This is a genomic window from Pseudomonas sp. efr-133-TYG-23 (assembly GCF_030209215.1).
Taxonomy (GTDB): domain Bacteria; phylum Pseudomonadota; class Gammaproteobacteria; order Pseudomonadales; family Pseudomonadaceae; genus Aquipseudomonas; species Aquipseudomonas rhodesiae.
Map to the genome: position 1 here is coordinate 1 of NZ_JARVSL010000013.1, position 113,879 is coordinate 113,879.

111 protein-coding genes, 1 tRNA gene and 1 pseudogene (1 of these 113 running past the window's edge) are annotated in these 113,879 nt (G+C 60.1%); 56 read left to right on the plus strand and 57 right to left on the minus strand.

Translation table 11 applies throughout. From position 1 onward, the window contains the following. Positions 1-255: 255 nt before the first annotated feature. The 10 genes from QRN41_RS07745 to QRN41_RS07790 form a co-directional block, all read right to left on the minus strand. Complete coding sequence (locus QRN41_RS07745) at positions 256-1,101, minus strand: D-hexose-6-phosphate mutarotase (protein WP_034114960.1); 846 nt, start codon at positions 1,099-1,101, stop codon at positions 256-258. A 97-nt stretch (positions 1,102-1,198) separates the two neighbouring features. Then, a complete protein-coding gene (locus QRN41_RS07750) occupies positions 1,199-2,545 on the minus strand; it encodes a carbohydrate porin (RefSeq protein ID WP_034139099.1) in 1,347 nt (448 codons plus the stop codon). A gap of 85 nt (positions 2,546-2,630) precedes the next feature. Then, the gene (locus tag QRN41_RS07755) at positions 2,631-3,791 is read right to left on the minus strand and encodes an ABC transporter ATP-binding protein (protein ID WP_123478740.1); all 1,161 of its coding nucleotides are present in this window, start codon (positions 3,789-3,791) and stop codon (positions 2,631-2,633) included. 2 nt (positions 3,792-3,793) lie between these two features. Further along, positions 3,794-4,639, minus strand: coding sequence for a carbohydrate ABC transporter permease (locus QRN41_RS07760; RefSeq protein WP_034100067.1), 846 nt, complete (start codon positions 4,637-4,639; stop codon positions 3,794-3,796). After that, the gene (locus QRN41_RS07765; RefSeq protein WP_034100069.1) at positions 4,632-5,540 is read right to left on the minus strand and encodes a carbohydrate ABC transporter permease; all 909 of its coding nucleotides are present in this window, start codon (positions 5,538-5,540) and stop codon (positions 4,632-4,634) included. The genes QRN41_RS07760 and QRN41_RS07765 overlap by 8 nt, the downstream gene beginning before the upstream one ends. A 92-nt stretch (positions 5,541-5,632) precedes the next feature. Beyond that, positions 5,633-6,919: an ABC transporter substrate-binding protein gene (locus QRN41_RS07770; protein ID WP_034100070.1), complete on the minus strand. Its 1,287-nt coding sequence runs from the start codon at positions 6,917-6,919 to the stop codon at positions 5,633-5,635. 104 nt (positions 6,920-7,023) lie between these two features. Further along, positions 7,024-8,283: a D-mannose isomerase gene (locus tag QRN41_RS07775; RefSeq protein WP_285421422.1), complete on the minus strand. Its 1,260-nt coding sequence runs from the start codon at positions 8,281-8,283 to the stop codon at positions 7,024-7,026. A gap of 114 nt (positions 8,284-8,397) precedes the next feature. Further along, positions 8,398-9,225 carry an ATPase gene (locus QRN41_RS07780; RefSeq protein WP_123478738.1) on the minus strand — a complete coding sequence of 276 codons (828 nt, stop codon included), beginning with the start codon at positions 9,223-9,225 and terminating at the stop codon, positions 8,398-8,400. A gap of 127 nt (positions 9,226-9,352) precedes the next feature. Beyond that, positions 9,353-10,351 carry an NAD-dependent epimerase/dehydratase family protein gene (locus QRN41_RS07785; protein ID WP_094065418.1) on the minus strand — a complete coding sequence of 333 codons (999 nt, stop codon included), beginning with the start codon at positions 10,349-10,351 and terminating at the stop codon, positions 9,353-9,355. A gap of 52 nt (positions 10,352-10,403) precedes the next feature. Continuing rightward, positions 10,404-11,297, minus strand: a complete 894-nt coding sequence (locus QRN41_RS07790; protein ID WP_034100077.1) for a LysR family transcriptional regulator ArgP — start codon at positions 11,295-11,297, stop codon at positions 10,404-10,406. Between the two features lie 98 nt (positions 11,298-11,395). Here QRN41_RS07790 and QRN41_RS07795 point away from each other — a divergent pair, with 98 nt between their 5' ends. The 4 genes from QRN41_RS07795 to QRN41_RS07810 all read left to right on the plus strand — a co-directional run bounded on the left by QRN41_RS07795 (position 11,396) and on the right by QRN41_RS07810 (position 13,628). Then, positions 11,396-11,797, plus strand: a complete 402-nt coding sequence (locus tag QRN41_RS07795; RefSeq protein ID WP_285421423.1) for an ACT domain-containing protein — start codon at positions 11,396-11,398, stop codon at positions 11,795-11,797. Positions 11,798-11,802: 5 nt separating this feature from the next. After that, entirely contained in the window at positions 11,803-12,402 is a 600-nt protein-coding gene (locus tag QRN41_RS07800; RefSeq protein ID WP_040269280.1) for a LysE/ArgO family amino acid transporter, read from the plus strand. Between the two features lie 178 nt (positions 12,403-12,580). Beyond that, complete coding sequence (locus QRN41_RS07805) at positions 12,581-13,177, plus strand: superoxide dismutase (RefSeq protein ID WP_003212997.1); 597 nt, start codon at positions 12,581-12,583, stop codon at positions 13,175-13,177. A 229-nt stretch (positions 13,178-13,406) separates the two neighbouring features. After that, complete coding sequence (locus tag QRN41_RS07810; RefSeq protein WP_034139106.1) at positions 13,407-13,628, plus strand: hypothetical protein; 222 nt, start codon at positions 13,407-13,409, stop codon at positions 13,626-13,628. A 205-nt stretch (positions 13,629-13,833) separates the two neighbouring features. On the opposite strand, the gene QRN41_RS07815 is transcribed toward QRN41_RS07810, so the two are convergent. Further along, complete coding sequence (locus QRN41_RS07815) at positions 13,834-14,013, minus strand: hypothetical protein (protein WP_285421424.1); 180 nt, start codon at positions 14,011-14,013, stop codon at positions 13,834-13,836. Positions 14,014-14,200: 187 nt separating this feature from the next. Between QRN41_RS07815 and QRN41_RS07820 the strand changes: the two genes are divergently transcribed. The 3 genes from QRN41_RS07820 (at position 14,201) to QRN41_RS07830 (ending at position 19,416) form a co-directional block, all read left to right on the plus strand. Then, entirely contained in the window at positions 14,201-16,252 is a 2,052-nt protein-coding gene (locus QRN41_RS07820) for a putative bifunctional diguanylate cyclase/phosphodiesterase (RefSeq protein ID WP_034100084.1), read from the plus strand. Positions 16,253-16,379: 127 nt separating this feature from the next. Beyond that, positions 16,380-17,723, plus strand: a complete 1,344-nt coding sequence (locus tag QRN41_RS07825) for an imelysin family protein (RefSeq protein WP_285421425.1) — start codon at positions 16,380-16,382, stop codon at positions 17,721-17,723. A 238-nt stretch (positions 17,724-17,961) separates the two neighbouring features. Further along, positions 17,962-19,416 (plus strand): TrkH family potassium uptake protein, encoded by a 1,455-nt coding sequence (locus QRN41_RS07830; protein WP_034100087.1) that lies wholly within the window; start codon positions 17,962-17,964, stop codon positions 19,414-19,416. On the opposite strand, the gene QRN41_RS07835 is transcribed toward QRN41_RS07830, so the two are convergent. Next, complete coding sequence (locus QRN41_RS07835; RefSeq protein WP_034100089.1) at positions 19,373-20,431, minus strand: AraC family transcriptional regulator; 1,059 nt, start codon at positions 20,429-20,431, stop codon at positions 19,373-19,375. The genes QRN41_RS07830 and QRN41_RS07835 overlap by 44 nt on opposite strands. Positions 20,432-20,590: 159 nt before the next feature. Here QRN41_RS07835 and QRN41_RS07840 point away from each other — a divergent pair, with 159 nt between their 5' ends. The 4 genes from QRN41_RS07840 to QRN41_RS07855 all read left to right on the plus strand — a co-directional run bounded on the left by QRN41_RS07840 (position 20,591) and on the right by QRN41_RS07855 (position 22,701). Next, a complete protein-coding gene (locus QRN41_RS07840; protein WP_123479078.1) occupies positions 20,591-20,902 on the plus strand; it encodes an Mpo1-like protein in 312 nt (103 codons plus the stop codon). Between the two features lie 116 nt (positions 20,903-21,018). After that, entirely contained in the window at positions 21,019-21,147 is a 129-nt protein-coding gene (locus tag QRN41_RS07845) for a hypothetical protein (RefSeq protein ID WP_259743740.1), read from the plus strand. A gap of 72 nt (positions 21,148-21,219) precedes the next feature. Beyond that, complete coding sequence (locus QRN41_RS07850; protein WP_285421426.1) at positions 21,220-21,402, plus strand: hypothetical protein; 183 nt, start codon at positions 21,220-21,222, stop codon at positions 21,400-21,402. Positions 21,403-21,504: 102 nt separating this feature from the next. Next, entirely contained in the window at positions 21,505-22,701 is a 1,197-nt protein-coding gene (locus tag QRN41_RS07855) for an MFS transporter (protein WP_034114969.1), read from the plus strand. Here QRN41_RS07855 and arfB read toward each other — a convergent pair. Together arfB and QRN41_RS07865 are read right to left on the minus strand one after the other, a co-directional pair. Further along, positions 22,698-23,111 (minus strand): alternative ribosome rescue aminoacyl-tRNA hydrolase ArfB, encoded by a 414-nt coding sequence (gene arfB, locus QRN41_RS07860; protein ID WP_034114970.1) that lies wholly within the window; start codon positions 23,109-23,111, stop codon positions 22,698-22,700. The two genes, QRN41_RS07855 and arfB, sit on opposite strands and share 4 nt — an antisense overlap. 109 nt (positions 23,112-23,220) lie before the next feature. Next, complete coding sequence (locus QRN41_RS07865) at positions 23,221-24,642, minus strand: amino acid permease (protein WP_034100097.1); 1,422 nt, start codon at positions 24,640-24,642, stop codon at positions 23,221-23,223. Between the two features lie 635 nt (positions 24,643-25,277). Here QRN41_RS07865 and QRN41_RS07870 point away from each other — a divergent pair. Together QRN41_RS07870 and QRN41_RS07875 are read left to right on the plus strand one after the other, a co-directional pair. Next, on the plus strand, positions 25,278-25,415 hold the full coding sequence (locus tag QRN41_RS07870; RefSeq protein WP_034100099.1) for a hypothetical protein: 138 nt from the start codon (positions 25,278-25,280) through the stop codon (positions 25,413-25,415). Between the two features lie 73 nt (positions 25,416-25,488). After that, the gene (locus QRN41_RS07875; RefSeq protein ID WP_094065424.1) at positions 25,489-26,448 is read left to right on the plus strand and encodes a CgnE/CgnB domain-containing protein; all 960 of its coding nucleotides are present in this window, start codon (positions 25,489-25,491) and stop codon (positions 26,446-26,448) included. Between the two features lie 194 nt (positions 26,449-26,642). Here QRN41_RS07875 and rluB read toward each other — a convergent pair whose 3' ends face one another. The 5 genes from rluB to QRN41_RS07900 all read right to left on the minus strand — a co-directional run bounded on the left by rluB (position 26,643) and on the right by QRN41_RS07900 (position 31,335). Beyond that, positions 26,643-27,851, minus strand: coding sequence for a 23S rRNA pseudouridine(2605) synthase RluB (rluB, locus tag QRN41_RS07880; RefSeq protein WP_094065425.1), 1,209 nt, complete (start codon positions 27,849-27,851; stop codon positions 26,643-26,645). A 231-nt stretch (positions 27,852-28,082) separates the two neighbouring features. Then, a complete protein-coding gene (gene scpB, locus QRN41_RS07885; protein ID WP_040269289.1) occupies positions 28,083-28,997 on the minus strand; it encodes an SMC-Scp complex subunit ScpB in 915 nt (304 codons plus the stop codon). 12 nt (positions 28,998-29,009) lie between these two features. Next, positions 29,010-29,828 carry a segregation and condensation protein A gene (locus QRN41_RS07890; protein ID WP_034100107.1) on the minus strand — a complete coding sequence of 273 codons (819 nt, stop codon included), beginning with the start codon at positions 29,826-29,828 and terminating at the stop codon, positions 29,010-29,012. Continuing rightward, a complete protein-coding gene (locus QRN41_RS07895; RefSeq protein ID WP_034100108.1) occupies positions 29,829-30,458 on the minus strand; it encodes an L-threonylcarbamoyladenylate synthase in 630 nt (209 codons plus the stop codon). Between the two features lie 13 nt (positions 30,459-30,471). After that, positions 30,472-31,335 carry a PHP domain-containing protein gene (locus tag QRN41_RS07900; protein ID WP_034100110.1) on the minus strand — a complete coding sequence of 288 codons (864 nt, stop codon included), beginning with the start codon at positions 31,333-31,335 and terminating at the stop codon, positions 30,472-30,474. Positions 31,336-31,422: 87 nt separating this feature from the next. Here QRN41_RS07900 and QRN41_RS07905 point away from each other — a divergent pair, with 87 nt between their 5' ends. From QRN41_RS07905 to QRN41_RS07935, 7 genes are all read left to right on the plus strand, one after another. Continuing rightward, positions 31,423-32,019 carry a septation protein A gene (locus QRN41_RS07905; RefSeq protein ID WP_167416678.1) on the plus strand — a complete coding sequence of 199 codons (597 nt, stop codon included), beginning with the start codon at positions 31,423-31,425 and terminating at the stop codon, positions 32,017-32,019. Position 32,020: 1 nt separating this feature from the next. Next, positions 32,021-32,320, plus strand: a complete 300-nt coding sequence (locus QRN41_RS07910; RefSeq protein ID WP_034139113.1) for a YciI family protein — start codon at positions 32,021-32,023, stop codon at positions 32,318-32,320. A gap of 107 nt (positions 32,321-32,427) precedes the next feature. Continuing rightward, positions 32,428-32,835: an SH3 domain-containing protein gene (locus QRN41_RS07915; protein WP_034100116.1), complete on the plus strand. Its 408-nt coding sequence runs from the start codon at positions 32,428-32,430 to the stop codon at positions 32,833-32,835. 7 nt (positions 32,836-32,842) lie between these two features. Beyond that, positions 32,843-33,520: a response regulator transcription factor gene (locus tag QRN41_RS07920; protein ID WP_034139114.1), complete on the plus strand. Its 678-nt coding sequence runs from the start codon at positions 32,843-32,845 to the stop codon at positions 33,518-33,520. A 135-nt stretch (positions 33,521-33,655) separates the two neighbouring features. Next, positions 33,656-34,120, plus strand: a complete 465-nt coding sequence (locus tag QRN41_RS07925; RefSeq protein ID WP_040269291.1) for an LTXXQ domain protein — start codon at positions 33,656-33,658, stop codon at positions 34,118-34,120. A 67-nt stretch (positions 34,121-34,187) separates the two neighbouring features. Continuing rightward, positions 34,188-35,534 carry a sensor histidine kinase gene (locus tag QRN41_RS07930; RefSeq protein WP_285421427.1) on the plus strand — a complete coding sequence of 449 codons (1,347 nt, stop codon included), beginning with the start codon at positions 34,188-34,190 and terminating at the stop codon, positions 35,532-35,534. A gap of 38 nt (positions 35,535-35,572) precedes the next feature. Further along, entirely contained in the window at positions 35,573-36,922 is a 1,350-nt protein-coding gene (locus QRN41_RS07935; RefSeq protein WP_285421428.1) for a CoA transferase, read from the plus strand. A 51-nt stretch (positions 36,923-36,973) separates the two neighbouring features. On the opposite strand, the gene arcD (QRN41_RS07940) is transcribed toward QRN41_RS07935, so the two are convergent. Beyond that, positions 36,974-38,401 carry an arginine-ornithine antiporter gene (gene arcD / locus QRN41_RS07940; protein ID WP_034100125.1) on the minus strand — a complete coding sequence of 476 codons (1,428 nt, stop codon included), beginning with the start codon at positions 38,399-38,401 and terminating at the stop codon, positions 36,974-36,976. Between the two features lie 446 nt (positions 38,402-38,847). Here arcD (QRN41_RS07940) and arcD (QRN41_RS07945) point away from each other — a divergent pair, with 446 nt between their 5' ends. The 12 genes from arcD (QRN41_RS07945) (at position 38,848) to QRN41_RS08000 (ending at position 53,233) form a co-directional block, all read left to right on the plus strand. Next, the gene (arcD, locus tag QRN41_RS07945; protein WP_123478730.1) at positions 38,848-40,275 is read left to right on the plus strand and encodes an arginine-ornithine antiporter; all 1,428 of its coding nucleotides are present in this window, start codon (positions 38,848-38,850) and stop codon (positions 40,273-40,275) included. Between the two features lie 24 nt (positions 40,276-40,299). Beyond that, positions 40,300-41,556, plus strand: coding sequence for an arginine deiminase (gene arcA / locus QRN41_RS07950; protein ID WP_094065430.1), 1,257 nt, complete (start codon positions 40,300-40,302; stop codon positions 41,554-41,556). 69 nt (positions 41,557-41,625) lie between these two features. Then, on the plus strand, positions 41,626-42,636 hold the full coding sequence (locus QRN41_RS07955) for an ornithine carbamoyltransferase (protein ID WP_034100131.1): 1,011 nt from the start codon (positions 41,626-41,628) through the stop codon (positions 42,634-42,636). 88 nt (positions 42,637-42,724) lie between these two features. Next, complete coding sequence (gene arcC, locus QRN41_RS07960; protein ID WP_169868242.1) at positions 42,725-43,654, plus strand: carbamate kinase; 930 nt, start codon at positions 42,725-42,727, stop codon at positions 43,652-43,654. Between the two features lie 18 nt (positions 43,655-43,672). Beyond that, positions 43,673-44,035, plus strand: coding sequence for a DUF5064 family protein (locus QRN41_RS07965; protein WP_034100136.1), 363 nt, complete (start codon positions 43,673-43,675; stop codon positions 44,033-44,035). 186 nt (positions 44,036-44,221) lie between these two features. After that, a complete protein-coding gene (gcsR, locus tag QRN41_RS07970; protein WP_167416674.1) occupies positions 44,222-45,730 on the plus strand; it encodes a transcriptional regulator GcsR in 1,509 nt (502 codons plus the stop codon). A 423-nt stretch (positions 45,731-46,153) separates the two neighbouring features. After that, positions 46,154-46,537, plus strand: a complete 384-nt coding sequence (gcvH, locus tag QRN41_RS07975; protein WP_034139123.1) for a glycine cleavage system protein GcvH — start codon at positions 46,154-46,156, stop codon at positions 46,535-46,537. Between the two features lie 10 nt (positions 46,538-46,547). Beyond that, entirely contained in the window at positions 46,548-49,388 is a 2,841-nt protein-coding gene (gene gcvP, locus QRN41_RS07980) for an aminomethyl-transferring glycine dehydrogenase (protein ID WP_285421429.1), read from the plus strand. Positions 49,389-49,503: 115 nt separating this feature from the next. Continuing rightward, complete coding sequence (locus QRN41_RS07985) at positions 49,504-50,880, plus strand: L-serine ammonia-lyase (RefSeq protein WP_034100144.1); 1,377 nt, start codon at positions 49,504-49,506, stop codon at positions 50,878-50,880. Positions 50,881-50,920: 40 nt separating this feature from the next. Continuing rightward, positions 50,921-52,045, plus strand: coding sequence for a glycine cleavage system aminomethyltransferase GcvT (gene gcvT / locus QRN41_RS07990; RefSeq protein ID WP_094065437.1), 1,125 nt, complete (start codon positions 50,921-50,923; stop codon positions 52,043-52,045). 393 nt (positions 52,046-52,438) lie between these two features. After that, a complete protein-coding gene (locus tag QRN41_RS07995) occupies positions 52,439-52,651 on the plus strand; it encodes a cold-shock protein (protein WP_003365337.1) in 213 nt (70 codons plus the stop codon). 93 nt (positions 52,652-52,744) lie between these two features. Continuing rightward, complete coding sequence (locus tag QRN41_RS08000; protein WP_034100149.1) at positions 52,745-53,233, plus strand: RDD family protein; 489 nt, start codon at positions 52,745-52,747, stop codon at positions 53,231-53,233. A 66-nt stretch (positions 53,234-53,299) separates the two neighbouring features. Here QRN41_RS08000 and nadA read toward each other — a convergent pair whose 3' ends face one another. The 18 genes from nadA to QRN41_RS08090 form a co-directional block, all read right to left on the minus strand. After that, positions 53,300-54,358 carry a quinolinate synthase NadA gene (gene nadA / locus QRN41_RS08005; protein WP_034100151.1) on the minus strand — a complete coding sequence of 353 codons (1,059 nt, stop codon included), beginning with the start codon at positions 54,356-54,358 and terminating at the stop codon, positions 53,300-53,302. Between the two features lie 340 nt (positions 54,359-54,698). Further along, a tRNA-Lys gene (locus tag QRN41_RS08010) sits at positions 54,699-54,774 on the minus strand. Positions 54,775-54,921: 147 nt separating this feature from the next. Further along, positions 54,922-55,569: a 7-carboxy-7-deazaguanine synthase QueE gene (queE, locus tag QRN41_RS08015; RefSeq protein WP_034139129.1), complete on the minus strand. Its 648-nt coding sequence runs from the start codon at positions 55,567-55,569 to the stop codon at positions 54,922-54,924. Between the two features lie 164 nt (positions 55,570-55,733). After that, a complete protein-coding gene (ybgF, locus tag QRN41_RS08020) occupies positions 55,734-56,567 on the minus strand; it encodes a tol-pal system protein YbgF (protein WP_034100154.1) in 834 nt (277 codons plus the stop codon). 6 nt (positions 56,568-56,573) lie between these two features. Beyond that, entirely contained in the window at positions 56,574-57,074 is a 501-nt protein-coding gene (gene pal, locus QRN41_RS08025; RefSeq protein ID WP_034100156.1) for a peptidoglycan-associated lipoprotein Pal, read from the minus strand. 55 nt (positions 57,075-57,129) lie between these two features. Then, entirely contained in the window at positions 57,130-58,410 is a 1,281-nt protein-coding gene (gene tolB / locus QRN41_RS08030) for a Tol-Pal system beta propeller repeat protein TolB (protein ID WP_034100158.1), read from the minus strand. 17 nt (positions 58,411-58,427) lie between these two features. Further along, positions 58,428-59,501, minus strand: coding sequence for a cell envelope integrity protein TolA (tolA, locus tag QRN41_RS08035; protein ID WP_034139130.1), 1,074 nt, complete (start codon positions 59,499-59,501; stop codon positions 58,428-58,430). Further along, on the minus strand, positions 59,501-59,953 hold the full coding sequence (gene tolR, locus QRN41_RS08040) for a protein TolR (RefSeq protein WP_162276712.1): 453 nt from the start codon (positions 59,951-59,953) through the stop codon (positions 59,501-59,503). Before tolR ends, tolA begins: the two co-directional genes overlap by 1 nt. A gap of 23 nt (positions 59,954-59,976) precedes the next feature. Continuing rightward, positions 59,977-60,672 (minus strand): protein TolQ, encoded by a 696-nt coding sequence (tolQ, locus tag QRN41_RS08045; protein ID WP_010208111.1) that lies wholly within the window; start codon positions 60,670-60,672, stop codon positions 59,977-59,979. Between the two features lies 1 nt (position 60,673). After that, the gene (gene ybgC / locus QRN41_RS08050; RefSeq protein ID WP_034100165.1) at positions 60,674-61,129 is read right to left on the minus strand and encodes a tol-pal system-associated acyl-CoA thioesterase; all 456 of its coding nucleotides are present in this window, start codon (positions 61,127-61,129) and stop codon (positions 60,674-60,676) included. Positions 61,130-61,268: 139 nt separating this feature from the next. Continuing rightward, positions 61,269-62,327, minus strand: a complete 1,059-nt coding sequence (gene ruvB / locus QRN41_RS08055; RefSeq protein WP_034100167.1) for a Holliday junction branch migration DNA helicase RuvB — start codon at positions 62,325-62,327, stop codon at positions 61,269-61,271. Continuing rightward, positions 62,328-62,939 carry a Holliday junction branch migration protein RuvA gene (gene ruvA, locus QRN41_RS08060; RefSeq protein ID WP_034100169.1) on the minus strand — a complete coding sequence of 204 codons (612 nt, stop codon included), beginning with the start codon at positions 62,937-62,939 and terminating at the stop codon, positions 62,328-62,330. 67 nt (positions 62,940-63,006) lie between these two features. Next, entirely contained in the window at positions 63,007-63,531 is a 525-nt protein-coding gene (gene ruvC, locus QRN41_RS08065; RefSeq protein ID WP_034100171.1) for a crossover junction endodeoxyribonuclease RuvC, read from the minus strand. A gap of 158 nt (positions 63,532-63,689) precedes the next feature. Continuing rightward, positions 63,690-64,436: a YebC/PmpR family DNA-binding transcriptional regulator gene (locus tag QRN41_RS08070; RefSeq protein ID WP_094065439.1), complete on the minus strand. Its 747-nt coding sequence runs from the start codon at positions 64,434-64,436 to the stop codon at positions 63,690-63,692. A gap of 149 nt (positions 64,437-64,585) precedes the next feature. Then, the gene (gene aspS / locus QRN41_RS08075) at positions 64,586-66,361 is read right to left on the minus strand and encodes an aspartate--tRNA ligase (protein ID WP_034139132.1); all 1,776 of its coding nucleotides are present in this window, start codon (positions 66,359-66,361) and stop codon (positions 64,586-64,588) included. A gap of 108 nt (positions 66,362-66,469) precedes the next feature. Beyond that, on the minus strand, positions 66,470-66,691 hold the full coding sequence (locus QRN41_RS08080; RefSeq protein ID WP_003193872.1) for an FmdB family zinc ribbon protein: 222 nt from the start codon (positions 66,689-66,691) through the stop codon (positions 66,470-66,472). 170 nt (positions 66,692-66,861) lie between these two features. Then, positions 66,862-67,203, minus strand: a complete 342-nt coding sequence (locus QRN41_RS08085) for a ribbon-helix-helix domain-containing protein (protein WP_034100178.1) — start codon at positions 67,201-67,203, stop codon at positions 66,862-66,864. 180 nt (positions 67,204-67,383) lie between these two features. Then, entirely contained in the window at positions 67,384-67,857 is a 474-nt protein-coding gene (locus QRN41_RS08090) for a Dps family protein (RefSeq protein WP_034139133.1), read from the minus strand. A gap of 400 nt (positions 67,858-68,257) precedes the next feature. Here QRN41_RS08090 and QRN41_RS08095 point away from each other — a divergent pair, with 400 nt between their 5' ends. Continuing rightward, entirely contained in the window at positions 68,258-68,860 is a 603-nt protein-coding gene (locus QRN41_RS08095) for a cold-shock protein (RefSeq protein ID WP_034139134.1), read from the plus strand. Positions 68,861-68,929: 69 nt separating this feature from the next. Here QRN41_RS08095 and QRN41_RS08100 read toward each other — a convergent pair whose 3' ends face one another. Next, positions 68,930-69,136, minus strand: coding sequence for a SlyX family protein (locus QRN41_RS08100; protein ID WP_034139135.1), 207 nt, complete (start codon positions 69,134-69,136; stop codon positions 68,930-68,932). Between the two features lie 3 nt (positions 69,137-69,139). Beyond that, on the minus strand, positions 69,140-69,565 hold the full coding sequence (locus QRN41_RS08105) for an HIT domain-containing protein (RefSeq protein WP_094065440.1): 426 nt from the start codon (positions 69,563-69,565) through the stop codon (positions 69,140-69,142). 746 nt (positions 69,566-70,311) lie between these two features. Between QRN41_RS08105 and QRN41_RS08110 the strand changes: the two genes are divergently transcribed. Beyond that, positions 70,312-71,592, plus strand: a complete 1,281-nt coding sequence (locus QRN41_RS08110) for an OprD family porin (RefSeq protein WP_094065441.1) — start codon at positions 70,312-70,314, stop codon at positions 71,590-71,592. A gap of 183 nt (positions 71,593-71,775) precedes the next feature. Here QRN41_RS08110 and QRN41_RS08115 read toward each other — a convergent pair whose 3' ends face one another. Next, positions 71,776-72,618 (minus strand): mechanosensitive ion channel family protein, encoded by an 843-nt coding sequence (locus QRN41_RS08115; RefSeq protein WP_167416671.1) that lies wholly within the window; start codon positions 72,616-72,618, stop codon positions 71,776-71,778. A gap of 122 nt (positions 72,619-72,740) precedes the next feature. After that, complete coding sequence (locus tag QRN41_RS08120; protein ID WP_034100192.1) at positions 72,741-73,226, minus strand: YajQ family cyclic di-GMP-binding protein; 486 nt, start codon at positions 73,224-73,226, stop codon at positions 72,741-72,743. Between the two features lie 123 nt (positions 73,227-73,349). On the opposite strand from QRN41_RS08120, the gene QRN41_RS08125 reads away from it, so the two are divergent. Genes QRN41_RS08125 through QRN41_RS08135 form a run of 3 tightly spaced genes read left to right on the plus strand, consistent with a single transcriptional unit; the run spans position 73,350 to position 76,931 of the window. Further along, on the plus strand, positions 73,350-74,267 hold the full coding sequence (locus QRN41_RS08125) for a putative 2-dehydropantoate 2-reductase (protein ID WP_285421430.1): 918 nt from the start codon (positions 73,350-73,352) through the stop codon (positions 74,265-74,267). Between the two features lie 46 nt (positions 74,268-74,313). Beyond that, on the plus strand, positions 74,314-76,350 hold the full coding sequence (locus QRN41_RS08130) for a sensor histidine kinase (protein ID WP_285421431.1): 2,037 nt from the start codon (positions 74,314-74,316) through the stop codon (positions 76,348-76,350). A 2-nt stretch (positions 76,351-76,352) separates the two neighbouring features. Continuing rightward, positions 76,353-76,931, plus strand: coding sequence for a cob(I)yrinic acid a,c-diamide adenosyltransferase (locus QRN41_RS08135; RefSeq protein WP_034100196.1), 579 nt, complete (start codon positions 76,353-76,355; stop codon positions 76,929-76,931). Positions 76,932-77,048: 117 nt separating this feature from the next. On the opposite strand, the gene QRN41_RS08140 is transcribed toward QRN41_RS08135, so the two are convergent. From QRN41_RS08140 to secA, 3 genes are all read right to left on the minus strand, one after another. Continuing rightward, a complete protein-coding gene (locus QRN41_RS08140) occupies positions 77,049-77,993 on the minus strand; it encodes a Nudix family hydrolase (RefSeq protein WP_285421432.1) in 945 nt (314 codons plus the stop codon). Between the two features lie 19 nt (positions 77,994-78,012). Next, positions 78,013-79,230 carry a bifunctional glutamate N-acetyltransferase/amino-acid acetyltransferase ArgJ gene (gene argJ, locus QRN41_RS08145; RefSeq protein ID WP_034100200.1) on the minus strand — a complete coding sequence of 406 codons (1,218 nt, stop codon included), beginning with the start codon at positions 79,228-79,230 and terminating at the stop codon, positions 78,013-78,015. Positions 79,231-79,353: 123 nt separating this feature from the next. Then, positions 79,354-82,089 carry a preprotein translocase subunit SecA gene (secA, locus tag QRN41_RS08150; RefSeq protein WP_167416667.1) on the minus strand — a complete coding sequence of 912 codons (2,736 nt, stop codon included), beginning with the start codon at positions 82,087-82,089 and terminating at the stop codon, positions 79,354-79,356. A gap of 305 nt (positions 82,090-82,394) precedes the next feature. Here secA and QRN41_RS08155 point away from each other — a divergent pair, with 305 nt between their 5' ends. Continuing rightward, the gene (locus QRN41_RS08155; protein WP_034100204.1) at positions 82,395-82,850 is read left to right on the plus strand and encodes a DUF721 domain-containing protein; all 456 of its coding nucleotides are present in this window, start codon (positions 82,395-82,397) and stop codon (positions 82,848-82,850) included. 4 nt (positions 82,851-82,854) lie between these two features. Here the strand turns inward: QRN41_RS08155 and QRN41_RS08160 are convergent, their stop codons facing one another. Beyond that, a complete protein-coding gene (locus QRN41_RS08160; protein WP_167416666.1) occupies positions 82,855-84,333 on the minus strand; it encodes a helicase HerA-like domain-containing protein in 1,479 nt (492 codons plus the stop codon). Positions 84,334-84,535: 202 nt separating this feature from the next. Here QRN41_RS08160 and QRN41_RS26265 point away from each other — a divergent pair. The 4 genes and pseudogenes from QRN41_RS26265 to gpgD all read left to right on the plus strand — a co-directional run. After that, positions 84,536-85,567, plus strand: a pseudogene (locus QRN41_RS26265) (HAMP domain-containing protein); the annotation flags it as partial. Positions 85,568-85,660: 93 nt separating this feature from the next. Then, on the plus strand, positions 85,661-86,425 hold the full coding sequence (locus QRN41_RS26270) for a methyl-accepting chemotaxis protein (RefSeq protein ID WP_375538189.1): 765 nt from the start codon (positions 85,661-85,663) through the stop codon (positions 86,423-86,425). A 130-nt stretch (positions 86,426-86,555) separates the two neighbouring features. Continuing rightward, positions 86,556-87,677 carry an N-acetylglucosaminyl phosphatidylglycerol synthase gene (gene gpgS, locus QRN41_RS08170; RefSeq protein WP_285421433.1) on the plus strand — a complete coding sequence of 374 codons (1,122 nt, stop codon included), beginning with the start codon at positions 86,556-86,558 and terminating at the stop codon, positions 87,675-87,677. Continuing rightward, positions 87,670-88,413: an N-acetylglucosaminyl phosphatidylglycerol deacetylase gene (gene gpgD / locus QRN41_RS08175; RefSeq protein WP_167416664.1), complete on the plus strand. Its 744-nt coding sequence runs from the start codon at positions 87,670-87,672 to the stop codon at positions 88,411-88,413. Before gpgS ends, gpgD begins: the two co-directional genes overlap by 8 nt. A gap of 28 nt (positions 88,414-88,441) precedes the next feature. On the opposite strand, the gene QRN41_RS08180 is transcribed toward gpgD, so the two are convergent. Then, positions 88,442-88,627: a hypothetical protein gene (locus tag QRN41_RS08180; RefSeq protein ID WP_034100212.1), complete on the minus strand. Its 186-nt coding sequence runs from the start codon at positions 88,625-88,627 to the stop codon at positions 88,442-88,444. Between the two features lie 84 nt (positions 88,628-88,711). Then, positions 88,712-89,560 carry a formyltetrahydrofolate deformylase gene (gene purU / locus QRN41_RS08185; protein ID WP_034100214.1) on the minus strand — a complete coding sequence of 283 codons (849 nt, stop codon included), beginning with the start codon at positions 89,558-89,560 and terminating at the stop codon, positions 88,712-88,714. Positions 89,561-89,907: 347 nt separating this feature from the next. On the opposite strand from purU, the gene mvaT reads away from it, so the two are divergent. Further along, positions 89,908-90,282: a histone-like nucleoid-structuring protein MvaT gene (mvaT, locus tag QRN41_RS08190; RefSeq protein WP_034100216.1), complete on the plus strand. Its 375-nt coding sequence runs from the start codon at positions 89,908-89,910 to the stop codon at positions 90,280-90,282. A gap of 89 nt (positions 90,283-90,371) precedes the next feature. Here mvaT and sbcB read toward each other — a convergent pair whose 3' ends face one another. Further along, positions 90,372-91,799, minus strand: coding sequence for an exodeoxyribonuclease I (gene sbcB, locus QRN41_RS08195; RefSeq protein WP_285421434.1), 1,428 nt, complete (start codon positions 91,797-91,799; stop codon positions 90,372-90,374). Between the two features lie 167 nt (positions 91,800-91,966). Between sbcB and QRN41_RS08200 the strand changes: the two genes are divergently transcribed. Genes QRN41_RS08200 through QRN41_RS08225 form a run of 6 tightly spaced genes read left to right on the plus strand, consistent with a single transcriptional unit; the run spans position 91,967 to position 98,628 of the window. Next, complete coding sequence (locus QRN41_RS08200) at positions 91,967-92,659, plus strand: RDD family protein (protein WP_034139148.1); 693 nt, start codon at positions 91,967-91,969, stop codon at positions 92,657-92,659. Further along, complete coding sequence (locus tag QRN41_RS08205) at positions 92,656-93,636, plus strand: stage II sporulation protein M (protein WP_258695002.1); 981 nt, start codon at positions 92,656-92,658, stop codon at positions 93,634-93,636. Before QRN41_RS08200 ends, QRN41_RS08205 begins: the two co-directional genes overlap by 4 nt. Further along, entirely contained in the window at positions 93,623-95,143 is a 1,521-nt protein-coding gene (locus QRN41_RS08210) for a DUF4129 domain-containing protein (RefSeq protein WP_285421435.1), read from the plus strand. The genes QRN41_RS08205 and QRN41_RS08210 overlap by 14 nt, the downstream gene beginning before the upstream one ends. Continuing rightward, positions 95,140-96,297 carry a DUF4350 domain-containing protein gene (locus tag QRN41_RS08215; protein WP_285421436.1) on the plus strand — a complete coding sequence of 386 codons (1,158 nt, stop codon included), beginning with the start codon at positions 95,140-95,142 and terminating at the stop codon, positions 96,295-96,297. Before QRN41_RS08210 ends, QRN41_RS08215 begins: the two co-directional genes overlap by 4 nt. After that, the gene (locus QRN41_RS08220) at positions 96,294-97,289 is read left to right on the plus strand and encodes an AAA family ATPase (RefSeq protein ID WP_094065451.1); all 996 of its coding nucleotides are present in this window, start codon (positions 96,294-96,296) and stop codon (positions 97,287-97,289) included. The genes QRN41_RS08215 and QRN41_RS08220 overlap by 4 nt, the downstream gene beginning before the upstream one ends. A gap of 7 nt (positions 97,290-97,296) precedes the next feature. Next, complete coding sequence (locus QRN41_RS08225; RefSeq protein WP_285421437.1) at positions 97,297-98,628, plus strand: DUF58 domain-containing protein; 1,332 nt, start codon at positions 97,297-97,299, stop codon at positions 98,626-98,628. Between the two features lie 59 nt (positions 98,629-98,687). Here the strand turns inward: QRN41_RS08225 and QRN41_RS08230 are convergent, their stop codons facing one another. Then, positions 98,688-99,047: a pilus assembly protein PilZ gene (locus QRN41_RS08230; protein WP_034100229.1), complete on the minus strand. Its 360-nt coding sequence runs from the start codon at positions 99,045-99,047 to the stop codon at positions 98,688-98,690. A 224-nt stretch (positions 99,048-99,271) separates the two neighbouring features. Beyond that, positions 99,272-99,646, minus strand: coding sequence for a tetratricopeptide repeat protein (locus QRN41_RS08235; protein WP_169868216.1), 375 nt, complete (start codon positions 99,644-99,646; stop codon positions 99,272-99,274). 175 nt (positions 99,647-99,821) lie between these two features. Between QRN41_RS08235 and pyk the strand changes: the two genes are divergently transcribed. Next, positions 99,822-101,273: a pyruvate kinase gene (pyk, locus tag QRN41_RS08240; RefSeq protein WP_034100233.1), complete on the plus strand. Its 1,452-nt coding sequence runs from the start codon at positions 99,822-99,824 to the stop codon at positions 101,271-101,273. An 82-nt stretch (positions 101,274-101,355) separates the two neighbouring features. Here pyk and QRN41_RS08245 read toward each other — a convergent pair whose 3' ends face one another. Further along, positions 101,356-102,105, minus strand: coding sequence for an enoyl-CoA hydratase-related protein (locus tag QRN41_RS08245; RefSeq protein WP_034114988.1), 750 nt, complete (start codon positions 102,103-102,105; stop codon positions 101,356-101,358). Between the two features lie 30 nt (positions 102,106-102,135). Next, on the minus strand, positions 102,136-103,068 hold the full coding sequence (locus QRN41_RS08250) for an iron-sulfur-binding ferredoxin reductase (protein WP_285421438.1): 933 nt from the start codon (positions 103,066-103,068) through the stop codon (positions 102,136-102,138). A 219-nt stretch (positions 103,069-103,287) separates the two neighbouring features. Between QRN41_RS08250 and QRN41_RS08255 the strand changes: the two genes are divergently transcribed. The 4 genes from QRN41_RS08255 to QRN41_RS08270 all read left to right on the plus strand — a co-directional run bounded on the left by QRN41_RS08255 (position 103,288) and on the right by QRN41_RS08270 (position 109,585). Further along, positions 103,288-104,811, plus strand: a complete 1,524-nt coding sequence (locus tag QRN41_RS08255) for a fumarate hydratase (protein WP_034100239.1) — start codon at positions 103,288-103,290, stop codon at positions 104,809-104,811. 192 nt (positions 104,812-105,003) lie between these two features. Next, entirely contained in the window at positions 105,004-106,770 is a 1,767-nt protein-coding gene (locus QRN41_RS08260; protein WP_034139155.1) for a sensor histidine kinase, read from the plus strand. After that, a complete protein-coding gene (gene mifR / locus QRN41_RS08265) occupies positions 106,764-108,098 on the plus strand; it encodes a two-component system response regulator MifR (RefSeq protein WP_034139156.1) in 1,335 nt (444 codons plus the stop codon). Before QRN41_RS08260 ends, mifR begins: the two co-directional genes overlap by 7 nt. A 167-nt stretch (positions 108,099-108,265) precedes the next feature. Further along, the gene (locus QRN41_RS08270) at positions 108,266-109,585 is read left to right on the plus strand and encodes an MFS transporter (protein ID WP_034139157.1); all 1,320 of its coding nucleotides are present in this window, start codon (positions 108,266-108,268) and stop codon (positions 109,583-109,585) included. Positions 109,586-109,681: 96 nt separating this feature from the next. Here the strand turns inward: QRN41_RS08270 and QRN41_RS08275 are convergent, their stop codons facing one another. Continuing rightward, a complete protein-coding gene (locus tag QRN41_RS08275) occupies positions 109,682-110,437 on the minus strand; it encodes a COG4705 family protein (protein WP_047881973.1) in 756 nt (251 codons plus the stop codon). A 175-nt stretch (positions 110,438-110,612) separates the two neighbouring features. On the opposite strand from QRN41_RS08275, the gene QRN41_RS08280 reads away from it, so the two are divergent. After that, positions 110,613-111,245 carry a flavin reductase family protein gene (locus tag QRN41_RS08280; RefSeq protein ID WP_034114995.1) on the plus strand — a complete coding sequence of 211 codons (633 nt, stop codon included), beginning with the start codon at positions 110,613-110,615 and terminating at the stop codon, positions 111,243-111,245. A 30-nt stretch (positions 111,246-111,275) separates the two neighbouring features. Here QRN41_RS08280 and QRN41_RS08285 read toward each other — a convergent pair whose 3' ends face one another. Together QRN41_RS08285 and QRN41_RS08290 are read right to left on the minus strand one after the other, a co-directional pair. Next, positions 111,276-111,521, minus strand: coding sequence for a hypothetical protein (locus QRN41_RS08285; RefSeq protein ID WP_094065458.1), 246 nt, complete (start codon positions 111,519-111,521; stop codon positions 111,276-111,278). Between the two features lie 44 nt (positions 111,522-111,565). Next, positions 111,566-111,907 (minus strand): antibiotic biosynthesis monooxygenase family protein, encoded by a 342-nt coding sequence (locus QRN41_RS08290; protein ID WP_034100252.1) that lies wholly within the window; start codon positions 111,905-111,907, stop codon positions 111,566-111,568. A gap of 330 nt (positions 111,908-112,237) precedes the next feature. Here QRN41_RS08290 and QRN41_RS08295 point away from each other — a divergent pair, with 330 nt between their 5' ends. Further along, complete coding sequence (locus QRN41_RS08295) at positions 112,238-113,167, plus strand: AraC family transcriptional regulator (RefSeq protein WP_034114996.1); 930 nt, start codon at positions 112,238-112,240, stop codon at positions 113,165-113,167. 137 nt (positions 113,168-113,304) lie between these two features. On the opposite strand, the gene QRN41_RS08300 is transcribed toward QRN41_RS08295, so the two are convergent. Beyond that, a protein-coding gene (locus QRN41_RS08300; protein ID WP_034139159.1) for an ATP-binding protein crosses the window boundary here: on the minus strand, positions 113,305-113,879 show its end. The gene runs 895 nt beyond the window's last position; only the last 575 of its 1,470 coding nucleotides appear in the window; its start codon lies off the right edge, out of view; it ends in the stop codon at positions 113,305-113,307.

The window sequence follows — 113,879 nt, forward strand, 5'->3', positions numbered from 1 at the left end:
TGGGAGCGGGCTTGCCCGCGATGAGGCCATAAGCAACAACGCTAGACTCCAGCCCTAGCCTGCAAATTCAGGTGCGCCCGCTCCCACAGGGGAATGCGTTGCAAATGTGGGAGCGGGCTTGCCCGCGATGAGGCCATAAGCAACAACGCTAGACTCCAGCCCGAGCCTGCAAACTCAGGTGCGCCCGCTCCCACAGGGCAATGCTTTCCAAATGTGGGAGCGGGCTTGCCCGCGATGAGGCCATCAGCAACAACGCTAAACTCCAGCCCGAGCCTGCAAACTCAGGTGCGCCCGCTCCCCCGGCGCCAAACTGGCCCCGGCCATCGCCGACTCCACACACACAAACCCCGACGCCTCGTTAAAACTCACGCCCAACAGCGGTCGGCTGCCCGGATGCCACACCACAGTGTCGGCACTCTCGCCCGTGTCTATGCACAGTTCGCGCTGCCAGGCATGGTCCTTGAGGTGCAGTTCGCCTTCGTGCTGGAACACCCGCTGGCATCCGCCCTCTACGCGCAACTCGCCCTCCTGCTGGCACATCTGGCGGTTGAGCTGATCGTAACCTTGCGCGCCTTCGAGCCCAGACAGCGCTACCTCATCAACGTGACCAATACGCCAGTAAGCGTGCAACGCATGGCTCAACTGGCACGGCAGTTCGTCCTGATGCTCGGTGCTCAGGCGCAATTCCAAGGTAGCCCCCAGGTGCGCGTGCAGGTCCACCTGCCAGTCGCACAGTTGCAATTGCCAGTGCAGGTTCACGCCTTCGTCATCGCTGGAGCTATCGAGCAGTTTCCAGTCGATCAGGCGCGCCCAGCCATGGGACGGCCAGGCGTTTTCGCTTGGGTGACGGCCATACCATGGCCAGCACACCGGCACGCCACCACGAATGGCACCGACCTGCGGCCACTTGGCCGCGCACCACAGCCAGGGCTTCTGACCACGCGGCTGAAAATGCAACAGTTGCGCGCCCTGGCGACTGAATACCGCCTGGCACAGCGGATGATCGATCACCAACACGTCGCGCATCTGAAAGCGTTCCCAGGCGAACACTGGACGTTCGCGCAGGGATTTGAAAAAGCGTTGCAGCGGATGCTCATGCATGTGCCACGGTCCTGTATCACAGTGCTGCGCAAAAAAAAGCGGATAGCCATGGCTATCCGCAAATGCGCACAGAGAGAAGGAGCTTATCGCAACAGCGTTAGAACGTAGACTGAATTTTCAGACCCGCTACCAGCGCGTTGTCGACTTTGTCCACGCCGCCAGGCTGCACGACGTATTGCAGGTTGGGACGTACGGTCAGCCAGTTGGTAACGTGGAAGCCGTAGTTGAGTTCGAAGTTGTATTCGGTTTCACGAATCGGCGTGTACAGCGGGTTGTCATAGTCGCTGACGCCGTTAGCGGCATTGAGCAGTTCCGAGTTGCGCTTGACGTCATTGTTGACATGCAGGCGCGCGGCGCCAATACCGACGTCGTCTTTTGGACGCGCATCGAATGGGCCTTTGTACACCAGCATGAGCGACTGATAGTTGTCGACCAGGTTGGTTTCCTTGTCGTGGAACGTGGCGTTGGCTGCGATGTTCAGGCCGCGCGACGCGTCGCCGTTATGGGTAGTGAGTTGCTGCTGCGCAACGAACCAGTAGCCTTTTTTGCTGCTGCGGGTACGGAAGTCAGCGCCACTGAGGACCGCATCGCCACCGTTGACGTCTTCGCGAACATCCGGAGCATCGGCGGCGCTCTTGTAGTAACCCACGCGGTATTCGCCCGGCAGGTTATTCACTTTCGGCGACCAGACCAATTCCACCGGGATCACAGTACCTTTGGTACCACTGCCGCTGAGTTTGAAGCCATTGCCGTGTTCAAGCTGCGACGGGTTCTGGTTGTAGGCACCGATCTGGGCATACAGCTCAGGGGTGATGTTGTACTTGACGCGGATAGCCGCCTGGCTGACTGGCCAGTTGTACCAGGTGTTGACGTAGTTACCGACCTGGGAGCCGCAGAACGACAGGTTCTGGAAGTCGCATGGGAAGGTGTTGAAGTCTTCGCCTTCACCGAAGTAGCCCAGTTTCACGTCCAACTTGTTGTCGAACATCTGGTGCTGGATCCAGAACTGGGTCAGACGCACCATGTGGCCACGGCCATACACTTCTTGGGACGAACTCAGCGTGCCGGCACGCGGGTCGCCGATACGGTCGTTGGAGATGTTCTGGCCGTTACGATTGGTCAACTGGATCTTGGCCTGGGTGTTATCCCAGCCCCACAGTTTTTGCAGGTCCAGCGCCACACCCAGACCGAACTGGTCGGAGTAGCGACCGGTCTTGTCGTCGTTGTAACCACCGTGGGCGTTGTAGCCCATTTCCCCGACGTAGTCGGCCTTGATGTCGATACCTTGCTCGATCAGCTTGGTACGCTCGCCACCCCAGTCGCCGGTCATCCACTTGGAATCGGCGCTGAATGCATCGGCCGCCATCGCATTGGCGGACAATACCAGGGCTGCTGCTGCTGACAGTTGGCAGATCAGCCGAGTGTTGTTGTGTTGCTTTTTCATCCCTACATCCTCGTCTTTATTGTTATTAAACTGTTTTTATCTAACGCGGGTTACATTTTTTAACCAAAACAACAACTTATCTCAATCAACGGCCCTTGAACTGGGTCACGTTGTCGGCAGGCACCTGAGCAGGCAACGCGGCGACAGTGCCCAAACGCTCGCCGGTGTTGGCGTCAAACAGCAGCACCTTGGCCGGGTCGAACTGCAGGGTCAGGGTCTCCCCCACTTGCGGTGCCACATCCGGTGCCAGGCGGCAGCAGACTTTGGTGTCATTGAGCTGCACGAACACCAGGGTGTCCGGGCCGGTAGGCTCGGTAACCTGGACTTCGGCGCGAATACTCGACGAGCCATTGCCCTCCCCCGCCGCCAGCACGATTTGCTCCGGGCGCAGGCCCAGGATCACATCGCGGTCTTCCAGACCGGCGTCGTTCATCCCCAGCGGCAATTCGCAACGGGCCTGGCCGCTGTCGAGCAGCGCTACCAACTTCCCGTCTTTGCGTTTTAGACGCATAGGAACGAAGTTCATCGGTGGTGAACCGATAAAGCTTGCCACAAACAGGTTAGCCGGGTCGTTGTAAATTTCCTTCGGCGTGCCGAATTGCTGGATGATGCCGTCCTTCATCACCGCCACTTTGTCGCCCAGGGTCATCGCTTCGATCTGGTCGTGGGTCACGTAGACCGTGGTGGTCTTGAGGCGCTGGTGCATCAGTTTCATTTCGGTGCGCATCTCGACCCGCAGCTTGGCGTCGAGGTTGGACAGCGGTTCGTCGAACAGGTAGATCTTCGGCCGACGCGCCAGGGCACGGCCCATGGCCACGCGCTGTTGCTGGCCGCCGGAAAGCTGGCCCGGCTTGCGGTTGAGCAAATGTTCGATCTGCAGCAGCTTGGCCACGCGCGCCACTTCGGCGTCGATATCGGCCTGGGGCATCTTGCGGATTTTCAGGCCGAACTCGATGTTCTCGCGCACGCTCATGGTTGGGTACAGGGCGTAGGACTGGAACACCATGGCGATGTCGCGATCCTTGGGGCTCATGCCGCTGACGTCCTGATCACCGATCATGATCGCGCCACCGGTGATGGTCTCCAGGCCCGCGATGCAGTTCATCAGTGTGGATTTACCGCAGCCCGATGGGCCGACCAGGATCAGAAACTCGCCTTCCTTGATCGACAGTTCGATGTTCTTCAAGGTGTCGGGCAGGCCGGGGCCATAGGTCTTGTTTACATTGCGAAGTTCGAGCGTAGCCATGATTACCCCTTGACCGCGCCAGCCGTGAGGCCGCGCACGAAATACTTGCCTGCGATCACATAGACCAGCAGGGTCGGCAGCCCGGCGATCATCGCCGCCGCCATATCCACGTTATATTCCTTGGCCCCGGTGCTGGTGTTGACCAGGTTGTTCAGCGCCACGGTAATGGGCTGGGAGTCGCCGCTGGAGAACACCACACCGAACAGGAAGTCGTTCCAGATCTGAGTGAACTGCCAGATCAGGCAGACCATGATGATCGGCGTCGACATCGGCAGAATGATCCTACGGAAAATAGTGAAGAACCCCGCACCGTCTAGGCGTGCGGCCTTCACCAGTGCATCCGGAATGCTGACGTAGTAGTTACGGAAGAACAGTGTGGTGAACGCCAGGCCATAGACCACATGCACGAACACCAAACCGGTAGTGGTGCTGGCCAGGCCCATCTTGCCCAGGGTGAACGACGCCGGCAGCAGCACGGTCTGGAACGGCAGGAAGCAGCCGAACAGCAACAGGCCGAAGAACAACTGCGAACCACGGAAGCGCCACATCGACAGCACGTAGCCGTTCAACGCGCCGATGGCGGTGGAAATCAGCACCGCAGGCACGGTGATCTTGATCGAGTTCCAGAAGTAACCATCCACGGTGGCCCAGGCCTTGACCCAGCCGATACCGCTGACCACGGTGGGCCAGCTCAGCAGGTTGCCGGTGCTGATGTCTTCGGGGGTTTTGAAACTGGTCAGCAACATCACCACCAGCGGTACCAGGTACAGCAACACCGCCAGGATCAGCACCGCATAGATCGCGATGCGACTCAGGCTGATGGAAGGTTTGGCAGCGAGACTAGTCATGACGCTTGGTCCTCAGCTCGGAGTACAGGTACGGCACGATGATCGCCAGGATCGCACCGAGCATCAGGATGGCACTGGCCGAGCCCATGCCCATCTGGCCACGGCTGAACGTGAACGAGTACATGAACATCGCGGGCAGATCGGACGAGTAGCCCGGGCCGCCGGCGGTCATGGCCGCCACCAGGTCGAAGCTCTTGATCGCAATGTGCGCCAGGATCATCACCGCACTGAAGAACACCGGGCGCAGGCTCGGCAGCACCACGCTCCAATAAATACGCGGCATGCTCGCACCGTCGATCTGGGCGGCACGGATGATCGACTGATCAACACCGCGCAGGCCGGCGAGGAACATCGCCATGATGAAACCGGAGGCTTGCCACACGGCGGCGATGACCAGGCAGTAGACCACGCGGTCCGGGTCGATCAGCCAATCCAGACGGAAGCCTTCCCAGCCCCAGTCACGCAGGAGTTTGTCCAGGCCCATGCCCGGGTTGAGCAGCCATTTCCAGGCCGTACCGGTGACGATCATCGAGAGCGCCATCGGGTACAGGTAAATGGTGCGGATAAAGCCTTCACGACGGATACGCTGGTCGAGGAATACAGCCAGCAGCACGCCGATCACCAGGGTAATACCGATGAACATCCCACCGAACACGGCCAGGTTCTTGCTCGCCACCCACCAGCGGTCGTTGTCGAACAGACGCTGGTACTGGGCAAGACCGGCCCACTTGTAGTTGGGCAGGAACGTGGACGTGGTGAACGACAGCACAAACGTCCAAAGGATGTAGCCATAGAAGCCGACCAACACAATGAACATGCTAGGCGCCAGCACCAGTTTAGGTAGCCAGCGCTGCAATGCATCGAACGGCGAGGCCTTGCTGAACACAGCAACAGAACTCATGGGGAAATCCAATAATAAGACTGAAGGCAGCTACAAGCGACAAGCGTCAAGACATACCGCCCCGCTTGCAGCTTGTAGCTTGTAGCTAGTTCCTACTTGGCAGACTTGATCGCAGCGCCGAGTTTCTTGGCGGTGTCGGCCGGGTCGGCTTTCGGGTCGTTGATGTAGTTGGTCACGACATCGAAGAACGCGCCTTGCACAGCCAGGGTGGTGGCCATGTTGTGCGCCATGCTTGGTTGCAGGCCGCCGGTCTTGGCATCAGCCAGGAAGTCCTTGGCTGCAGTTTGGGCGCAGGAGTCGAAGCCGAGCTTGTCCATTTCATTGAGCATGTCGGTTCGAACAGGGATCGAACCCTTGTTGATGCTGAAGACTTTCTGGAAGTTTTCACCCAGCACGACTTTGGCAATGTCCTGCTGACCGGCCGCAGTGCCTTTGTCTTTCTGCTTGAACACCGCCAGGGAGTCGATGTTGTAGGTGAAGGCTTTGTCGGTACCTGGGAAGGCTACGCACTCATAATCCTTGCCGGCGACTTTCTTGGCGGCAGTCCACTCGGACTTGGCCCAGTCACCCATGATCTGCATACCGGCCTTGCCGTTGATGACTTTGCCGGCTTCCAGGTTCCAGTCCTGGCCTTTGCCGTCGACATCCATGTAGGTCGCGACTTTCTTCAGCTCAGTCAGGGCCTTGACCATTTCCGGGCCGGTCAGCGCGGCGTTATCCAGGTCGACCAGGGCTTTCTTGTAGCCATCGGCGCCCATCACCGACAGGACTACGGCTTCGAACACGGTGCTGTCCTGCCAAGGCTGGCCACCGTGGGCGAGCGGAATGAAACCCGCGGCCTTGAGCTTGTCGCCCGCTGCGTAGAATTCTTCGAGGGTGGTCGGGTTCTTGGTGATGCCGGCTTTCTTGAAGACTTGCGGGTTGATCCACAGCCAGTTCACACGGTGGATATTGACCGGTACGGCGACATAGTCACCTTCGTACTTCACGGTATCGGAGACTTTTTTGTCGAGCAGCGAATCCCACTTTTCTTCTTTGGCGACGTCTTTGAGCACGTCGGTATCGAGCAGGCCGGTGGACGCCCATTCCTGGATGTCGGGGCCTTTGATCTGGGCTACGCCCGGTGGGTTGCCGGCGACGGCGCGGCTTTTGAGCACGGTCATGGCAGTCGCGCCACCACCGCCGGCGACGGCACCGTCTTTCCAGGTGAAACCGTCTTTCTCAACTTGGGCCTTCAGGACATCCACAGCCGCTTTTTCGCCACCCGAGGTCCACCAATGCACCACTTCAACCGTACCTTTGGAGTCGGCGGCAAATGCACTGAGGGGGAACAACGAGGCAACGGAAATAGCAACGGCGAGGCGATTAATCGCGTTCATCTGAGTACCTTTTTTTGTTGTTATGCATGCAAGTCTTAGGCTTGCGCTGCACGGAGTTTAAACATGGATTTTTGGGGCGCAGGTAACAAAGGGATGCACAAACGTCACCACTTGGTGACATAGCTTCCGGCGTTCAAGGCGCTGGTCATGCTGGGCGCCAGCGGCAGCGCAGGCAGCACCACCGCTTGCCAGGCATGGTACAGGTCTGGCTTGCCGCCCCAAATCTTGCTGCTGGGTTGGTTATGTGGGCTGAGCTCGTGGTGCCAACTGCCCTTAACGCGGTCGATAAAGTGGCTGTCGCAGAATTCCCAGATTCGCCGATACCAGGTTTCGTAGTGCCACTCGCCGGTGCGCTTGAGCAGGGCCTGGGCGGCGGCGCTGGCTTCAGCGTGGGTCCAGTGCAGGCGCTCGCGCACCACCGGGCGATGGTTCCAGTCCAGGGTGTAGACAATTCCCGGCGCACCGTCCACAGACCAGGCGTATTCGCTGGCACTGGCGAACAGGCCCTTGGCGTCACTCAGCAGCCACGCGGGGGTGGGCAAGCCGGCATGCAGGCGCGCGGCCTCAAGGTGCAGCATCAGCCGCGCCCATTCGAAACCATGGCCAGGGGTGATCCCATAGGGGCGGAAACCATCGGCGGGGTTGTCTTCGTTGTAGGCCAGCAGGGGTTGCCAATGGGTATCGAAATGTTCGATCACCATAAATTGGCTGCCGGCGGCATGCTCGTGAATCAATCGCTCGACGATCCGCAGCGCGCGGTCCAGCCAGCGCGTATCGCCGGTGACATCGGCCAGGGCGAGGAAGGCTTCGGTAGCGTGCATATTGCTGTTGGCGCCGCGATAGGCCTCCAGCCCGCTCCAGTCCTGGGCAAAGGATTCGAGCATCACGCCCTCCTCTTCGCTCCAGAAAAACTGGTCGATGATATGGATAGCATCGGTGAGCAACTGCTGCGCGCCGGGCGCACCGACCACCACCGCAGAACTGGCGGCCAGCGCCACGAATGCGTGCAGGTAGGCGGCTTTACCTCGGTTGCCATCCAATGCACGAGGCGTGGCGAACCAGCCGCCGTGTTCAGGGTCCCGCAACGGGCCGCTGAGGGCCGCAACGCCATGAGCCACCAGCTCGGCGTAACCGGGCAAGCCCATGGCATGGGCCATGGCGAAGCTGTGGGTCATGCGGGCGGTGTTCATGGTTTCGGCGTGAGCGTCGGCGGGCAATCGACCGCTGGCGTCCAGGTTGCCGAAGCCGTCGGGCAGCCGCGAGGCTTTGGCGAATGTCAGCAGGCGCTGGCCTTCGGCGGCGAGCCAAGCGTGATGGGCAGGTGCATTCAGCCAACTGCTGGCGGGCAGTGGTTGGGTGGTCATGGGGCGGCCCTTATTGTTTTTTGTGGGATGACCGGAGTCTAAACAAGGGCCTTGCAGGGGCATGTAACGAAGGGGATAGGAAATGTCACCAGACGGTGACATTTCCTCAAGCGATTATTGCGTCGGCGTGGCGATCTGGCGCTGCAGGTTCTGCACCTGGCTTTGCAGGGTAGTGATATTGCGCGTGGTCTGGATGCGGAACACATCGAATTCCTTGTTGGTGGGCGCATCACTGTTGAGTGGCTGAGTCTCCTGCGCACTCTTGAGCACCACCAGGTCCTGCTCAAGGCGGGCAATGGCGGCGCTTGGGTTACCCTGCTTTTTCAGCGCGGCAACGTCGGCGACCAGGTCCTTGATCTCGGCGTCGCGCTTGGCGGTATCGCCCTGGGCGGCCTTGAGCGTCGCTACGGCGTCGGTGAGGGCTTGCACCTGGCCTTGCAACTTGGCATTGGCGTTGGACAAGTCGGTGGTGCTGGCCGTCATCTGTGCCAGGCGCTTGTCCAGCTCGGTGGCCTGGCCGGCCACGCCGAGTTGCTGCTTGCCCTGCTCCAGCAATTGCTTTTCCAACTGCTGGATCTGCAATTTCAACGCTTCGCTGCCGTTGTTCACATTGGCTTCACTGGCCACAACCTTGCCGGAAATGTCCTGCAAGCGCCCGGCCGCTTCTTCGCTGATGCGGGCAAAGCTCTCCTGGGTGGCAACCAATTGCTGGCCCATCAGGGAAATCTGCTGGAAGCTCCACCAGGCCAGGCCGGCGAAGGCGATCAGCAGCGCGCCGATCAAGGCCCACAACGGCCCGGTATTGGCGCTCTTGACCTTGACCACCGGGGTCGTGCGCGAACGCACCGAGGTGGCCGGGGTGGGTTCGAAATCATCGTCGTCCCCAAGGTCGGCCCGCAGGCTGGGAACGTTGTCGAAATCGTCGTTGGCATCGTTACGCATGGATCAACCCTGAATCATTGAAATGGCTGGCTGGAACGCCGAGCGGCGGCAGTATAAACCGCCGCCCCGCCGCACTGATCGACCGGGAACCCCACATTCGGTTCCCGGTGTGTTGCCGCTTGTGACCTTACCGGGTGCCCGGATCCTGAGCCTTCCACCAGCCGCAGAACTCGTCGAGGGCGGTCCACAGGCTGACCTTGGGCTCATAGTCCAGATAATGCCTGGCCCGACTGATGTCGAGGGTGAAATCTTTGTTCATGACCTGCATCCCCAGGCGCGACAAGGCAGGCTCCGGTCGACCGGGCCAGATCGCGCAGAATGCCTCGTTCAACGCTGCCACGCTGTAGGACAAACCGTAGGAACGATACCGTGTGACCTGGGGCAACTGCATTTGGCGCATCACATAGTTCACCACATCCCACACCGGCACCGGCGCGCCATTACTGATGTTGTAGGCCTTGCCCAGTGCCGAGCCGGTGGCGAGCAGACTGCTGAGCAGCGCTTCATTGAGGTTGTGCACGCTGGTGAAGTCGACCTTGTTCAGGCCGTCGCCGACGATCGCCAGGCGGTTCTTGCGCTGCATTTTCAGCAAGCGCGGGAAGATGCTCATATCGCCAGCCCCCGTCACGAAGCGCGGGCGCAGCGCCAGCACCTCAAGACCGAACTCCTGGGCGCCGAACACTTTTTGTTCCGCCAGGTATTTGGTAGCGGCATAGGGATGCTTGAAGCGCTTGGGCACTTGCTCTTCAGTCAGGCCTAAGTGGTCGCGGCCGTCAAAGTAGATCGACGGCGAGGACAAATGCACCAGACGCCGGACCCGCTCCTTGAGGCAGGCTTCGACCACGTTTTCGGTGACCAGCACATTGCCTTGATGGAAGTCCTGATACTTGCCCCACAGCCCCACGGCGCCGGCGCAGTGCACCACGGCCTCCACGTCTCGGCACAGGTCGCGCACCAGGTCGGCGTCATTCAGATCACCTTGGATAAACTCGGCGCCACGCCGCACCAGGTGCTCTACACCTTCGGCGCGTCGCCCGTTGACCCGCACGTCCAGGCCCTGCTCCAGGGCAAAACGCGCAAAGCGTCCGCCGATGAAGCCGCTTGCGCCGGTGACCAGAATCTTCATGTATTACCCCGTGTTCTTTCATTTTTCATCGCGGTTGCCTTGACGCACGCCGTCAGTCCAACGGCACCAACCATTGGCCGCACGCGTGGGCCAGATGGTCGGTCAACAAGTTCAGCAATTGCCCGCCACTGCGCCAATGATGCCAGTACAACGGCACATCGATCGGCTTATCTGGCAATAACTCCACCAACACGCCTTTTTGCAACTGGTCGCGCACCTGTAATTCGGGGACGAGGCCCCAGCCCAGCCCAGCTTCCGTCAGGCGGATAAAGCCTTCGGACGAGGGGCATAAATGGTGTTCGAAACCGCCGTCCACACCGAGCGACGCCAGGTAACGGTGTTGCAGGAAATCATCCGGGCCAAACACCAGCGCCGGGGTGCGGGCCAACTGATCGGCACGCACGCCGCCGGGAAAGTGCCGCGCAATAAAGGCAGGGCTGGCCAGTGCGCGATAACGCATGGCGCCCAGCAACAGGCTGCGCGCGCCGGCCACCGGACGCTCGCTGGCGCAGATGCAGGCCGCTACCTCACCGGCGCGCATGCGCTTGAGGCTGACCGCCTGGTCTTCCACCACCAGATCCAGCAGCAAGTGCTGCTCGGCGCAAAACCCACTGACCGCCTCGGCCCACCAAGTGGCCAAGCTGTCGGCATTCAAGGCGATACGCAGGCGCTCGGGCATGCCCTCTTCGTCCAGCGCCGGCACCTGACTCTGCAGGTCACGTTCCAGCAAACGCACCTGTTGCACATGGTTAAGCAGACGACGGCCGATCTCCGTGGGCGCCGGCGGCGTAGCCCGCACCAGCACCGGTTGGCCGATACGCGCTTCCAGCAGTTTGATGCGCTGGGAAATCGCCGACTGCGACACCCCCAGCACCTGCGCACCGCGTTCGAAGCCAGCCTGTTCCACCACCGCCGCCAGGGCGGAGAGCAATTTATAGTCGAACATCAGTTTCTCTAATGAGCGATCAGCAATATTGGTTTTTCTTATACAGCTTGCGTCGGGAGAATAGCCAGCATTGCTTCTCTTTATAAGGAACCCCGCCTATGGCCGGCGAAACCGCACTGGCAACGCTGCTGCGCAGCATGAGCCCACACCTCAATGAAGGTGACTACGTATTTTGTACCCTGCCCGACGGCCGTATCCCGCTAGCCTGCGAGGTCATCGGCAGTTTCCGTGAGCAGGAGGGCCTGACCCTCATCGTCGAACGTCAGCAGGCAGAACAGGCCGGCCTGGCGTTCGAGTACGTAGCCGCATGGATCACCCTGAACGTGCATTCGGCCCTGGAAGCCGTGGGCCTGACCGCCGCTTTCGCCAGCGCCCTGGGCAAGGCCGGCATCAGTTGCAACGTGATTGCCGGTTATTACCACGACCACCTGTTTGTCGGCCGCGCCGATGCCGAGCGTGCCATGGCTGTACTGCGCCAATTGGCGGCGACCGCGGAGTAAACCTTATGTGGCAAAGCTATCTGAACGGTCTGTTGGTCGCGCTGGGGCTGATCATGGCGATCGGCTCGCAAAACGCCTTTGTATTGGCGCAGAGCCTGCGCCGTGAACATCACTTGCCCGTGGCGGCACTGTGCGTGGTTTGCGATGCGATTCTGGTGGCCGCCGGTGTGTTCGGCCTGGCGACAGTGCTGGCGCAAAACCCGCTGCTGCTGGCGATTGCGCGCTGGGGCGGTGCCGCGTTCTTGTTGTGGTACGGCACTTTGGCGCTGCGCCGGGCGTTTTCCACGCAGAGCCTGGAGCAAGGCGGCAGTCTCAAGGTCCGCTCATTGCGCGCGGTGCTGCTGAGCGCACTGGCGGTGACATTGCTCAATCCCCATGTGTATCTGGATACCGTATTGCTGATCGGCTCGTTGGGCGCTCAGCAAACCGAGCCTGGCGCCTATGTCGCCGGCGCCGCCAGCGCGTCGTTCCTGTGGTTCGCCACTCTCGCACTCGGCGCGGCCTGGTTGGCCCCGTGGCTGGCGCGTCCATCGACCTGGCGCCTGCTGGACCTGCTGGTGGCGATCATGATGTTCAGCGTGGCCTATCAATTGATCAGCGCGTGAGCAATATTCCAAAACGCTCTGGAACCTCTATCCCACACAGTTGTTGCGTGGTTTTGCCACACCCCCGGTGCTATGATCCTGCCCCTGCGCCGCAAAGAGTACAAACTCCCCGGCGCATGTTTGGCCGCCCGTGATCGGCCTTGCGCTCACCGCAACTGACCTGATTAGGAGAATCATCATGGCTTTCGAATTGCCGCCGCTGCCCTACGCACACGATGCCCTGCAGCCGCACATCTCCAAGGAAACCTTGGAGTACCACCACGACAAGCACCACAACACCTATGTCGTGAACCTGAACAACCTGGTGCCTGGCACCGAGTTCGAAGGCAAGACCCTGGAAGAGATCGTCAAATCCTCTTCGGGCGGCATCTTCAACAACGCCGCTCAGGTCTGGAACCACACCTTCTACTGGAACTGCCTGGCGCCAAACGCCGGCGGCCAACCTACCGGCGCACTGGCTGAAGCCATCAACGCGGCGTTCGGTTCGTTCGACAAGTTCAAGGAAGAGTTCACCAAAACCTCCGTCGGCACCTTCGGTTCTGGTTGGGGTTGGCTGGTGAAGAAGGCTGACGGTTCCCTGGCCCTGGCCAGCACCATCGGCGCCGGCAACCCGCTGACCAGCGGCGATACCCCGCTGCTGACCTGCGACGTGTGGGAACACGCTTACTACATCGACTACCGCAACGTGCGTCCAAAGTATGTGGAAGCGTTCTGGAACCTGGTCAACTGGAAGTTCGTTGCCGAGCAGTTCGAAGGCAAGACCTTTACTGCCTGAGCACCGCTTGCGGTTATAAAGCGCTCGGTGCCCCAGGCGACGTAAACAACGCCGCGAGAGCACCGGCCTATAGCAAATGCCCCGACTTGTCGGGGCATTTGCTTTTCCAGGGTAAATTCTGGAAACAGGGCGTAATCCCCTGCCCGATCAGGACAGGAACCGTGCAGTGCTGATTTGCCACGCAGTCAGTGAAGGGAATTTATCCCGATATCCTGCCGGAGAAATCACGATGACTATTGACGCAAAAGTAGCTCTTCCTTTGATAGGCGATGTGCTTAAAGAGGCACTTCCGGTGATGGGCGAACTGGTCAAGGCAATTGCACCCTTGCTTCAACCATTCGCTGACGCGGCGGCAAAGAAGATTGCCGGCGACGAAGAAAGCGCGTCAAAGCCCATCGAGTTTTCTCTCACACCAGAACCTGAAAAAAAGACTTTGACTATCACTTGGTAAACGGACTCGCCCCCCTGCGCCCTCGCAGTGGTCGGTAAAGCGTGGGTTGAGGCAGGCGTACGCCAATCCGCCTGCCCCCATCGCTCCTTCCGAGGTGAGGTCAGCAACGCCATAGGCAAAAAGGAAATTACACACGGCGAACAAACAACGCTGCGGGCGGGTTGCCCCGCCCACTTTGTTTCGCGCTCGAAGGACGATTTCAGCGTTAGTATCTTAGCCCCGGCAGATTACCGGCCAGATTAGATAGTACTTCTTCACCGACACGCCCAATCGTGCTGGCAGCCTGATCAATGATCGGCTTAGCGACCGTATCAATCACCGGCTTAACCAATGGAATCAATATCGGGGCTGCTGCTACTGCTAGTGATGCTGCTGCTACTGCCATAAGTTGATTCTCCAACGTTGTATGAAAGGCGTATTCCTTTCCCACCCTACGTGGCGAATCGATACCGTCCGGTTCCGCAACCTTGTCGGTTTTCGCACTTGCCCGAATGTCCCTTTGACTGCCATCACCAGATTGCCAATACTCATGGCATATTGAAGGCCACCCGCATGAGACAAGGAATGCCCCTTTGAAGCTGGAACTCAAGAACAGCTTGTCGGTGAAGTTGCTACGGGTTGTGCTGCTGTCGGCGTTGGTCGTGGGCGTGGCGCTGAGCGTGGCGCAGATCGTGTATGACGCCTACAAGACGCGCCAGGCCGTGGCCAGCGATGCCCAGCGTATCCTCGATATGTTTCGCGACCCCTCTACGCAGGCCGTGTATAGCCTGGACCGCGAGATGGGCATGCAGGTAATCGAGGGGCTGTTTCAGGACGACGCGGTGCGCATGGCCTCCATCGGCCATCCCAACGAAACCATGTTGGCGGAAAAAAGCCGCGCGTTGCAGCATGCCCCAAGCCGCTGGCTGACCGACCTCATTCTTGGCCAGGAACGCACCTTCACCACGCCCCTGGTGGGCAAGGGCCCTTACAGTGAGTACTACGGCGATCTGAGCATCACCCTCGACACCGCCACCTACGGTGAGGGATTTATCGTCAATTCAGTGATTATTTTCATTTCCGGGGTGCTGCGCGCATTGGCCATGGGGCTGGTGCTGTATCTGGTCTATCACTGGTTGCTGACCAAACCGCTGTCGCGGATTATCGAGCACCTGACATCCGTCAACCCGGACCGGCCCAGCGAACACAAAATCCCACAGCTCAAGGGCCACGAACGCAACGAACTGGGGTTGTGGATCAATACCGCCAATCAGTTACTCGAATCCATCGAACGCAACACCCACCTGCGCCACGAAGCCGAATCCAGCCTGCTGCGCATGGCTCAGTATGACTTTCTCACCGGCCTGCCGAACCGCCAGAAACTGCAGGAGCAGCTGGACAAAATCCTGATCGACGCCGGCCGTCGTCAGCGCCGTGTCGCGGTGCTGTGTGTGGGGCTGGACGATTTTAAAAGCGTCAATGAGCAGTTCACTTACCAGGCCGGCGATAAATTGCTCCTGGCCCTGGCCGACCGCCTGCGCGCCCACAGCGGCCGGCTCGGCGCCCTGGCCCGCCTGGGGGGCGATCAGTTCGCCCTGGTGCAGGCCGATATCGACCAGCCCTACGAGGCCGCCGAACTGGCGCAAAGCATCTTGGATGACCTCGAAGCGGAATTTGCCTTCGAGCACGAACAAATCCGTCTGCGCGCCACTATCGGTATCACGCTGTTCCCTGAAGATGGCGACAGCACGGAGAAGTTGCTCCAAAAAGCCGAGCAGACCATGACCCTGGCCAAGAGCCGTTCACGCAACCGTTACCAGTTCTATATCGCCAGCGTCGACAGCGAAATGCGCCGGCGCCGCGAGCTGGAAAAAGACCTGCGCGACGCCCTGAGCCGCGAGCAGTTTCACTTGGTGTATCAGCCGCAGGTCAGCTATCGCGAACAACGGGTGGTCGGCGTCGAAGCCTTGCTGCGCTGGCAGCACCCCGAGCATGGCCTGGTACCGCCGGACCTGTTCATCCCCCTGGCCGAGCAGAACGGCACCATTATTCCCATTGGCGAATGGGTGCTGGATCACGCCTGCCGGCAATTGCGCGAATGGCATGACCAGGGCTTCACCCAACTGCGCATGGCGGTCAACCTCTCGACGGTGCAGCTGCACCACGCCGAGCTGCCACGGGTGGTCAACAATCTGATGCAAATCTACCGCCTGCCGCCACGTAGCCTTGAGCTGGAGGTCACCGAGACCGGCCTGATGGAAGACATCAGCACCGCCGCCCAGCACCTGCTGAGCCTGCGGCGCTCCGGTGCCTTGATCGCTATCGATGACTTCGGCACCGGTTATTCCTCCCTGAGTTATCTCAAAAGCCTGCCGCTGGACAAGATCAAGATCGACAAGAGCTTCGTCCAGGACCTGCTGGACGATGATGACGATGCCACCATCGTGCGGGCGATCATTCAACTGGGTAAGAGCCTGGGCATGCAGGTGATCGCCGAGGGGGTGGAAACCGCCGAGCAGGAGGCTTATATCATCGCCGAGGGCTGCCACGAGGGTCAGGGTTACTACTACAGCAAACCCCTGCCGGCGCGGGAGTTGGCGGTTTTTTTGAAGCAAGTCGAGCGCAATAACGCGGCCATTCTTTGACCTGGCGAAACGATACTGAATATTTCCCGCGTATAACCCTTTACACAAAATGCAAATCTTTCGCATTATGTTGCAGTTTTGCGCACCCCCCGCGCGCCCTCTCAACAACCGAAGCAGGATGTTCGCCATGATTCGTATGCCCCTGGCCACCGCCAGTCTGCTGGCCATTGCCATTTCTCTCGCCGGCTGCGGCGAAGGTAAAGACAAAGCCGCCGCGCCCCAGGCGCCGACCCCGGCGGCCAGCACTGCCGCGCCAGCGGCGGCCGCCCCTGCCGCAAAAGTCGACGAAGCCGCCGCCAAGGCGGTGGTCGCGCACTACGCCGACATGGTGTTCGCGGTGTACAGCGATGCCGAATCCACCGCAAAAACCCTGCAAACCGCCATCGACGCGTTCCTCGCCAAGCCCAACGATGAAACCTTGAAAGCCGCGCGCACCGCCTGGATCGCCGCGCGCGTACCGTACTTGCAGAGCGAAGTGTTCCGCTTCGGCAACACCATCATCGACGACTGGGAAGGCCAAGTGAACGCATGGCCCCTGGACGAAGGCCTGATCGACTATGTCGACAAGTCCTACGAGCACGCCTTGGGTAACCCCGGCGCCACCGCCAACATCATCGCCAACACCCAGGTTCAGGTCGGCGAAGACAAGGTCGATGTGAAAGACATCACCCCGGAAAAACTCGCCAGCCTCAATGAGCTGGGCGGTTCCGAGGCCAACGTGGCCACCGGCTACCACGCCATCGAATTCCTGCTGTGGGGCCAGGACCTCAACGGCACCGGCCCAGGCGCCGGCAACCGCCCGGCCTCGGACTACCTGACCGGTGCCGGTGCCACCGGCGGCCACAACGAGCGTCGCCGTGCCTACCTGAGCGCGGTCACCCAATTGCTGGTCAGCGATCTGGAAGAAATGGTCGGCAACTGGAAACCCAACGTCGAAGACAACTACCGCGCCACGCTGGAAGCAGAACCGGCCACCGACGGCCTGCGCAAAATGCTGTTCGGCATGGGCAGCCTGTCCCTGGGCGAACTGGCTGGCGAGCGGATGAAAGTATCCCTGGAAGCCAACTCGCCGGAAGACGAGCAGGACTGCTTCAGCGACAACACCCACAACTCGCACTTCTATGACGCCAAGGGCATCCGTAACGTCTATCTGGGCGAGTACACCCGTGTCGACGGTACCAAGATGACCGGCGCTAGCCTGTCCTCCCTGGTGGCCAAGGCCGACCCGGCTGCCGATACCTCGTTGAAAGCGGACCTGGCGGCCACCGAAGCGAAGATCCAGGTCATGGTCGACCACGCCAACAAGGGCGAGCACTACGACCAATTGATCGCCGCCGGTAACGACGCCGGTAACCAGATCGTGCGCGACGCCATCGCCGCCCTGGTCAAGCAAACCGGGTCGATCGAAGCCGCAGCGGGTAAGCTGGGCATCAGCGACCTGAACCCGGATAGCGCCGATCACGAGTTCTGATCAGTGCCGAGTTGAAAGAGGCGACCTTCGGGTCGCCTTTTTTATAGCCACACAAAACCATGTGAGAGGGCGCTTGACCCCGATGGCAGTGTTTCAGTGAGGGCGGTATCGGCTGATCCACCGACATCGGGATTCATGCCCGCTCCCACATTTGAGTCACGGCGTTCCCGGCTACGCAGGTTTACATGCCCTGCACCCCAGGTAGAATGGCGCCTCTGCCCTATCTCGAGCGAACTTCATGGCGTTGCCGACCCTGCGCATCATCGGATTCATCATCGGCATCTTCCTGATCACCCTTGCGATCGCCATGGTTGTGCCCATGGCCACTCTGGTCATTTTCGAACGCACCAGCGACCTACCCTCCTTTTTATGGGCCAGCCTGATCACGTTTGTCGCCGGCCTGGCGCTGGTTATCCCCGGTCGCCCCGAACAGGTGCACCTGCGCCCGCGGGACATGTACCTGCTCACCGTCAGCAGTTGGCTGGTGGTGTGTGTGTTCGCCGCGTTGCCGTTTCTGCTGACCCAGCACATCAGTTATACCGACTCGTTTTTCGAAAGCATGTCCGGCATCACCGCCACCGGGTCCACGGTGCTGAGCGGTCTGGACAGTATGTCGCCGGGCATCCTGATGTGGCGCTCGCTGCTGCACTGGCTGGGGGGCATCGGGTTTATCGGCATGGCGGTGGCGATCCTGCCGCTGCTGCGCATTGGTGGCATGCGTCTGTTCCAGACCGAATCCTCGGACCGTTCGGAAAAGGTCATGCCGCGCTCGCATATGGTGGCGCGGCTGATCGTGGCGGCGTATGTGGGCATCACCATCCTCGGCAGCCTGGCGTTCTGGTGGGCTGGTATGGGCCTGTTCGACGCGATCAACCATGCAATGTCGGCGATTTCCACCGGTGGTTTCTCCACCTCCGATCAGTCACTGGCCCACTGGGAGCAACCGGCGGTGCACTGGGTGGCGGTGGTGGTGATGATCCTCGGCAGCCTGCCGTTCACCTTGTACGTCGCCACGTTGCGCGGCAACCGTCGGGCGTTGATCAAGGATCAGCAGGTGCAAGGTCTGCTTGGCTTGCTGCTGGTGACCTGGCTGGTGCTCGGCACCTGGTACTGGTGGACCACCAATCTGCACTGGCTGGAGGCGCTGCGCCACGTCGCGCTGAACGTCACATCGGTAGTGACCACCACCGGTTTTGCGCTGGGGGACTACAGCTTGTGGGGCAATTTCTCACTGATGCTGTTCTTCTACCTGGGGTTTATCGGCGGCTGTTCGGGCTCCACGGCGGGCGGCATCAAGATTTTCCGCTTTCAAGTGGCTTACATCCTGCTCAAGGCCAACTTGAACCAATTGATTCACCCACGCGCGGTGATCAAGCAGAAGTACAACGGCCACCGCCTCGACGAAGAGATCGTGCGCTCGATCCTGACCTTTTCGTTTTTCTTCGCCATCACCATCTGCGCCATCGCCCTGGCCCTGTCGCTGCTGGGCCTGGACTGGATGACCGCCCTGACCGGCGCCGCCAGCACCGTGTCCGGCGTCGGCCCAGGCCTGGGAGAGACCATTGGCCCGGCCGGCAACTTTGCCAGCCTGCCGGATGCGGCCAAGTGGATCCTGTCCCTGGGCATGCTGCTGGGCCGACTGGAGATCATCACAGTCTTTGTTCTGTGTATCCCGGCGTTCTGGCGTCACTGACCGTCGACGCGTCCTGCAACCGCGCCCGGTACTCGCCGGGCGTGGCATCGAACCAACGACGAAACGCGCGAAAGAAATTACTCGGGTCGGCGAACCCCAACAGGTAGGCAATTTCCAGCAAGGTCATGCTCGGCTGCGCCAGGTACTGCTCAGCCAATTCGCGCCGCGTGTCGTCGAGCAAAGTTTGGAAACTGGTGCCCTCTTCCTGCAAACGCCGTTGCAAGGTGCGTTGGGACAGGTGCAGCGTCCGGGCCACGACCTCGCGCTTGGGCTCGCCCTGCGGCAGCAAGCGGCAGAGCACCTGACGCGCCTTGTGGGTCACACGGCTTTCCGAGAAGCGCGCCAGGTATTCGCCGGCAAAGCGATCATGCAGCAGCGCCATGGCTTCATTGGCCGTGGGCAGCGGTGTGTCCATATCGGCACGCTCGAAGATCAACGCGTCATAGGGCGCATTGAATTCCAGCGGCGCATGGAACGCTTGCTTGTAGGGCGCCAGGTCCAGCGGTGGTTCGCCTTGTAACAGGACTTTGCGCGGATGCAGGGTTCGCCCGGTCAACCAGCCGCATAGCGCCAGCGCACAGGCCAGGGAGGCTTCGGCGCTTTGTCGGGTTGGAGGCAGATGGTCGCCATGCACCGTCAGAATCAGCGCATAGCCTTCGGGTAACAGACGGAAACTCAAGTCGGCACTTTCGGCAATGATGCGCTGATAGCGCACCAGCCGCATAAAGCCTTCGGCCAGGGTGTTGCTGGACATCAGCGCATAACCAGCCACATGGAACGACGCCGGGCGCACCACTTTGCCCATGTTCAAGCCAATCGCCGGGTTGCCTGACAGCTCCACCGCGCGCTGCCACAGCCGGGTCATGGAGTCCTGCGGGAAGCGCGCGTCGGGATCGCTCAGGGCGGCGTAGTCCAAACCCAGTTGCTTGAACAGGGCTTGGCAATCGAGGCCGTCCATTTCCAATGCCTTGACTATCCCCATCGCCCAGCTTGCAGAAGTTGTTCGTTCGCTCATGGCGTCTTCTTAATTAAGCAGGCTCAAAGCCAGCCAGGAAGGCAAGGATACTAAAGTGGCATCTATTGTCACTGGCTGTTACCAGTGATCACTCTAGACTCAAATAAGCTCCCCGCCGAACATCTGTTGGGCGGCATAACAATCAAAGGGCCGGCCATCGTGGAAAATCTCAAGCGATTCAACAGCTTCGCCGAGTTCTACCCCTATTACCTACAGGAACATGGCAACAGCACCTGTCGCCGCCTGCACTTTATCGGCACCACGCTGGTGATCGCCATCCTGGCGTATGCCATTGGCCGAGGTTCACTTGGCTTGCTGCTGGCGGTGCCGATCGCCGGCTACGGCTTTGCCTGGGTTGGGCACTTCTTCTTCGAAAAGAACCGTCCGGCGACGTTTCAGCACCCGTTCTACAGCCTGCTGGGGGATTTTGTGATGTACCGCGACATGATTCTGGGCAAAGTGCCGTTCTAGGTCATGTGGATATAAAAATCTTTTTGTCATTTACAGTGCTGTATCCTGCGAAAGCTTTTTGAAAGCGCGGAATCACCTGCGATTGAAAAAAACAGACTTTGCGAGGAGCGACGACAATGCACGAGATCCCTAATCTCCCCTTCCCAAGCCTGCACGAAACTGAGCAGCCAACCCCGCAACAGGCCAGCGACAAGCAGCCTGAGGCCAAAGAAGCCAAACCAGTCGACAGCGAACGCCAGGACTGACGCCGTACCAGACCGTGTGGAAAGCGCACCATTGAGCGCTTTCCACACTGCCTGAAGCCAAGAGATTCCCCCATGACCGACACCCTCCCCGACAACCCGGACACAGCCATCCTCGATGCCGCCTTGCAGATGGTCGAGGTGTGGAATCGCCTGAGCTCCGATAAGCAAGCCATGCTGCTCAAGCGTTTCGGTACCCAGGAAAACGCCCTCGCCGCTCTGGTGACCACGCAATTGCTGAGCCCTGCCCAAGCTTGAGCTTTTTGAACTGAGCTTTTTGTGGATTGCCGCCCTGCGCGGGCCAAACCACCGGTATCATTAGCAGCCTATCTTTACCTGCTGCGAATGTGGACCCTTCCCATGCCCGATACCCAGCGCCCCATGGCGGTCACGCTGCAAGTTGTTTCCATCGTCTTATTCACCTTTATCGGTTACCTGAATATCGGCATTCCCCTGGCCGTATTGCCAGGCTATGTGCACAGCGAACTGGGGTTTGGCGCGGTGATCGCCGGGCTGGTGATCAGCGTGCAATACCTGGCCACATTGCTGAGCCGCCCGTACGCCGGGCGCATCATCGATAACCTGGGCAGCAAGCGCGCCGTGCTGATCGGCCTGACGGGCTGCGGCCTGAGCGGTGTGTTCATGCTGCTGGCGGCGTGGTTTTCCAGCCTGCCGGCGCTGAGCCTTGGCAGCCTGCTGATCGGCCGTCTGGTGCTGGGCAGCGCTGAGAGCCTGGTGGGTTCGGGCGCCATCGGTTGGGGCATCGGCCGCGTAGGCGCGGCCAACACCGCCAAAGTCATCTCGTGGAACGGTATCGCCAGCTATGGCGCGCTGGCCGTCGGCGCGCCGTTGGGGGTGCTGCTGGTCAGCCATCTGGGGCTGTGGAGCATGGGGGTGAGCATCATCCTGCTGGCCGCCGTGGGGCTGTTGCTGGCGTGGAACAAAGTCGCGGCGCCGATTGTGAGCGGTGTGCGCCTGCCATTTATGAATGTGTTGGGGCGCGTGCTGCCTCACGGCTGCGCGCTGGCCCTGGGCTCTATCGGCTTTGGCACTATCGCCACGTTCATCACCTTGTATTACACCACCCAGCACTGGGATAACGCGGTGTGGGCCTTGAGCCTGTTCGGTGCCAGCTTTATCGGGGCGCGCCTGTTGTTTGGCAACCTGATCAACCGCATCGGCGGCTTTCGCGTAGCAATCGCCTGCCTGTCGGTGGAGATCCTCGGTCTACTGTTGCTGTGGCTGGCCCCGGACGCCAACCTGGCCCTGGCGGGCGCGGCGTTGAGCGGCTTCGGGTTTTCCCTGGTGTTTCCGGCGCTGGGGGTGGAGGCGGTCAACCTGGTGCCGGCCTCCAGCCGTGGCTCGGCGGTGGGGGCTTATTCGTTGTTCATCGACTTATCACTGGGCGTCACCGGCCCGCTGGCCGGCGCCGTGGCGGCAGGCTTCGGCTTTGCCTCGATCTTTCTGTTCGCCGCCCTCGCCGCCCTCGGTGGCTTGCTGCTAAGCCTGTACTTGTATCGTCAGGCGCCCAAAGCCCGCGAAGCACGCGACGCCTAGAAATCGACCTTGCCGCGCCCGGCCTTGATGCTGCCGCGCTTGGTCTTGGATTCCAGGCGACGCTTCTTCGAACCCAGGGTCGGCTTGGTCGGGCGACGCTTCTTCTCCACCTTGGTGGCGCTCTGGATCAATTCCACCAGCCGCGCCAGCGCATCGGCGCGATTCTGCTCTTGGGTCCGATACGACTGAGCCTTGAGCACCAGCACACCGTCGCTGGTGATGCGACTGTCACGCAGCGCCAGCAGCCGCTCTTTGTAGAACTCTGGCAGCGACGACGCAGGGATATCGAATCGCAGGTGCACCGCGCTCGACACCTTGTTGACGTTCTGCCCGCCAGCACCCTGGGCGCGGATGGCAGTCAGCTCGATTTCGGCATCGGGCAGGTGGACGTTGTTGGAAATCACCAGCATGGGCAATAGGTTCCTCTGGGGGCGGCCAAGGATACGCGAATGCGCTCAGCCTATGCCCTAAAACGACAAACCCGGCGCATGGCCGGGTTTGCTCGACTGCAAAAAATCCTTACTTCAGCGCAGACGCGACCAAGTCCAGACGCTGCTGCGCACTGCGTTTGTTCTTGATCCAATAACACACGGCCATGAACGCCACCCACACCGGGATCGCATACACCGACACCTGGATGCCCGGAATCATCAGCATGACCACCAGGATAAACACCACGAACGCCAGGCAGATGTAATTACCGTACGGGTACCACAGCGCCTTGAACAACGGCACCTGGCCGGTGCGGTTCATGTGTTGGCGGAATTTGAAGTGGGAAAAGCTGATCATCGCCCAGTTGATCACCAGCGTGGCCACCACCAACGACATCAACAGTTCCAACGCGTGCTGCGGGATCAGGTAGTTCATCAGCACCGCCACCAGGGTGATCGCCGCCGAGGCGAGGATCGAACGTACCGGCACGCCGCGCTTGTCGATCTTGGCCAGCGCCCGCGGGGCATCGCCCTGTTCGGCCATGCCCAGCAGCATGCGGCTGTTGCAGTACGTGCCGCTGTTGTACACCGACAGCGCCGCCGTCAACACCACGAAGTTGAGGATATGTGCCGCGGTGTTGCTGCCCAGCATCGAGAACACCTGCACGAACGGGCTGCCGCTGTAGGCATCGCCGGACGCGTTGAGGGTCGTCAATAGGCTGTCCCAGGGCGTCAGCGACAACAGCACCACCAGGGCGCCGATGTAGAAAATCAGGATGCGGTAGATCACCTGATTGATCGCCTTGGGGATCACGGTGCGCGGCTGATCGGCTTCGGCAGCGGTAAAACCGAGCATTTCCAGGCCGCCAAACGAGAACATAATGATCGCCATGGCCATCACCAAGCCGCCGACGCCGTGGGGGAAGAAGCCGCCGTGGTCCCACAGGTTGCTCACCGACGCCTGCGGACCGCCGCTGCCGCTGACCAACAAGTAGCTGCCCAGGGCAATCATGCCGACAATCGCCACCACTTTGATGATGGCAAACCAGAACTCGGCTTCGCCGAACACTTTGACGTTGGCCAGGTTGATCACATTGATCAGCACGAAGAAGGCCGCCGCAGAGACCCAGGTCGGGATCTCCGGCCACCAGTAGTGCACGTACTTGCCAACAGCCGTCAGCTCCGACATGCCCACCAGAATGTACAGAATCCAGCAGTTCCAGCCCGACAGGAAGCCGGCGAAACCGCCCCAGTACTTGTGGGCAAAATGACTGAAGGAACCGGCAACCGGCTCTTCGACGATCATTTCGCCAAGCTGGCGCATGATCATGAAGGCAATGAAGCCGCAGATGGCATAACCCAGGATCATCGACGGGCCGGCGGACTTGAGCACGCCGGCCGAGCCCAGGAACAGGCCGGTGCCGATGGCGCCACCGAGGGCGATCAACTGGATATGACGGTTTTTCAGGCCACGTTTCAGTTCGCCTGAAGAGGAATCGGGTCCACTCATGGAAAGGGTCTCACGCAAGGTTTGATGATGTTGAATGCACGTTGCTGTCTTGAATCTCTGCTCAAGCAGCGCCGCTCAAACCCCAGCGCAGGCACCAGGAATACAGCGTCTTTCTAAGGGTCATGCGTCACCTGTTTGTTTTTATCTGTGACGAAATCGAACCCGTCCGGCTCGTGGCCGGGCGGAGTGATCGGGGTGGTTAACCCCAGGTTTTGGCCTTTTGCGCAGGTACGCAAAGGGGGGTCACAGTAAAACGCGCGCATTGTACACCGCTCGACAGCCTGGGGCGGCCATTGCAGCGGGCGTGCGACGATCTGTCAGGCATTCCTTACAGCGCCGAATAACTCAATAATGCGGCGAATAAGTCGTAAATTAATCGTTACAGCGCGGAAAATCCTCGTTACAGCTGTAACTCACGGGAAAATTGACGCTCAGAAATTTCCTTCATGATAGCCATCCCCAGTGTCTTGAATTTCCTCGGAAAAAAATTCGCGCAAAAAATCAGAACAAAAAATCCAAATGAAACCGTGTCAATAAAAATTTTGCATTCTGAAACACCCTCACCTAGGTTTCCCACTTGCCCAGCGAGACCGCTGGCAAGCCGTTCTCAAACAACGTCCTCTAGGAGATACACCATGCAAGTACTGGAAAACGACCTGGAAACCGAACTGCAACTCGACGATTGGTTTGAAGCGCCGACCCATGAGGCCGCCGTAGAAATGATGCAAGCCGATGCCGTTGTGCCGTTTGGCACCGCGATGTGGCCTTTCTAACCCACGACAGGCATCCAGCGGGTGCTGTGCACGGCATCCGCTCCCTTACCCAAGACACACAAGGACATCCGTCATGGACAAGGCCCGCGCCGTCGAACATTTCCTCTACTACCTGGCTCATCATCCGGCCCTCAACGGCCTGAGCTGCCCGACCGTGCTACTGGGCCATACCGAGCGCTATGACGCTATCGCCCGCGCCATTACCCAAGGCAGCGCCGGTCGCTTCAATTTCCAAGTGCAGCGCCTGGACCTGACCGCCAGCGATGCCATGGCTCAGGCCATCGAAGCCTGCGACCTGTACCTGTTCCTCTACGATTCCTCTACGCTGCCCAACCCACGCGCCGAAGGCCCGGACTTTATCCGCGCCCTGCAAGCGGTGATGGCCGAACACTGGAAGAAGTCCCTGCTGTTCAAGGATTACGGCGACTATTTCTACGATACGTTCAGCGTCGAGCCACAACGCATCGCCGACCTCAACGCCACGCTGATCCGGCGCATGGGCCAGGCCACGGTGCTGAGCTTCACCGACAAGCACGGCTCACGCCTCCAGGCGCCCCTGAGCAGTATCAAGAAGTGGACGAATATCAACGGCGTCGGCAACCACGACCTGGCTCCCGGCGAGATCGCCACCCACAGCGAAGCGATCAATGGTCAGGTGCGGTTTGTCGGCACCTTCCTCAGCACCATCCCCTTCGCGCGTAAATACGGCGTGCTGCAATCACCGCTGGAGCTGTGGATCGAGAATTCGACCATCTGCAGCGTGGCCAGCGACGTGCCGGGGCTGGCCGATGACTTCAACAAATACCTCAACGCCAACCCGTCCAACCGCCGTGTGGAGGAACTCGGCATCGGCACCAATGAAGGGGTCAAGGATTTATACGCACGCAATGCTGGCTTCGAGGAGCGCCATTGCGGTCTGCATCTAGGCTTGGGTGGCGGGCAGAAAGGCAGTCATCACCTGGACTTGATCTTTGCCAGTGGGGTGTTGGCGTTGGATGACAAGCCGGTGTTCGATGGCAGGTTTGCGTTCTAGCGCCAGCTACAAGTCGCAAGCTACAAGTCACGAGTCGAGAGTCGAGAGTCGCGAGTCGCGAGTCGCGAGTCGCGAGTCGCGAGCTACAAGCTACAAGCTACAAGCTACAGGTCGCAAGCCTCAAGAAAAAAGCGCCAGCCTGTGAGGGCTAGCGCTTTTTCTTACAGCTTGCAGCTAAAAACTTACCACTGCTCTTAAGGCTTCTTGCGACCAAACCCTGGACGCTGACCGGAACCGGCCGGAGCACCACGGCGCTTGCCCGATGGCTCGTCCGCGACCAGTTTCGGGCCAGGGCGTTTGTTCGCCGCCGGCTTGGCTGGGCGCTTGGTGCTGGCGCTGTCGGCCGGGCGATCGGCTTCACCGCGGTTGCTGCGGCCACCGGTCGGTGCAGGTCGCGGAGCGCGTGGCGCACGTTCGCCTTCCTGACGCGACGGCGCGGTCGGGCGACGCTCGCCTTCGATGTGCGGTTCGCGGGAGATGCGCCCGCCAGTCGCCGGTGCATTCAGGGCCGGGCGCAGGGTGCGCGCAACGCGTTCGGTACGGGCTACCGGGCGCGACGATTTACGCTGCATCCGCTCAAGCTTGTCTTTGCTCTTGGCGTTCATCTGCGGCATCGCCACCGGGGTCAGGCCTACTTCGGCACTGAGGATGTCGACTTCGTACTGGCTCATTTCGCGCCAGCGCCCCATCGGCAGGTCGGAATTCAGGAACACCGGGCCGAAACGCACGCGCTTGAGGCGGCTGACCACCAGGCCCTGGGATTCCCACAGACGGCGCACTTCGCGGTTACGGCCTTCCATCACCACGCAGTGGTACCAGTGGTTGAAGCCTTCGCCACCCGGTGCCTGCTTGATGTCGGTGAACTTGGCGGGGCCGTCTTCCAGCACCACACCGGCCTTGAGGCGTTCGATCATCTCGTCGTCGACTTCGCCACGTACACGCACTGCGTATTCGCGGTCCATCTCGTAGGACGGGTGCATCAGACGGTTGGCCAGCTCGCCGTCAGTGGTGAACATCAGCAGGCCGGTGGTGTTGATGTCGAGACGACCGATATTGATCCAGCGGCCTTCTTTCGGCTTAGGCATCTTGTCGAACACGGTCGGACGGCCTTCCGGGTCGTCACGGGTGCAGATCTCGCCATCGGGCTTGTTGTACATGATCACGCGGCGCACCGATTCGGCGGCCTCTTCGCGCTTGATGACCTTGCCATCGATGGTGATTGCATCATGCAGATCGACGCGCTGGCCAAGGGTGGCTTCCACGCCATTGACCTTGATGCGCTTCTGGGTGATCCAGGCTTCGACGTCGCGGCGCGAGCCCACGCCGATACGCGCCAGCACCTTTTGCAGCTTTTCGCCTGCTGGGCCGATTTCCTGGCTGTCGTTCTGGTCTTTATCGTTCATCTTAAGCACCTCCCGGTGGGTCGATTCAGGCGTGGCCTGAAGAGTGTTGAAAGCGGGGCTTTGGCCGAATAGCTCGGCAAAGGGTCGGGAATCATACGCGCATGGCGCGCGTTGCGCATCAGAGAGTAGTCGATAAGCGCCAGGTCATTGATTTTTCCGCCGACCGGTGATGCCCAAAGCACCGCTGAACCCTTGTGGAAGGGGGCAAGCCCCTTCCTACATTGGACTGCGTCAGTCTTCGAACTGGCGGCGTTCGTTCTCGATGGCTTCGGCCAGGGCCCGGGCTTCGTCTTCTTCGTCGCTCAGGGGCGGTTGTTCGAGCGCGGCGACGGCGGCCAGGAGTTTTTCGCGGGCTTCGGCCACGCCGAGGATATCGTCCTCAGGTTCAGGTTCGACCTCCACGCTCGCCTGGGCTTCGGGCTCGGCGTCACCATCGCGCAGCAAGTCATCGAAGTCGGTCTTGATGCCCTGCTCCATGTCGTCCAGTTCCAGCAACAAGGTGTGGAAACTGGTCTCGTCCTTCGGCTCCTCCGGCTCGGCGCTGGCGTCCGCCAGTTCCTGCAACCCCGCCGGAACCGGCGCGTCGTCGAAATCGAGTACCGGTTCGGCCTCCATTTCGCGCAATTCGGCGAGCGGCGGCAGGTCATCGAGGTTTTTCAGGTTGAAGTGGTCGAGGAACACTTTGGTGGTGGCGAACATCGCCGGTTTGCCCGGCACGTCGCGGTAGCCGACGATGCGGATCCACTCACGCTCCAGCAGCGTCTTGACGATATGGCTGTTGACCGCCACGCCGCGCACATCCTCGATCTCGCCCCGGGTGATCGGCTGGCGATAGGCAATCAATGCCATGGTCTCCAGCATCGCCCGCGAATAGCGCTGCGGACGTTCTTCCCACAAACGCCCCACCCAAGGGGAAAATTTCTCACGGATCTGCAAGCGATAACCCGACGCTACTTCGCGCAGTTCAAAGGCACGGCCGTCGCAGGATTTACGCAGGATCTCCAGGGCCTTCTTGAACACCGGCGGCTCGGGACGCTCGGCCTCTTCAAACAGTTCGAACAAGCGCTCCAGGGACTGCGGCTTGCCCGAGGCCAAAAGAAAAGCCTCCAGCAAGGGGGCCAGTTCGCGAGGTTCAGTCAGATTCATGGTGTCAGCTCTTTATTCGGCTCGCGCCCGCACGTGGATAGCCGCAAAAGGCTCATTCTGGACCAGCTCGACCAAGGATTCCTTGACCAGTTCGAGGATCGCCATAAACGTCACCACCACACCCAGGCGCCCTTCTTCGGCGGTGAACAGCTCGACAAACGGCACAAACCCGCCACCCTTGAGGCGCTCCAGCACATCGCTCATGCGCTCGCGGGTGGACAGCGCCTCGCGGCTGACCTGGTGGCTTTCAAACATATCGCCCCGGCGCAGCACCTCGGCCATGGACATCAGCAATTCTTCCAGGCTCACGTCCGGCAGCAACTTGCGCGCGCGGGCCTCGGGGGCGTCGAGCTTGGGCACCACCACATCACGACCGACGCGGCTCAAGCCGTCGATGCCCTCGGCGGCGGCCTTGAAGCGCTCGTACTCCTGCAGGCGTCGGATCAGTTCGGCGCGCGGGTCATCCTCTTCGGCCTCCACCGTCTCCGAGCGCGGCAACAGCATGCGCGATTTGATCTCGGCGAGCATGGCCGCCATCACCAGATACTCGGCGGCCAGCTCCAGACGCACCGACTGCATCAGCTCGACATAGCCCATGTACTGGCGGGTGATTTCCGCCACGGGGATGTCGAGGATATTGATGTTCTGTTTGCGGATCAGGTACAGCAGCAAGTCCAGCGGGCCTTCGAACGCTTCCAGGAACACTTCCAGCGCATCCGGCGGGATGTACAGGTCCAGCGGCATTTCCATGACCGCCTGGCCGTAGACCATGGCGAACGGCAGTTCCTGCTGGGCGCCTGCCTGGGGATCGACGGATTCCACAGCCGACATTCAGGCCTCGGCCATAAAGGGCGCGGGGTCGCCGCAACCGACGCGGATCACTTCCGGCTCGCCATCGGCCAGATTGATCACGGTGGACGCCTTGGCGCCGCCGAAACCGCCGTCGATGATCAGGTCCACCTGTTTTTCCAAGAGCTGACGCATCTCGTACGGATCTTCCAGCGGCTCGGTCTCGCCGGGCATGATCAGCGACACACTCATCAGGGGCTCACCCAGCTCGGCCAACAGCGCCAGGGCAATCGGATGCTCCGGCACGCGCAGGCCGATGGTGCGCTTCTTGGGGTGCAGCAGCAGGCGCGGCACTTCGCGGGTGGCGTTGAGAATAAAGGTGTAAGGCCCCGGCGTGTGGGCCTTGAGCAGGCGGAAGGTGCCGGTATCGACCTTGGCGAACAACCCCAATTGGGACAGGTCGCTGCAGATCAGCGCAAAGTTGTGTTTGTCGTCCAACTGACGCAAACGTCTGACCCGTTCGACCGCGCCTTTATCGCCGATCTGACAACCGATGGCGTAGGACGAATCGGTGGGGTAGATCACCACGCCGCCGGCGCGAATAATCTCCACGGCCTGTTTAATCAGGCGTGGCTGGGGGTTTTCCGGATGAATCTGGAAGAATTGACTCACGTGCTCTACCTGTTCAGACGGTGGCAATAATGGGGTCATGCTTGAATCGCCCCCACAAGAGCGGCAAATCCTCCGGGACCGGACGATACTCGCCGATCTCGGACCAGCCGCCTGGGCCATGAAAGTCACTGCCGGCACTGACCAGCAGACCAAATTCGCGGGCAAGAATCGCCAGACTGCCAACCTGCTCGGCGGGTTGATGCCCGTTGACCACTTCGATAGCGTGGCCTCCCGCTCCAATATAGTCGCCGATCAGCTTGCGACGTTTGCTGCGGGTGAAATCGTAATGCCAGGGATGCGCCAGGCTGACCCAGGCCCCGGAGGCCCGCAGGGTCTCGACGGTGTCCTCCAGGCTTGGCCAGTGTTGCTTGACGTCACCGAGCTTGCCGGCGCCCAGCCATTTGCGAAAGGCTTCGGCACGGTCCCGCACGAATCCTTGGCGCACCATCCAGTCGGCAAAATGCGGACGGGCCGGCGCGTTGCCGCTGTCGCCCAGCTCCTGCTGGATGGCCCGCGCACCCTCGAGGGCGTTGGGCATGCCTTTAAGGCCAAGCTTGCGGCTTATTTCTTCGGACCGCAGCCAACGCCCATCGTGCAAATCGGCGATGGCCCGGACCAGCGGCGCGGCATTCTGGTCGAAACCGTAGCCCAGTACATGAATAGTGGCGCCGCCCCAGGTGCAGGACAACTCCACACCGTTGACCAGCTGCATGCCCAGCGCCTGGGCCGCCGCGCGGGCTTCGTCCAGGCCTTCTAGGGTGTCGTGGTCGGTCAACGCCAGGACTCGCACGCCGTGTTCAAACGCTCGCGCAACCAGTGCCGCGGGCGCCAGGGCGCCGTCGGAGGCTGTGCTGTGGCAGTGCAAATCAACATTCACGGGGGGTTGTAACCTCAAGTCAGCTGGCGCTTTCGCTACCAAGGATGTTTGTTATTATGCCGACACATCCAGCTTCTGGCTCTTACTGTGAAACAATTCATCGACTTCATCCCGCTGTTGCTGTTTTTCATCGTTTACAAACTCGACCCCAGGGTCATCGATATCGCCGGCCATGAGCTGACCGTCGGAGGCATCTACAGCGCCACCGCAGTGCTGATCATCAGCTCTATCGTGGTCTATGGCGCCCTCTTCATCTCCCAGCGCAAACTGGAAAAAAGCCAATGGCTGACCCTGGTCGCGTGCCTGGTCTTCGGCAGCCTGACCCTGGCCTTCCACAGCGAAACCTTCCTTAAATGGAAAGCCCCGGTGGTGAACTGGCTGTTCGCCCTGGCTTTCATCGGTAGCCATTTCATCGGTGATCGCCTGTTGATCAAGCGGATCATGGGCCATGCGCTGACTTTGCCGGAGCCGGTCTGGACCCGCTTGAACGTGGCGTGGATCGCGTTTTTCCTGTTCTGCGGCGCTGCCAACCTGTTTGTGGCCTTTACCTTTCAAGAATACTGGGTCGACTTCAAAGTGTTCGGCAGCCTGGGCATGACCGTGTTGTTCCTGATCGGCCAAGGCATCTACCTGTCGCGCCACCTGCATGACACCGACCCCACCACGCCGAAGACCGAGGACTGACATGCTCTACGCCATCATTGCCACCGATGTTGCCCACTCTCTGGATAAGCGCATGTCCGTGCGCCCGGCGCACGTCGAACGCCTCAAGCAGCTGCAGGCCGAAGGCCGCATCGTGCTGGCCGGCCCGCACCCTGCCGTCGAGAGCGATGACCCGGGCGAGGCTGGTTTCACCGGCAGCCTGATCGTCGCCGAATTTCCATCCCTGGCTGACGCCAAAGCCTGGGCCGACGCCGATCCGTACGTGGCAGCAGGCGTCTACGCCAACGTGGTGATCAAACCGTTCAAGCAAGTCCTGCCTTAATCCGCAGGCGTGCCGAACCTATTGCGTTCGGCACACTCCTAATGGCTCATTATTCCCGGTAACCTGCCGACAACCTTCTGAATATTCGTGTGGAATCAGGAGTTCCGATGCGCTTACGTCAGTTGTGTCTGTTGGCAGTGTTAATGATCGGGGCTACGGCCCACGCTGAAGAACCCTCGAACACCGGCAGCTCCACGCCCCTGTCCTTGAGTGCCGGCGCCCAGATCACCGAGTTGCAGCAACGCTTGAAAGACAGCGAACGGCAACGTGAAGAACTGAGCAAGCAACTGCAAAGCGCGGATGCGACCCGCGAGAGCGCCCAATTGAGTCGCCTTCGCCAAGAGAACCAACGCCTGGCCCAGCAACTCAAAGACGCACAGGGCGGCGGCTTGACCCGATGGCTGACTGAGCAACAGCAGTGGTTCGTCACCGGTGGCGCCGTTGCTTTGATTGCCCTGTTGTGTGGGATCTTCGCCAGCGGGGGGCACCGTCGCCGTCGACAATGGCTAAATTGAGTGAGTCATGAGCGAGCTGTTACTGATAGATGATGACCAGGAGCTCTGCGAGCTGCTGACCAGTTGGTTGAGCCAGGAAGGTTTCCAGGTGCGTGCCTGTCACGATGGCCTGAGTGCGCGCAAGGCCTTGGCCGACAGCGCCCCCGCCGCCGTGGTGCTGGACGTGATGCTGCCCGACGGCAGCGGCCTGGAGTTACTCAAGCAGTTACGCACCGACCACCCGGAATTGCCCGTGCTGATGCTCTCGGCGCGCGGCGAACCGCTGGATCGCATCCTCGGCCTGGAGCTGGGCGCTGACGATTACCTGGCCAAACCTTGCGATCCTCGGGAATTGACCGCACGCCTGCGCGCTGTGCTGCGCCGTAGTCACCCGACGGCCGTGTCGACCCAGCTCGAACTGGGCGACCTGTGTTTCAGCCCGGTGCGCGGCGTGGTCAGCATCGATGAACAGGAATTTACCCTTACCGTCTCCGAAAGCCGCCTGCTCGAAGCCCTGCTGCGCCAGCCCGGCGAGCCGTTGGACAAACAGGAACTGGCGCAGATCGCCCTGGGTCGCAAGCTGACCCTATACGACCGTAGCTTGGATATGCACGTCAGCAACCTGCGCAAAAAGATCGGCCCCCACCCCGATGGCCGGCCCCGGATCGTGGCGCTGCGTAGTCGTGGCTATTACTACAGCCTCTGACCTGGCTGCCGGGTTTTGTCAGCGCCGGACAAAACCCTCTTTACCGAAGCTTTACTCACACCTGACCGCCGCTGACCTTGATCTGCGTAACCTACTCACATCCGGACTCACCGGAATAGAGACAGGAGAATCACCATGCGCAAGACCCTTATCGCTTTGATGTTCGCCGCAGCCCTGCCCACCGTCGCCATGGCCATGCCAGAAGGCCCGACCCCAGGCCCAATGGGCGGCCCTGAAGGCCATATGATGGGTGGCCCAGGTCACGGCGAACACGGTCCGCGCGGCAAAGGCGGCCCGTTCAGCCAACTGGACCTGAGCAAAGAACAGCGCGAGCAGATCGGCAAACTGATGGGCGACCAATGGCACGCTCGCAAGGATCTGGTCAAAAAGTACCTAGACAAACTGCCGGCGGCCGAGCAGAAAGCCATGCAGGATGAAATCGCCGCCGGCCGCCAGAAAACCCAGGCGGATATCCGCGCCGTACTTAAGCCGGACCAGCAGAAGAAGTACGACGAGATCGTCAAGAAGCAAGCCGAGCGTCGTGCCGAGTGGCAGCAGTTCCAGGCGTGGAAAGCCCAACAGCCGCAAAAAGCGCAATAATGCGTCCGCGTTAACCCCCCAGCCCAGTGGCCAACGCCACTGGGCTTTTCCTGTTTGAGGGTGTCCTGTGCGTTCATTGTTCTGGCGAATCCTGGCAAGTTTCTGGCTAGCCATCGCCCTGGTTGCCGGCTTGTCGATCCTGCTGGGGCATATGCTCAATCAAGATGCGTGGATTCTGAGTCGCCATCCCGGCCTGAGTAACCTGGCTCAAGAGTGGACCCAACTCTACGAAGCCCAGGGCGAGGACGCGGCTCAAGACTTGCTGCAACAGCGCAAGCGTCAGTACCACATTGACGTCCAAGTGCTGAATGAAAGCGGTGAACCTGTGGTGCGCGGCACCTTCCCACGCCGTGCGGCCGCGTTCGAAGCGCGCCAGAACGACAACAAGGACAGCCACCTGCCCTGGCGCCGGCTGACCGCCGAATACACCAGCGAAAAAACCGGCGACACCTACCTGCTGATCTATCGCATCCCCCATCCGGAACTCGATGCCTGGCACCGCAGCAGCCTGGCCTGGCCCTTGAGCGCGCTGGCTATCGCCCTGGTGGTGCTGACGCTGTTCAGCCTGTTCGTCACCTTGTCCATCACCCGCCCGCTCAGCCGCCTGCGCGGCGCAGTGCATGATCTGGGCCAGGCTACCTACCAGCAGAACAGTCTGGCGCGCCTGGCCAATCGGCGTGACGAGTTCGGCGTACTGGCTACCGACTTCAACCGCATGGGCGCCCGCCTGCAAAGCTTGATCGGCAGCCAGCGCCAGTTGCTGCGCGACGTGTCCCACGAACTGCGCTCGCCCCTGGCGCGTCTGCGCATCGCTCTAGCCCTGGCCGAACGCGCCAGCCCCGATGAACGGGAACGACTCTGGCCACGCCTGACCCGCGAATGCGACCGTCTGGAGGCGCTGATCAGCGAAATCTTGGTACTGGCCCGCGTTGACGCCGACAACGCCAGCGCTGAGGAGGTGGACCTCAACCCCTTGCTCAAAACCTTGCAAAAAGATGCACAACTCAGCGCGCCGGACCAAGTGGTGAACCTGAAGGCCGACACCGACCTGCACCTCAAGGGCTGGCCGACCATGATCGAACGGGCGGTGGATAACCTGCTGCGCAATGCCCAGCGCTTCAACCCAACGGACCAGCCCATCGAGTTGCAAGCCCAACGTCAGGGTGAACGCATTGTGATCAGCGTGCGCGACCACGGCCCCGGCGTCGATGCCGAACACTTGAGTCAACTGGGCGAGCCGTTTTACCGCGCGCCGGGCCAGACCGCCCAAGGTCACGGCCTGGGCCTGGCGATTGCGCGGCGCGCAGCGGAACGCCACGGCGGCAGCCTAAGCCTGGCCAACCATCCAAACGGCGGCTTTATCGCCAGCCTCGATCTGCCGCTGCAACCCGGGGTTGTCACACCCGGCGGCTGATCTTCTATAGTGGCCCTTCTCAAAAAGGAGGGCCTTTGATGACTGATCTGCTGACTCCCATCCAAGCCGCGCTCGATCTGCCGCAAACACCGCTGCCCCTGACGGGTGCCGGCGCCCTGCCCTCGGCCTTTGCCGTGACCGATCTGGCCTGCGCCAGCATCGGCGCCGCCGGCCAGGCCGTGGCTGAGCTGATCCGGCAACAGACCGAGCGCTTGCCCGCCGTCAGCGTGGACCGACGTTTGGCGTCCTGGTGGTTCTCCTCCTCGATCCGTCCGCTGGGCTGGCAAGTGCCGCCGCTGTGGGACCCGGTGGCCGGCGACTACGCCAGCGCCGACGGTTGGATTCGCCTGCACACCAACGCCCCCCATCACCGCGCCGCCGCCGAGCAGGTGCTGGGTAAAGTCCGTGATCGCACCGAGATGGCCAACAAAGTCGCGGCGTGGAAGGCCGCCGACCTGGAACAGGCGGTTGTGGAAGCCGGCGGTTGTGCCGCGCAGATGCGTGCTTGGCCGGCCTGGCAGCAACATCCCCAAGGCCTGGCAGTGAATGCCGAGGCCCTCGTGCAGCGCCAGACCTTCACAACCACCGTCAACAAACCCTGGACTGGCTCGGTGGCACGGCCGCTGGCCGGGCTCAGGGTGCTGGACCTGACCCGCGTGCTGGCTGGCCCCGTGGCCAGTCGTTTTCTGGCCGGGCTGGGCGCGGATGTGCTGCGCATCGACTCGCCGACCTGGGACGAGCCGGGGGTGGTGCCGGAAATGACCCTGGGCAAACGCTGCGCGCGGCTGGATTTGAAAACCCAGGAAGGCCGGCAGCGGTTCGAAGCCTTGCTCAAGGACGCCGACCTTCTGTTCCACGGTTATCGCGCCGACGCCCTTGAACACTTGGGCTATAACGCCGAGGGCTTGCAACGCATCGCCCCCGGTCTGATCGACGTCAGCCTCAATGCCTACGGCTGGAGCGGCCCATGGCGCAACCGCAGAGGGTTCGACAGCCTGGTGCAAATGAGCAGCGGCATCGCCGAGGCGGGCATGGCCTGGCAGCAGGCCGACAAACCGGTGCCGCTTCCCTTGCAGGCGCTGGACCATGCCACCGGTTACCTGATGGCCGCCAGCGCGCTACAAGCCTTGAGCGAACGCTTGAAGTCCGGCCGGAGTGGATCGGCGCGCTTGTCCCTGGCGCGCACGGCGAAACTGGTGGTAGACGCCGGGCAGGCGCCGCAACAACCGGCGCTGAGGCCCGAGGAGCCTGACGATCAAGGGCTGCTGGTTGAACAAACCGCCTGGGGCCCGGCGCATCGGCTGCTGCCCCCCGTCAGCATCAACGGCACACCGTTGCAGTGGGATCTGCCGGCCGGAGAACTGGGCTCACATCGGCCACAGTGGTGATCGTCTGCCCTTGTCGAGATGCCGATAAGGGCTGCGCCGCGCTGCTCACTGTCACAACGACAGTACCCCGCTGTATAAGCCATAAGCTGCCAGCCCCGCGCCGGCAATCACGCAGCTGAAAATGCCTTTTTCCACATGGGTGAACAACGGCAGGCCCTGTTCGCGCTTGGCCAGGGCGAACAGGATCACACCCGGCGCATACAGCAGCGCCGATAAGAGCAAGTACTTCAACCCGCCGGCGTACAGCAGCCACACCGCGTAGCCGAGGGCGACCAGGCCGATAAGCAAGTCTTTGAGACGCTGGCGGTGGGCGCCTTCGTAGGTCTCGCCGCGCCCGCTCAACAACACCGCATACGCCGCCGACCATAGGTAAGGCACCAGAATCATTGAAGACGCCAAGTAGATCAGCTTGGTGTAGGTGCTGTGGGAAAACAGGGTGATCACCAGGAACGCCTGGATCATCAGATTGGTCAGCCACAGCGCGTTGACCGGCACCTGGTTGGCGTTTTCCTTTTTGAGGAAGGCCGGCATGGTCTTGTCATGGGCGGTGGCGTAGAGAATCTCCGCGCACAACAAGGCCCACGACAGCAACGCACCGAGCAGCGACACCGCCAGCCCGACGCTGATCAACAGCGCCCCCCAGGGCCCGACGATACGCTCCAGTACGCCGGCCAGAGACGGGTTTTGCAGCCCCGCCAACTCCGGCCGGCTCATGACCCCCAAGGACAACACATTCACCAGCACCAGCAACGCCAACACGCCGAGAAAGCCGATCACCGTGGCCCGGCCGACGTCAGAGCGCTTCTCGGCCCGCGCTGAATACACGCTGGCGCCTTCGATGCCGATAAACACAAACACGGTGACCAGCATCATGTTACGCACCTGCTCCACCACCCCGCCGATCTGCGGGTTGCCCAGGCCCCAGATATCTCGGGTGAACACGTCGGCCTTGAATGCCACGGCGGCAATCACGATAAACATCAGCAGCGGTACGATTTTCGCGACGGTGGTGACCTGGTTGATAAACGCCGCCTCCTTGATACCGCGCAGCACCAGAAAATGCACAGCCCACAGCAACAACGAGGCACAGCCGATGGCCACCGGGGTATTGCCCTGGCCAAAGACCGGGAAGAAATAACCGAGTGTGCTAAACAGCAACACGAAATAACCGACGTTGCCCAGCCACGCGCTGATCCAGTAACCCCAAGCAGATGAGAAGCCCATGTAATCGCCGAACCCGGCCTTGGCGTAGGCATACACCCCGGAATCCAACTCGGGTTTGCGGTTGGCCAGGGTCTGGAACACAAAGGCCAGAGTCAGCATGCCTACGGCAGTGATCGCCCAACCGATCAATACGGCGCCGACTTCGGCGCGTGCGGCCATGTTCTGGGGCAACGAGAAAATCCCCCCACCGATCATAGACCCCACCACCAAAGCGATCAGGCCACTGAGGCGAAGTTTCTGGGTTGTTTGAGACATGAGTACTCCTGACTGAAACCACTTGAGCCAACAACTGTGCACTCAACTTACTTAATCGCTCGAGTGTAGCGCTTATTACCGAGTGTCATTTAACCGCGATGCTCATAACGCAAAGGCATGACAGTTAATGGAGTTTAGGCTTATTTAGAATTTAAATACGACTGGCCACACCAGATATTGCTCGCTAGTTCGCAGGCGGCTGTGAAAAAGTTTGCACATTCAGGAATCCCGTCTAGCTTCAAACGTTCATACATTGCAACAAATGATTAATCACATCGTACAAAGCGCTCTAGAAAGCGCTTTTGCGGGGCAAACCAAGGTTTATCGGTTTGCCTTTAAGTCATTAATTCACAATGGAATGTGCCAATGAAGTGATCTGAGTCAGCTGTTTGATTAGCGCACAGATTTAATCTGTGGTCTCTCTTCTCCTGCATTGGAGTTATGCAATGTCTGAATCTCCCGGAAAACTTCGATTAGGCGCTCTGGTTGCACTTGTCGTCGGCTCGATGATCGGCGGCGGCATTTTCTCACTACCGCAAAACATGGCCGCCAGCGCCGATGTCGGTGCGGTATTGATCGGTTGGGTCATTACGGCCATCGGCATGCTGACCCTCGCGTTCGTGTTCCAGACCCTGGCCAACCGCAAGCCCGACCTCGACGGCGGTGTGTACGCCTACGCCAAGGCCGGTTTCGGCGACTACATGGGTTTCTCCTCAGCCTGGGGTTACTGGATCAGTGCCTGGCTGGGCAACGTCGGTTACTTCGTGCTGCTGTTCAGCACCCTCGGTTACTTCTTTCCAATCTTTGGCGAAGGCAACACCCCGGCTGCGGTAATCGGCGCCTCGGTGCTGTTGTGGGCCGTGCACTTTCTGGTGCTGCGCGGGATCAAGGAAGCGGCGTTCATCAACCTGGTGACCACCGTCGCCAAGGTGGTGCCGCTGGTGCTGTTCGTGCTGATCGCCCTGTTCGCATTCAAGCTGGACATCTTCACCGCTGACATCTGGGGCGTGAAAAACCCGGACCTGGGCAGCGTGATGAACCAAGTGCGCAATATGATGCTGGTCACCGTATGGGTGTTCATCGGCATCGAAGGCGCAAGCATCTTCTCGGCCCGTGCGGAAAAACGCACCGATGTGGGCAAGGCCACAGTGATCGGGTTTATCACCGTGCTGCTGTTCCTGATGCTGGTCAACGTGTTGTCCCTGGGCATCATGACCCAACCGGAACTGGCCAAGTTGCAGAACCCATCGATGGCTGCCGTGCTGGAGCACGTGGTGGGCCACTGGGGCGCGGTGTTGATCAGTGTCGGCTTGATCATCTCGCTGTTGGGGGCCTTGCTGTCGTGGGTGCTGCTGTGTGCGGAGATCATGTTCGCCGCCGCCAAGGACCACACCATGCCGGAGTTCCTGCGCAAGGAAAACGCCAACCACGTACCGGCCAACGCCCTGTGGCTGACCAACGCGATGGTGCAACTGTTCTTGATCATCACTTTGTTCTCGGCCAGTACTTACCTGTCGCTGATCTACCTCGCCACCTCGATGATTCTGGTGCCCTACCTGTGGTCGGCCGCTTATGCCGTGCTGCTGGCGGTGCGCGGCGAGACTTACGAAAACGCCCTGGCCGAGCGCAAGAAAGACCTGTTTATCGGTGCCATCGCGCTGATCTACGCGATCTGGCTGCTCTACGCCGGCGGTACCAAATACCTGCTGCTGTCCGCCCTGCTCTATGCACCCGGCGCGATTCTGTTCGCCAAGGCCAAGCATGAACTGGGCAAACCGATTTTCACCAACGTCGAGAAGCTGATTTTCGCCGCGGTAGTCATTGGCGCCCTGGTGGCGGCCTATGGACTCTACGACGGCTTCCTGACCTTGTAATTGTGTCCCACTGGAGGATCTGAAATGACCACGGAAAAAGTGAAGTACGGCGTCCACTCCGAAGCCGGCAAACTGCGCAAAGTCATGGTGTGCTCCCCAGGTTTGGCCCACCAGCGGCTGACCCCCAACAACTGCGATGAACTGCTGTTCGATGACGTGCTGTGGGTGGCCCAGGCCAAGCGCGACCATTTCGATTTCGTCACCAAGATGCGCGAGCGGGACATTGATGTGCTGGAAATGCACAACCTGCTGACCGATATCGTCGCGATGCCCGAAGCGCTGGACTGGATCCTGGCGCGCAAAATCACCGCCAACACGGTGGGCCTGGGCCTGGTCGAAGAGGTCAATTCCTGGCTGCGCAGCCTGGAGCCGCGCAAGATCGCCGAATTCCTGATCGGCGGCGTGTCCGCCGATGACCTGCCAAGCAGTTTCGGCGGCCGAACCATCGAGATGTTCCGCGACTTCCTCGGCCATTCCAGCTTCATTCTGCCGCCGTTGCCCAACACCCAGTTCACCCGCGACACCACTTGCTGGATCTACGGCGGCGTGACGCTCAACCCGATGTACTGGCCGGCGCGACGCCAGGAAACCTTGCTGACCAGCGCCATCTACAAATTCCATCCCGAGTTCACCAACGCCGACTTCCAGATCTGGTACGGCGACCCCGACCAGGAACACGGCGCCGCCACGTTGGAAGGCGGTGACGTGATGCCAATCGGCAATGGCGTGGTGTTGATCGGCATGGGCGAGCGTTCGTCCCACCAGGCCATCGGCCAACTGGCGCGCAACCTGTTCAAAAACAAAGCGGTGGAACGGGTGATCGTGGCCGGCCTGCCGAAGTCCCGCGCCGCAATGCACCTGGACACCGTATTCAGCTTCTGCGACCGCGACCTGGTCACCATTTTCCCCGAAGTGGTCAGCCAGATCGTGCCGTTCACCCTGCGCCCCGACGAGAGCAAGCCCCACGGCATCGATATCCAACGGGAAACAACCAACTTCGTCGACACCGTGGCCGCGGCGCTCAACCTCAAGGCCCTGCGCGTGGTCGAGACCGGCGGTAACAGCTTCGCCGCCGAGCGCGAGCAGTGGGACGACGGCAACAACGTGGTGGCCGTGGAGCCGGGCGTGGTGATTGGCTACGACCGCAACACCTACACCAACACCCTGCTGCGCAAGGCCGGCGTGGAAGTCATCACCATCAGCGCCGGTGAACTGGGCCGCGGCCGTGGCGGCGGCCACTGCATGACCTGCCCGATCATCCGCGACCCAATCGACTACTAATTTTCAAGCCATGGCCGCCGCTCATAAGGCGTCGGCCATGGGGATAACCTAAACAGAAGGAGATCCATCATGGCTTTCAATATGCGCAACCGCAGTCTGCTGTCGCTGATGCACCACACCACCCGTGAGCTGCATTACTTGCTGGACCTGTCCCGCGACCTTAAACGCGCCAAGTACACCGGCACCGAGCGTCCGCACCTGCAAGGCAAGAACATTGCGCTGATTTTCGAAAAAACCTCCACCCGTACCCGCTGCGCGTTCGAAGTGGCGGCCCATGACCAGGGCGCCCACGTCACCTACATCGACCCGGTCTCGTCGCAGATCGGCCACAAAGAAAGCATGAAAGACACCGCGCGCGTGCTCGGCCGGATGTTCGACGCCATTGAGTACCGTGGCTTCGAACAGGAAATCGTCGAAGAGCTGGCCAAGTTCGCCGGCGTGCCGGTATTCAACGGCCTCACCGCCGAGTTCCACCCTACCCAGATGATCGCCGACACCCTGACCATGCGCGAACACAGCGACAAACCGCTGCATGACATCAGCTATGCCTACTTGGGCGACGCGCGTTACAACATGGGCAACTCGTTGCTGATGATCGGCGCCAAGCTCGGCATGGACGTGCGCATCGGCGCACCGAAGGCCCTGTGGCCGCACGAAGATTTCATCAAGCAGTGCCAGGCTTTCGCTGAAGAAAGTGGCGCTCGCATTACCATCACCGAAGACCCTAAAGAAGCCGTGAAAGGCGTGGACTTCATCCACACCGATATCTGGGTGTCGATGGGCGAACCGGTGGAAGCTTGGGATGAGCGCATCGAGCAACTGCTGCCGTACCAGGTCAACGCCCAGATGATGAAAGCCTCGGGCAACCCTCGGGTGAAATTCATGCACTGCCTGCCGGCGTTCCACAACAGCGAAACCAAGGTCGGCAAAGATATCGCCGCGCGCTACCCGAACCTGGCCAATGGTGTGGAGGTGACCGAAGAGGTGTTCGAGTCGCCGGCCAACATTGCCTTTGAGCAGGCGGAAAACCGCATGCACACCATCAAAGCGATTCTGGTATCGGCGCTGGCGGATATCTAAAGGCTACACGGGTTAAGTGTGGAGGGGCTTGCCCCCTCCCACATTTGGTCCTGTGTTCGCATCATCGAACTCTAGAAGGACATTCTTTATGCGCATCGTCGTAGCCCTGGGCGGCAACGCCCTGCTCCGCCGTGGTGAACCCATGACCGCGGACAACCAACGCGCCAACATCCGCATCGCCACCGAACAGATCGCCAAGATCCACCCTGGCAACGAACTGGTAATCGCCCACGGCAATGGTCCGCAGGTCGGCCTGTTGTCATTGCAGGCGGCGGCCTACACCAGCGTCTCGCCCTACCCGCTGGACGTGCTGGGCGCCGAGACCGAAGGCATGATCGGCTACATCATCGAACAGGAACTGGGCAACCTGCTGGACTTTGAAGTGCCGTTCGCCACCTTGCTCACCCAAGTGGAAGTGGACGCCAACGACCCAGCGTTCAAGCACCCCACCAAGCCCATCGGCCCGGTGTACTCCAAGGACGAAGCGGAAAAACTCGCCGCTGAAAAAGGCTGGGCGATTGCACCGGACGGCGATAAATACCGCCGCGTGGTCGCAAGCCCACTGCCCAAGCGCATCTTTGAAATTCGCCCGATCAAGTGGCTGTTGGAAAAAAGCGCCATCGTGATCTGCGCCGGCGGCGGCGGCATCCCAACAATGTACGGCGAAGACGGCAAGCTCAAGGGCATCGAAGCCGTGATCGACAAAGACCTGTGCTCGTCGCTGCTGGCCTCGCAACTGGACGCCGACTTGTTGGTGATCGCCACCGACGTCAACGCCGCCTTCATCGACTATGGCAAACCCACGCAAAAGGCCATCGGCCAGGCCCATCCCGACGACATGGAAAAACTCGGCTTCGCCGCCGGCTCCATGGGGCCCAAGGTTCAGGCCGCCTGCGAGTTCGCCCGCCGCACTGGCAAAACCGCGGTGATCGGTTCACTCTCGGACATCGAAGCGATCGTCCAGGGCACCGCCGGCACACGCATCAGCACGGCAACACCTGGCATCACCTATCTGTGAAGTAGAGGAGATTCGCCTATGGCCACCTTTGAATCCGGTCACTTGCATATCGAGCGACATGCGCTGAACAAGGACGACTACAGCTACAACCTCTGTATCGACTATCAGGTTGAGCAGGACCCGAAGGAAGGCAAGGGCATGCAGTTCACGATCCATGGCTCGGTACAGGGCAATGAACTCAAGGAGACGTTTTTCCTGCCCAAGGACCAGGCATTCGACTTTGCCCGTCATGCGATGAATATCGCGCAGAAATACGGCATGCCCAAGGTCGCGGTATTGAACGGCTCAATGCACAAACAATACGACCTGATGTTCGAGGATGTGCGGCACCAGCTGGATGTGAAATCGGGCGATCCGGTCAAACCCGAACACCTGGCATAATCCGTTCACACTGACACACTACCGTTAAAACTGTGGGAGGGGGCTTGCCCCCGATAGCGACGAATCAGCCACCGATACCTTGGCTGACACGTCGTGATCGGGGGCAAGCCCCCTCTCACAGTTTGATCTCTATCGCCTGCAAGGCATACTTGGCACCCTCCGCATTCCAGAACCCAACGCCATCCCATGCGTATCCACGTCAGCTTCATCGACCGCGTCGGCATCACCCAGGAAGTCCTGGCCCTGCTGGGTGGGCGCAATCTGAATCTGGATGCGGTGGAGATGGTGCCGCCCAACGTCTATATCGATGCACCGACGTTGAGCGCCGAAGTGCTGGAAGAACTGCGCGACGCCCTGTTCAGCGTGCACGGCGTGCAGGCGGTGACCGTGGTGGACATCCTCCCTGGCCAACGCCGTCACCTGCAATTGGATGCCCTGTTGGCCGCCATGACCGCCCCGGTGCTGGCCGTGGACAGTGCGGGCAAGATCCTGCTGGCCAATCCGGCGTTGATCACGCTGTACGGCCGCGAACCGGCCGGCGAAAGCATCAGCGCGCTATTCAATGACCCGGCCTTGCTGGAAACCCTGCTGGAACAGGGCTTTCGCTTGCCGCTGCGCGAGATCAGCGTGAACGGCCAGACCTGGTTGCTCGACGCCACGCCGATCACCGATGCCGGCGCTCTGCTCACCCTCTACCAGCCCAACCGTATCGGCGAACAGCTGTCGGCCCTGCATCACGACCATGCAGAGGGCTTCGATGCGCTGCTTGGCGAGTCCCCGGTGATCCGCACCCTCAAGGCCCGCGCGCAAAGGGTGGCGGCGCTGGATGCACCGTTGCTGATCCAGGGTGAAACCGGCACCGGCAAAGAGCTGGTGGCCCGCGCCTGCCACGCCATCAGCGCACGCGCCAGTGCACCGTTCCTGGCCTTGAACTGCGCGGCGCTGCCGGAAAACCTCGCCGAGAGCGAGCTGTTCGGTTACGCACCGGGTGCCTTTACCGGCGCCCAACGCGGTGGCAAACCGGGCCTGATGGAACTGGCCAACCAGGGCACGGTGTTTCTGGATGAAATCGGCGAAATGTCGCCGTACCTGCAGGCCAAACTGCTGCGTTTTCTCAATGACGGCAGCTTCCGCCGGGTCGGCGGCGACCGTGAGGTGAAGGTCAACGTGCGCATCCTCAGCGCCACCCACCGCGACTTGGAAAAAATGGTCAGCGAAGGCACCTTCCGCGAAGACCTGTTTTACCGCCTCAATGTGCTCAACGTGGAAGTGCCGCCCCTGCGCGCGCGCGGCCAGGACATCCTGCTGCTGGCGCGCTACTTCATGCAGCAGGCCTGCGCGCAGATCCAGCGCCCGGTGTGCCGCCTGGCGCCAGGCACCTACCCGGCGCTGCTGGGCAACCGCTGGCCGGGCAACGTACGCCAATTGCAGAACGTGATCTTTCGTGCCGCAGCCATTTGCGAAAGCAGCCTGGTGGACATCGGCGACCTGGACATCGCCGGCACCTCGGTGGCGCGCCAGAGCGACGTGGAAATCGACAGCCTGGAACAGGCCGTGGAAGACTTCGAGCGCGATCTGCTGGAAAAGCTCTACACCAGCTACCCCTCAACCCGCCAACTGGCCAGCCGTCTGCACACCTCGCACACAGCCATTGCTCATCGATTGCGCAAATACGGTATTCCCAACAAGCCCTGAACAGGTGGATGGGATTCGGCTGTGAAACACAGACATTGTGGGAGGGGGCTTGCCCCCGATGGCGGTGGGCCAGTCACAGGTTAGTTGGCTGATCGGTAGTCATCGGGGGCAAGCCCCCTCCCACATTGAATGCATCGCACGGTTTGGTCTAAGAACGACATCCACTGTACTGAAAGCGCTACAGCGTAACGATATCGCTACAACCCTGCTTTTTGCGCGCCATGCAAGGCTTTGATCCACATAGGCTTTTTTTCAGCAGCCTATCCGTATCGAAATCGCTACACCTCAGGCACCGCTCATACCGTCAATTTTTTATAACCCATTGATTTGTATGATCTAAATAACATTGGCCGCGATTTTGCTAAGCAACTGCCACTGTTCCCATTCCGTCCACCAGACGAATTCTGGCCCTGAGGAGTTTGCATGAGCGAGTTGCGTTTTACTGAAGATCACGAATGGCTGCGCGCCGAAGCCGACGGCAGCGTCACCGTGGGCATCACCGCTTTCGCACAGAATGCACTGGGTGATGTGGTTTACGTGCAACTGCCAGAGCTGCAGGCCTATACCAAGGGCGACGAAGCCTCCACCGTGGAATCGGTCAAAGCCGCCAGCGGCGTGTACATGCCGTTGGACGGTGAGGTGCTGGAAGTGAACGACAAGCTCAGCGAAAGCCCGGAGCTGGTCAACGAAGACCCGATGGGCGATGGCTGGTTCTTCCGCTTTAAGCCGGCCGATGCAAATGCAGTGACTACGCTGTTGGATCAGGACGCGTACGACCGCCTGATCAAAGCCAACGCCGAAGCCTGAGGAGCACGCCATGACCGTTAATCTCACCACCGCCAACGAATTCATCGCCCGCCATATCGGCCCGCGCCAGGCAGACGAGCAACACATGCTCGCCAGCCTGGGCTTTGACTCCCTGGAAGCCCTCAGCGCCAGCGTGATCCCGGAAAGCATCAAGGGCACCAGCGTGCTCGGCCTGGAAGACGGCCTGAGCGAAGCCGAGGCGCTGGCGCGAATCAAAGCCATCGCCAGCCAGAACCAACTGTTCAAGACCTACATCGGCCAGGGCTACTACAACTGCCACACGCCGGCGCCGATTCTGCGCAACCTCCTGGAAAACCCGGCCTGGTACACCGCCTACACCCCTTACCAGCCGGAGATTTCCCAAGGCCGCCTGGAAGCGCTGTTGAACTTCCAGACCCTGATCAGCGACCTCACCGGCCTGCCGATCGCCAACGCATCCCTGCTCGACGAAGCCACCGCCGCCGCCGAGGCCATGACCTTCTGCAAACGCCTGAGCAAGAACAAAGGCAGCAATGCCTTCTTCGCCTCGATCCACAGCCACCCGCAGACCCTCGACGTGTTGCGCACCCGTGCCGAGCCATTGGGCATCGATGTGGTGGTGGGCGATGAGCGCGAACTGAGTGACTTCAGCCCATTCTTCGGCGCCCTGCTGCAATACCCGGCCAGCAATGGCGATGTGTTCGACTACCGCGAACTCACCGAGCGCTTCCATGCCGCCAACGCCCTGGTGGCCGTGGCCGCCGACTTGCTGGCCCTGACCCTGTTGACCCCACCGGGTGAATTCGGCGCCGACGTGGCCATCGGCAGCGCACAACGCTTCGGCGTGCCGCTGGGCTTCGGTGGCCCGCATGCGGCCTATTTCTCCACCAAGGATGCGTTCAAGCGCGATATGCCAGGCCGTCTGGTGGGCGTGTCCGTTGACCGTTTCGGCAAGCCGGCCCTGCGTTTGGCCATGCAGACCCGCGAGCAGCACATCCGCCGCGAGAAAGCCACGTCCAACATCTGCACCGCCCAGGTGCTGCTGGCCAACATCGCCAGCATGTACGCGGTGTACCACGGCCCTAAAGGCCTGACGCAGATCGCCCAACGCATTCACCAGTTGACCGCCATCCTCGCCAAGGGCCTGAGCGCGCTGGGCGTGAAGGTCGAGCAAACGCAGTTCTTCGATACCCTGACCCTCAACACCGGCGCCGCCACCGCTGCCCTGCACGACAAGGCCCGCGCCCAGCGCATCAACCTGCGCGTGATCGACGCTGAGCGGGTTGGTCTGTCGGTCGATGAAACCACTACCCAGGCCGATATCCAGGCCCTGTGGGCGATCTTCGCCGACGGCAAGGCCCTGCCCGCTTTCGACGCCCAAGCCGACAGCTGCCTGCCGGCGGCGCTGCTGCGTCAATCGCCGATCCTCAGCCACCCAGTGTTCAACCGTTACCACTCCGAAACCGAGCTGATGCGCTACCTGCGCAAACTGGCCGACAAGGACCTGGCGCTGGACCGCACCATGATTCCGTTGGGCTCGTGCACCATGAAGCTCAACGCCGCCAGCGAAATGATCCCGGTGACCTGGGCCGAGTTCGGCGCCCTGCACCCGTTCGCCCCAACCGAACAAAGCGCCGGTTACCAGCAACTGACCGCCGACCTGGAAGCCATGCTCTGCGCGGCCACCGGTTATGACGCCATCTCCTTGCAACCGAACGCTGGTTCCCAAGGCGAATACGCCGGGCTGCTGGCGATCCGTGCTTACCACCAGAGCCGTGGCGAAGCCCGTCGCGATATCTGCCTGATCCCCTCGTCCGCCCACGGCACCAACCCAGCCACCGCCAACATGGCCGGCATGCGCGTGGTCGTCACCGCCTGCGACGCCCGTGGCAACGTGGACATCGAAGACCTGCGCGCCAAAGCGATCGAGCACCGCGAGCACCTGGCCGCGCTGATGATCACCTACCCGTCCACCCACGGCGTGTTCGAAGAAGGCATCCGCGAAATCTGCGGGATCATCCACGACAACGGCGGCCAGGTGTACATCGACGGCGCCAACATGAACGCCATGGTGGGCCTGTGCGCACCGGGCAAGTTCGGCGGCGACGTGTCCCACCTGAACCTGCACAAGACCTTCTGCATCCCCCACGGCGGTGGCGGCCCAGGTGTTGGCCCGATTGGCGTCAAATCGCACCTCACGCCTTTCCTGCCGGGCCATGCGGCCATGGAGCGCAAGGAAGGCGCGGTGTGCGCGGCGCCATTCGGCAGCGCGAGCATCCTACCGATCACTTGGATGTACATCAGCATGATGGGCGGCGCGGGCCTCAAGCGCGCGTCACAACTGGCGATCCTGAACGCCAACTACATTTCCCGTCGCCTCGAAGAGCACTACCCCGTGCTGTACACCGGCAGCAACGGCCTGGTGGCACACGAGTGCATCCTGGACCTGCGCCCGCTCAAGGACAGCAGCGGTATCAGCGTGGATGACGTGGCCAAGCGTCTGATCGACTTCGGCTTCCATGCCCCGACCATGTCGTTCCCGGTGGCGGGTACCCTGATGATCGAACCGACCGAAAGCGAATCCAAGGAAGAACTGGATCGCTTCTGCGACGCGATGATTGCCATCCGCGAAGAAATCCGCGCGGTGGAAAACGGCACCCTGGATAAAGACGACAACCCACTGAAAAACGCCCCGCACACCGCCGCCGAACTGGTGGGTGAATGGAGCCATCCGTACAGCCGTGAACAGGCGGTGTACCCGGTTGCATCGTTGATCGAAAGCAAGTACTGGCCGCCGGTGGGCCGGGTCGACAACGTGTTTGGCGATCGCAACCTGGTGTGTGCGTGCCCGTCGATCGAGCTTTATGCCTAAAGCAGTTGGAAGCGGCAAGCTACGAGCTGCAAGTTAAAAGCCGAATGGCTCTTTCTTGCCGCTTGTGGCTTGCCGCTTGCCGCTGCTCCTATAACAAGAAACCGGAGAACCACTCATGTCTTTAAGCGTGTTCGACCTGTTCAAGATTGGCATCGGCCCCTCCAGTTCCCATACCGTCGGCCCGATGCGCGCCGCCGCTCGATTCGTCGAGGGGCTCAAGCGTGACGCGCTGTTGAGCGCCACCACTCACGTCAAGGTGGAACTCTATGGCTCCCTCGGCGCCACCGGCAAAGGCCACGGCAGCGACAAAGCCGTGCTGCTGGGCCTGGAAGGCGAACACCCGGACACCGTGAACACCGAAACCGTGGCCACGCGCCTGGCGCAGATGCGCAGCGACGGTCGCTTGAACCTGCTCGGCGAACACAGCATTGCGTTCAACGAGAAAGAACACCTGGCGATGATCCGCAAGCCCCTCGCCTATCATCCCAATGGCATGATCTTCCGCGCCTTCGACGCCGCCGGCCTGCAGATCCGCAGCCGCGAGTACTACTCAGTCGGCGGTGGCTTCGTGGTGGATGAAGGTGCCGCCGGCGCTGACCGGATTGTCGAAGACGCCACGCCCCTGACCTTTCCATTCAAGAGCGCCAAGGACCTGCTTGGGCATTGTGCGACGTACGGATTGTCCATCAGCCAAGTGATGCTGACCAACGAAAGCGCATGGCGTCCAGAGGCGGAAACCCGGGCCGGCCTGCTGAAAATCTGGCAGGTCATGCAGGACTGTGTCGACGCGGGCTGTCGCAACGAAGGCATTTTGCCCGGTGGTTTGAAGGTCAAGCGCCGCGCCGCGGCCCTGCATCGTCAACTGTGCAAAAACCCGGAATCGGCGTTGCGCGATCCCTTGTCGGTGCTTGATTGGGTCAACCTGTACGCCCTGGCGGTCAACGAAGAAAACGCCAACGGCGGGCGCGTGGTCACAGCGCCCACCAACGGTGCGGCCGGGATCATTCCGGCGGTGCTGCATTACTACATGCGCTTTATCCCAGGAGCGAACGAAGACGGCGTGGTGCGTTTTCTGCTCACCGCCGCCGCCATCGGCATTCTTTACAAGGAAAATGCGTCGATCTCCGGCGCCGAGGTGGGCTGTCAAGGTGAGGTCGGCGTGGCTTGCTCCATGGCCGCCGGCGCACTGTGTGAGGTGCTGGGCGGCAGCGTTTCGCAAGTGGAAAACGCCGCCGAGATCGGCATGGAGCACAACCTCGGCCTGACCTGCGACCCCATTGGTGGCCTGGTGCAAGTACCTTGCATCGAGCGCAACGCAATGGGCTCGGTGAAGGCGATCAACGCTGTGCGCATGGCCTTGCGCGGTGATGGGCAGCACTTCGTGTCCCTCGATAAGGTCATCCGCACCATGCGCCAGACCGGCGCCGATATGAAAAGCAAATACAAGGAAACCGCCCGTGGCGGTTTGGCGGTCAACATTATCGAGTGCTGACGCCTAAAGGCGCGCCAGCACGTTTTTTCAGGAGCTGAACATGTCCACCGAAACCCTATTGAAAACCCCGCTGCATGCCCTGCATATCGAGCTGGGCGCACGCATGGTGCCCTTCGCCGGGTACGACATGCCGGTGCAATACCCGCTCGGTGTCATGAAGGAGCATCAGCACACCCGTGATCAGGCCGGGTTGTTCGATGTGTCCCATATGGGTCAGATCCGTTTGAGTGGCGCCAATGCCGCCAAAGCCCTGGAAACCTTGGTGCCGGTCGATATCATCGACCTGCCGGTGGGCATGCAGCGCTACGCGATGTTCACCAACGATCAGGGCGGCATCCTCGATGACCTGATGGTGGCCAATCTAGGTAACGATGAGCTGTTCCTGGTGGTCAATGCGGCCTGCAAGGATCAGGACCTGGCCCACCTGCGCCAACACATCGGTGATCAGTGCACCATCGAGCCGCTGTTCGAAGCGCGCGCCCTGTTGGCGCTGCAAGGCCCGGCAGCGGTGAAGGTGCTGGCGCGCCTGGCGCCGGAAGTGACCAAGATGACCTTTATGCAGTTCGCCGCCGTGCGCCTGCTGGGTGTGGATTGCTATGTCAGCCGCTCCGGCTACACCGGCGAGGACGGCTTTGAAATTTCCGTGCCCGCGGCCAGCGCTGAAAGCCTGGCCCGCAGCCTGCTGGCCGAAACCGAAGTACAACCGATCGGTCTGGGCGCCCGCGATTCCCTGCGTCTGGAAGCCGGCCTGTGCCTGTACGGCCATGACATGAATACGGACACCACGCCTATCGAGGCCAGCCTGCTATGGGCCATTTCCAAGGCACGCCGCGCCGACGGTGCCCGCGCCGGTGGTTTCCCGGGAGCGGACCGGATCTTCACCCAGCAACAGACTGGCGTGAGCCGCAAGCGCGTGGGCTTGCTGCCCCAGGAACGCACGCCAGTACGTGAAGGCGCTGAGATCGTCGACGCACACGGCAGCGTGATTGGCAGCGTCTGCAGCGGCGGCTTCGGCCCAAGCCTGGGCGGCCCACTGGCCATGGGTTACCTTGACAGCGCCTTTACCGCTCTGGATACAGAAGTCTCTGCGTTGGTGCGTGGGAAAAAGGTGCCACTTCGTGTAAGTAAAATGCCATTTGTGCCACAGCGTTACTACCGTGGCTGATTGACTGTTCCTATAAGTAACGCGGTCGCGCCAAGGCGCACTAAACTGTAACGCGACCGCCATAAAACAGTGCATTTACGATAGTTAATATGACTGGCGGCTGCCTATATCAAGTGATTAGGACTATCGAATAAGTCAGTTCCATTATATTCAACGAAGTGTCATCAGCCCGCGCAATGCGGGGCGTCCGGCAGGGCTTGTTTTTATCGTATTAGTTGGCGTAGAGTTTGCCCACTGTGTTTGCATGGGTCGCTTGGAACCTGGACCTGGGCAGTAGCTGAAGTAGTTTTGCTACAACCCGTTCGACGTCTCTTACTTTCCTGCAACCCAGCCCAGTACTCTTTCGCGTGAAAGGGGCTGTCATTAATTTTTTAGCGTCAAGGAAATAAGAAAATGGCTGAACGTCAGAGCGGTACCGTCAAGTGGTTTAACGACGAGAAAGGGTTTGGTTTTATCACTCCAGAAAGCGGTCCGGATCTGTTCGTGCATTTCCGCGCTATTCAGGGCAACGGCTTCAAGAGCCTGAAAGAAGGCCAGAAAGTGACCTTCGTTGCGGTGCAAGGCCAAAAAGGCATGCAGGCTGACGAAGTTCAAGCAGAAGGCTGATTCCTCTGCGACAAAAAGCCCCTGATATGACATCAGGGGCTTTTTTATGGGCGCAATTCCGTAAAATGGCTTTTTCCTTCCGAGAGCCCTGCCATGTCCAAACCCCTGCTGAGCCCCCAAGGCGAATTTCCCGCCGTTGGCCTGGGCCGTCGTTTGGCAGCGATGTTCTATGACTTCCTGTTGTGCACAGCCCTGATGATCGTCACCGCGTTTATCTACAAACTGATCTGGATCGCGTTCGTGGGCGAAGCCAGGATGCGCACGTTGACCGAATCGGGCGCCTTGGATGGCGACCCACTGCTGTCGACGATTCTGTTGTTTGTACTGTTTGGGTTCTTCGCCAAGTTCTGGACCCATTCCGGTCAGACCCTGGGCATGCAGGTGTGGGGCGTACGCGTGCAGAACGCCGACGGCTCGCGGATCAGCCTGTGGCAAGCGTTGCTGCGCTTTGTGGTGTCAATTGCGTCGTGGTTGTGCGTGGGGCTCGGGTTTCTCTGGTCGCTGTTCGACAAGCAGAAACGCAGCTGGCATGACATCTACTCGGATACGCAGTTGGTGCGGATTCCGAAGCAGAAAAAATAACCCCGTGCCTGGTACAGATCGACAGGTGGGAGGGGCGTACCCTCCCACGTTTTTTACCAAGCTCGACTATGCGTTACCGGCCAGCTTCAGGCGCGCAGCCTGAGTAAAATCCAGCATGCGCTTGAGCGGTCTCACAGCCTGTGGGATTACCGACGGTTCGACGAAGATCTCGTTGCTGCCCTCACGCAGGCACTGCAGCGTGCGCTCCAGCGTATTCATGGCCATCCACGGGCAGTGTGCGCAACTGCGACATGCCGCACCGTTGCCGGCCGTAGGCGCTTCTACGAAGACCTTGTCCGGGCATAGCTGCTGCATCTTGTAGAAGATCCCGCGGTCGGTCGCCACGATGAAAGTCTTGTTCGGCAAACGCTGCGCGGCGGCAATCAGTTGACTGGTGGAGCCCACCGCATCGGCCAGCTCGATCACCGACGTGGGAGACTCCGGGTGCACCAGGATGGCTGCATCCGGGTACAGCGCCTTCATATCTTCCAACTGCTTGGACTTGAACTCCTCATGGACGATGCAGGCACCGTCCCACAGCAGCATGTCGGCGCCGGTCTGGCGCTGGATGTAGGTGCCCAGGTGTTTATCCGGGCCCCAGATGATGGTTTCGCCGTTGTCCATCAGACTCTCGACAATTTCCAGCGCACAGCTGGACGTCACCACCCAATCAGCCCGCGCCTTCACCGCAGCCGAGGTATTGGCGTACACCACCACGGTACGCTCGGGATGCTGATCGCAAAACGCCGAAAACTCATCTACCGGGCAGCCCAGGTCCAAAGAGCAGGTCGCTTCAAGCGTAGGCATGAGAATGCGTTTTTCAGGTGTAAGGATCTTGGCCGTCTCCCCCATGAAACGCACGCCGGCAACCAGCACGGTCTTGGCCGGGTGCGCGGCGCCGAAGCGAGCCATTTCCAGGGAGTCGGAGACACAGCCACCGGTCTCTTCGGCCAGGGCCTGAATCACCGGATCGCAGTAGAAGTGGGCAACCAGTACCGCGTCTTGAGCTTTGAGCTCAGCGGCGATGGCGGTACGCAGGCTCGCCTCTTCTTCGGCGCTCAGAGCCTTAGGCTGCTTGGCGTCGAGATGGGCTTGAACCAGTAAGCGTTCGGAAATGTGCGTCATGTTCGCAAGACCTGCAGGCGCAGAAGCGCGAAAGTCGAGTGTACCACCGGCTCTGGAGCCCTTCGGGCACCGCCGGACGAAGTGATTGTGTTCATCAAGCACGGGTGAAACTGAAGCTGGGCAAGGCTACAGAATATCGAATGGATTCAAAAGCCTAATCTGGTATTCGCGGGGGTGCCTGTCGGGTAAAAAATGGGAACCTCCGAGATCATCGCTGTAGAACTGCCCGAGGCGTCTTTTCAAACCTTTCCGACTCCGTCCGCCCCCCAAATCGCAGGCAAAAAAAAACCCGGAAATCCTCACTTACGTGGGCCTTCCGGATTTTCTAAACCGCTAAAAATGGTGGGTCGTGTGGGATTCGAACCTACGACCAATTGGTTAAAAGCCAACTGCTCTACCAACTGAGCTAACGACCCGCTGTGTGGTGGCGCGTATAATACTGATTTCTAAGGACTATTCAACACTTTATTTAAAATAAATCAGAAAAAACACCTTATCGCCGTGATTCAGGCTATTTGCAAGCCCCATACAACCCACCAAGGCCGAGCCCGAGAAGCTGAATTTCAACGACCCGGCTCGTCGTTCCACAGGTATTTATGCAGTTGCAGCTGCAAGCGCACCGGCAGATTGTCTGCCACTATCCAGTCGGCCAGGTCACGGGCATTCAGGTCATGGTGGCTTGGGGAGAACAGCACCTCACCTGCGCGCCGCTCAAGACCATACTGAATCAGCTTTGATACTGCCCAATCGTAGTCATCACGAGAACAAATCACGAACTTGACCTGATCGTTGACGCTCAGCAGATCCATATTCTCGTAGCGGTTGCGATGCGCCTCTTTTGAATCCGGAGTTTTGAGGTCGACCACGCGGCTCACGCGAGGATCGACCGCAGAGATATCCAGGGCGCCGCTGGTTTCCAGAGACACTTCATAACCTGCGTCACACAGCTGTTTGAGCAACGGGATGGCATTGGGCTGTGCCAGGGGCTCACCACCCGTCACGCAGACGTAACGGGGCTTGAAACCTGCCACCTGCTCCAGGATATCGTCGAGGGTACGCACGGTGCCGCCACTGAAGGCGTAAGCGCTGTCACAGTACTGGCAACGCAGAGGGCAACCTGTCAGCCGTACAAATACAGTAGGCAGGCCTGCGGTTCGCGTTTCACCCTGTAACGAGTAAAAAACTTCGGTAATACGTAATGTGTCTTGCATAGTCGCCACGGGCGTAACAGCTAAACAGGCTGTCCGCCTCCGTCAGGCACTTCCAGGAACCCCGCCAACGCGTAGACCCCAAGAAGCGTGTTTCATAAAAGGGCGTGGATTCTAACGAAAAAACCCGCGCCAGGCGCGGGTTTCTTCTAAACGGGCCGCTTCGCTTACAAGCGTTGCAGGTCGCGTTGAGCCAACTGGGCAGCGGACGTCCCCGGATATTGGGCCACTACTTGCTGCAGAATGCCTTTGACCTTGTCGGTATGACCCAGGCGGCGCTCTACGTCAGCCAGCTTATACAGCGAGTCCGGCACCTTGGCGTGCTTGGGGTACAGCTGACTGACCTTGGCAAATGCCTGGCCGGCACCTTGCAAATCACCCTTGGCGAGGTTGACTTCGCCAAGCCAGTATTGAGCGTTGCCCGCATACTGGCTGTTGGGGTATTTGCGCAGAAATGCGGTAAAAGCCTGGCTGGCTTTATCGAAGTCCTTGGCTTTGATCAGGTCGAAGGCAGCATCGTAATAGAGCTTTTCCTTCGCTGGGTCACCCGGTTCGCTGCTGGCGGCGGGGGCTTGGCTAGCGGCCGCCCCGGCTGCTGCACCACCGGCAGCAGCGCTTGGCGCGCCACCGGCAGAAGAATTATCAGGAGTAGCGGCAGGTGTAACGCCGGCTCCTATACGTCGATCAAGATCCTGGTATCGCTCCAGGCCTTCTTGCTTGAGCTGGTTCACTTGATTCTGCAGAACTTCAATCGCGCCTTGTTGCTGCGCAAGTTGATCCTGCATGCGTTGCAGCTGGTTGAACAGTTCGCCCTGTGCCGAGGGCGCGGACGTAGCCGCCCCCCCAGCATAGGCGCCGTTCGTGCCATAACCCGCTGGCGGATAACTGCTCCCGCTATTGTTATAGCCAGAGTTGCTATCTTCCACAGGAACCGCAGCCCACACCGCAAGCGGTGCGAAGCTGAGAGCCAATACAGTTAGAGCACGACGGCACGTTCGCATGACGAATTACTTACGCAGTTCGACGCGACGGTTTTGAGCCCAGGACTGCTCGTCGTGGCCAGTAGCAACTGGACGCTCTTTACCGTAGGAAACCAGTTCCAGCTGAGCTGGCGAAACGCCTTGCAGGACCAGGTAGCGTTGAACGGCTTTAGCACGACGCTCGCCCAGTGCCATGTTGTACTCACGAGTACCACGTTCGTCGGTGTTACCTTCCAGAACAACGCGAGCGCCGTTAGCTTTCAGGTCCTTCGCGTGAACGTCCAGAGCGCGCATGGCTTCTGGCTTCAGGTCCGAACTGTCGTATTCGAAGTAGAAAGTAGTGATCGCGCGCAGAGCAGCTTCTTCGCTCAGGGAGCCGTCAACTGCACCAGTGTTAGCGCCATAACCAGCGTTTGGATCAACAGCTGCGCCTTCACCGGCATTGTCGCCGCCTTTGGACGAGCAACCAACGGCTACGGACAGAGCCAGAGCCAGAGCAGCAAACTTACCAAACTTCAGCATTTCCATCGTGAAACTCCTAATGAACCCCAGTGTGTTAAGCAAATCTTTTTGTAGCGCCGCGTCAGTTCAGGTAAGGGGACCAGGATGGTTCTCTGACTTCGCCTTGTGCGGTAGGAAGCGGGAGCCTTACGCGTCCATTAATGGACACGAGCATCAAGACTCCCCGGCCCTGCTGGCGGGTGGCGTAGATTACCATGGTGCCGTTGGGCGCAACAGTAGCTGACTCATCAAGGTTGGTATCTGTAAGGATTTTTACGGTTCCGCGCTGCAAATCCTGGGCCGCAACCCGGAAATTAGTGAAACCATCCTGACGGTGAATCATCACCAACGTCTTTTCATCAGCCGACAGTTTAGGGTTGGCGTTGTAGTTACCGATAAAGGTCACTCGTTCCGCACCGCCACCGCCAATACTGGACTTGTAGATTTGTGGCTTACCGCCACGGTCGGAGGTGAAGTAGATGGTCGAGCCATCCTTGCCCCAGAACGGTTCGGTATTGATGCCCGGGCCGCTGGTAACACGGGTGATCTGACGCGAAGCCATGTTCATCACGTAGATATCCGGATTGCCATCTTTAGACAGCACAAACGCCAGGCGCGAGCCATCCGGTGACCAGGCAGGCGCGCCGTTAAGGCCTTCGAAGTTGGTGATCTGCTCACGGCGACCGGTATCGATATGCTGCACAAAGATACGTGGACGCTTCTGTTCGAAGGACACATAGGCAATACGCTTGCCGTCCGGTGCGAAGCGCGGCGACAGAATCGGCTCGCGCGATTGCAGCAAGGTCACTGCCCGCGCACCGTCGTAGTCCGAACGTTGAAGGGTGTAGCGCGTGTTATCTACCGAAAAGCGTTCAGCCGTTACATAGAGCAGACGCGTAGAGAAAGCACCTTTGATACCGGTGAGCTTTTCAAACGACTGGTCCGAAATGTAGTGGGCCATGTCACGCAATTGTTCGGTGGTGCCCGACACGCTGCCGGTCAGGACCTGCTGCTCCGTCGCCACGTTGAACAACGCGTAGGTGATTTGCAAGCGGCCGCCGGCCGGCACAATGTTGCCGACCATCAGGTACTGGGCGCCAACGGCTTTCCAGTCACGGAACACGACTTCGCTGGCCTGGTTTGGCTGGCTGATCATGTTGCCTTTTGGAATTGGCGCGTAATAACCGGAGTTGCGCAGGTCGTCACTGACGATCTGTGCCATGTCGTCCGGCAATACACTGCCGCCTTGCCAACCGAACGGCACTACCGCGATCGGAGTGGCCCGATCGCTACCGCTGGTAACCAGGATGTTCTTTTCATCCGCCGTCGCTATCCCTGCCATACAGCAAATAACGACAAGCATTCCTCGAAGAAGGTTTCTCACAAGGCTAGATCCTCAGGTGTGAATGTCATCTTGAATGAACGATAGGGAGCGAAGTCGCTTGGTTTCATTCCCTGCATCTCGGTCAACCGGCCAATGTTCTTGACCGCGGCAACCGCCGAACTGTCGAACGAACCGTCACCACTGGACTTGGCCACGCTGACCGAAGTCACCGTACCGTCCGGCAACATGCCGATCTGCAGTACTACTGTCATGCCTTTGCGTGCCGAAGGTGGACGTGTCCAGCCTTCTGCTGCCCGCGCCCGAATCAGGTCGTCGAAACTGCCCGCGACTTCATCGCCACGCTCATCGGCCAAGGCTTGCTGACGCTGCGGCGTGTCGGAAAGCAAATCTGCCAAGGCCTGGGCCTTTTTCTCTTCGGCGGATTTACGCGCTGCTTCCTGAGCCTTTTTCTTCTGGGCATCGGCGGCAGCTTTCTTCTTCGCTTCGTCGGCGACTTTTTTCTTCGCCTCGTCTGCTTCAGCTTTTTTCTTGGCGTCTTCGGCGGCTTTCTTCTTCGCGTCTTCGACTATCTTCTTCTTGGCTTCCTCAGCGGCCTTTTTCTTGGCCTCTTCTTCGGCAGCTTTCTTGGCTTCTTCTTCAGCTTTCTTCTTGGCTATATCAGCCAATTGTTTCTCTTCGGCCTTCTTGGCTTCGGCAGCTTTCTCGGCTTTTTTGGCTTCATCAGCCTTTTTCGCCTCGTCGGCCTTCTTGGCTTCGTCTGCCTTTTTCGATTCCTCGGCCTTTTGAGCCGCCTCTTCTTTCTTTTGTTCCGCAGCAGCCTTCACCGCTTCCTGCTCGACCTTCTTCTGTTCCATCTGCTCGACTTCAGTCTGACGCGCGGCCGACTTCTGCGCCTCACCCGCAATCTTCTGATTGGTCTGGGTAGTGGCCTGACTTTTCGATTTCAGCTGATACAGGGTCGCCTGCACGATAGGCTTGGCTGGCGGCAGGTCAGGGGTCATGGCAAAGCTGACGAACAGCATGCCGAAGACCAGGACGTGCAGGGCAATCGCCCAAACGCTAGGCCAGAAGTAGCTTTCCGAGGCGGACGGCTCTCGCTGTTGGTGCATCAGGGCGCCTCGGTAATCAAGCCAACGTTACCGACGCCGGCCTTCTGCAGCCCGCCCATGGCGCCCATGACGGAACCATAGTCGACTGCTTTGTCACCGCGGATGAATACTTGGGTGTGCTTGCCACCTTCGTTACCGGCGCGAATGATCTTGGTCACCGCATCGGTCATCGCCGGCAACGTCAGGGCCTTGTCCTGTTGCTTCTGAGTGTCGACTTCGCTGCCAAGGTTCCAGTAATAGGTCTTGTCGGACTTGATCGAAATGGTCAGCACCTGAGTGTTGTTGTCTTGCGGCAAGGCTTCGCTAGAAACCTTGGGCAGATCAACTTTCACACCCTGGTTGAGCATCGGCGCGGTCACCATGAAGATCACCAGCAGCACCAGCATCACGTCGATGTAAGGCACTACGTTCATCTCGGCGACCGGCTTGCGCTTGGTTCGAGCTCGAGTGATTAAAGCCATCGGGAGGTACCTGCTTATTCTTCGCTGGTGTGCACTTTACGGTGCAGGATCGCCTGGAATTCATCGGCGAAGGTGTAGTAACGGCCAATCAGGTTCTCGCCGCGTGCGGCAAAGCGGTTATAGGCGATCACCGCAGGGATGGCGGCAAACAGACCGATTGCAGTGGCGATCAGGGCTTCGGCGATACCGGGGGCCACGGTGGCCAGGGTCGCTTGTTGAGCCTGGGCCAGACCACGGAAGGAGTTCATGATCCCCCACACCGTACCGAACAGGCCGATATACGGGCTGACGGAACCAACGGTGGCAAGAAAAGGCAGGCTCTGCTCAAGCTTCTCTTCTTCGCGGGAAATGGCGACGCGCATGGCGCGAGCCACGCCTTCCATCACCGCTTCCGGGTCTACGCCTGGCTGCTGGCGCAGACGGGAGAATTCCTTGAAGCCAGCACGGAAGATCTGCTCCACACCCGAATCCGGGTCCGGGTTGCTGCCGGCCTGGCGATAGAGCTTGGACAGGTCGATACCCGACCAGAAGCGCTCTTCAAAGCTCTCCAGGGCACGTCGACCGGCACGCAGCAGGTTGCTGCGCTGAAAAATCATGACCCAAGAGGTAACCGATGCGGCTACCAGGGTCAGCATGACCAGTTGAACCACAACACTGGCATTGCTGACCAGGCTCCACATGGAGGAATGGTCGACGACGGTAGGTTCCACGCTAAATCTCCTGCTTTGATTGTTTACCCGCGCCGCTCACGGCGGCAAAGGCCACACGTAGAGTTTCGGGAATGGCCCGAGGTTTCAAACTGTTGGTGCGTACACACGCCACCAAAAACTGCCCCTCACAGAGCAGCGTTGCATCCGTTGCCCGCCTGACCTGCTGTTTGAAGCGCAGGCTGGCACGGTTCAATTCGATGACTTCAGCGCTAACCAGCAGTTCATCATCCAGTCGCGCCGGGGCGTGATAACGCGCCTCGCTGGAATGCACGACGAATAACAGGTCCTCCCCTGCCAGCTGGGATTGGGCAAAGCCCAGCTCCCGTAGCCGCTCGGTTCGAGCCCGTTCCATGAACTTAAGGTAATTGACGTAATAAACGATGCCGCCGGCATCGGTGTCCTCGTAATAAACGCGACAGCGATGTGCGAACGACTGATCCCCGTTTTGCGCGCGCATACTCTAGTGCTTACTCCTGAGGTTGCCAATCCGGCCAGGCAACTGTTTTTTCATTCTCTGAAACATTTTCACTGACAGAATGACGACGCCAGTCACTGGGACAGCACAAACCTCGAATAAATCGTCGAGCCAAGCGCTTTTAATCGTCCACTGCATCAAGGAATTCGTCTACCACGGGCATCTCGCCCAATCGTGACGGAATGTTTAATCCAAAATGCAGATAAGCATGACGCGTCACCACCCGCCCCCTTGGCGTGCGCATGATGTAGCCCTGCTGGATCAGGTAAGGCTCGAGCACATCCTCGATTGTGTGGCGTTCTTCGCTGATGGCAGCGGCCAGGCTGTCCACGCCTACCGGGCCACCGTCGAACTTTTCGATCATGGTCAAGAGTAGACGCCGATCCTGATGATCGAAGCCATGTTCGTCCACATCCAGCAGGTTGAGCGCCAGGTCGGCCACCGCCTTGGTAATGTGCCCCTTGGCGCGCACTTCGGCGAAGTCCCGCACCCGCCGCAGCAAACGGTTGGCGATACGCGGTGTGCCCCGGGCACGCCGAGCGATTTCAAATGAGCCTTCAGGGTCCAGCGGCAAGCCAAGGATGCTCGCCGAACGACTGACGATCGTGGCCAGATCCGCCGTGCTATAGAACTCCAGACGTTGAACAATCCCAAAACGGTCTCGCAGCGGATTGGTCAGCATCCCCGCTCGCGTGGTGGCGCCCACCAAAGTGAACGGCGGCAAATCGAGCTTGATCGAGCGAGCCGCCGGGCCTTCGCCAATCATGATGTCGAGCTGGAAATCTTCCATCGCCGGGTACAACACTTCTTCGACAATCGGCGAGAGCCGGTGGATTTCGTCGATAAACAGCACATCGTGCGGCTCTAGGTTGGTCAACAACGCTGCCAGATCACCGGGACGTTCCAGCACCGGACCTGAGGTGGACTTGATCGACACCCCCATTTCCTGAGCAATGATGTTGGCCAGGGTGGTCTTACCCAGCCCCGGCGGACCGAAGATCAACGTGTGATCCAGGGATTCACTGCGCCCGCGCGCCGCCTGGATGAACAGCTCCATCTGCTCGCGCACAGTGGGCTGGCCGATGTATTCAGCCAGGCTCAGGGGGCGGATGGCCCGGTCCTGGATTTCTTCACGGTCGCGCGGGCCGGTGGCCGCGATCAGACGATCAGCTTCAATCACTTAAATCATTCCCTTCAGGGCGCGGCGGATCATGTCTTCACTGCTCAGGTTCTTATCCTTGATGGCCGATACCGCTTTGCTCGCCTCCTGGGGTTTGTAGCCCAAAGAAATCAACGCGCTGACGGCATCGCTTTCGGCGCTGGCAACCTGGGACGCCGGCATATCAGGCTGGTTCGGCACCAAGGCAAACATGCTCGGCACCACCTCCCAGGCCTTGAAGCGGTCCTTGAGTTCCACCAGCAAACGCTCGGCGGTTTTCTTGCCGACGCCCGGCACCTTGGTCAGCGCCGAGGTATCCTGCGCCGATACGGCGCGCACCAGTTCGTCTACTTCCAGACTGGACATCAAGGCCAGCGCCAGTTTCGGTCCCACGCCATTGAGGCGGATCAGTTCGCGGAAGAAGTCACGGTCGCGCTTGCCAATGAAACCATAGAGCAATTGCGCGTCTTCGCGCACCACCAGATGGGTATGCAGCGTGAGCGGCTCGCCGACCGACGGCAGGCGATACAGGGTGGTCATGGGCACTTCCAGCTCATAGCCCAGCCCGTTGACATCCAAAATAAGGTGCGGCGGCTGCTTTTCAGCCAGGGTGCCGCGCAAACGTCCAATCACGGTACAGATCCTTAACACTTAGGGTCAGATCAACGCCTGACCGGAAATCACGATTGCGCTGATGCTATCAGAGACGCAGGCGACCGCCACGACTGCGTGCCGTACCCAGGCCATGAGGCAGCAGACTGGAACGGGTGTGCGCATGGCAGATGGCAATGGCCAGGGCGTCGGAGGCGTCGATTTGCGGTTTAGCCGTGAGTTTGAGCATGTGCATGACCATCATCTGCACCTGCTCTTTATTGGCACCACCAGTACCGACCACAGCCTGCTTGACTTGGGTCGCGGTGTATTCGGCGATCTCCATGCCCTCCTCCGCGCCAGCAACAATGGCCGCACCACGGGCCTGGCCGAGTTTGAGCGCCGAGTCGGCGTTCTTGGCCATAAACACTTTTTCGATACCCATGGTCACCGGCCCGTAGGTCTGGATCACTTCACGCACGCCGCGATAGACGATCTGCAAGCGCTCGGCCAACTCCCCCGAACCGGTACGAATACAACCCGACGCAACGTAGACGCAGCCACGCGGAGTCTGCTGCACCACGCCAAAGCCGGTGATGCGCGAACCGGGGTCGATACCTAGGATTAAAGTCATAACGCCTGCGGGTTGGGTTAAACACATTTTTTGATACAGGGAAGATTCAATGTGGGAGGGGGCTTGCCCCCGATTGCAGAGTATCAGTCGCCACATACAGCGACTGATACACCGCTATCGGGGACAAGCCCCCTACCACCATCAATCCACATCGTGCTTCAGCCTAGCTGTTCGGCCACTGACTCTGGAATATCGGCATTCGAATAGACGTTTTGTACATCGTCCAGATCTTCAAGCATATCCAGCAGCTTCAACACTTTCTGCGCGCCTTCCAGGTCCAGTTCGGCACTGGTCGTCGGCAGCATCACGATTTCTGCGTCGGTGCCTTTAAATCCCGCAGCTTCCAATGCATTGCGCACAGCATAGAAACTGGCAAACGAGGTGAAAACATCGATGGAACCGTCGTCGTTGGTGACCACGTCGTCGGCATCCGCCTCCATCGCCGCTTCCATCAGCGCGTCTTCATTGGTGCCCGGCGCGAAGGTGATCTGCCCCTTGCGCTCGAACAGATAGGCCACCGAACCGTCTGTGCCGAGGTTGCCACCGCACTTGCTGAACGCATGGCGTACGGCTGCGGCGGTACGGTTACGGTTATCGGTCATGCACTCGACCATCACCGCCACGCCGCCCGGGCCGTAGCCTTCGTAGGTCAGCTCGACCATGTCGTCGGTATCGGCAGCACCGGCACCACGGGCCACGGCGCGATCAATAATGTCGCGGCTCATATTGGCGCCCAGCGCCTTGTCCAGCGCCAGGCGCAGACGCGGGTTGGAGCCCGGATCACCGCCGCCCTGACGGGCAGCGACGGTCAATTCGCGAATCCACTTGGTGAAGATCTTGCCTTTCTTGGCATCCTGACGCTCTTTGCGGTGCTTGATGTTCGCCCACTTGGAATGGCCAGCCATAACACAACTCCGAATTCTCTAGAAACCTGATCAATCCCGCCCCAGGCCGGACCTTTCTCTTTAAAACACAACCCTTGTAACGCAAAGGCGCATCCGAAGATGCGCCTTTTTAGACTGCGTAAACCTCAGTGCGCTTTCACGCAGCGGCTTTACTCAGCCTTTGGCGTCTCGCGCAGGCGGATATGCAGCTCGCGCAATGCCTTGGCATCCACTACGCCCGGTGCCTGGGTCATGACGTCCGCGGCACTCTGGGTTTTCGGGAAAGCGATCACTTCACGGATCGACTGGGCACCGGTCATCAGCATCACCAGACGGTCCAGACCGAAGGCCAGACCACCGTGGGGCGGGGCCCCGTACTTCAGGGCGTCAAGCAGGAAGCCGAATTTCTCTTCCTGTTCCGCTTCGTCGATGCCCAGCAGACGGAAGACCGCTTGCTGCATCTCTTTACGGTGGATACGGATCGAACCGCCACCCAGCTCAGTGCCGTTGAGCACCATGTCGTAAGCGCGCGACAGTGCGCCCGCCGGGTTGGCCTCCAACTCGGCCGGGGAGCATTTCGGCGCGGTGAACGGGTGGTGCAAGGCGCTGAAGCTGCCGTCGTCGTTCTCTTCGAACATCGGGAAGTCAACGACCCACATCGGCGCCCATTCGCAGGTCAGCAGGTTCAGGTCGTGGCCCAGCTTGATCCGCAGCGCGCCCAGCGCTTCGCTGACAATCTTGGCCTTGTCGGCACCGAAGAACACGATGTCGCCATCGACCGCACCCACGCGATCGAGGATCACGTTCAGATTGGCTTCCGGGATGTTCTTCACGATGGGCGATTGCAGGCCATCAACGCCGTTGGCGCGCTCGTTGACCTTGATGTACGCCAGGCCCTTGGCACCGTAGATGCCGACAAACTTGGTGTAGTCGTCGATCTGCTTGCGCGGCATGCTCGCGCCGCCAGGCACGCGCAGGGCAGCGATGCGGCATTTAGGGTCGTTGGCCGGGCCGCTGAACACCTTGAATTCAACCTCTTTGAGCTGGTCGGCCACGTCCACCAGTTCCAGCGGGTTACGCAGGTCAGGCTTATCGGAACCGTAGCGACGCATGGCTTCTTCGAAGGTCATGTGCGGGAAGTCACCGAACTCCAAGCCCAATACTTCCTTGAACAGGTTGCGGATCATCTGCTCGGTCAGGCCCATGATCTCTTTCTCATCGAGGAAACTGGTCTCGATGTCGATCTGGGTGAATTCCGGCTGACGGTCGGCGCGCAGGTCTTCGTCGCGGAAGCACTTGGCGATCTGGTAGTAACGGTCGAAGCCGGCCACCATCAGCAACTGTTTGAACAGCTGTGGCGATTGCGGCAGGGCAAAGAAGCTGCCGGCGTGGGTGCGGCTAGGCACCAGGTAGTCACGCGCGCCTTCCGGGGTGGCCCGGGTCAGGATCGGCGTTTCAACGTCGAGGAAGCCATTCTCGTCGAGGAAGCGACGGATGCTGGTGGTCATGCGCGAGCGCAGACGCAGCTTCTCGGCCATTTCCGGACGACGCAGGTCCAGGAAGCGGTAGCGCAGGCGGGTTTCTTCGCCGACGTCGGAGTATTCGTTGAGTGGGAACGGCGGGGTTTCCGACTCGTTCAACACTTCCAGTTCGTAGCCCAACACCTCGATACCGCCGGAGGCCATGTTCTTGTTCACGGCACCTGCCGGACGCAGACGCACCTTGCCGGTGATTTTCACGACGTATTCGCTGCGCACGCGGTCGGCGGCGGCAAAGCTCTCGGCACGGTCCGGGTCGAACACCACTTGGGCCAGACCGTCACGATCACGGATATCGAGGAAGATCACCCCGCCGTGGTCGCGGCGACGGTGAACCCATCCGCAAAGGGTAATTTCCTGACCTTCCAGGGTCTCGTTCAGTTGGCCGCAATAGTGGCTGCGCATCATGGTCGTGGTTTCACTTCTCGTAATTCGAAATTCGGTGGAGGCCCGCCTCGTCACCGTTCATATAAGCCAGGTGACGGATAATGCAGGAGCCTGCGCGTAGAGTTCAACTCAGTCTGCTTTGTCGCCGCCCGCCAGATTCTTCTTGGCGCCGGTCTTGAAATCGGTCTCGTACCAGCCGCTGCCACTGAGGCGAAAGCCCGGCATGGACAACATCTTCTTGAGTTCAGGAGCCTGGCAGGCCGGGCAATCGACCAACGGCGCGGCGCTGATCTTCTGGATGGCTTCCAACTGATGACCACAGGAAGCACATTGATAGTCGTACATGGGCATGGCGATGTCTCGGCGAACAGATCGTTACTGCGCCACGCCTGACCGAAGGGTAAAGCCCCGGCCTGCGCAGCAAAGCGCGGGATTATATCTGGTAAATCGAGCCAGCGCAGCCGGCTTTCTGCCCGGGAGCCAGCCCGCCAACACAGCGAGCCGACCCCGGGCACCTTTGTTTACTCCGGGTCGGGCGCAGCCGTACGGCCTTTTAACAGGTGAACCACGCACACCACCCTGACCAAACCGCTGAAGTTCTTTACACCTCCATAACGCAAGTGCACCTCCCGATCGACATAAGACAGTAACGCACTGACTGAACAGGCGTTGATCCTGGCGATTTCCGTAAGGATATTCCAATAGATCTGCTCAAGTCGCAGGCACGTCGAAAACCCGTTGAGCCTGACTGATCGGGACAATGGCCTTGCCAACCCCATATCGAACCCTTTGGCAAAGGGATCGATCTTTATCTGATGAAAGCCACAGGATTCCATGACTCCATTACTCACTGCGCGTGACATACACCTGACACTCCATTGCCAAACAGCAGCCAATGGGTTGCTCCCATTGGACAGTGGGCTTATCAAACAGCAGGAAGTACGGGGTCAGCCAGAAGACGGGGAGTCGATACCTGTAGGACAACGCCAGGAAGCGTGCAGAAACGAGCGAGCGACGCCAGGACGGCGCCGCTCAGGCTCGGCTTACTTGGCTTCGAGCAGGGAGCGCAACATCCACGCGGTCTTTTCGTGGACCTGCATACGCTGGGTGAGCAGATCCGCAGTCGGCTCATCGCTGACCTTGTCGAGCAACGGGAAGATGCCGCGGGCAGTACGCGTAACGGCCTCCTGGCCCGCCACCAGTTGCTGGATCATCTCTTCGGCGCCCGGCACGCCCTCCTCCTCCTTGATCGAGGAAAGACGGGCGTAGATCGAATAAGCGCCCGGCGCCGGGAAGCCCAGTGCGCGGATACGTTCGGCAATGGAGTCCACCGCCAGCGCCAGCTCGTTGTACTGTTCCTCAAACATCAGGTGCAGCGTTCGAAACATGGGGCCCGTGACGTTCCAGTGGAAGTTGTGGGTCTTCAAGTACAGTACATAGGTATCGGAAAGCAGCCGCGAAAGCCCATCGACGATGGATTTACGATCTTCTTCACTGATACCGATATCGATTGCCATGTTTATCCCCTTCAATTGACAAGCATTCATTGATCAGGTGCAACACCACTCTAGCAAGCGCACAGGTGACGCGCAGCGAGCGAGGTGCGACAAATCGCCCTTGAGTGGTAATTCGCCAATCAATGTAGGAAATATCCTAAAAAGCCATTCCAAAACAAGCACACCTGTCTAGGACAAGCGTTTGCCAAGGAAATGCCCCGCCCCTTGCAACACCCCGAAATGCTTGATTTGAGAAGGCACGGCCTTTGCTGTTAAATAGGCAGCGTGTCGCCATCGTTAATGTCTGCGATGGCCGGCATAGGCTGATACCCGCGCACGTGCCCAACGCCTCCCATTGTTCAGAAGCGAACCGTGCCAGTCAGCTCTTCCTAGTGATCCGTCTTAACGTGAGTTAATCAAAATGTTGAAAATCGTCCACCTGCTAACGGGCGTTGCAGCTTTGCTGCTGTCCTTTATACCGAGCCTGCAACCAGAGAGCCTGCCGTACCTGCAACAACACGACGCGCTGTACCTGGCACTGTTCGGCCTTCTTAACCTGACGTTGGCACCCGTGGTCCCGTACTGGAACAAGGGCACTCGTCATCAACTGCAAAACCTGGTCAGCGCGCTGTTGGTTCTGACCGTTGTCGTACAAACCCTCACCCTCCTGGCACCCATGCCTGAAGTGGGCGGCCACCCGGCCATCCTGCTCAGCCTGGTCATTGCTGTGGTCGCAATCGCTCTTCATCTGGCTATCAGCTTCTACCGTTCATCTCCGGCGGCCGCGTCGCAAACCTACGACATGACCAATCGGGATACCGGTACCGTCAAGTGGTTCAACACCTCCAAAGGCTTCGGCTTTATTTCCCGCGATTCGGGCGACGACATCTTCGTCCACTTCCGGGCCATTCGCGGCGAAGGCCATCGTGTCCTGGTGGAAGGCCAGCGCGTGGAGTTCTCCGTAATGAATCGCGACAAAGGCTTGCAAGCCGAAGACGTGATCGCTGCACTGCCGCGCCGCTGACTCCAGCCCTGGCAGCAAAAAAAACCGCGATCCAGCCTAGCTGGGTCGCGGTTTTTTCATGGCCCCTCTTTAATAGTGAGGCGGTGGCGCTTCCTCTTCGGACGTTTCGAACTGGCCGCCCATCTCTTCCTGACGCTTGAGCAGCGCGGTTATCTGCAGCTGCAGCCGCTCGACCGCGCGTTGCTGGGTGACCAGGATGTCGTTAAGGGTCTCAATGGTGTCATCCTGAAAGGCCAGGCGGCTTTCCAGGTCGGTAACACGGTCTTGCAAGTCCATGATTCAGTCCTGGGCAAAATTGAAATCGGCGGGCAGCAGCTCGCGCAGACGCGCACGCAAGGCCACCACCTGTTCTTGGGTATAAGGGCGAGCCGGATGCTTGCCCCATACCGGAGCAGGCCAGGCGGCGTCGTCGCGTTTGCGCACGATCACATGCACATGCAACTGGCTGACGACGTTACCCAGCGCGCCGATATTCATTTTATCCGCGCCCAGACCATCGTTGAGCAACTGCGCCAGACCGGTCGTCTCTTCCCAGAGCTTTTGTTGATCTGCGACATCCAGGTGAAACACCTCGCTGATACCGTTGATGCGCGGGACCAGGATAAACCAGGGGTAGTTCGAGTCATTGGACAGCAGCAGGCGGCATAACGGGAAGTCCCCGATGACCAGTGTGTCTTGTTGCAGGCGTTGATCTAGGGCGAACACCGCGGGCACTCCATTCGGCAAGTCAGAATCAGGCCCCAGCATACCTTCGAATGCCGGCCGCTTCACAACGATTGAAGATAAGCCCGCGAGGCAGCCGGCCAAAAAACCTGCACCCTTTCGATGCAGGTAAATATTTGAGCTACGCTAGAACGGGCCCTGCCGAGACGCACCAAAATGACCCGCCCGTGCCTCAAAGGGATCCGCCGACTACCCACCTAACGGGGTGAACCGGTAACGTTTCACACAAGAACCGATTTTTTACACCTGACAACATGCATTCCACAGAGAGGTCAAGCCCTAACCAAACGGCGTAAAAAGCCCGTACTTATGCGGTTTTCGCAGGCACGGAACTTTTTTCACGAAAAAATGACATTCGGTTACCGCTTTGAGCACGCTTGTTGCATTCACACCCACATCGTCGGCAACGGCACGGGTTCGGAAACCGGTGTTTCGCGATAAAAAACAACAGCGAGTCAGTACGAGGCAAGGATGCATTCGAACTTCTTAGGGAGTTTTGAAACAGTACTGAAGTTGTCAGTCCAGATACATTTTGGGCTGTGAATTTGCGACATGGAGCTAGCAATTTACGACAGCCTCGTAAAGAAGCTGAAAGGAAAGATGGGTAAGTATCGTCAATAGGGTCTGCGTGATATAACTTTGCGCCGACACAAAAAAGAAAGAGCCGCCCAGATAAAAATACAGGTGGGACGGCAGTACTCTTCCGAAAACCAAAGGAGCAAATCACGATGCGCGTGATGAAGTGGAGCATGATCGCACTGGCTGTTTCAGCCGGTACCTCGCAGTTCGCAATGGCGTCCGCCCAGGACGATTCCAAGGGCTTTGTTGAAGACAGCACTTTCAGCATCAATACTCGCGCTCTGTACTTCAGCCGCGATTTCCGTAACAACCCGTCGGGCCCTGGCAGCAAGAGCCGTGCAGAAGAAACCGGCCTGGGCTTCAACGCCCTGTACGAGTCGGGCTTCACCCAGGGGACTATCGGGGTGGGTGTGGATGTAATCGGCCTGATGGGTGTCAAACTCGACAGCGGTAAAGGTCGCGCAGGCACCGGTCTGTTCCCAACCGGCTCAGACGGTCGCTCGCAAGACGATTACTCCAAAGGCGGCGGCGCTGTTAAGTTCCGTATCTCCAATACCGTGCTGAAAATCGGTGACCAGTACACCACCGCTCCTGTGTTCGCTTCCGATGACAGCCGTCTGCTGCCTGAGCTGCCACAAGGTATCTCGATCACCAGCAACGAAATCAAGGGCCTGAAACTGGAAGGCGGTCACTTCACTTCCAGCGTCGCGCAGAACCAGACCTACCATGACAGCCTTGGCCTGACCAAGACTGACTTTGTCGGCGGCGTCTACTCGTTTACCCCAGAGTTCACCGGCAGCCTGTACTACGCGAAAACCGAAGACTACTTCCGCAAGTACTACAGCAACCTGAACTGGACCCATGCCCTGAGCGATGACCAGTCCTTTGCCCTTGACTTCAACATCTACGACACCAAGAGCGACGGCGCAGGCCTTCAGCGTGCCGAGAAAGATGGTGTAACCAAGCTCGACAACCGCGCATTCAGCTTGCAGGGTGCGTACACCATCGGCGCTCACACCTTCACTCTGGCAGCCCAGAAGGTCACCGGCGACGGCGACTACGGCTATGGTGTAGACGGCGGCGGCTCGGTCTTCCTGGCCAACTCCGTGGCTCGCTCCGACTTCAACGCTGAAGGCGAGAAGTCCTACCAGGCACGTTACGACATCAACATGGCCACCTTCGGCATTCCTGGCCTGAGCTTCATGACTCGCTACGTGACCGGCAGCGGCGCCAACACCGGCACTACCTCGAACGGCAAAGAGTGGGAACGCGACATCGAAGCCAAGTACGTTGTACAGAGCGGTCCAGCTAAAAACCTCAGCTTGCGTCTGCGTCAAGCAACCTATCGCTCCGGGGATGGCGTTTACTACGGTTCGCCTTCGATCGACGAACTGCGTCTGATCGCGAACTACCCGCTGAACATCTTGTAATTGCCGGTTCAATTACAACGATGACTTAAGGCCCTGGCCTTAAATAAAAAGCCGCTCCCTTGCTTTCAAGGGAGCGGCTTTTTTATTGCGGAGCTTTAAATAAATAACTAGCAAGCTAACTAACTAAACTAAAGTGATACGTTTAACCTGACCTTTCGGCCAAGTTAAACGCGCCTAAGTTTTTTACTTCGACGCAGCTTCCTGCATTACACGAATAACCCGCTGCGGAAATGGAATATCAATCCCCGCCGCTTTCAAACGGTCACGTGCGAATTCATTGAGCATAAACATCACGTCCCAGTAATCCGCGGTTTTGGTCCAGCAGCGCAGCGAAACGGTGATCGAGCTGTCACCCAAAGTGGACACCACAGCCACAGCAGCTGGATCTGCGAGTACGCGAGGATCCTTGGCCAGCTCCAGTAGCACTTCGCGGGCTTTCTGCAGGTCGGCTTCATAGTCCACACCGACGTCGAACACCACCTTGCGGGTCGGTTGACGGTTGGTGTTGGTGATGATCCCGTTGGACAGGATGCCGTTCGGCACGATGACAGTTTTGTTGTCGCCCGTACGCAGCACCGTGTGGAAAATCTGAATGCTGTCGACGGTGCCCGAGGTACCTTGGGCTTCGATCCAGTCGCCGATGCGGAACGGGCGGAACAGCAGAATCAGCACCCCACCGGCAAAGTTCGCCAGGCTGCCTTGCAACGCCAGACCAATGGCCAGGGTGGCGGCACCAATAGCGGCGACGAAGGAGGTGGTTTCTACACCGATCATCGAGGCCACGCTGACAATCAGCATCACCTTGAGCACGATGTTCGCCAGGCTGGTGATGAAATGCTGCAACGCCAGGTCAGCGTTGCGTACCGCCAGCAAACGGCCCACGCGATGGGTCAATTTATTGATCAACCACCAGCCGATGGCCAGGGTGATAACGGCGAGCAAAACCCGGCTGCCGTATTCCATGATCATCGGGATCCAGGACTGGGAAGTCTTGACCAGACGATCTACTTCAGCGTTCAAGTCCATTGCTGTTCTCCTGTTTATGGACGGTCGGCGCTTAAAGCAATTGAGCCCCGCAGGGCTCAAGAGTAGGCGCAATTATTGGGGGGTGGGACGTCAAAAACGCCCCTGGGTTCCCCAGGCAGCCATCAGTCGCGGAAGTTATTGAACTGCAGCGGCATGTCGAAGGACTTGGCGCGCAGGGCCGCGATGGCCTCTTGCAGGTCGTCACGCTTCTTACCGGTGACGCGTACCTGCTCGCCCTGGATGGCGGCCTGGACCTTGAGCTTGGCGTCCTTGATATGCGCGACGATTTTCTTCGCCAGCTCCTTGTCGATACCTTCTTTGAGGATGACTTCCTGCTTCATCAGCTTGCCAGAGGCGTAGGCGTCCTTGATTTCCAGGCACTGCGCGTCGATCTTGCGCTTGACCAGGGACAGCTTGAGGATCTCGATCATCGCTTCCAGCTGGAAATCGGCTTCAGCGGTCAGGTTGACGGTCAGTTCCTTTTCCTTGAATTCGAAGCTGCCCTTGCCCTTCAGGTCATAGCGACGGTCCAGCTCCTTGACGGCGTTCTCGACGGCGTTGGTGACTTCGTGTTTGTCCAGTTCAGATACCACGTCGAACGAAGGCATGTGATTTCTCCAATATAAGGGGCGGGTTCAGTAGAGATGGAGCGCGCCCGAGCTAAAATGCCGGGGCATTATAGCGGTTCTTTCGTCCCGTTCACTGTGAGCGACCTTGCGGAGTACAAACTGATGTCGACCACCTGGCATATTCTCGGCGCCGGCAGCCTGGGCACACTCTGGGCCACACGGCTGGCGCGCGCGGGCGTGCCTGTGCGCTTGATCCTGCGCGACGAGACGCGCCTGGCCAGTTATCAGGCGGGCAACGGGCTGACCCTGGTGGAGCATGGTGAAGCACATACCTACCCGGTGATTGGCGAAACGCCCGACAGCCCGACGCCGATCCATCGCCTTCTGGTGGCGTGCAAAGCCTACGACGCCCAAGCGGCAATCGCACAGCTGCAACCGCGCCTGGTACCGGATGCCGAGTTGATTCTGCTGCAGAACGGCCTGGGCAGTCAGGACGCGGTGGCCGCGCAGTTGCCCCTGGCGCGTTGCATCTTTGCCTCCAGCACCGAGGGCGCTTTCCGCGACGGCGACTGGCGCGTGGTATTCGCCGGCCATGGTTACACCTGGCTGGGAGACGCCCGCCATCCGACGCCCCCACTCTGGCTGGATGACCTGCACATCGCCGGCATCCCCCACGCCTGGAGTACCGATATCCTGACGCGCCTGTGGCGCAAGCTGGCGCTTAATTGCGCGATCAACCCACTGACCGTGCTTTACCAATGCCGTAACGGCGGCCTGCAAAACCATCGCTGTGAAGTGGCAACCTTGTGCAGGGAGTTGAGCGAACTGCTGGAATGCGCTGGCCAGCCTGCCGCAGCCCTGGATTTACAGGATGAAGTGGAGCGGGTGATTCACGCCACTGCCGCCAATTATTCGTCCATGTATCAGGACGTCGCCAATGCTCGACGCACCGAAATCAGCTATCTGTTGGGCTATGCTTGCCAGGCGGCAGCCCGTCACCAATTGAACCTGCCTCACTTGCAGCAGTTGCACGAGCGTCTGGTCGACGAGCTGCGCGCGCGCGGATTGCCCCGCGACTGAACCACGCGCTACCCTGCCCGCCTGTCTATCTCCTGGAAAAACCCTGATGCCGCTGCGCCAGCGTCTAGAAAACCTACCGGTCGGGCAGAAACTGCTGGCGGCCTTGCTGGTGCTGCTGACCACCGTCCTGCTGGTGGCCAACCTGACCTTTATCAGCGCCGCCTACTGGATCTCCCAGGAAAGCATGGCCCCCCAGGCCTTGCAGGCTATCGGGCGGCTGGTCTCCAACCCGGCGCTGGCCGCCGAAGCGCTCGAATCTCCCGACAAGGCCAATGCCCTGCTCAATGAGTTGACCAGCTACTCACCTTTGCGCGCCGCCGCTTTATATGACAGCGCAGGCAACCGCCTGGCACAGATGCAACACGGTGATCGCCTGCACCTGCCGGACAATTACAGACATATCGAAGCCTGGCGCGTGACTGAGTTTCGCACTAACCAAGTGATCACCCTGCCCCGCCCTGGGCAGCCATCCGGGCATCTGCTGCTGGTCGCCAGTAGCGAACTGCCGGTAGCGTTTTACACCGGCACGCTGACCGCCAGCCTGGGCATCCTGATTTTCAGTGTGCTGCTGTGGCTGGTCATCGCGCGTCAGATCAAACACCTGATCACAAAACCGATCCACGAACTGGAAGAACTGTCGCGCCAAGTGACCCGGGAAGAGAACTATGCCCTGCGCGCCCGGCGTGGCAATCACGATGAGATCGGCAGCCTGGCCGAAGCCTTCAATACCATGCTTTCGCGCATCGAAGCCCGCGAGCAGCAACTCAAGCGCGCCCGCGACGACTCTCAGGCCGCCTACGATCAAGCCCAAGGCCTGGCGGAAGAGACGCGTCATACCAATCGCAAACTGGAACTGGAAGTCCAGGTACGCAGCAAGATCGAGAAAAAACTCACCGGCTTCCAGAATTACCTCAACAGCATCATCGACTCGATGCCTTCGGCGCTGATTGCCCTGGACGAACAGCTCTATGTCACCCAGTGGAACCAGGAAGCCAGCGCACTTTCCGGCACGCGTCTGGATGAAGCCTTGAACCAACCGATCTACCTGGCCTTTCAGCCGCTCAAACCATTTCTGCCGCAGATCAAGGCCACGGTCGAGCAACACACCGTGGAACGTATCGAGCGGGTGACCTGGTTCAAGGACGACGAGCCCAAGCATTACGCCCTGACCTTTTACCCGCTGACAGGCGGTGCCGGTCGTGGCGTCGTGATCCGTATCGATGACATCACCCAGCGCCTGTCCCTGGAAGAAATGATGGTGCAGTCGGAAAAAATGCTCTCCGTCGGCGGGCTTGCCGCCGGTATGGCCCACGAGATCAATAACCCGCTGGGGGCGATCCTGCACAACGTGCAGAACATCCGCCGCCGCCTGTCCGCGGACTTGCCCAAGAACCTGGAACACGCCGAACAGGTCGGCGTCGAATTGGCCATGGTCAACCGTTACCTGCAAAGCCGCGAAGTGCCGCAATTGCTCGATGGCATCCAGCAAGCGGGCGCGCGGGCGGCGAAGATCGTGACCCATATGCTCAGTTTCAGCCGCCGCAGCAATCGACAGATGGCCCCTTGCGATTTGCCGGCGCTGATCGATCAGGCCGTGGAAATTGCCGGCAATGACTTCGACTTGACCATCGGCTTTGACTTCAAGGGCCAGGCGATCATCCGTCAGTTCGATCCGCAACTGGGCCCGGTACCCGGTACAGCCAACGAACTGGAACAGGTCCTGCTCAACCTGCTGAAAAACGCAGCTCAAGCCATTCACCTGCGTGAAGATGACCGCGAGCCGGGCCGCATCATCCTGCGCACCCGCCTGAATCCGCCCTGGGCCGAGATCCAGGTGGAAGACAACGGCATCGGCATGAGCGAAAACGTGCGCAAACGCACCTTCGAACCCTTCTTCACCACCAAGGAAATCGGCCAGGGCACCGGGCTGGGGCTGTCGGTGTCGTACTTCATCATCACCAACAACCACAAAGGCCAGATGGAAGTGCAATCCACCCTTGGCCAAGGCACCTGTATTACCCTGCGCCTCCCCTTGGCCGGCAGCCAACTGCCGGCCCACGAACTGACCCCACTGGAGCAATGACCATGGGCTTTCGCCTGTCGAAAATCTATACCCGCACCGGCGACACAGGTGAAACCGGCCTGGGTGACGGTCGCCGCGTGCCCAAGGACCACCCACGTGTCGAAGCCATTGGCGAAGTCGATACGCTGAATAGCCAGTTGGGATTACTGCTGGCCGGCCTTGAAGAACAGAGCGGGCAGCACCCGGCGCTCAACGATGTGATCGAAGTGCTCGCGCCGTGCCAGCATCGGCTGTTCGACCTGGGTGGTGAGCTGGCGATGCCGGTGTACAAAGCGTTGAATGCGGCGGAAGTGGATCGCCTGGAAGCGGCGATCGATCGCTGGAATGAGGAAGTCGGGCCGCTGGAAAACTTTATCTTGCCGGGTGGTTCCGCGCTGATTGCCCAGGCCCATATGTGCCGAAGCCTGGCCCGCAGTGCCGAGCGACGGTGTCAGCACCTGAATGCTATCGAGCCGCTGGAAGGCGTGGGGTTGGCGTATATCAATCGTCTGTCGGATTTGCTGTTTGTGGCGGCGCGGGTGATAGCCAAGCGCCAGGGTGTCGCGGAGGTTTTGTGGCAGGCTGCGGCGAAACCCCACTGATCATGACTCGGTGACCGGGAGAGCCCAATCGGGGGCAAGCCCCCTCCCACCTTTGATCTGTGAATACATTCCAATGTGGGAGGGGGCTTGCCCTCTATAAGGCCCGCCGAAGCAACCTCAAACCTGCGGCCAGAGGGCCCTGATACCCGCCACACCCTGGGCACCGGCTTCCCAAGCCCGCTCCCGCTCCGTAGGCCCGACCCCACCCAGCAAAAATACCGGCTTGTTGAACCCACGGATCAACTCCACCGCCTGCTCCCAACCCAACGGCTGCGCATCGGGATGGGTCTGGGTCGGCTGAACCGGCGACAGGGTGACAAAATCCACGTCCATCAATTCGGCCAACGCCAGTTCTTCAGCGTTGTGGCACGAAGCCGCCAACCAGCGATCCTTCGGCAAAGGGCGGCCCTTGCTTGCATATTTGCGCAGTTGGACCGAGGTCATGTGCCAGCCGGCGGAAGGGAAATCCCCCAGCCACTCGAACGGCCCTTTGAGCATCAATTGCGCCTTGCCGGCGCAAAGCCCCACTGCATCCACCGCCAGGTCACGGTATTTGGGGTCGTAGCCGTTAGGCGCACGCAGTTGCACCAGTTTGATCCCACCGGCGATGGCTTTCTGGATACCGCGCAACAGGGGCGCGGCGTCCAGCTCGCCGGGGGTGATCAGGTACTCGGCCGGCAACCGTGCGGCCGCAACGATCGGCGCGTTGGCCGCCGGGAACTCATAGTTGAGCAGATCCCGCGGGGCCACCCACTCCAACGGTTGCCCTTCGGCGCCATGGGGCTCGCCGGTGAAGGCCGAGACTTCCCAGACATCCAGTAACACCTGCTTGTCCGGATAGTCATGTTGCACGTTGATCAGCGGTCGCGCCGTGGTGACCTGGATACCCAACTCTTCGTGCAACTCGCGGGACAACGCGGCGGAGACAGATTCATCAGCCTCCACCTTGCCCCCGGGAAACTCCCAGAGGCCGCCCTGGTGTTGGGTGTCGGCACGTCGCGCCAGCAGGATTCTGCCGTCGGCGCCGCGGATCACCGCTGCTGCTACATGCACGCGTTTCACCGTGTGTGTCCTCCGGCTATCAGGTGCGGTATTCCGCGTTGATTTTCACGTATTCGTGGGACAGGTCGGTGGTCCAGATGGTTTCGCTGCAATCGCCGCGCCCCAGCTCGATGCGGATGGTGATTTCTTCCTGCTGCATCACCGCCGAACCCTGGGCTTCGGTGTAGCTTTCAGCACGGGCACCACGGCTGGCGATGCACACGTCGCCGAGGAATACGTCGATCTTGCTCACGTCCAGGTCTGGCACACCGGCACGGCCGACAGCCGCCAGAATGCGGCCCCAGTTCGGGTCCGAGGCGAAAAGCGCGGTTTTGATCAGCGGCGAATGGGCCACGGTGTAGCCGACATCCAGGCATTCCTGGTGGTTGCCGCCGCCGTTGACTTGTACGGTGACGAACTTGGTAGCGCCCTCGCCATCACGCACGATGGCCTGAGCCACGTCCATGCACACTTCGAACACTGCTTGCTTGAGGGCGGCGAAATAAGCGCCGCTGGCCTCGGTGATTTCCGGCAGATCAGCCTTACCGGTGGCGATCAGCATGCAGCAGTCATTGGTCGAAGTGTCGCCATCAATGGTGATGCGGTTGAACGACTTGTTGGCACCGTCCAGCATCAGATTCTGCAGCACGCTGCGCGAAACCTTGGCGTCGGTGGCGATGTAGCCCAGCATGGTCGCCATGTTCGGTCGGATCATGCCCGCGCCCTTGCTGATACCGGTCACGGTTACGGTCACACCGTCGTGCACGAACTGACGGCTCGCGCCTTTTGGCAGGGTGTCGGTGGTCATGATGCCAGTGGCGGCCGCGGCCCAGTTATCCACAGACAGGTCATCCAGCGCCGCTTGCAGGGCACCTTCGATTTTTTCCACAGGCAGAGGCTCGCCGATCACACCCGTGGAGTACGGCAGCACCTGGCTGGCGTCCACGCCGGTCAGTTGGGCCAGCTTGGCGCAGGTGCGCGCGGCGGCCACCAGGCCAGGCTCACCGGTACCCGCGTTGGCGTTGCCGGTGTTGGTCAACAGGTAACGGATCGGCCCGGCAACGCGTTGCTTGGCCAGGATCACCGGCGCGGCGCAAAACGCATTGAGAGTAAACACACCTGCCACCGTCGAGCCTTCGGCGCAGCGCATCACCACCACATCCTTGCGGCCCGGGCGCTTGATACCGGCCGAAGCGATGCCGAGTTCAAAACCGGCAACCGGGTGCAATGTGGGCAAAGGACCAAGACCAACAGCCATGAATGCGCTCCTAAAATAAGGTGATGTCTGTGCCGTCGCTATCGACGGTGGGAATTAATGGCAAAACGCCGCGACGGCAAAGGCCGGTCGCGGCGCGGGGTGCTGCAGCGTCAGGCAAAAATCTTAGTTGATTTCGCCGTGGCAGTGTTTGAACTTCTTGCCCGAACCGCACCAGCACAGCTCGTTGCGGCCCAGCTTCTGCTCATTGCGAACCGGCGTTGGCGCCAAGGCCACTTCGACCTCTTCACCCAACGCTTCCGGCTGATCGAGGCCTGGCGCTTCGTCGTGCTGGAATTGCATGCGCGCGGCCAAGGCTTCCGCTTCCTGGCGCAGGCGTGCTTCTTCCTCGGCTGGGTCTTCGCGGCGTACCTGGACGTGGGAGAGCACGCGAATCGAATCGCGCTTGATCGAATCCAGCAGCTCGGAGAACAGGGTAAACGACTCGCGCTTGTACTCCTGCTTCGGGTTTTTCTGGGCGTAGCCACGCAGGTGGATGCCGTGACGCAGGTGATCCATGGTCGACAGGTGGTCTTTCCACAGGTCGTCCAGCACGCGCAATACGATTTGCTTCTCGAAGGTACGCAGTGCTTCGGCACTTGCCTGCTCTTCTTTCTCGTTGTACGCGGCGAGCAACTCGGCCATCAGTTTTTCGCGCAGGGTTTCTTCGTACAGGTGGTCGTCTTCGTCGAGCCACTGCTGGACCGGCAGATCCACACCGAAGTCGCTCTTCAATGCAGCTTCCAGACCGGCCACATCCCACTGCTCAGGCAGCGATTGCGGTGGAATATGCGCGCTGACGGTGGCGTTGAGCACGTCCTGGCGGAAATCGGCGATGGTTTCGCCAATGTTGTCGGCGGCCAGCAACGTGTTACGCATGTGATAGATCACTTTACGTTGTTCGTTGTTGACGTCGTCGAACTCCAGCAGTTGCTTACGAATGTCGAAGTTACGCCCTTCAACCTTGCGCTGGGCCTTCTCGATGGCATTGGTCACCATGCGGTGCTCAATGGCTTCACCGGACTGCATGCCCAGGGCCTTCATGAAGTTTTTCACCCGATCCGAAGCGAAAATGCGCATCAGGCTGTCTTCGAGGGACAGATAGAAACGGCTCGAACCGGCGTCACCCTGGCGACCGGCACGGCCACGCAGCTGGTTGTCGATACGGCGCGATTCATGACGCTCGGAAGCGATCACCTGCAGACCGCCGGACTCCAGTACCGCCTGATGGCGCTTCTGCCAGTCGGCTTTGATCTGGGCGATCTGCTCGGGGGTAGGGTTGTCCAGGGATGCCACTTCCACTTCCCAGTTGCCGCCCAGCAGGATGTCGGTACCACGACCGGCCATGTTGGTAGCGATGGTCAGTGCGCCTGGGCGACCGGCCTGGGCGATGATTTCGGCTTCTTTTTCGTGGAACTTGGCGTTGAGCACCTTGTGTTCGATACCTTCCTTATTAAGCAGGTTGGACACATGCTCGGAAGTCTCGATGGTGGCGGTACCCACCAGGATCGGACGGCCCTTGGCCATGCCGTCCTTGATGTCGTTGATGATCGCCGCGTATTTCTCTTCGGCGGTCAGGAACACCAGGTCGTTGTAATCCTTACGCGCCAACGGTTTGTTCGGCGGGATAACCATCACCGCCAGACCGTAGATCTGGTGGAACTCGAACGCTTCGGTGTCGGCCGTACCGGTCATGCCGGACAGCTTGTTGTACAGACGGAAGTAGTTCTGGAAGGTGGTGGACGCCAACGTCTGGCTTTCTGCCTGGATGTTGAGGTTTTCTTTGGCCTCGATGGCCTGGTGCAGGCCTTCGGACAAACGGCGCCCCGGCATGGTACGGCCGGTGTGTTCGTCAACCAGTACGACCTGGCCGTCCTGCACGATGTATTCGACGTTGCGGTGGAACAGCTTGTGAGCACGCAGACCGGCGTAGACGTGAGTCAACAGGCCCAGGTTATGCGCCGAGTACAGGCTCTCGCCCTCGGCCAGCAGACCGATCTGGGTGAGCATGTCCTCAACGAACTGGTGACCGGCTTCATTGAGTTCGACCTGGCGGGTCTTTTCGTCAATGGTGAAGTGACCTTCTTTGGTCACCACGCCTTCCACTTCTTCGATGTGCTGGGTCAGACGCGGAATCAGCTTGTTGATTTCGGTGTACAGGCGCGAACTGTCTTCGGCCTGGCCGGAGATGATCAGCGGCGTACGGGCTTCGTCGATGAGGATGGAGTCGACTTCGTCGATCACGGCAAAATTGAGTTCGCGCTGGAATTTTTCTTCCATGCTGAACGCCATGTTGTCGCGCAGGTAGTCGAAACCGAATTCGTTGTTGGTGCCGTAGGTGATGTCGGCGGCATAGGCGGCGCGTTTTTCTTCCGGCGGCTGGAACGGCGTCACGACGCCGACGGTCAGGCCGAGGAATTCATACAGCGGGCGCATCCAGTTGGCGTCCCGGCGAGCCAGGTAGTCGTTCACCGTCACAACGTGCACGCCCTTGCCGGACAGCGCGTTGAGGTAAACGCCCAGGGTCGCTACCAGGGTCTTGCCTTCACCGGTACGCATTTCGGCAATCATGCCTTCGTGCAAGGTCATACCACCGATCAACTGGACGTCGAAGTGGCGCATGCCCATGACGCGCTTACCGGCTTCACGGGCGACCGCAAAGGCTTCGGGCAGCAGTTTGTCGAGGGTTTCACCTTTGGCTATGCGGGCCTTGAACTCTTGGGTCTTGGCGCGCAATTGCTCGTCCGAAAGAGCAACCATCTGCTCTTCGAGGGCATTGACCAGCTGCACCGTCTTGAGCATGCGTTTGACTTCGCGCTCATTCTTGCTTCCAAAAAGTTTCTTTAACAAAGGCGCAAACATATCGGCAGGTTCTTCCACACATAGGGATGGAGGGCGCACCGTCAGTGGCCCGAGCAGCCCTCACGGCCGCATGCGAACGCGCATTCTACCCGGAATCGTGGGTGAGGAAAGTGGCGTTGTTCCCCGATGCAGGCATGGGGCGGTGAGAGGGCTTGTTTAAAATAAGGGCTTTTACGCGAACTTCAACCCATGGAGCGCAGAAGTTACCGATTGATTTCGTTGGCTAAGTGTCGTCGACGCAGGGCCTGAGGGCCGGTCGGCGCTTTCTGCTAAGATGGCGGCTCTGTTACTTTAGGTGTCCAATCATGGCATTTCGCCCTGTCGCCGCCCGCGCCCCCGGCGTGTTGCTTCGCGAAGCCAAACCGTTGAAAGCCATTTTCGGCCATGCCCAACGCTTGGGCCTGTTGCAGCGTCTGCTGGAAAGCCAATTGCAACCGGCTGCACGCGAGCATTGCCGTGTCGCCTCTTGGCGCGAAGGCAACCTGCTGCTGATCGTGACTGATGGCCATTGGGCCACTCGCTTGCGCTATCAGCAAAAACGCCTGCAGCGTCAGTTGATGGCGTTCGATGAATTCGCCAACCTGACGCGCATTCAGTTCAAAGTGCAGCCGCCGACTGTCCAGCCAAGTACTGCCGTGCACTCGCACGACCTGTCGGTGAACGCGGCCGAAAGCATTCAGGCCACGGCCGAGGGCATCCGCGATCCGGGTTTGCGCGGCGCCCTTGAGCGGTTGGCTGCCCACGCCAAGCCCAAACCCTGAACATCTATTTGCGTTTGCTCCCCCCCAGTAGCGAGCCCAGCAACCCTCGCACCAACTGCCGCCCCATTTGATTGGCCGCCTGCTGCATCGCCGATTTAAGCGCCTTGCCCGCCGCCGTGCCGAGAAACGCCCCTGCCCTGTCGGTAAAACTTGGCGCTTCAGATGTCTGGCCGGCGTCTTCAGTCGGCCCTAGCTCTTTGCGTGCCATCAGCACTTCATAGGCCGACTCGCGATCAATCGGTTTGTCGTAGCGGCCCAGTAAGGGCGACGCGGCAACCAGTGCTACGCGCTCGACCTCGCTCAACGGGCCGATCCGCGATTGCGGCGGCGCCACCAAGACGCGCTGGACGACTTCCGGCGTGCCCTTTTCCTGCAAAGTGCCCACCAACGCCTCACCCGTACCCAATTCGGTCAACACCGACAAGGCGTCAAACGCCGGGTTGGGTCGAAAACCCTCCGCCACCGCCCGCAGGGACTTCTGCTCCTTGGTGGTGAACGCCCGCAATCCATGTTGAATCCGCAGGCCCAATTGTGCGAGCACGGTGTCGGGCAGGTCACCTGGGGATTGTGTGACAAAGTACACCCCTACCCCTTTGGAGCGAATCAGCCGCACCACCTGTTCCAAACGCTCTTGCAAGGCCTTGGGCGTATCGGCGAACAGCAAATGCGCTTCATCGAAGAACAGCGCCAGCAGCGGTTTGTCCGCATCGCCGCGCTCCGGCAGTTGCTCGAATAACTCGGCTAACAGCCACAGCAGGAATGTCGCGTACACCTTGGGTGCCTCATGCACCAGGCGGCTGGCATCCAATAGATGGATGCGGCCGCGCCCATCGGCATTGGGTTGCAGGATGTCTTCAAGCTGCAACGCCGGCTCGCCGAACAATGCCTCGGCACCCTGCTGCTCCAGCACCGCCAGGCGTCTCAACAGGGCCTGGCTGGAGCCGGTGGTCAGCAGTGCCGCGTCTTCGCCCAACAGCTCGGGGTGATAGCGCAGGTGGTTGAGCAGCGCCTTCAGATCTTTCAGATCCAGCAGCAGCAAGCCTTCGCGATCTGCCACTTTGAACGCCGCGTATAACGCCGATTGCTGGCTGTCGGTGAGTTCCAACAGACTGCCGAGCAATAACGGGCCCATTTCGCTGATAGTGGTGCGCAAAGGATGACCGGACTGACCGTGGATGTCCCACAGCGTTACCGGATAAGCCTTGGCGGTGTAATTAAGGAAGGGCATGCCGGAGATACGCTCGGCCACCTTGCCCTGAGGGTTTGCCGCCGCCCCCAGGCCGCAGAGGTCGCCCTTGATGTCTGCAGCAAACACCGCCACTCCCGCATCACTGAACGCTTCGGCCAAGCGCTGCAGTGTGACGGTCTTGCCCGTGCCGGTAGCGCCGGCAATCAGCCCGTGCCGGTTAGCCAGGCGCATGGCCTGGGCAATAGGATCGCCGGACAGGTCAGCGCCGATAAGAAGTTGCGTGGAGTCAGGCATTTCGTCACCTAAGGTTAATCTTTAATGCGGCAAGGTCGATACAGACAGAGTGAGACCCATAAAGTCGAAAAATAGGTCAGATAGTTCCCACAGGGACCACGGAACTGCGACAACAAATAGCACACCTTTTTTCCTACTGTCATTTCGCGCATCCCATAAGGACGCGCTTTGGATATAAAGACCTTAGCGGACCCTACAAGCCATGAATAAAAACCTGCGTTTCAGCCACAAAATCCTGCTTGCAGCCTCCCTTATCGTCATCGCCGCCTTTGCGTTATTCACGTTGTACAACGACTACCTGCAACGCAACGCCATTCGCGACGATCTGAACAATTACCTGCATGAAATGGGCGATGTCACCGCGAGCAACATCCAAACCTGGCTGACTGGGCGTATTGCCCTGGTAGAAAACGCCGCCCAGAACATCGCGATCAATCCGGAACCGGGTGTCGTCGCCAGCCTGCTGGAACAGAAAGCCCTGACGTCCTCGTTCATGGCCACCTACGTGGGCGACAGCCAGGGCGCGTTCACCATCCGCCCCGACACCAAAATGCCGGATGGCTTCGACCCACGTGTGCGCCCCTGGTACAAAGGCGCGCAAAGCAGCAACGGTTCAACCCTGACTGAGCCTTATATCGACGCGGCGACCGGGCAATTGATCATTTCCATCGCCACCCCCAGCAGCAAGGGCAGCCAAAGCATCGGCGTGGTCGGCGGCGACCTGAGCCTGCAAACCCTGGTGGATACCATTGGCGCACTGGACTTCGGCGGCATGGGCTATGCCTTCCTCGTCAGCGCCGACGGCAAAGTGCTGGTGCACCCGGACAAAACCCTGGTGATGAAAACCCTGGCCGATCTGTATCCGAAAAATACACCCAAGATCAGCCGCGACTTCAGCGAAGTCCAAGCCAACGGCAAAGACAACATCGTGACCTTCACGCCGATCAAAGGCTTGCCGTCAGTGCAGTGGTACTTGGGTATCTCGGTGGATAAAGACAAATCCTTCGCCATGCTCAGCGAATTCCGCACGTCGGCAGTGATCGCCACCCTCATTGCGGTGGCCATCATTATCGCTCTGCTTGGCATGCTGATCCGTGTGCTGCTGCAACCGCTGCATGTGATGACCCGCGCGATGCAGGATATCGCCGACGGCGAGGGTGACCTGACACGACGTCTGACCATCCAGAATCACGATGAATTCGGCACTCTGGGTAATGCATTCAACCGCTTCGTGGAGCGGATTCACACATCGATTCGCGAAGTGTCCTCGGCCACCGAACACGTCAACGAGGTGGCGCTACGGGTGGTCAGTGCCTCCAATTCGTCGATGGTCAACTCCGACGAGCAGGCCAACCGCACCAATAGCGTAGCGGCCGCCATCAACCAGCTGGGTGCAGCCGCCCAGGAGATCGCCCGCAATGCAGCGCAGGCCTCTAACCAGGCCAGCGATGCGCGGCAGTTGGCGGAAGATGGTCAGCAGGTGGTCGAACGCAACATCAAAGCCATGACGGATCTTTCTTCGATGATTAGCGCTTCCAGCAGCAATATCGAAGCACTTAACAGCAAAACCGTGAATATCGGCCAGATTCTTGAGGTGATCACCAGCATCTCTCAACAAACCAACCTGCTGGCGTTGAACGCCGCGATTGAAGCCGCCCGTGCCGGAGAGGCCGGGCGCGGGTTTGCCGTGGTAGCCGATGAAGTACGCAACCTGGCCCATCGCACCCAGGAATCGGCGCAACAGGTGCAAACCATGATCGAAGAGTTGCAAGTGGGCGCGCGGGATTCGGTGACCACCATGAGCGAAAGCCAGCGCCACAGCCATGACAGCGTGGAAATCGCCAACCTGGCCGGCGAGCGTCTCAACAGCGTGACCCAGCGCATCGGCGAGATCGATGGCATGAACCAATCGGTCGCCACCGCTACCGAGGAACAGACGTCGGTGGTGGAGTCGATCAATATGGACATCACCGAGATCAACACCCTCAACCAGGAAGGCGTGGAAAACCTGCAATCGACCTTGCGCGCCTGTACCGACCTGGAGCAACAGGCCGCACGGCTCAAGCAATTGGTGGGCAGTTTCCGCATCTGACAGCTCTCGCCCTGGGCAGCGGCTCATACCGCCTCCCAGGGCGGCAGCAAGGCAAAACGTCGCACCCAACATCCCGACCGAACATCTATTCTTGCCTAATGTCCACGTTAGGAGAGCCTGGATAGGAGGGATGTTCATCGTGCATATCGCCGACATAACCATGTTCTACGCCCCGGCCAGTGGCGGCGTACGCACTTACCTGGACGCCAAGCACCGGCGCCTGACGCTCAAGCCGGGCATTCGCCACAGCCTGTTGATTCCCGGCGCCCACTTGAGCGAACAGGATGGGGTGTTCAAGGTACCCGCACCTCCCCTCCCCTTCGGCAAAGGTTATCGATTCCCGCTGCGGCTGACGCCATGGCGAAATGTCTTGCACGATTTACAGCCCGATCTGATCGAGGTCGGCGATCCCTATCTCACGGCCTGGGCCGCTCTGGATGCCAGGCGCCAGCTTGACGTGCCGGTTATCGGCTTTTATCACTCCGACTTGCCGTTGCTGGTAAGCAACCGCATGGGGCCGTGGTTCACGCCAAATGTTGAAGCCTATGTCAGCAAACTCTATGGGAATTTTGACCGAGTACTGGCGCCCAGCCAGGTCATGGCCGACAAGCTCATGGAGTTGGGCGTCAGAAACGTCTTTGTGCAGCCGTTGGGTGTGGATCTGCAGACGTTCACCCCGCAGGTACGCGACCCCGGCTTACGCGCTGAGTTGGGAATCGCTGAAGATACGCGACTGCTGATCTTCGCCGGGCGCGGTTCCAAGGAGAAGAACCTGCCGGTGCTGCTTAAGTGTATGAAGCGCTTGGGAGATCGGTATCACCTGTTGCTGGTGGGGTCCGGCATGCCGGCTAAGGTGCCGGAGAATGTCACCGTGGTCGACGGCTTCCAGCCGGCATCGCAAGTCGCGCGTTTAATGGCCAGTGCCGATGCCCTTCTGCATGGCGGCGATCAGGAAACGTTCGGCCTGGTCATTCTTGAGGCCATGGCCTGCGCCATACCAGTGGTCGCCGTGGCCGCCGGTGCCTTCACTGAAATCGTCGACGAGCATTGCGGCTTGCTCTGCGCCCCCAACAATCCACGAGCGATGGCCGATGCGGTGCGCGAGTTGTTCAGCCGCGATCCTCAGCGTCTCGGCGTACAGGCTCGACGCCATGTGGAGCAGCAGTATGCGTGGGACACCGTGGTCGAGAGCCTGCTGGGCCATTACTACGCGGTGCTCGATAGCCACAAACCGATGCTTGCCCATGGTTAAGCGCTCGGTAGTGCTGGTATTGCACGATGTGGCCCCGCAAACCTGGTCCGACTATCGCCCCTTTGTGGAGGCGGTGGACGCTCTGGGCGACATCCCCATCACTTGGTTGGTGGTTCCGGATTTCCATCATCACGGCACCTTGGCCGACCACGCCGAATTTCGCCGCCTGTTGGACCGCCGCGTGGCCAAGGGCGATGAATTGGCCTTGCACGGCTATTTCCATAGCGACGACCAGCCGCCACCGCGTACGCCCAAAGATTGGTTCATGCGCCGCATCTATACCCATGAGGGAGAGTTTTACCAGTTGTCAGAGGCCCAGGCCCTGCAGCGGTTAAGCGACGGCATCGAGGTCTTCCGACGCAACGACTGGCCTCTGCATGGGTTCGTCGCTCCGGCCTGGCTGATGAGCCAGGGTACCAAGGACGCCTTGCGCCAGTTGCCGCTGAGCTACACCAGCGACCCGCAACAGCTTTATCGGCTGCCCGACTTTACCCGCGTCGGCGCCCCAGGTTTGGTGTGGAGCGCCCGCAGCGCTTGGCGCCGAAGCCTGTCCAAACATCTCAGCGATCAACGGCAACGGCGCTGGCGGTCGGCACCGGTCATTCGCCTAGGCGTGCATCCGGTCGACCTGCGTCACGAAGGTGCTCGTCGCTATTGGCTCGATACCTTGCAACACCTACTGCAGACGGGGCGTACGCCATTGACCAAAGTGGACTGGCTCGCAACCCAGCCGTAATGCCCCGCCATGGCGACGGGACGAATGTTCAAGAATCTTGCTGATCAGACGCGGGCAGCTTCTCTGCCTCCTGCATCTGTTCCCACAACTGAGCCGCCCCTGGAAACTCGGTGCCGTCTTCGGCATCCAGCGCATCAGGATCGTAGCGACTCAAGCATCCCTCGCCCAACGTCGCAGGCGCTTTGGAGGTGGCTTTATCGAGTGGGTCGGTCATGGTGCAGTCCTGACGTGCGGATAAATAAAAAGGGCCTGGAACGATTTAACGCCCAGACCCTTCGATATTCAATCCGCGCTTGAATCAGAACACAACGGTCTTGTTGCCGTGCACCAATACGCGATCTTCGAGGTGGTAGCGCAGGCCACGGGCCAGAACCATCTTCTCGACATCGCGACCGAACCGCACCATATCTTCAATGCTGTCGCTATGGCTGACACGCACCACGTCCTGCTCGATGATCGGGCCGGCGTCCAACTCTTCGGTGACGTAGTGGCAGGTTGCGCCAATCAACTTCACCCCCCGCAGGGAGGCCTGATGGTAAGGCTTGGCCCCGACAAACGACGGCAGGAAGCTATGGTGGATGTTGATGACTTTGCCGGCATATTCGCGGCACAGTTCCGGCGGCAGGATTTGCATGTAACGCGCCAGTACCACGACATCGGCGTCATGATGCTTGACCAGGCGCGACACTTCGGCGAACGCCGGCTCCTTGTCCTGCGGGTTGACCGGCACATGGTAATAAGGGATGCCATGCCACTCGACCATGCTGCGCAGGTCGTCATGGTTGGAGATCACACAAGCGATCTCGCAGTCCAGCTCATCGCTGTGCCAGCGATGCAGCAGATCCGCCAGACAGTGGGATTCGCGGCTGGCCATCAGCACCACGCGTTTCTTCTGCTCGGTGTCGGTGATCTGCCAGGTCATCGAAAACTCTTCTGCGATCGGCGCAAAGGCCTCGCGGAAGGCTTCAAGACCAAAGGGCAGCGTGTCGGCACGGATTTCGTGACGCATGAAGAACCAACCGCTGAGGTTGTCCGAGTGATGGCTCGCCTCGGTGATCCAACCGTTATGGGAGGCCAGAAAGTTACTGACTTTGGCAACGATGCCGACCCGGTCCGGGCAAGCAATCACCAGCCGAAAAGTGCGCATTAGGGGGGAACTCCAGAACTTCGCAAAGGCCGCCATTCTAGCGATTGCGAAGAAAAACTGCAGTATTGGTTAACGTTTATTCTGATGGTCGGCCTGGCTTTGCCCCTTAATGCCCTATGCTTTTACCACCTTTATATGAATCAGGACTACATATGGAGTGCCCCTAGGAGTCTCACAGGTCTGATGTTTAGCATTACGTCCTTTTTAAATAACTCGATTGCAGGGCTGCACTACAAACACTCAAAGTAATTCACATAAAAGCATGCTTAAATGTTTACTTGGACAAACCGCCTGACTATTATTGGGCCACTCTCCCTGTCAATCAGCGCTCTACATAAGGTAGCCACATGTCTCTGATCACCCAATACCGTGCCAAAGAAGAAGCCATCAAAGAGCTGCAAGCCCAACTGGCAGCCATGGAAAAAGATGGCAGCCTGAAACGTGAAATGGAATTCGAAAGCAAGCTGCGCACCCTGATGGGCGAATACTCCAAATCCCTGCGTGACATCATCGCGCTGCTGGATCCGGATTCGAAAGTTAAAGCTCCTCGCGGCGCCGTGAAAACTACCGGCACCAAGCGTGCGCGCAAGGTCAAGCAATACAAAAACCCGCACAACGGCGAAGTGATTGAAACCAAAGGTGGCAACCACAAAACGCTGAAAGAGTGGAAAGCCAAGTGGGGCGGTGACGTGGTTGAAGGCTGGGCTACCCTGCTGGGCTAAGCTCACCGGGCTCATGCCAGATAAGCAACACATTAAAAACGCCAGCTTGCTGGCGTTTTTTTATTGCACGCACTATTGCGCGAAATCGACTACAGATTCACACGAGTCGCTAAAGCATCAGCATATTCCTGCCACTGCACCAGCACCTGCTGCTGAAACGGTGTCGCATTTACAGCCAACTCCTGACTGGCCTGCTTAAATGCATCCAAGGTAATTGGCGCACTCCATTGAGGGTCGGACAATCGTTGCTGACAGAAAAGTTTCCAGCGCTGTTGCTCCTCATTGTTCAGGGTGTCGGGAAAGTTACGCGCACGGTAGCGGAACAACAATTCAGGCAACCGCTGATCATCGAACGGCCACTGCTGACGCGCTAATTGAGCAGGCTCCGCCAAGCGGACTTGTTCACATAAGCGTCGATCACGATCACCAATAAAACCGTCATACAACTGCTGTTCCGGGTCTGTCGTCGAAGAAAATTCTTCCTGTGCATAAATGGCCGCCAACTTATCGCGCCAAACTTCTTGTGCGTCAGATAGCCGCAGCGCCCGCGCCTGGCAGACCTCCATGTCCAATTGCAGGCGTTCACGGTCTTCGGGGCGCAGCACGCTGAGCGGAGCAACCACCGGACAGCGGTTGATGTGCACCAGCTTGAGCGGCACCGGCAGCTCACCTTCGGGCAACTCGTCCCGGCGGGTGTAAAGGCGTTGACGCAAGGTCTCGGCATCCAGGTCCAGCAGCCCCTGCGGATCGAGCCCGAGGTCGCAGACGATCAACGCATTGCGGTTGCGCGGATGCCAGGCCAAAGGCAATACCGCGCCCAAATAATGGCGTTCGGCGGAGAACCGCCCGGAGATGTGCAGCATCGGCTGCAACAGGCGCACCTGATCCATCACCCGTTGCTTGCTGCGCAATTGGAAGAGCCAATCATAGAGCTTGGGCTGTTTCTCGCGGACCAACCGTGCCAGAGCAATAGTGGCGCGCACATCGGACAACGCATCGTGGGCCTGGCCATGGTCGATTCCATTGGCCGCAGTCAGGCGTTCCAGCTTGAGGGTCACGCGCCCGTCCTGCTGCGGCCACTCGATACCATCCGGGCGCAAAGCGTAGGCGGTGCGCACCACATCGATCAGGTCCCAGCGGCTGTTACCGCCCTGCCACTCGCGAGCATAAGGGTCGAAAAAGTTGCGATACAAGCTGTAGCGCGTCATCTCATCGTCGAACCGCAAGGTATTGTAGCCAGCGCCGCAAGTCCCAGGAGCGGCCAGCTCGGCGTGTACACGGGTCATGAAGTCGGCCTCGGCCAAGCCCTTTTGCGCCAGGATCGCCGGGGTAATACCGGTGATCGCACAGGCAGCGGGATGAGGCAGGATATCGTCGGCGGGCTGACAATAAATATTGAGCGCAGAGCCGATCTCGTTGAGTTCGAGGTCCGTACGAATTCCGGCTACCTGAAGAGGGCGATCACTGCGCGGATTGATGCCGGTGGTTTCATAGTCGTACCAGAAAATGGAGGTCACGGGCTGTTCCTGTACTGAAGATCGACAAAGTCTAGGCGTGGAACCACATCCGCGGCCAGCAGCAATTTAACTGTATAAACATCCAGCAAAATCTTGAATGGTTGCTTCCATCGCCGACACTGCTAGCATCCGTCTCTCCCAGCCGCTCTGCACTGCCAAGGATCGCAATGCCATCAACCCCACTGGATACGCGCTACCAGATCGAAACCCCGGAAGGTATCGACCTACCGTTGCGCCCGGCCGGCCTGGTACCCCGGGTATTGGCCTTTGCCTTCGACCTGCTGGCGCGCGGCGTGATCATGGGCGTGCTCATGGTGCCGCTGGCGTTGCTCGGCAATGTAGGTCTCGGCCTCGGCGCGTTGCTGCTGTTCCTGGTCAGTTGGTGGTACATGGTGCTGTTCGAAGTGCTTAACCAAGGGTGTTCGCCGGGTAAGCAAGTCATGGGATTGCGCGTGGTACAGGACGATGGCACACCCGTCGGCTGGTCGGCCTCGCTGATCCGCAACCTGCTGCGATTTGTCGACATGCTGCCTTTTGGCTACTTTCTTGGCGCCATCAGCTGCCTGCAACATCCCCATTTCAAACGCCTCGGCGACCTCGCCGCCGGCACGCTGGTGGTCTACCGCGAACGCCCTCTACCACGTCCTCAGATTCCTCAGGCGGCAGCCCTGCGCCTGCCCTTTGCCCTGGACCTGAATGAACAACGGGCCATTCTGGGTTTTGCCGAACGCCAGGGTGAATTGTCCGCTGAACGGGTACACGAACTGGCCGCTATCCTCGCGCCGTCCCTGCAGGTTTCCCCAGCTCGCGCGGCCCAACAGCTCAATGGCGTGGCCCGCGGCCTCCTGGGGCCAACATGAAGCAGAGCCTGTTCGAAAGCCGTCACCAACGCCAATGGCAAGCTTTTGCCGAACAACTCAATCGGTTGGAACAAGGCACGGCTAAAGCGAGCGATGTTGCCGACTTCCCTCATCAATACCGGCGCCTTTGCCAGCACTTGGCGCTGGCTCAGGAGCGCGGCTACAGCAGCTATCTGGTGGACCCGCTGCAGCAACTGGCCCTGCGCGGCCATCAGCAACTGTATCGTCATCGCAGCCAACTGGGCGCCAGCGTGCTGGGTTTTGTCCTGGCCGGTTTTCCGCGGCTGGTACGCGAACAGTGGCGCTTTGTAGCGGTGGCCAGCGTGCTGTTCTTTGGCAGCCTGCTGGGCATAGCGCTGCTGGTCTACCTGTTTCCCGAACTGATCTACAGCATCATCAGCCCCCAGCAGGTGGCTGAGATGCAGGACATGTACGACCCCGATGCCAGTCGCCTGGGCCGCGCCGCCGAGCGTGCATCGAGCGAGGACTGGATGATGTTCGGCTATTACGTGATGCACAACATTGGCATCGCCTTCCAGACATTCGCCGCCGGCTTGCTGTTTGGCCTGGGCAGCGTGTTCTTCCTAATCTTCAACGGGCTGATCATCGGCGCGGTGTCCGGACACCTGACCGAGATTGGTTACGGGCAGACCTTCTGGTCATTCGTCATCGGTCATGGTGCGTTCGAGTTGACAGCCATTGCCCTCGCCGGGGCAGCGGGTTTGCAACTGGGCTGGGCACTGATCTCGCCGGGGCGACTGACGCGGGGGGAATCCTTGAGGCTCGCGGCACATAAGAGCGTGCAATTGCTCTGTGGTGTCATGGTCTTCCTGCTGTTTGCCGCATTCATTGAAGCCTACTGGTCGTCCACCACGGTCATCGCGGCATGGGTCAAATACCTGGTGGGCGCCGTATTGTGGCTGCTGGTCGCGGCGTACCTGATCTTTGCAGGGCGGACTCAACATGCGCCTGAGTGATGCCAGCGTGGCGATTCGCCCGCGTACCGCCTGGGAAGCCATGGACCTTGGTGTCCTGATGGCCAGGGAACATCGTTTATTACTGACCGCCAGTTGGGCACTGGTGACCTTGCCGGTGTTCATTCTGCTCAGCGCAGCGCTGTGGAAGTACCCCTCCACCGCCATATTTCTGTTCTGGTGGTTCAAGCCGGCATTCGATCGCCTGCCGCTCTATATCCTGTCAAAGGCGCTGTTCGGTGACACGCCCAGCCTTAAACAGGCGGTACGCCAGTGGCCGCGTCTGCTCAAGGGGCAATTGTTGGCCAGCCTGACCTGGCGCCGCCTCAGTCTCAGCCGCAGCTTCGTCATGCCGGTCAGCCAGTTGGAAGGTCTGGATGGCCAGGCGCGTCAAAAGCGCCTGGGCGTTTTGCAACAGCGTGACGCCGGCGCCGCGCGCTGGCTGACCACCGTTGGAGTGCATCTGGAAATCGGGCTCTGGTTCGGTTGCATGGCCCTGTTCTACCTCTTCATTCCGCAAAACGTCGAGCAGAACTGGGATTGGCAGCGGCTCATACTGGCCACCAGTTCTGAAGGGCTGTGGCTGGAGCATCTGAGTAACGCGTTTTATGCCCTGATACTGGTGTTCTGGGAACCGATCTATGTGGCCTGTGGTTTCAGCCTCTATCTCAACCGCCGAACCGTGCTGGAGGCTTGGGATCTGGAACTGGTATTCCGGCGTCTGCGCCAGCGGCTGAGCAAAGCGGCCCCTCTGTTATTGCTGGTGATCGGGCTGACATTCCTACCCGTCAATCCGCCCGCCATGGCCGATGAATCGAAGCCGCTGAGCACTCAGAGTGCAAGCCAGTCAGTCAAGGCGCTGCTGGACAAGCCCCCGTTCAAGAACCCGGAAACCGTCACCCGTTATCGCTTTGGCGATGACAAACCCACCGTAAAGAACAAGGACCGCGGTGATAGCAAACTTCCAGCGTGGCTACAGGCGCTTCTGGACAACCTTAACAGCGATACCTTCAAGCATTTTGCCCAGGCTTTGGAAGTACTGCTATGGAGCCTGCTGATTGGCGGCCTGGCCCTAGTGGCGTGGCGCTATCGTGATTGGCTGCGCACTTTTGTCAGCCGGCGCGCGCCTGCCAGCCCCAAAGTCGTCAAGCCTGCCCCCACGCAACTGTTCGGCCTGGCGCTGGGCGCCGAGACCTTGCCCACGGATATTGCCAGCACCGCCGAGCAACTTTGGGCCACCCAGCCCAGGGAAGCTCTCGGTCTGCTTTATCGCGGCCTGTTGAGCCGTTTACTGCATGATTTCAACCTCCCCCTTAAAAGTGCCGACACCGAAGGGCAAGTGCTGGAACGCGTTCACCAACTGGAACAGCCGCAATTGCTGGCCTTCAGTGATGAACTGACCCGGCACTGGCAGAACCTCGCTTACGGCCACCGCCTTCCACCCACCACGATCCAGCAAAAACTCTGCAGCGATTGGCGTGCCCTGTTCAGTTCGGGGGGGCCCCAATGAACCGGCTTTTAATGTGGGCAGGGCTACTGCTGGTGTGTTTACTCGCAGCGGCTGGTTTTTATGCCTGGAGCAAAGCCACGCCCTACGACGAGGTAATCGACAGCGGGCCTTCCCCTGAAGCGCAAGCCAACCCTTATCTGGCCGCCGAACACTTTCTGCGTAAGCAGGGCCTGCCCGTGGACCATGCCTTTGGCCTTGATCGCCTGGCCGACCTCCCGTCTGAACACCATAGTCTTCTGCTACTGACGGAGCGCAGCAATATGTCTCCCCGTCAGGTTGAGCAGTTGCTGGACTGGACCCGCTCCGGCGGCCACCTGCTGGTGGTAGCAGAAGCCCTGTGGGATGAAGAAACCGGCAAAAGTGGCGATCTCTTACTCGACCGCCTCCAGATACGCCAAGTGCTCAGCGACGAGCCCGAAGAGCCCGCGCCAGCGCGCAAAAAGAAAACACCCGACCTGACCAGGCTCTATATCGATAATGAAACCGCCCCGGCCTATTTCGGTTTCGATACCGCTTTCAACCTCACCGACCCCAAGCATCTGGCGCAATTTTCCGCCAACAGCGCCCGGTCGAGTCATCTGATGCAACTCGACCTCGGCCAGGGTCGTGTGACCGTGATCACCGACAGCGACCTGTGGAAAACCGCAAATATCGGTAAGCACGACAATGCCTGGCTGCTGTGGTACCTGACCCAGGGCACGGCCGTGACCCTCTTGGCCAACGGCGATGTGGACGATCTGTTCAGCCTGCTGCTGCGCTATTTCCCCCAGGCACTGGTAGCGCTGACGGCCTTGATCGCCCTGGCTCTGTGGCACGCGGGTATGCGCCAGGGACCTATCCAGGCACCCGCGCCCAAAGCTCGTCGGCAACTGCAGGAACATCTGAAAGCCAGCGCCGACTTCCTGCTGCGCCGCAATGGCCAACGCACGCTGGTGCAGGCCTTGCAACGGGATATCCTGCGCGCCGCCAGGCGTCGCCATCCCGGCTTCGAACACCTCGATGATGCACAACAGTGGCAGGTGCTCGAACACCTGACGCATCAACCTTCTCATGTCATCAGCCAGGCCCTCGGCCCACTCCCGGAAAAGCGGCTTTCCAGCGCCGATTTCAGCCGGCAGGTGGCATGCCTGCAAACCCTCAGGAATGCCCTATGAGCGATTTTCCAAGCGCCACCGCCCTGACCGGCGAAACCCTGCATCGCGCCAGCCAACAGGCCCAGGCCTTGCGCGTCGAACTGCGCAAGGCCGTTATTGGGCAGGATCAGGTCATTGATGATGTGCTCACCGCCCTGATCGCCGGCGGCCACGTATTGCTCGAAGGCGTACCCGGCCTCGGCAAGACCTTACTGGTACGTGCATTGGCACGCTGCTTCGATGGCGATTTCGCGCGTATCCAATTCACGCCGGACCTGATGCCCAGCGATGTCACCGGCCATGCCGTGTATGACCTGCACACCGAACAGTTCAAGCTGCGCAAAGGCCCGGTCTTCACCCACCTGTTACTGGCCGACGAAATCAACCGCGCCCCGGCCAAGACCCAGGCCGCTCTGCTCGAAGCCATGCAAGAGCGGCAAGTGACCTTGGAAGGCGAGGCGCTGCCCATCGGTCAGCCCTTCATGGTACTGGCCACCCAGAACCCCATCGAACAGGAAGGGACTTATCCCCTGCCGGAGGCCGAACTGGATCGCTTCATGCTCAAAGTGCGCATCGACTATCCAGAAGCGCAGCAGGAGTTGGATATGGTGCGCGAAGTCACGCGTTCATCGCGGGCCGATATGCTGGATGTGCAACCCTTGCGCACCGTGCTGCAGGCCGACGATGTCATGCAACTGCAACAGGTCGCCAGCGAACTGGCCCTGGACGAACACGTACTCGACTATGCCGTGCGCCTGGCGCGAGCGACCCGAAGCTGGCCAGGGCTGGCCATGGGCGCGGGGCCGCGAGCTTCCATCGCGTTGGTGCGTGGCGCCCGTGCCCGAGCCTTGCTACGCGGCGGCGAGTTCGTCACTCCGGATGACATCAAAGGGTGTGCCCTCGCGGTGTTGCGTCATCGAGTACGTATTGCGCCAGAACTGGATATCGACGGCCTGGAAGTCGACCAGGTACTCAAGCAACTGCTGGACCAGATCCCGGCTCCACGGCAATGAATCGCCCATGAAACCGACCCGTCTGCTATTGATCTGGCTCAGCGTGCTGCTGGGCCTGAGCATTCTGCTGGGTGCCACGGCAGCGCTGCAACTGAAGGTGCCCGACACACTCCACTCGGTGGCTTGGGGCTTGCTCCTGGCATTGTTACTGCTTGCCCTGCTGGATGCCCTGCGCCTGCGCCACCGGCCTACCCCGCGCCTGCAACGGCAAATGCCCGGCAGTCTGGCGCTGGGACGCTGGGGCGACGTTCGCCTGAGCCTGGAACACGCCTTTGCACAAACGCTGACGGTGCAGGTGTTCGACCATGTTCCCGATGGGCTGAGCGTCGACAACCTGCCGCAAACCATCGAACTACGCCCCGGTGAACGCAGTGAACTGGGGTATCGCCTGCGCCCCTTGCGCCGTGGCCACTTCCCATTCGACCGCTGTGAAATCCATATCCCCAGCCCTTTGGGGTTATGGTCGGCACGGCGCTTTATCGAGACCCAGGATGTCACCCGCGTATACCCGGATTTCGCACGGTTGTACGGCGCTCAATTACTGGGTGTGGATAACTGGCTGAGCCAACTGGGGGTTCGCCAGCGTCAACGACGCGGCCTGGGGTTGGAGTTTCATCAATTACGTGAATTTCGCGAAGGCGACAGCCTGCGTCAGATCGACTGGAAAGCCACCGCGCGACAACGCACACCGATCGCCCGGGAGTATCAGGACGAACGCGACCAACAGATCGTGTTCATGCTCGATTGCGGCCGCCGCATGCGCAGCCAGGACGATGAACTGTCCCATTTCGACCATGCCCTCAATGCTTGCCTGCTGCTCAGCTATGTCGCCTTGCGCCAGGGCGATGCGGTGGGGATATGCACGTTTGCTGGCGATCAGCCCCGCTACCTGGCGCCGGTTAAAGGCAGCGGCCAGTTGAATCTGTTGTTGAATGCGGTATACGACCTGGACACGACCCGCCGGTCGGCCGACTACCTCGCAGCGGCGAACCAATTGCTGGCTCGGCAAAAGCGTCGGGCGTTGGTGATCATCGTCACCAACCTGCGGGATGAGGACGATGAAGCGCTGCTGGCGGCCGTCAAACGTATCGGCCGCCAACATAGAGTGCTGGTGGCCAGTTTGCGCGAGGAGGTATTGGACCAATTGCGGCAGTCCCCCGTGCAAACCTTACCTGAGGCCCTGGCCTACAGCGGCACGGTGGATTACCTCACCAGACGCGACGAATTGCATGACCGGCTGGGCGCACATGGCCTGTCAGTACTGGATACCTTACCTTCGGAGATGGGCGCGGCCCTGGTGACTCGTTATCTGGGTTGGAAGAAAGCTGGTGTGTTCTAAAAGCTGAGCTCGGCACGACAGGGGCTCTGAAGCCCATGCCGAGTCGACAACGCTTGATGCTAGGCAGACGCCTGCAAAGGATCAAAGCTGAAGTAATGCACCAAAACGCTGATCAATTGCCCATATTCCTCACTGGCGCTGATGATGCGAAAGCCGGAATCGTAGTGCTGCGGGTTGATGTCTTCGTGACTCCACAAACACGTCGCGGTGAGATCAATGGCATGAAAGTCGCCATCCGCCGCAGGAATCTTTAACCGCAGCTCAAAATCCACATCAATCATCATGGGCAACAGGCTGATTAACATCAGTCCGTCTTCCGAGGCATTGCCCAGAAAACCAATGGGCTTGTCGGTAAGACGGTTAAACACTTGCAAGAAACTCGGTAATTGATGCCGCTCGATCCGTCGGTCGGTAAACATGGTGAGATCGCCATCCAGTGGCCATGACTCTGGCCGTGCCAGTGATTCGGAACGAGCATAAACGCTCGCTCTCCCTGGATCTCGGTGTGACAACACACTGCGTTGTGCACTAGACAGCCGCCGAATCCGGGCCCCTCATTCGTTCGAATAGAAACTTGTACAAACGATCATCCAAAGGATAGCCCAAGACTGGCAACGGGCCAGTTAACCAATAGCAAATATCCTTATAAAGAGGCAGGACGTGGTTGAGCCGCGCTGGCGCCTCGGTAGTGCCCCAGTTGTTGCAGGGTGTCGAGACGCGCGCGGGCGCGGTAGGCGTACTCGCTGGACGGGTATTGGGTAATGATGAACTGATAGGTTTGCACGGCATCGACGAACAATTTCTGCCGTTCCAGACACTGCCCACGCAACATCGAGACCTCCGGCTGCACGTACCGACGGCTGCGGCTTTCGCGGTCCACCTGGGACAATTCCAGGGTAACGCGCTGGCAATCACCGACCCCATAAGCCCGGTAGGCGTTATTCAAATGATGGTCCATCGACCAGCGGGTGCAGCCGACAACACTGACGGCCAGGGCAGCAACGAGCAAAATTCGCATGAGGGTTCTCCTGTCTTGTGGAGTGTATCGACCCTTCGTCGAAAATCTTCAAGGTCGTTCATCTTTTAGCCCGCCGCCAAAACAAGTGAATGTTCGATAAGTAGTGCAAACGAACAATGACTACAACGAAAGAGCATAGTAGCCTTCCTCAGCGCTTGAACTCAGGAGTCTGTGCATGTCCGTCCGTCGTACCAAAATCGTCGCCACCCTTGGCCCGGCCAGCAATTCGCCGGAAGTCCTCGAACAGCTGATTCTGGCTGGTTTGGACGTTGCCCGTCTGAACTTCTCCCACGGCACCCCCGACGAGCACAAGGCTCGCGCCAAGCTGGTGCGTGATCTCGCCGCCAAGCACGGCCGTTTCGTGGCGTTGCTGGGCGACCTGCAAGGCCCGAAAATCCGTATCGCCAAATTCGCCAACAAGCGAATCGAACTGAAGATCGGCGACACCTTCACCTTCTCCACCAGCCACCCGCTGACCGAAGGCAACCAGCAAGTCGTGGGTATCGACTATCCGGACTTGGTCAAAGACTGCGGCGTCGGTGACGAGCTGCTGCTGGATGATGGCCGCGTGGTCATGCGCGTCGACACCGCCACCAGCACTGAGCTGATCTGCACCGTGACCATCGGTGGGCCACTGTCCGACCATAAAGGCATCAACCGTCGCGGTGGTGGCCTGACCGCACCGGCCCTGACCGAAAAAGACAAAGCCGACATCAAGCTGGCCGCCGAAATGGAAGTGGACTACCTCGCAGTGTCCTTCCCACGCGACGCCGCTGACATGGAATACGCCCGTAAGCTGCGCGACGAGGCCGGCGGTACCGCCTGGCTGGTGGCGAAGATCGAACGCGCCGAAGCCGTGGCCGATGACGAAACCCTCGACGGGCTGATCAAGGCTTCCGACGCCGTGATGGTTGCCCGTGGCGACCTGGGCGTTGAAATCGGCGACGCCGAACTGATCGGTATCCAGAAAAAAATCATCCTGCACGCACGTCGCCACAATAAAGCGGTGATCGTCGCGACCCAGATGATGGAGTCGATGATCCAGAACCCGATGCCGACCCGCGCCGAAGTGTCCGACGTGGCGAACGCCGTGCTGGACTACACCGACGCCGTCATGCTGTCGGCCGAAAGCGCCGCCGGCCCGTACCCGCTGGAAGCCGTCCAGGCCATGGCGCGTATCTGTGTCGGTGCCGAAAAGCACCCGACCAGCAAAACCTCCAGTCACCGCATCGGCAAAGTGTTCGAAAGCTGCGACCAGAGCATCGCCCTGGCTGCGATGTACACCGCCAACCACTTTCCAGGCGTGAAAGCGATCATCGCTCTGACCGAAAGTGGCTACACACCGCTGATCATGTCGCGCATCCGTTCGTCGGTACCGATCTACGCGTTCTCCCCGCACCGCGAAACCCAGGCCCGCGCGGCCATGTTCCGGGGTGTCTACACCGTACCGTTCGACCCGGCGTCGTTGCCACCCCATGAAGTGAGCCAGGCGGCCATCGACGAGCTGCTCAAGCGCGGCGTTGTGGAGAAAGGCGACTGGGTCATCCTGACCAAGGGCGACAGCTACAACACGATCGGCGGCACCAACGGCATGAAGATCCTGCACGTTGGCGACCCAATGGTCTGAGTGATCGGTCGCTGAAAACAAAAGCCCTGTCATGCAAGTGACGGGGCTTTTTGCTTTTCGTGATAGAGGGCCTTGCTTACGATCAGCGTCGAGTAACGAACCCCGACAACGCCGCAATCGCCTCCGGCGACCTTAACCGTTGGGTAAACAACGCCCCCTCCTCTTCGATCACCTGACGCAACTGCTCGCGGTCCACGCTTTTCATCAATTGCTTGGTGATCTGCACCGCGCCCGGCGCCAAGGTGTCGAAACGCTCAGCGATTTGCCTGGCTTTGGCCAACGTCGCCTCACCACTGCCCAAGGCTTCGGTGGCGATACCCCATGCCGCGGCCTGCTCACCGGTAAAACCTTCGCCCAACAGCAACAGCTCGGCGGCTTTGGCGTGCCCCAGCAATCGCGGCAGGATCAGGCTGGAACCGAACTCAGGGCACAGCCCCAGGTTGACGAACGGCATGCGCAAATGCGCATCACGACTGACGTACACCAGGTCGCAGTGCAGCAGCAGGGTCGTACCGATGCCTACCGCTGCTCCGGCCACGGCGGCGATCACCGGTTTGCGACAGTTGAGCAGGCTCTTCATAAAGTGAAACGGCGGGGTGTCCAAGTCGCTGGGCGGCTGGTCGAGAAAGTCGCCGATGTCGTTGCCAGCGGTAAAGCATTCGCTGCTGCCTTGGATCAGTACGGCATTGATCTGCGGGTCAGCATCGGCCTGTTCCAGCGCCTCGGCCAAGCGGGTGTACATGGCGCGGGTCAGGGCGTTCTTCTTGTCCGGGCGATTGAGCTGCAGGGTCAGCAGCCCGCCGTCACGTTGCTGGAGGATGGCGTCGGTCATGGCGAGTCTCGCGGCGGTGGAATTCAGCGCTCAACCACGGGGCAGGAACACATCAGCCAGCAGTTGATTGCGCGGCAGCCCGGCCAGGAACAGACGCTTGGAAAACGCTTCGACACTGGCAGGACTCCCGCAGAGTAAGGCCAGGGTTTGCCGGGAAACAAGCCGCAGTTGCGCCAATGCCTGGATCAACTCAGCCGCGGCCCACAGCTCCACGGTCAACTGCGGGTGACGGGCGGCCAGCGCCGCCAGGGGTTCGGCCAGATAATGGCCGGTGGTGTCATGGGCCAGGTGAATCACGCGGATGGGCCCTTGATGATCCTGGCGCAACGCCTCACGCAACACGCCCCACAAAGGGCCCAGCCCTGTCCCCGAGGCCAACAGCCATAGCGGCCGGGATTGCCAATCAGGGTCATAGTGCAAGGCGCCGCCGCGCAATTCGCCCAGGACCAAACGCTCGCCGACCCGCAACCGGCGGGCGATATCGCTGAATTGACCGGGCTGGCGGCAATCGAGATGAAACTCCAGGAACCCGTCCTCCTGGGGCAAGCTCGCCAGGGAATACGGCCGCGCCACCTGCCCCGCCCACAGCACCAGGTGCTGCCCGGCCCGATAACGCAGGTTGTGTTGCGCTTGCACGCGCAGGCGCAAAACGCTCGGGGTCAACCAGTCTGTCGCCACGACCTGGGCCGTTACGCCATCGCGCAGCGGATCAAATGTCTCGACCTGCACGTCCCCGCTCACCTGACATTGGCACGCCAGGCGCCAGCCGTCCTGACGTTGCGCAGGGCTCAAAGCCTCCGGCTGGCGATCATCCACCTCGCCCTCGCACCGTACCAGGCACGCATGGCAACTGCCGGCCCGGCAACTGTAAGGCACGGCCACGCCCGCCTGGTTCAAGGCATCCAACAGGTTACTGCCGGTAGGTACCGACCAATGGCGTTCGCCGACGTGCAGTTCAGGCATGGAACATCTCGCATCAAAAGGCGCACACAGGGAATCACGCTCGGCACAGTTTGACCATAGTCGGGTGTATCGGCCACCGCGCCGGGTTATACTGCCGCGCCTTTTTAGCGTCGCGCCTGCACCACTTGGCGTGCCTTGGAAAGGTGGCCTCAGCCGACCGATGCACCCCACTGATGCCACCTTTATTGAATGTTCCCGTCTTATAGAGGAGCGCGACTCATGACCGTGATCAAGCAAGACGACCTGATTCAGAGCGTTGCCGACGCCCTGCAATTCATTTCCTACTACCACCCCGTGGATTTCATCCAGGCGATGCACGAAGCCTACCTGCGCGAAGAGTCGCCAGCGGCCCGTGACTCCATGGCCCAGATCCTGATCAACTCGCGCATGTGCGCCACCGGCCATCGCCCGATCTGCCAGGACACCGGTATCGTCACCGTGTTCGTGCGTGTGGGCATGGACGTACGCTGGGATGGCGCCACCATGGGCCTGGACGACATGATCAACGAAGGTGTGCGTCGCGCCTACAACCTGCCGGAAAACGTCCTGCGTGCCTCGATTCTCGCCGATCCGGCCGGCGCGCGTAAAAACACCAAGGACAACACCCCTGCGGTCATCCACTACTCCATCGTTCCGGGCAACACCGTGGAAGTGGACGTGGCGGCCAAAGGCGGCGGCTCCGAGAACAAGTCGAAAATGGCCATGCTCAACCCGTCCGACTCGATCGTCGACTGGGTGCTCAAGACCGTTCCGACCATGGGCGCCGGCTGGTGCCCACCTGGCATGCTCGGCATCGGCATCGGCGGCACCGCCGAGAAAGCCGCCGTGATGGCCAAGGAAGTGTTGATGGAATCCATCGACATCCACGAGCTGAAAAAACGCGGCCCGCAGAACCGTATCGAAGAGATGCGCCTGGAGCTGTTCGAGAAGGTCAACCAACTGGGCATCGGCGCCCAGGGCCTGGGTGGCCTGACCACCGTGCTCGACGTGAAGATCATGGATTACCCGACCCACGCAGCCTCGTTGCCGGTGTGCATGATCCCCAACTGCGCCGCCACCCGTCACGCGCACTTCGTGCTCGACGGTTCGGGCCCGGCGTCGCTGGAAGCGCCACCGTTGGACGCCTACCCGGAAATCGTCTGGGAGGCCGGCCCTTCGGCCCGCCGCGTCAACCTTGACACCCTGACCCCGGAAGACGTGCAGAGCTGGAAACCGGGCGAAACCGTATTGCTCAACGGCAAGATGCTCACCGGTCGCGACGCGGCGCACAAGCGCATGGTCGAGATGCTGAACAAGGGTGAAACCCTGCCAGTGGACCTCAAGGGTCGCTTCATCTACTACGTCGGCCCGGTTGATCCAGTGCGCGAAGAAGTAGTCGGCCCAGCCGGCCCGACCACCGCCACGCGGATGGACAAGTTCACCCGTCAGATCCTTGATCAGACCGGCCTGTTGGGCATGATCGGTAAATCCGAACGCGGCCCGACCGCCATCGACGCGATCAAGGACCACAAAGCCGTGTACCTGATGGCCGTGGGCGGCGCTGCCTACCTGGTGGCGCAAGCTATCAAGAAGTCCCGCGTGGTGGCTTTCGCAGAACTGGGCATGGAAGCGATCTACGAGTTCGAGGTCAAAGACATGCCGGTCACCGTGGCGGTGGACAGCAAGGGCGAATCCGTCCACATCACCGGTCCTGCCATCTGGCAGAAAAAGATCAGTGAAAGCCTGGCGGTAGAAGTGCAATAAGCACTGCCTGAGCGACAGAAAAAGCGACCGCTGCGATCAGCACGGTCGCTTTTTTATTGCCTGCCGATTTCTCAGCGCCGGGCTTGCCGCAAAACCTGCGCAACCTGCCCATTTACAATAACCTGGCGCACCCCAAGACCGCTGCTGCTCATGCTATGGTGCACTCCCCTTACCGTGCCTGTTCATCACCGTATGATCGTGATCCCTCGCCCCCTGCGTCTGAGCTTCTACTCCCTGCTGATCATCGCCGGTGCGGTACTGGCCGCCGCCCTGGCCACGCGGCATGCCGAACGCCAGGCCCTGGTGGACGATGCCGCCCGTGCCAATCAGCAATTGGCGCTGTATGCCAACTCCCTGCACACCCTGATCGAACGCTACCGCGCCCTGCCTGCGGTGCTGGCGCTGGATTCGGAAATGATCAACGCCTTGAAAGGTCCGCTGGACAGCGCCACCCAGGACTTGCTCAACCGCAAGCTGGAACGCATCAACGGCGCCGCGCAGTCGTCCACCCTGGAATTGATGGATCACACCGGTCTGGCCGTCGCGGCCAGTAACTGGAACTTGCCGAGCAGTTATGTTGGCCACAACTACGCATTCCGGCCTTATTTCAGCCAGACCCGCAGCCAGGGCACCGGGCGTTTTTATGCGGTGGGGGTGACCACGGGCATTCCCGGCTATTTCCTTTCCAGCGCGGTACTGGACGAGCACGAGCAGTTCCTCGGCGCCATGGTGGTCAAGCTGGAGTTTCCCGAGCTTGAGCGCGAATGGGCCCAGGGCAATGATCTGCTGCTGGTCAGCGATGCGCGTGGCATCGTATTTATCGCCAACCAGCCGGGCTGGCGCTATCGCAACCTGCGACCGCTGTCGGACAGCGACCTCGCCGAACTCAAGGCCACCCGCCAATACGATAAGAAACAGCTGCAGCCGCTGGACACTCAGCCCCTGCAACGCTTCGACGAAAACAGTCACCTGATGCGCGTCAACGGCCCAGACGGCAGTGCCAATTACATCTGGGAATCCCTGCCGCTGAAGGCCGAAGGGTGGACCTTGCACCTGTTGCGCAAACCCCAGTTCGCTTTCGAAGACCAACGCAATGCCGGCCTGGCTGCTGCCGGTTCGTGGCTGGCGCTGGTGTTTCTGGTGCTGTTCCTGACCCAGCGTTGGCGCCTGGCACGCCTGCGCCAGCGCAGTCGCCAAGAGCTGGAGCGCCTGGTGGAAGAGCGCACCCAAGCGCTGCGCACCGCTCAGGACGGCCTGGTGCAGTCCGCCAAGCTGGCCGCCCTGGGGCAGATGTCGGCGGCCCTGGCCCATGAAATCAACCAGCCGCTGACAGCCCAGCGCATGCAACTGGCCACCCTGCGCCTGCTGCTCGACCATGGCCGCGTGGACGACGCCTACAAGGCTCTCACGCCGCTGGACGATATGCTCACGCGCATGGCCGCGCTCACCGGCCATCTCAAGACCTTCGCGCGTAAAAGCCCCAGTGGCCTGCGCGAACGCCTGGACCTGGCCACCGTGGTCGACCAATCCCTGCACTTGCTCGACGCGCGCCTGCGCGACGAAAGCATCGGCACTGTGCTGGACCTGACCCGCCCTGCCTGGGTACGCGGCGACGCGATCCGCCTGGAACAAGTAATGATCAACCTGCTGCGCAACGCTCTGGATGCCATGGCCGACAAACCGCGCAAGCGCCTGGAAATCCGCCTGCACGCCGACCAGCAGCTGTGGCAGTTGACCGTCAGCGACAGCGGCGGCGGCATTGCCGAAGAACACTTGAACAGTGTGTTCGACCCGTTTTTCACCACCAAACCGGTGGGCGACGGGCTCGGCCTGGGGCTGGCGGTGTCCTACGCCATCGTGCACGAACTCGGCGGACGCCTGATCGCCGCTAACCGAGGCGACGGCGCGGTGTTCACCCTGACCCTGCCCATCGCGCTGGAGACGCCGGACCTATGTTGAACGCGGTAATTGTGGTCGACGACGAAGCCAGTATCCGCACGGCCGTCGAACAATGGTTGAGCCTGTCCGGTTTTGAGGTGCAATTGTTCAGTCGCGCCGAGGAATGCCTGGCACAACTGCCCAGGGACTTTGCCGGAGTCATCCTCAGTGACGTGCGCATGCCCGGGCTCAGCGGCTTGGAACTGCTGGCCGAAGTGCAGCGGCGCGATGCGGACCTGCCGGTGATTCTGCTCACCGGCCATGGCGATGTGCCGATGGCCGTGGAAGCCATGCGCGACGGCGCCTACGACTTTCTGGAAAAGCCCTTCAGCCCCGACGCCTTGCTCAACGGCCTGCGCCGCGCCTTGGACAAGCGCGGGCTGGTCCTGGAAAACCGCCGCCTGCACCAGCAGGCCGGGCAGCGCGCGCAGTTGGAATCGAGCTTGCTCGGCATGTCCCGCGCGTTGCAGAACCTGCGCCGCCAAGTGCTGGATCTGGCGGCGCTACCGGTCAATGTGCTGATCCGTGGCGAGACCGGCAGCGGCAAGGAACTGGTCGCTCGCTGCCTGCATGATTTCGGTCCACGGGCGAAAAAGCCGTTCGTGGCGCTCAACTGCGCGGCGATCCCCGAGCAGCTGTTTGAGGCCGAACTGTTCGGTCACGAAAGCGGCGCCTTTACCGGGGCCCAGGGCAAACGCATCGGCAAACTGGAATACGCCCATGGCGGTACGCTGTTTCTCGACGAAATCGAAAGCATGCCCTTGGCCCAACAAGTCAAACTGCTGCGGGTACTGCAAGAGCAGAAGCTGGAGCGCCTGGGTTCCAACCAGAGCATCCCTGTGGACCTGCGCATCATCGCCGCGACCAAACCCGATTTGCTGGAAGAGGCCCGCGCCGGACGTTTTCGCGAAGACCTGGCGTATCGCCTGAACGTCGCACAGTTGCGCCTGCCGCCGTTGCGCGAGCGGCGCGAAGACATTCCCCTGCTCTACGAGCACTTCGCCCAGAGCGCCGCCGAGCGCCTTGGGCGCCGTGTCGAGCCCTTGAGCGGCGCGCAGTTGGGGCGCCTGCTCAGCCATGACTGGCCGGGTAATGTGCGGGAGTTGGCCAACGTTGCCGAGCGCCAGGTGCTGGGCCTGGGCGAGCCGGAAACGGACACTGTCGAAACCGGGCAATCCCTGGCGGCGCAGCAGGAAGCCTTTGAAGCGCAGTGCCTGAAAGCCGCGTTGAGCCGACATAAGGGCGATATCAAAGCGGTGCTCGCGGAACTGCAACTGCCGCGGCGCACCTTCAATGAAAAAATGCAGCGCCACGGCCTGACCCGAGAAATGTTTCTGCCGGACGAATGAGCGGATTTCCGCTCATCACCACCAAAATCATCAGCGACTTTTCGCTCAAAAATTTCCTCAAACCCTTCTAAACCGGGCCTTCATCCCCTTGGCACAGCTCCTGCTATAGCCCCAGCCAGGCAACGCTCGCGCTGCTCCATAAAAACAACTAGATGAAGGATCCTTCGATGGATAACTCCAACACCCTGTCTGCGGGGTCGGTGGCCGCGCCGGCCAAAGAACGCACCACCACCAGCCGGATCAAATCGATCTTCAGCGGCTCGGTGGGCAACATGGTCGAGTGGTATGACTGGTACGTCTATGCCGCCTTCTCGCTGTACTTCGCCAAAGCCTTCTTCCCCAAAGGCGACACCACCGCCCAATTGCTCAACACCGCCGCGATCTTCGCCGTGGGCTTCCTGATGCGCCCGATCGGCGGTTGGCTGATGGGCTTGTATGCGGACTACAAAGGGCGCAAGGCCGCGCTGATGGCCTCGGTGCTGCTGATGTGCTTCGGCTCGCTGATCATCGCCCTCAGCCCCGGCTATGAAACCATCGGTGTCGGCGCGCCGATCCTGCTGGTGTTTGCCCGGCTGCTGCAAGGCTTGTCGGTGGGTGGTGAATACGGCACCTCGGCCACCTACCTCAGCGAGATGGCAACCAAGGAACGCCGTGGTTTCTTCTCCAGCTTCCAATACGTAACCCTGATCTCCGGCCAGCTCATCGCACTGGCGGTGTTGATCGTGCTGCAACAAGTGCTGACCACCGAACAACTCTACGCCTGGGGCTGGCGTATTCCGTTCGCCATTGGCGCCCTGTGTGCCGTGGTCGCGTTATACCTGCGTCGTGGCATGGAAGAAACCGAGTCGTTTACCAAGAAGGAAAAAGCCAAGGAAAGCGCCATGCGCACCTTGCTGCGTCACCCCAAGGAATTGATGACCGTGGTCGGCCTGACCATGGGCGGCACCCTGGCCTTCTACACCTACACCACTTACATGCAGAAGTACCTGGTGAACACCGTCGGCATGAGCATTTCCGACTCCACCACCATTTCGGCGGCGACGCTGTTTCTGTTCATGTGCCTGCAACCCATCATCGGCGGGCTGTCGGACAAGATCGGTCGCCGCCCCATTCTGATTGCCTTCGGCATCCTCGGTACGCTGTTCACCGTGCCGATCCTCACCACCTTGCACACCATCCAGACCTGGTGGGGAGCGTTCTTCCTGATCATGGCGGCGCTGATCATCGTCAGCGGCTACACCTCGATCAACGCGGTTGTCAAAGCCGAACTGTTCCCCACCGAAATCCGCGCCCTGGGCGTGGGCCTGCCGTATGCACTGACCGTATCGATCTTCGGCGGGACCGCTGAATACATCGCGCTGTGGTTCAAGAGCATCGGCATGGAAACCGGTTACTACTGGTACGTGACCGCCTGCATCGCGGTGTCGCTGATGGTCTACGTGACCATGAAAGACACTCGCAAACATTCGCGGATTACTACGAACTAACGGTTGCGTGCAGTAACAAATGTGGGAGCGGGCTTGTCCCCTCCCACATCTAGGGTTCCCACCTTTTCTGCAAGGTGGCCATCTCATTATTTTGAATCAGGACACCTCTGCTATTGGGCTCCGGCCATACCGCCGCTGTGCATACGACGCCCCAGCAATCATCACCACCAGCACCGCCGCCAATACCGCCGAGGACCCAATGGTGCCGAAATCCAAGCCGCCTTTTTCATAGGGCTTGGTCAAGAAGTCGCCCAAGGTCGCACCAAACGGCCGGGTCAACACAAATGCCACCCAGAACAACAGCACCGACGAGATTTGGGTGAAGTACTTGAGCGCTACCACCGCTGCGATGGTCGAGCCAATCAGCAATGCTCCGCCAGCGAAGCCCAACCCCGAATCATCCGCCAGGAAGTCGCCCAGGGCCGTGCCCAGGGTGTTGGAAAACAGGATGGCCATCCAATAGAACAACTCGCCTCGGAACGTCTGCACCTTGTTCACGTTCAGTGAGTCGCCACTGAGGTGCCACAGGGCGAAGATGATCATCAGTATCACGATCAGAATCATCGAACCGGTGGCGTAACCCAGGCCCAGGGTGCGATCCATGAAGTCGGACATAGTAGTGCCTGCAGTGCTGGTGGATAAAATCACGATCCAATACAGCACCGGGTTGTAGGTTTTCGACCAAAGTTGTGTCACCAGAGTGACCAGGAACACGCTGATCAAAATCATCGAGCTAAGGGCGTAACCGACGTTGAGGGTCATCGATAGCAAGTCACCCGCGGTTTCGCCCAGGGTGGTTGCGCAGATTTTCATGACCCAGAACGCCAGGGTGATCTGAGGAAGTTTATTCATGCGGTAGAAGGCTCCGAGGCTCAGTCTTATAAGAGGTGTCGACCTTGGCGCAGACTGAACGGGCCGCTGTGAAAAAGAGGTGGACGCTGAATGAAAATTCTATGGGCGGATGGAAATTCGTCGCTATGGATTGCACTATGGCTGCCTTCCAGAACCCCGCAGCAGGAACCCGGCCATGCCTGACGATATCCACTTCTACGAACCCGCCAACGGCCACGGCCTGCCTCATGATCCGTTCAATGCCATCGTCGGTCCCCGGCCGATTGGCTGGATTTCGTCCCACGACCAAGCAGGCCGCCTGAACCTGGCGCCCTACAGTTTCTTCAATGCGTTCAATTACGTTCCGCCGATCATTGGGTTCTCCAGCGTTGGGCGCAAAGACAGCCTGAACAATATCGAACAGACCGGCGAGTTCGTCTGGAACCTGGCGACTCGCCCACTGGCCGAGCAGATGAATCAGAGCTGCGCGGCGGTGGCGCCCGAGGTGGATGAATTTGCGTTATCCGGCCTGACACCGGTGGCGTCGAAGATCGTCAGCGTGCCACGGGTGGGTGAAAGCCCGGTGTCGTTCGAATGCAAAGTCACCCAGATCATCCAGCTGCAACGCGCCGATCAAACCCTGGTACCGAGCTGGTTGGTGCTGGGCGAAGTGGTTGCGGTGCACATCGCCAAATGGCTGCTCAAGGACGGCATCTACGACACGGCCGCGGCCGAGCCGATTCTGCGCGGCGGTGGCCCGGCGGACTACTTCCAGTTGGGCCCGGAGGCGCTGTTCAAGATGTACCGCCCAGGCGCCAGCAAACCCTGACTGAAATAACCGAAGGCCCCTGCCGCAGTTTTAGCTGGCGCCATTCGCCCAGGTCAGTTGACCCTCTTCATCGACATCGACCAACTGCTCAAGCTGCACGACGGCCGCATCATCGGCATCCGAAGCGGTCTTGAACGTCTGCCCGTCGAGGATCTTGTGAAACCGTGGGGCGCCCATGCCGTCCAGCGCCTTCACGGCGACGGCGGCGCTGTAGCCCCCTTCCCCCGGTACAACAGCGGAAACGGCTTCGTGATGGGCAAATTGTTTACGTGCCATATTGCAGGTCCTGGCCAATGAAAAGTCGGCCATTCTAAACCGCTTCAACCGGCGAGTTGCAGGTACTCGCCATAGGCGTGGGCGGCGGACGCATCGGTGAAGGTCTGGAAGTCCATGCTGCGCACGACCATGTCGTTCAACAGCTCGGTAAAGATCATCAGGGCCGGCGAGTTGAAGTAAGCGCTCATCGCCTGCTCACTGCTCCAAAAACCTGAGACCAACCACACATCGGGGTCGACCTGGGAATGCTGCAACGAGAATTGCAGACAACCCTGCGCCTGACGGCCCGGTTCGATCAAACTGCTCAAGCGTGCACCCAATTCGGTGCTGCACCCGCTGCGGGCGCGGATAAAGGCCATATGGCTTGCGGGAATGGGGGTGGACATATTCGACTCTCCCGTTGAGAAGTGATGCTCGGCAAGCACTGTGAGGGGCGTGTTGCCACAGGATCAACAATAGCGGCGCGGGCGCGTAGTCGGTTAGTCGATTCCTGCCAGCTTATTGCACAATCCTGCGAGAAGCCTGAAACCGCTGTGCAGACCCGCGGTTTCAGGCAAAGCAAGAACGCCATATTACAGGCCCGTGACCGGTAACGGGCTTGCCTGATTCACGACAGGCCGCAGGATCAGGCAAGGATTGTGCAGAATCGACCTAACACTTTTTCAATAGCCGCCACTAAGCTGAGCTCCATCCAAGCACCGCCCAGAGGACCTCCCATGCCGTCGCTCGACCACCTCTCCCCGCCCCTCGATGCCGAGATGGAAAAACAGCGTGCCGAACTCGCCAGCATCGTGCATCGGCATACCTGGGAAGACGGCTCTTACGGCACGGCAATTACTTCGCTGTTCATGAACCGCCACAACACGCCGCGGGATTTCGCGCCGGTGCTGGTGGAGCCCGCGCTGTGCATCCTCGCCAGTGGCAGCAAGGAAGTGCGCCTGGCCGACGAGGTCTTCGCCTACGACCCCCTCAATTACCTGGTGTTCTCGGTGGCGATGCCGGTGGCCGGGCGGATCATCGACGCCACACCCGAGGACCCGAACCTGTCGGTGCGTATCAATATCGACCCGGCCCAGTTGACCGCCCTGATCGCCGAAGCCGGCCCCATGGGCGTGCCCACGCGCCCGACCTCCCGCGGGATGTACGTGGACCGCATCGACACCCAGCTGCTCGACGCCGTGCTGCGCCTGGCGCGTTTATTGGACACGCCCAAAGATATCGCCATGCTCGCGCCGTTGATCAACCGGGAGATCCTCTACCGCTTGCTGCGTGGGCCGCAGGGCTATCGGCTGTATGAAATTGCCGTGGCCAACAGCCAGAGCCATCGAGTCAGCCAGGCGATCAAATGGCTCAACGGCAACTATGAGCAACCCCTGCGCATCGATGACCTTGCCAAGGAAGTGAACCTGAGCGTGTCGACCTTGCACCATCGCTTCAAGGCGATCACGGCAATGAGCCCGCTGCAGTACCAGAAGCAGCTGCGTTTACAGGAAGCGCGACGCCTGATGATCGCCGAAGGGTTGGAAGCGTCGGCGGCAGGCTATCGGGTGGGGTATGAAAGCCCATCGCAGTTCAGCCGCGAGTACAGCCGCTTGTTCGGCGCACCACCGCTACGGGATCTGGCGCGGCTGCGCCAAAGCATCTGACACACGAGAGAAAACCATTGCGGCCGAGGGCGTGCTCGATAGCAGTGCGTCGGCGGCAAATGGGCTGACTGAGCCACTGCTATCGGGGGCAAGTCGAATCGTCGCACCGCCCCTCCCATATTTGTCCGGTAGTCTTATCAGTCCAGGGTTCGGGGCAGTTGCAGGGTGACGCGCAAGCCGCCCTCGCGCAGGTTCTGCAAACTCACTTCGCCGCCATGGCTGTGGGCGATGTTGCGTGCGATACCCAACCCCAGGCCGTAGCCTTGTTGCTGGCCGGCGAGGCGAAAGTGCGGTTCGAAGACTTGCTCCAGACGCTGCTCCGGCACACCGGGGCCTTCATCGTCCACATGCAGGATGAACTGCACGCCATCGTCCTCGATATGCAGATGAGCGTTTTGCCCGTACTTCAACGCGTTGTCGATCAGGTTGCCGATGCAGCGCTTGAGCGCCAACGGTTTGCCCGGGTAAGTCGTCAGCGCCATGCCGTCCAGGGTTACGCGACCGTTGCCGCTGGGCGCCACGTAGGGCTCCACCAGGCATTCGAGCACATGGTTGAGGTCCACTGGCTGGATGTTCTCGTGGATATCGGTGTCCTTCACGCATTGCAGCGCGCCCTTGACCAACAGTTCCAGCTCATCCAGGTCGCGACCGAACTTGGCTTGCAGGTTCTCATCTTCAAGCAGCTCCACGCGCAGGCGCAGACGTGTGATCG

Bases quoted from the DNA above. Each gene is read 5' to 3' on its own strand.
- QRN41_RS07870 (WP_034100099.1), top strand. From the start codon at position 25,278: ATGCAAGTACTGGAAAACGACCTGGAAACCGAACTGCAACTCGACGAT.
- queE (WP_034139129.1), bottom strand. From the start codon at position 55,569: ATGCAAGACACATTACGTATTACCGAAGTTTTTTACTCGTTACAGGGT.
- QRN41_RS07815 (WP_285421424.1), bottom strand. From the start codon at position 14,013: ATGGCAGTAGCAGCAGCATCACTAGCAGTAGCAGCAGCCCCGATATTG.
- QRN41_RS08275 (WP_047881973.1), bottom strand. From the start codon at position 110,437: ATGAATAAACTTCCTCAGATCACCCTGGCGTTCTGGGTCATGAAAATC.
- QRN41_RS08245 (WP_034114988.1), bottom strand. From the start codon at position 102,105: ATGACCGACGCCATCCTCCAGCAACGTGACGGCGGGCTGCTGACCCTG.
- QRN41_RS08125 (WP_285421430.1), top strand. From the start codon at position 73,350: ATGTCGACCACCTGGCATATTCTCGGCGCCGGCAGCCTGGGCACACTC.
- QRN41_RS26270 (WP_375538189.1), top strand. From the start codon at position 85,661: ATGGTCAACTCCGACGAGCAGGCCAACCGCACCAATAGCGTAGCGGCC.
- QRN41_RS08080 (WP_003193872.1), bottom strand. From the start codon at position 66,691: ATGCCCATGTACGACTATCAATGTGCTTCCTGTGGTCATCAGTTGGAA.
- aspS (WP_034139132.1), bottom strand. From the start codon at position 66,361: ATGATGCGCAGCCACTATTGCGGCCAACTGAACGAGACCCTGGAAGGT.
- ybgF (WP_034100154.1), bottom strand. From the start codon at position 56,567: ATGCGAACGTGCCGTCGTGCTCTAACTGTATTGGCTCTCAGCTTCGCA.
- QRN41_RS08070 (WP_094065439.1), bottom strand. From the start codon at position 64,436: ATGGCTGGCCATTCCAAGTGGGCGAACATCAAGCACCGCAAAGAGCGT.
- QRN41_RS07920 (WP_034139114.1), top strand. From the start codon at position 32,843: ATGAGCGAGCTGTTACTGATAGATGATGACCAGGAGCTCTGCGAGCTG.
- QRN41_RS08160 (WP_167416666.1), bottom strand. From the start codon at position 84,333: ATGCCTGACTCCACGCAACTTCTTATCGGCGCTGACCTGTCCGGCGAT.
- QRN41_RS08110 (WP_094065441.1), top strand. From the start codon at position 70,312: ATGCGCGTGATGAAGTGGAGCATGATCGCACTGGCTGTTTCAGCCGGT.
- QRN41_RS07810 (WP_034139106.1), top strand. From the start codon at position 13,407: ATGACTATTGACGCAAAAGTAGCTCTTCCTTTGATAGGCGATGTGCTT.
- arcD (WP_123478730.1), top strand. From the start codon at position 38,848: ATGTCTGAATCTCCCGGAAAACTTCGATTAGGCGCTCTGGTTGCACTT.
- nadA (WP_034100151.1), bottom strand. From the start codon at position 54,358: ATGACGCACATTTCCGAACGCTTACTGGTTCAAGCCCATCTCGACGCC.
- QRN41_RS07825 (WP_285421425.1), top strand. From the start codon at position 16,380: ATGATTCGTATGCCCCTGGCCACCGCCAGTCTGCTGGCCATTGCCATT.
- QRN41_RS08115 (WP_167416671.1), bottom strand. From the start codon at position 72,618: ATGGACTTGAACGCTGAAGTAGATCGTCTGGTCAAGACTTCCCAGTCC.
- QRN41_RS08270 (WP_034139157.1), top strand. From the start codon at position 108,266: ATGGATAACTCCAACACCCTGTCTGCGGGGTCGGTGGCCGCGCCGGCC.
- QRN41_RS07850 (WP_285421426.1), top strand. From the start codon at position 21,220: ATGACCGACACCCTCCCCGACAACCCGGACACAGCCATCCTCGATGCC.
- QRN41_RS08235 (WP_169868216.1), bottom strand. From the start codon at position 99,646: ATGCGAATTTTGCTCGTTGCTGCCCTGGCCGTCAGTGTTGTCGGCTGC.
- QRN41_RS07985 (WP_034100144.1), top strand. From the start codon at position 49,504: ATGTCTTTAAGCGTGTTCGACCTGTTCAAGATTGGCATCGGCCCCTCC.
- pal (WP_034100156.1), bottom strand. From the start codon at position 57,074: ATGGAAATGCTGAAGTTTGGTAAGTTTGCTGCTCTGGCTCTGGCTCTG.
- arcD (WP_034100125.1), bottom strand. From the start codon at position 38,401: ATGTCTCAAACAACCCAGAAACTTCGCCTCAGTGGCCTGATCGCTTTG.
- secA (WP_167416667.1), bottom strand. From the start codon at position 82,089: ATGTTTGCGCCTTTGTTAAAGAAACTTTTTGGAAGCAAGAATGAGCGC.
- purU (WP_034100214.1), bottom strand. From the start codon at position 89,560: ATGCGCACTTTTCGGCTGGTGATTGCTTGCCCGGACCGGGTCGGCATC.
- QRN41_RS08220 (WP_094065451.1), top strand. From the start codon at position 96,294: ATGAGCGATTTTCCAAGCGCCACCGCCCTGACCGGCGAAACCCTGCAT.
- QRN41_RS08095 (WP_034139134.1), top strand. From the start codon at position 68,258: ATGTTGAAAATCGTCCACCTGCTAACGGGCGTTGCAGCTTTGCTGCTG.
- arfB (WP_034114970.1), bottom strand. From the start codon at position 23,111: ATGCTGGTGATTTCCAACAACGTCCACCTGCCCGATGCCGAAATCGAG.
- QRN41_RS08280 (WP_034114995.1), top strand. From the start codon at position 110,613: ATGCCTGACGATATCCACTTCTACGAACCCGCCAACGGCCACGGCCTG.
- tolB (WP_034100158.1), bottom strand. From the start codon at position 58,410: ATGCTTGTCGTTATTTGCTGTATGGCAGGGATAGCGACGGCGGATGAA.
- QRN41_RS08215 (WP_285421436.1), top strand. From the start codon at position 95,140: ATGAACCGGCTTTTAATGTGGGCAGGGCTACTGCTGGTGTGTTTACTC.
- QRN41_RS07805 (WP_003212997.1), top strand. From the start codon at position 12,581: ATGGCTTTCGAATTGCCGCCGCTGCCCTACGCACACGATGCCCTGCAG.
- QRN41_RS07935 (WP_285421428.1), top strand. From the start codon at position 35,573: ATGACTGATCTGCTGACTCCCATCCAAGCCGCGCTCGATCTGCCGCAA.
- gcsR (WP_167416674.1), top strand. From the start codon at position 44,222: ATGCGTATCCACGTCAGCTTCATCGACCGCGTCGGCATCACCCAGGAA.
- QRN41_RS08100 (WP_034139135.1), bottom strand. From the start codon at position 69,136: ATGGACTTGCAAGACCGTGTTACCGACCTGGAAAGCCGCCTGGCCTTT.
- ybgC (WP_034100165.1), bottom strand. From the start codon at position 61,129: ATGCGCGCGCAAAACGGGGATCAGTCGTTCGCACATCGCTGTCGCGTT.
- QRN41_RS08000 (WP_034100149.1), top strand. From the start codon at position 52,745: ATGTCCAAACCCCTGCTGAGCCCCCAAGGCGAATTTCCCGCCGTTGGC.
- gcvH (WP_034139123.1), top strand. From the start codon at position 46,154: ATGAGCGAGTTGCGTTTTACTGAAGATCACGAATGGCTGCGCGCCGAA.
- QRN41_RS08180 (WP_034100212.1), bottom strand. From the start codon at position 88,627: ATGACCGACCCACTCGATAAAGCCACCTCCAAAGCGCCTGCGACGTTG.
- QRN41_RS08225 (WP_285421437.1), top strand. From the start codon at position 97,297: ATGAAACCGACCCGTCTGCTATTGATCTGGCTCAGCGTGCTGCTGGGC.
- QRN41_RS08135 (WP_034100196.1), top strand. From the start codon at position 76,353: ATGGGCTTTCGCCTGTCGAAAATCTATACCCGCACCGGCGACACAGGT.
- arcA (WP_094065430.1), top strand. From the start codon at position 40,300: ATGACCACGGAAAAAGTGAAGTACGGCGTCCACTCCGAAGCCGGCAAA.
- QRN41_RS08205 (WP_258695002.1), top strand. From the start codon at position 92,656: ATGAAGCAGAGCCTGTTCGAAAGCCGTCACCAACGCCAATGGCAAGCT.
- QRN41_RS07925 (WP_040269291.1), top strand. From the start codon at position 33,656: ATGCGCAAGACCCTTATCGCTTTGATGTTCGCCGCAGCCCTGCCCACC.
- QRN41_RS07770 (WP_034100070.1), bottom strand. From the start codon at position 6,919: ATGAACGCGATTAATCGCCTCGCCGTTGCTATTTCCGTTGCCTCGTTG.
- QRN41_RS07800 (WP_040269280.1), top strand. From the start codon at position 11,803: ATGTGGCAAAGCTATCTGAACGGTCTGTTGGTCGCGCTGGGGCTGATC.
- gcvP (WP_285421429.1), top strand. From the start codon at position 46,548: ATGACCGTTAATCTCACCACCGCCAACGAATTCATCGCCCGCCATATC.
- QRN41_RS08200 (WP_034139148.1), top strand. From the start codon at position 91,967: ATGCCATCAACCCCACTGGATACGCGCTACCAGATCGAAACCCCGGAA.
- QRN41_RS08210 (WP_285421435.1), top strand. From the start codon at position 93,623: ATGCGCCTGAGTGATGCCAGCGTGGCGATTCGCCCGCGTACCGCCTGG.
- QRN41_RS08255 (WP_034100239.1), top strand. From the start codon at position 103,288: ATGACCGTGATCAAGCAAGACGACCTGATTCAGAGCGTTGCCGACGCC.
- QRN41_RS07875 (WP_094065424.1), top strand. From the start codon at position 25,489: ATGGACAAGGCCCGCGCCGTCGAACATTTCCTCTACTACCTGGCTCAT.
- QRN41_RS07910 (WP_034139113.1), top strand. From the start codon at position 32,021: ATGCTCTACGCCATCATTGCCACCGATGTTGCCCACTCTCTGGATAAG.
- QRN41_RS07965 (WP_034100136.1), top strand. From the start codon at position 43,673: ATGGCCACCTTTGAATCCGGTCACTTGCATATCGAGCGACATGCGCTG.
- tolA (WP_034139130.1), bottom strand. From the start codon at position 59,501: ATGCACCAACAGCGAGAGCCGTCCGCCTCGGAAAGCTACTTCTGGCCT.
- QRN41_RS08295 (WP_034114996.1), top strand. From the start codon at position 112,238: ATGCCGTCGCTCGACCACCTCTCCCCGCCCCTCGATGCCGAGATGGAA.
- QRN41_RS08085 (WP_034100178.1), bottom strand. From the start codon at position 67,203: ATGTCACGCGCAGTGAGTAATGGAGTCATGGAATCCTGTGGCTTTCAT.
- QRN41_RS07780 (WP_123478738.1), bottom strand. From the start codon at position 9,225: ATGCGTAACGATGCCAACGACGATTTCGACAACGTTCCCAGCCTGCGG.
- pyk (WP_034100233.1), top strand. From the start codon at position 99,822: ATGTCCGTCCGTCGTACCAAAATCGTCGCCACCCTTGGCCCGGCCAGC.
- QRN41_RS07915 (WP_034100116.1), top strand. From the start codon at position 32,428: ATGCGCTTACGTCAGTTGTGTCTGTTGGCAGTGTTAATGATCGGGGCT.
- QRN41_RS07795 (WP_285421423.1), top strand. From the start codon at position 11,396: ATGGCCGGCGAAACCGCACTGGCAACGCTGCTGCGCAGCATGAGCCCA.
- gpgD (WP_167416664.1), top strand. From the start codon at position 87,670: ATGGTTAAGCGCTCGGTAGTGCTGGTATTGCACGATGTGGCCCCGCAA.
- QRN41_RS08290 (WP_034100252.1), bottom strand. From the start codon at position 111,907: ATGTCCACCCCCATTCCCGCAAGCCATATGGCCTTTATCCGCGCCCGC.
- QRN41_RS07785 (WP_094065418.1), bottom strand. From the start codon at position 10,351: ATGAAGATTCTGGTCACCGGCGCAAGCGGCTTCATCGGCGGACGCTTT.
- QRN41_RS07955 (WP_034100131.1), top strand. From the start codon at position 41,626: ATGGCTTTCAATATGCGCAACCGCAGTCTGCTGTCGCTGATGCACCAC.
- QRN41_RS07865 (WP_034100097.1), bottom strand. From the start codon at position 24,642: ATGAGTGGACCCGATTCCTCTTCAGGCGAACTGAAACGTGGCCTGAAA.
- argJ (WP_034100200.1), bottom strand. From the start codon at position 79,230: ATGGCTGTTGGTCTTGGTCCTTTGCCCACATTGCACCCGGTTGCCGGT.
- QRN41_RS07755 (WP_123478740.1), bottom strand. From the start codon at position 3,791: ATGGCTACGCTCGAACTTCGCAATGTAAACAAGACCTATGGCCCCGGC.
- gcvT (WP_094065437.1), top strand. From the start codon at position 50,921: ATGTCCACCGAAACCCTATTGAAAACCCCGCTGCATGCCCTGCATATC.
- QRN41_RS08285 (WP_094065458.1), bottom strand. From the start codon at position 111,521: ATGGCACGTAAACAATTTGCCCATCACGAAGCCGTTTCCGCTGTTGTA.
- QRN41_RS07855 (WP_034114969.1), top strand. From the start codon at position 21,505: ATGCCCGATACCCAGCGCCCCATGGCGGTCACGCTGCAAGTTGTTTCC.
- ruvC (WP_034100171.1), bottom strand. From the start codon at position 63,531: ATGACTTTAATCCTAGGTATCGACCCCGGTTCGCGCATCACCGGCTTT.
- mifR (WP_034139156.1), top strand. From the start codon at position 106,764: ATGTTGAACGCGGTAATTGTGGTCGACGACGAAGCCAGTATCCGCACG.
- QRN41_RS08155 (WP_034100204.1), top strand. From the start codon at position 82,395: ATGGCATTTCGCCCTGTCGCCGCCCGCGCCCCCGGCGTGTTGCTTCGC.
- QRN41_RS07835 (WP_034100089.1), bottom strand. From the start codon at position 20,431: ATGAGCGAACGAACAACTTCTGCAAGCTGGGCGATGGGGATAGTCAAG.
- QRN41_RS08230 (WP_034100229.1), bottom strand. From the start codon at position 99,047: ATGTTTACCGACCGACGGATCGAGCGGCATCAATTACCGAGTTTCTTG.
- gpgS (WP_285421433.1), top strand. From the start codon at position 86,556: ATGTTCATCGTGCATATCGCCGACATAACCATGTTCTACGCCCCGGCC.
- mvaT (WP_034100216.1), top strand. From the start codon at position 89,908: ATGTCTCTGATCACCCAATACCGTGCCAAAGAAGAAGCCATCAAAGAG.
- QRN41_RS08250 (WP_285421438.1), bottom strand. From the start codon at position 103,068: ATGCCTGAACTGCACGTCGGCGAACGCCATTGGTCGGTACCTACCGGC.
- QRN41_RS07890 (WP_034100107.1), bottom strand. From the start codon at position 29,828: ATGTCGGCTGTGGAATCCGTCGATCCCCAGGCAGGCGCCCAGCAGGAA.
- QRN41_RS07995 (WP_003365337.1), top strand. From the start codon at position 52,439: ATGGCTGAACGTCAGAGCGGTACCGTCAAGTGGTTTAACGACGAGAAA.
- QRN41_RS07750 (WP_034139099.1), bottom strand. From the start codon at position 2,545: ATGAAAAAGCAACACAACAACACTCGGCTGATCTGCCAACTGTCAGCA.
- QRN41_RS07745 (WP_034114960.1), bottom strand. From the start codon at position 1,101: ATGCATGAGCATCCGCTGCAACGCTTTTTCAAATCCCTGCGCGAACGT.
- QRN41_RS07760 (WP_034100067.1), bottom strand. From the start codon at position 4,639: ATGACTAGTCTCGCTGCCAAACCTTCCATCAGCCTGAGTCGCATCGCG.
- arcC (WP_169868242.1), top strand. From the start codon at position 42,725: ATGCGCATCGTCGTAGCCCTGGGCGGCAACGCCCTGCTCCGCCGTGGT.
- QRN41_RS08120 (WP_034100192.1), bottom strand. From the start codon at position 73,226: ATGCCTTCGTTCGACGTGGTATCTGAACTGGACAAACACGAAGTCACC.
- QRN41_RS07845 (WP_259743740.1), top strand. From the start codon at position 21,019: ATGCACGAGATCCCTAATCTCCCCTTCCCAAGCCTGCACGAAACTGAG.
- QRN41_RS07775 (WP_285421422.1), bottom strand. From the start codon at position 8,283: ATGACCACCCAACCACTGCCCGCCAGCAGTTGGCTGAATGCACCTGCC.
- scpB (WP_040269289.1), bottom strand. From the start codon at position 28,997: ATGAATCTGACTGAACCTCGCGAACTGGCCCCCTTGCTGGAGGCTTTT.
- QRN41_RS08130 (WP_285421431.1), top strand. From the start codon at position 74,314: ATGCCGCTGCGCCAGCGTCTAGAAAACCTACCGGTCGGGCAGAAACTG.
- QRN41_RS07790 (WP_034100077.1), bottom strand. From the start codon at position 11,297: ATGTTCGACTATAAATTGCTCTCCGCCCTGGCGGCGGTGGTGGAACAG.
- rluB (WP_094065425.1), bottom strand. From the start codon at position 27,851: ATGAACGATAAAGACCAGAACGACAGCCAGGAAATCGGCCCAGCAGGC.
- QRN41_RS08260 (WP_034139155.1), top strand. From the start codon at position 105,004: ATGATCGTGATCCCTCGCCCCCTGCGTCTGAGCTTCTACTCCCTGCTG.
- QRN41_RS07765 (WP_034100069.1), bottom strand. From the start codon at position 5,540: ATGAGTTCTGTTGCTGTGTTCAGCAAGGCCTCGCCGTTCGATGCATTG.
- QRN41_RS08090 (WP_034139133.1), bottom strand. From the start codon at position 67,857: ATGGCAATCGATATCGGTATCAGTGAAGAAGATCGTAAATCCATCGTC.
- QRN41_RS07830 (WP_034100087.1), top strand. From the start codon at position 17,962: ATGGCGTTGCCGACCCTGCGCATCATCGGATTCATCATCGGCATCTTC.